The 84,422-nt window shown below is 75.4% G+C and carries 73 protein-coding genes and 2 tRNA genes; 40 read left to right on the forward strand and 35 right to left on the reverse strand.

The genetic code is table 11. The annotated features are described in order from the left end of the window. Positions 1 to 452 precede the first annotated feature (452 nt). Positions 453 to 818: a hypothetical protein gene (locus LY71_RS21540; protein WP_106281787.1), complete on the forward strand. Its 366-nt coding sequence runs from the start codon at positions 453 to 455 to the stop codon at positions 816 to 818. Next, positions 811 to 1,230 (forward strand): hypothetical protein, encoded by a 420-nt coding sequence (locus LY71_RS21545; protein ID WP_106281681.1) that lies wholly within the window; start codon positions 811 to 813, stop codon positions 1,228 to 1,230. Before LY71_RS21540 ends, LY71_RS21545 begins: the two co-directional genes overlap by 8 nt. Before the next feature lie 4 nt (positions 1,231 to 1,234). On the opposite strand, the gene LY71_RS21550 is transcribed toward LY71_RS21545, so the two are convergent. Further along, a complete protein-coding gene (locus tag LY71_RS21550; protein ID WP_106281683.1) occupies positions 1,235 to 2,110 on the reverse strand; it encodes a hypothetical protein in 876 nt (291 codons plus the stop codon). A 154-nt stretch (positions 2,111 to 2,264) separates the two neighbouring features. On the opposite strand from LY71_RS21550, the gene LY71_RS21555 reads away from it, so the two are divergent. Next, positions 2,265 to 4,664: a SpoIIE family protein phosphatase gene (locus LY71_RS21555; protein ID WP_245888194.1), complete on the forward strand. Its 2,400-nt coding sequence runs from the start codon at positions 2,265 to 2,267 to the stop codon at positions 4,662 to 4,664. Between the two features lie 13 nt (positions 4,665 to 4,677). Here LY71_RS21555 and LY71_RS21560 read toward each other — a convergent pair whose 3' ends face one another. Continuing rightward, the gene (locus LY71_RS21560; RefSeq protein WP_245888196.1) at positions 4,678 to 5,181 is read right to left on the reverse strand and encodes a flavin reductase family protein; all 504 of its coding nucleotides are present in this window, start codon (positions 5,179 to 5,181) and stop codon (positions 4,678 to 4,680) included. 168 nt (positions 5,182 to 5,349) lie between these two features. On the opposite strand from LY71_RS21560, the gene LY71_RS21565 reads away from it, so the two are divergent. Then, positions 5,350 to 6,228, forward strand: coding sequence for a sensor domain-containing diguanylate cyclase (locus LY71_RS21565; protein WP_245888197.1), 879 nt, complete (start codon positions 5,350 to 5,352; stop codon positions 6,226 to 6,228). A 15-nt stretch (positions 6,229 to 6,243) separates the two neighbouring features. Here LY71_RS21565 and LY71_RS21570 read toward each other — a convergent pair whose 3' ends face one another. The 5 genes from LY71_RS21570 to LY71_RS21590 form a co-directional block, all read right to left on the reverse strand. After that, entirely contained in the window at positions 6,244 to 7,329 is a 1,086-nt protein-coding gene (locus tag LY71_RS21570) for a M20 family metallopeptidase (protein WP_211297476.1), read from the reverse strand. A gap of 25 nt (positions 7,330 to 7,354) precedes the next feature. Beyond that, positions 7,355 to 8,989 carry a phosphoglucomutase (alpha-D-glucose-1,6-bisphosphate-dependent) gene (pgm, locus tag LY71_RS21575; protein WP_106281685.1) on the reverse strand — a complete coding sequence of 545 codons (1,635 nt, stop codon included), beginning with the start codon at positions 8,987 to 8,989 and terminating at the stop codon, positions 7,355 to 7,357. Positions 8,990 to 9,034: 45 nt separating this feature from the next. After that, entirely contained in the window at positions 9,035 to 10,780 is a 1,746-nt protein-coding gene (gene bluB / locus LY71_RS21580; RefSeq protein WP_106281687.1) for a 5,6-dimethylbenzimidazole synthase, read from the reverse strand. Positions 10,781 to 10,934: 154 nt separating this feature from the next. Continuing rightward, positions 10,935 to 11,294: an MmcQ/YjbR family DNA-binding protein gene (locus tag LY71_RS21585; protein ID WP_211297477.1), complete on the reverse strand. Its 360-nt coding sequence runs from the start codon at positions 11,292 to 11,294 to the stop codon at positions 10,935 to 10,937. A 45-nt stretch (positions 11,295 to 11,339) separates the two neighbouring features. Beyond that, the gene (locus tag LY71_RS21590) at positions 11,340 to 12,188 is read right to left on the reverse strand and encodes an alpha/beta fold hydrolase (protein WP_106281689.1); all 849 of its coding nucleotides are present in this window, start codon (positions 12,186 to 12,188) and stop codon (positions 11,340 to 11,342) included. A gap of 65 nt (positions 12,189 to 12,253) precedes the next feature. Here LY71_RS21590 and LY71_RS21595 point away from each other — a divergent pair, with 65 nt between their 5' ends. Further along, complete coding sequence (locus tag LY71_RS21595; protein WP_245888199.1) at positions 12,254 to 13,975, forward strand: DEAD/DEAH box helicase; 1,722 nt, start codon at positions 12,254 to 12,256, stop codon at positions 13,973 to 13,975. Between the two features lie 6 nt (positions 13,976 to 13,981). On the opposite strand, the gene LY71_RS21600 is transcribed toward LY71_RS21595, so the two are convergent. Then, on the reverse strand, positions 13,982 to 14,809 hold the full coding sequence (locus tag LY71_RS21600) for an alpha/beta fold hydrolase (RefSeq protein ID WP_106281691.1): 828 nt from the start codon (positions 14,807 to 14,809) through the stop codon (positions 13,982 to 13,984). A 56-nt stretch (positions 14,810 to 14,865) separates the two neighbouring features. Here LY71_RS21600 and LY71_RS21605 point away from each other — a divergent pair, with 56 nt between their 5' ends. Both LY71_RS21605 and LY71_RS21610 read left to right on the forward strand, forming a co-directional pair. Beyond that, entirely contained in the window at positions 14,866 to 16,212 is a 1,347-nt protein-coding gene (locus tag LY71_RS21605) for a DNA polymerase IV (RefSeq protein ID WP_106281693.1), read from the forward strand. Beyond that, positions 16,209 to 16,796 (forward strand): class I SAM-dependent methyltransferase, encoded by a 588-nt coding sequence (locus LY71_RS21610; RefSeq protein WP_245888203.1) that lies wholly within the window; start codon positions 16,209 to 16,211, stop codon positions 16,794 to 16,796. The genes LY71_RS21605 and LY71_RS21610 overlap by 4 nt, the downstream gene beginning before the upstream one ends. Here the strand turns inward: LY71_RS21610 and LY71_RS21615 are convergent. Together LY71_RS21615 and LY71_RS21620 are read right to left on the reverse strand one after the other, a co-directional pair. Beyond that, the gene (locus LY71_RS21615) at positions 16,750 to 17,025 is read right to left on the reverse strand and encodes a hypothetical protein (protein ID WP_106281695.1); all 276 of its coding nucleotides are present in this window, start codon (positions 17,023 to 17,025) and stop codon (positions 16,750 to 16,752) included. The genes LY71_RS21610 and LY71_RS21615 overlap by 47 nt on opposite strands. 124 nt (positions 17,026 to 17,149) lie before the next feature. After that, positions 17,150 to 18,331 (reverse strand): PucR family transcriptional regulator, encoded by a 1,182-nt coding sequence (locus LY71_RS21620; protein ID WP_106281697.1) that lies wholly within the window; start codon positions 18,329 to 18,331, stop codon positions 17,150 to 17,152. Between the two features lie 104 nt (positions 18,332 to 18,435). On the opposite strand from LY71_RS21620, the gene LY71_RS21625 reads away from it, so the two are divergent. Beyond that, a complete protein-coding gene (locus tag LY71_RS21625) occupies positions 18,436 to 19,536 on the forward strand; it encodes a ferredoxin reductase (RefSeq protein ID WP_106281699.1) in 1,101 nt (366 codons plus the stop codon). 29 nt (positions 19,537 to 19,565) lie between these two features. Further along, positions 19,566 to 20,774, forward strand: coding sequence for a fatty acid desaturase family protein (locus LY71_RS21630; protein WP_106281701.1), 1,209 nt, complete (start codon positions 19,566 to 19,568; stop codon positions 20,772 to 20,774). Positions 20,775 to 20,930: 156 nt separating this feature from the next. Here the strand turns inward: LY71_RS21630 and LY71_RS21635 are convergent, their stop codons facing one another. The 5 genes from LY71_RS21635 to rpsF all read right to left on the reverse strand — a co-directional run bounded on the left by LY71_RS21635 (position 20,931) and on the right by rpsF (position 26,959). Further along, positions 20,931 to 24,788 (reverse strand): replicative DNA helicase, encoded by a 3,858-nt coding sequence (locus LY71_RS21635; RefSeq protein WP_106281703.1) that lies wholly within the window; start codon positions 24,786 to 24,788, stop codon positions 20,931 to 20,933. A gap of 659 nt (positions 24,789 to 25,447) precedes the next feature. Next, positions 25,448 to 25,903: a 50S ribosomal protein L9 gene (rplI, locus tag LY71_RS21640; RefSeq protein WP_106281705.1), complete on the reverse strand. Its 456-nt coding sequence runs from the start codon at positions 25,901 to 25,903 to the stop codon at positions 25,448 to 25,450. Between the two features lie 2 nt (positions 25,904 to 25,905). Next, the gene (rpsR, locus tag LY71_RS21645; RefSeq protein ID WP_073422051.1) at positions 25,906 to 26,142 is read right to left on the reverse strand and encodes a 30S ribosomal protein S18; all 237 of its coding nucleotides are present in this window, start codon (positions 26,140 to 26,142) and stop codon (positions 25,906 to 25,908) included. Between the two features lie 41 nt (positions 26,143 to 26,183). Beyond that, positions 26,184 to 26,669, reverse strand: a complete 486-nt coding sequence (locus LY71_RS21650; protein WP_106281707.1) for a single-stranded DNA-binding protein — start codon at positions 26,667 to 26,669, stop codon at positions 26,184 to 26,186. A 2-nt stretch (positions 26,670 to 26,671) separates the two neighbouring features. Then, on the reverse strand, positions 26,672 to 26,959 hold the full coding sequence (rpsF, locus tag LY71_RS21655) for a 30S ribosomal protein S6 (protein WP_106281805.1): 288 nt from the start codon (positions 26,957 to 26,959) through the stop codon (positions 26,672 to 26,674). A gap of 169 nt (positions 26,960 to 27,128) precedes the next feature. On the opposite strand from rpsF, the gene LY71_RS21660 reads away from it, so the two are divergent. Then, the gene (locus LY71_RS21660) at positions 27,129 to 27,941 is read left to right on the forward strand and encodes a deoxyribonuclease IV (protein WP_106281709.1); all 813 of its coding nucleotides are present in this window, start codon (positions 27,129 to 27,131) and stop codon (positions 27,939 to 27,941) included. A gap of 25 nt (positions 27,942 to 27,966) precedes the next feature. Here LY71_RS21660 and LY71_RS21665 read toward each other — a convergent pair whose 3' ends face one another. The 3 genes from LY71_RS21665 to LY71_RS21675 all read right to left on the reverse strand — a co-directional run bounded on the left by LY71_RS21665 (position 27,967) and on the right by LY71_RS21675 (position 32,510). Further along, on the reverse strand, positions 27,967 to 29,526 hold the full coding sequence (locus LY71_RS21665; RefSeq protein WP_106281711.1) for a glycosyltransferase family 87 protein: 1,560 nt from the start codon (positions 29,524 to 29,526) through the stop codon (positions 27,967 to 27,969). A gap of 20 nt (positions 29,527 to 29,546) precedes the next feature. Continuing rightward, positions 29,547 to 31,940 carry a transglycosylase domain-containing protein gene (locus LY71_RS21670; RefSeq protein ID WP_106281713.1) on the reverse strand — a complete coding sequence of 798 codons (2,394 nt, stop codon included), beginning with the start codon at positions 31,938 to 31,940 and terminating at the stop codon, positions 29,547 to 29,549. A 156-nt stretch (positions 31,941 to 32,096) separates the two neighbouring features. Next, entirely contained in the window at positions 32,097 to 32,510 is a 414-nt protein-coding gene (locus tag LY71_RS21675) for a DUF5318 family protein (protein WP_245888205.1), read from the reverse strand. 157 nt (positions 32,511 to 32,667) lie between these two features. Between LY71_RS21675 and LY71_RS21680 the strand changes: the two genes are divergently transcribed. The 3 genes from LY71_RS21680 to LY71_RS21690 all read left to right on the forward strand — a co-directional run bounded on the left by LY71_RS21680 (position 32,668) and on the right by LY71_RS21690 (position 35,340). Then, complete coding sequence (locus tag LY71_RS21680) at positions 32,668 to 33,267, forward strand: PadR family transcriptional regulator (protein WP_106281717.1); 600 nt, start codon at positions 32,668 to 32,670, stop codon at positions 33,265 to 33,267. Positions 33,268 to 33,375: 108 nt separating this feature from the next. After that, positions 33,376 to 34,455, forward strand: a complete 1,080-nt coding sequence (locus tag LY71_RS21685) for an inositol-3-phosphate synthase (protein ID WP_106281719.1) — start codon at positions 33,376 to 33,378, stop codon at positions 34,453 to 34,455. 126 nt (positions 34,456 to 34,581) lie between these two features. After that, entirely contained in the window at positions 34,582 to 35,340 is a 759-nt protein-coding gene (locus tag LY71_RS21690) for a hypothetical protein (RefSeq protein WP_106281721.1), read from the forward strand. Between the two features lie 114 nt (positions 35,341 to 35,454). Here the strand turns inward: LY71_RS21690 and LY71_RS21695 are convergent, their stop codons facing one another. Then, positions 35,455 to 36,132 carry a YqgE/AlgH family protein gene (locus LY71_RS21695; RefSeq protein WP_211297478.1) on the reverse strand — a complete coding sequence of 226 codons (678 nt, stop codon included), beginning with the start codon at positions 36,130 to 36,132 and terminating at the stop codon, positions 35,455 to 35,457. Positions 36,133 to 36,196: 64 nt separating this feature from the next. Between LY71_RS21695 and LY71_RS21700 the strand changes: the two genes are divergently transcribed. Next, a complete protein-coding gene (locus LY71_RS21700; RefSeq protein ID WP_106281723.1) occupies positions 36,197 to 37,480 on the forward strand; it encodes an MFS transporter in 1,284 nt (427 codons plus the stop codon). A gap of 37 nt (positions 37,481 to 37,517) precedes the next feature. Here the strand turns inward: LY71_RS21700 and LY71_RS21705 are convergent, their stop codons facing one another. From LY71_RS21705 to LY71_RS21715, 3 genes are all read right to left on the reverse strand, one after another. Further along, a complete protein-coding gene (locus LY71_RS21705; RefSeq protein WP_106281725.1) occupies positions 37,518 to 38,354 on the reverse strand; it encodes a matrixin family metalloprotease in 837 nt (278 codons plus the stop codon). A 95-nt stretch (positions 38,355 to 38,449) separates the two neighbouring features. Beyond that, positions 38,450 to 38,893, reverse strand: a complete 444-nt coding sequence (locus tag LY71_RS21710) for a VOC family protein (RefSeq protein WP_106281727.1) — start codon at positions 38,891 to 38,893, stop codon at positions 38,450 to 38,452. Between the two features lie 31 nt (positions 38,894 to 38,924). Further along, positions 38,925 to 40,418 carry a CCA tRNA nucleotidyltransferase gene (locus LY71_RS21715; RefSeq protein ID WP_245888207.1) on the reverse strand — a complete coding sequence of 498 codons (1,494 nt, stop codon included), beginning with the start codon at positions 40,416 to 40,418 and terminating at the stop codon, positions 38,925 to 38,927. Between the two features lie 42 nt (positions 40,419 to 40,460). Between LY71_RS21715 and LY71_RS21720 the strand changes: the two genes are divergently transcribed. The 9 genes from LY71_RS21720 to LY71_RS21760 all read left to right on the forward strand — a co-directional run bounded on the left by LY71_RS21720 (position 40,461) and on the right by LY71_RS21760 (position 52,679). Continuing rightward, a complete protein-coding gene (locus LY71_RS21720) occupies positions 40,461 to 40,937 on the forward strand; it encodes an NUDIX hydrolase (RefSeq protein ID WP_091112976.1) in 477 nt (158 codons plus the stop codon). A 67-nt stretch (positions 40,938 to 41,004) separates the two neighbouring features. After that, a complete protein-coding gene (locus LY71_RS21725) occupies positions 41,005 to 43,296 on the forward strand; it encodes a DUF6049 family protein (protein ID WP_106281729.1) in 2,292 nt (763 codons plus the stop codon). After that, positions 43,293 to 45,476: a murein biosynthesis integral membrane protein MurJ gene (murJ, locus tag LY71_RS21730; protein WP_245888209.1), complete on the forward strand. Its 2,184-nt coding sequence runs from the start codon at positions 43,293 to 43,295 to the stop codon at positions 45,474 to 45,476. Before LY71_RS21725 ends, murJ begins: the two co-directional genes overlap by 4 nt. Before the next feature lie 74 nt (positions 45,477 to 45,550). Then, positions 45,551 to 47,167: a protein kinase family protein gene (locus tag LY71_RS21735; RefSeq protein ID WP_106281732.1), complete on the forward strand. Its 1,617-nt coding sequence runs from the start codon at positions 45,551 to 45,553 to the stop codon at positions 47,165 to 47,167. Between the two features lie 100 nt (positions 47,168 to 47,267). Continuing rightward, positions 47,268 to 48,278 carry a thioredoxin-disulfide reductase gene (trxB, locus tag LY71_RS21740; RefSeq protein WP_245888211.1) on the forward strand — a complete coding sequence of 337 codons (1,011 nt, stop codon included), beginning with the start codon at positions 47,268 to 47,270 and terminating at the stop codon, positions 48,276 to 48,278. 148 nt (positions 48,279 to 48,426) lie between these two features. Continuing rightward, the gene (trxA, locus tag LY71_RS21745; RefSeq protein ID WP_106281734.1) at positions 48,427 to 48,753 is read left to right on the forward strand and encodes a thioredoxin; all 327 of its coding nucleotides are present in this window, start codon (positions 48,427 to 48,429) and stop codon (positions 48,751 to 48,753) included. Between the two features lie 94 nt (positions 48,754 to 48,847). Further along, entirely contained in the window at positions 48,848 to 50,020 is a 1,173-nt protein-coding gene (locus LY71_RS21750; RefSeq protein ID WP_245888213.1) for an N-acetylmuramoyl-L-alanine amidase, read from the forward strand. A gap of 317 nt (positions 50,021 to 50,337) precedes the next feature. After that, a complete protein-coding gene (locus LY71_RS21755) occupies positions 50,338 to 51,687 on the forward strand; it encodes an aminotransferase-like domain-containing protein (RefSeq protein WP_106281738.1) in 1,350 nt (449 codons plus the stop codon). Continuing rightward, a complete protein-coding gene (locus tag LY71_RS21760) occupies positions 51,684 to 52,679 on the forward strand; it encodes a D-alanine--D-alanine ligase family protein (protein WP_106281740.1) in 996 nt (331 codons plus the stop codon). Before LY71_RS21755 ends, LY71_RS21760 begins: the two co-directional genes overlap by 4 nt. Before the next feature lie 60 nt (positions 52,680 to 52,739). Here LY71_RS21760 and LY71_RS21765 read toward each other — a convergent pair whose 3' ends face one another. The 8 genes from LY71_RS21765 to rpmH all read right to left on the reverse strand — a co-directional run bounded on the left by LY71_RS21765 (position 52,740) and on the right by rpmH (position 58,630). Then, positions 52,740 to 53,816, reverse strand: coding sequence for a ParB/RepB/Spo0J family partition protein (locus LY71_RS21765; protein WP_106281742.1), 1,077 nt, complete (start codon positions 53,814 to 53,816; stop codon positions 52,740 to 52,742). Further along, positions 53,813 to 54,949, reverse strand: a complete 1,137-nt coding sequence (locus LY71_RS21770; protein WP_106281745.1) for a ParA family protein — start codon at positions 54,947 to 54,949, stop codon at positions 53,813 to 53,815. The genes LY71_RS21765 and LY71_RS21770 overlap by 4 nt, the downstream gene beginning before the upstream one ends. Positions 54,950 to 55,033: 84 nt before the next feature. Further along, positions 55,034 to 55,696 carry a 16S rRNA (guanine(527)-N(7))-methyltransferase RsmG gene (gene rsmG, locus LY71_RS21775; RefSeq protein ID WP_106281747.1) on the reverse strand — a complete coding sequence of 221 codons (663 nt, stop codon included), beginning with the start codon at positions 55,694 to 55,696 and terminating at the stop codon, positions 55,034 to 55,036. Next, complete coding sequence (locus LY71_RS21780) at positions 55,693 to 56,376, reverse strand: Jag family protein (protein WP_245888215.1); 684 nt, start codon at positions 56,374 to 56,376, stop codon at positions 55,693 to 55,695. The genes rsmG and LY71_RS21780 overlap by 4 nt, the downstream gene beginning before the upstream one ends. Positions 56,377 to 56,490: 114 nt before the next feature. Then, positions 56,491 to 57,687, reverse strand: a complete 1,197-nt coding sequence (gene yidC / locus LY71_RS21785; RefSeq protein WP_211297479.1) for a membrane protein insertase YidC — start codon at positions 57,685 to 57,687, stop codon at positions 56,491 to 56,493. After that, the gene (gene yidD, locus LY71_RS21790) at positions 57,680 to 58,099 is read right to left on the reverse strand and encodes a membrane protein insertion efficiency factor YidD (protein WP_170121437.1); all 420 of its coding nucleotides are present in this window, start codon (positions 58,097 to 58,099) and stop codon (positions 57,680 to 57,682) included. Before yidD ends, yidC begins: the two co-directional genes overlap by 8 nt. Beyond that, complete coding sequence (gene rnpA, locus LY71_RS21795) at positions 58,096 to 58,554, reverse strand: ribonuclease P protein component (protein WP_342748033.1); 459 nt, start codon at positions 58,552 to 58,554, stop codon at positions 58,096 to 58,098. Before rnpA ends, yidD begins: the two co-directional genes overlap by 4 nt. Then, the gene (gene rpmH, locus LY71_RS21800) at positions 58,493 to 58,630 is read right to left on the reverse strand and encodes a 50S ribosomal protein L34 (protein WP_040338882.1); all 138 of its coding nucleotides are present in this window, start codon (positions 58,628 to 58,630) and stop codon (positions 58,493 to 58,495) included. Before rpmH ends, rnpA begins: the two co-directional genes overlap by 62 nt. Positions 58,631 to 59,230: 600 nt before the next feature. On the opposite strand from rpmH, the gene dnaA reads away from it, so the two are divergent. Further along, a complete protein-coding gene (dnaA, locus tag LY71_RS21805; RefSeq protein WP_106281754.1) occupies positions 59,231 to 61,069 on the forward strand; it encodes a chromosomal replication initiator protein DnaA in 1,839 nt (612 codons plus the stop codon). A 37-nt stretch (positions 61,070 to 61,106) separates the two neighbouring features. On the opposite strand, the gene LY71_RS23630 is transcribed toward dnaA, so the two are convergent. Then, positions 61,107 to 62,045 carry a DMT family transporter gene (locus LY71_RS23630; protein WP_170121438.1) on the reverse strand — a complete coding sequence of 313 codons (939 nt, stop codon included), beginning with the start codon at positions 62,043 to 62,045 and terminating at the stop codon, positions 61,107 to 61,109. A gap of 831 nt (positions 62,046 to 62,876) precedes the next feature. On the opposite strand from LY71_RS23630, the gene dnaN reads away from it, so the two are divergent. From dnaN to LY71_RS21840, 6 genes are all read left to right on the forward strand, one after another. Further along, complete coding sequence (gene dnaN / locus LY71_RS21815) at positions 62,877 to 64,088, forward strand: DNA polymerase III subunit beta (RefSeq protein ID WP_245888217.1); 1,212 nt, start codon at positions 62,877 to 62,879, stop codon at positions 64,086 to 64,088. A 180-nt stretch (positions 64,089 to 64,268) separates the two neighbouring features. Further along, positions 64,269 to 65,201 carry a phosphogluconate dehydrogenase (NAD(+)-dependent, decarboxylating) gene (gene gnd, locus LY71_RS21820; RefSeq protein ID WP_106281759.1) on the forward strand — a complete coding sequence of 311 codons (933 nt, stop codon included), beginning with the start codon at positions 64,269 to 64,271 and terminating at the stop codon, positions 65,199 to 65,201. A 72-nt stretch (positions 65,202 to 65,273) separates the two neighbouring features. Continuing rightward, positions 65,274 to 66,428 (forward strand): DNA replication/repair protein RecF, encoded by a 1,155-nt coding sequence (recF, locus tag LY71_RS21825; RefSeq protein ID WP_245888219.1) that lies wholly within the window; start codon positions 65,274 to 65,276, stop codon positions 66,426 to 66,428. Next, the gene (locus LY71_RS21830; protein WP_106281764.1) at positions 66,421 to 66,921 is read left to right on the forward strand and encodes a DciA family protein; all 501 of its coding nucleotides are present in this window, start codon (positions 66,421 to 66,423) and stop codon (positions 66,919 to 66,921) included. The genes recF and LY71_RS21830 overlap by 8 nt, the downstream gene beginning before the upstream one ends. A 13-nt stretch (positions 66,922 to 66,934) precedes the next feature. Beyond that, positions 66,935 to 67,804 (forward strand): hypothetical protein, encoded by an 870-nt coding sequence (locus LY71_RS21835; RefSeq protein ID WP_106281766.1) that lies wholly within the window; start codon positions 66,935 to 66,937, stop codon positions 67,802 to 67,804. A 14-nt stretch (positions 67,805 to 67,818) separates the two neighbouring features. Beyond that, complete coding sequence (locus tag LY71_RS21840; RefSeq protein ID WP_211297480.1) at positions 67,819 to 69,588, forward strand: ABC transporter ATP-binding protein; 1,770 nt, start codon at positions 67,819 to 67,821, stop codon at positions 69,586 to 69,588. Between the two features lie 128 nt (positions 69,589 to 69,716). Here the strand turns inward: LY71_RS21840 and LY71_RS21845 are convergent, their stop codons facing one another. Continuing rightward, positions 69,717 to 71,234 carry an SDR family oxidoreductase gene (locus LY71_RS21845; RefSeq protein WP_106281768.1) on the reverse strand — a complete coding sequence of 506 codons (1,518 nt, stop codon included), beginning with the start codon at positions 71,232 to 71,234 and terminating at the stop codon, positions 69,717 to 69,719. A gap of 281 nt (positions 71,235 to 71,515) precedes the next feature. Between LY71_RS21845 and gyrB the strand changes: the two genes are divergently transcribed. From gyrB to LY71_RS21875, 6 genes are all read left to right on the forward strand, one after another. After that, entirely contained in the window at positions 71,516 to 73,546 is a 2,031-nt protein-coding gene (gene gyrB / locus LY71_RS21850) for a DNA topoisomerase (ATP-hydrolyzing) subunit B (protein WP_106281770.1), read from the forward strand. A gap of 105 nt (positions 73,547 to 73,651) precedes the next feature. Further along, entirely contained in the window at positions 73,652 to 76,120 is a 2,469-nt protein-coding gene (gene gyrA / locus LY71_RS21855; RefSeq protein WP_106281771.1) for a DNA gyrase subunit A, read from the forward strand. A gap of 300 nt (positions 76,121 to 76,420) precedes the next feature. Next, on the forward strand, positions 76,421 to 77,044 hold the full coding sequence (locus LY71_RS21860; protein WP_245888221.1) for a DUF3566 domain-containing protein: 624 nt from the start codon (positions 76,421 to 76,423) through the stop codon (positions 77,042 to 77,044). Between the two features lie 144 nt (positions 77,045 to 77,188). After that, positions 77,189 to 77,262: transfer RNA gene (locus LY71_RS21865), tRNA-Ile, on the forward strand. Between the two features lie 3 nt (positions 77,263 to 77,265). Further along, positions 77,266 to 77,526 (forward strand): DLW-39 family protein, encoded by a 261-nt coding sequence (locus LY71_RS24345; protein ID WP_106281775.1) that lies wholly within the window; start codon positions 77,266 to 77,268, stop codon positions 77,524 to 77,526. Positions 77,527 to 77,554: 28 nt separating this feature from the next. Beyond that, a tRNA-Ala gene (locus LY71_RS21875) sits at positions 77,555 to 77,627 on the forward strand. A 24-nt stretch (positions 77,628 to 77,651) separates the two neighbouring features. Here LY71_RS21875 and LY71_RS21880 read toward each other — a convergent pair. Further along, positions 77,652 to 79,946, reverse strand: a complete 2,295-nt coding sequence (locus LY71_RS21880) for a putative bifunctional diguanylate cyclase/phosphodiesterase (RefSeq protein WP_106281777.1) — start codon at positions 79,944 to 79,946, stop codon at positions 77,652 to 77,654. A 134-nt stretch (positions 79,947 to 80,080) separates the two neighbouring features. Between LY71_RS21880 and LY71_RS21885 the strand changes: the two genes are divergently transcribed. Beyond that, positions 80,081 to 80,614: a peptidylprolyl isomerase gene (locus tag LY71_RS21885; protein ID WP_106281821.1), complete on the forward strand. Its 534-nt coding sequence runs from the start codon at positions 80,081 to 80,083 to the stop codon at positions 80,612 to 80,614. A 44-nt stretch (positions 80,615 to 80,658) separates the two neighbouring features. Beyond that, positions 80,659 to 81,513 carry a rhomboid family intramembrane serine protease gene (locus tag LY71_RS21890; RefSeq protein ID WP_146146209.1) on the forward strand — a complete coding sequence of 285 codons (855 nt, stop codon included), beginning with the start codon at positions 80,659 to 80,661 and terminating at the stop codon, positions 81,511 to 81,513. 3 nt (positions 81,514 to 81,516) lie between these two features. On the opposite strand, the gene LY71_RS21895 is transcribed toward LY71_RS21890, so the two are convergent. Together LY71_RS21895 and crgA are read right to left on the reverse strand one after the other, a co-directional pair. Further along, on the reverse strand, positions 81,517 to 81,924 hold the full coding sequence (locus LY71_RS21895; RefSeq protein WP_106281779.1) for a PH domain-containing protein: 408 nt from the start codon (positions 81,922 to 81,924) through the stop codon (positions 81,517 to 81,519). Positions 81,925 to 82,473: 549 nt separating this feature from the next. After that, on the reverse strand, positions 82,474 to 82,746 hold the full coding sequence (gene crgA / locus LY71_RS21900; protein WP_106281781.1) for a cell division protein CrgA: 273 nt from the start codon (positions 82,744 to 82,746) through the stop codon (positions 82,474 to 82,476). 133 nt (positions 82,747 to 82,879) lie between these two features. Here crgA and LY71_RS21905 point away from each other — a divergent pair, with 133 nt between their 5' ends. Together LY71_RS21905 and LY71_RS21910 are read left to right on the forward strand one after the other, a co-directional pair. Continuing rightward, the gene (locus LY71_RS21905; RefSeq protein WP_245888223.1) at positions 82,880 to 83,659 is read left to right on the forward strand and encodes a DUF881 domain-containing protein; all 780 of its coding nucleotides are present in this window, start codon (positions 82,880 to 82,882) and stop codon (positions 83,657 to 83,659) included. A 24-nt stretch (positions 83,660 to 83,683) separates the two neighbouring features. Then, on the forward strand, positions 83,684 to 84,331 hold the full coding sequence (locus tag LY71_RS21910) for an aminodeoxychorismate/anthranilate synthase component II (protein WP_106281785.1): 648 nt from the start codon (positions 83,684 to 83,686) through the stop codon (positions 84,329 to 84,331). Positions 84,332 to 84,422: the final 91 nt, after the last annotated feature.

The following is an 84,422-nucleotide window of genomic DNA, read 5'->3' on the forward strand; positions in this document are numbered from 1 at the left end:
CGCCGCGATCTGGCACAACCGGGCCACCGGCCAGCCGATCACCCGATCCCTGATCGCCTACGACCATTGACCGGACTTCGGACTTACTCGTCTAGGCGACGGCCGCACGGGGGCCGGGGAGCGACGGCGCCGAGGACGTCGGCCACGTGGGCCCGGGCGGGCCGGCGGCCAGGCGGGGCAGGTCCCAGCAGCGGGCGGCGAGCTCTGCGTCGGTCGTGCCGGGGTCGGCCACCGACACGGGGAGCAGGTCGAGGCGGGACGTGCGCTCCCCGGCCAGCTCGGCGCGGACCTCCTCGAGCGCCGCGCTACGCGCAGCCGGCCCGCCCGCCGCCGCGCCGTTGCGGCCAGGTGCTCCGCGCAGAGGTCGACCACGAGGTCGCGGACGGTCATGCCCCAGGGACACCCCGTGGGCGCAAACCGGTCCGGCCGCGGGACGCGCGATCATGGGCGCGATGAACACCGCCCTCGTCTGGTCGGCCACGACGGTCGCCGTCCTCGTGGCCCTCGCCGGGCTGGCCTCGACCGTCGCCTCCCGCCGGATCGGGCTGGTGCACCTGGCCGGGGCCGCCGTCCTCGAGGTGCTGCTGGTGGCGCAGGCCGTCGTCGCCGCCGTGGCGCTGGCCGGCGGGCAGCGGCCGCCGGAGACGGCGACCTTCGTCGGCTACCTCGCCGGAGCCGTGCTGCTGCCGGTCGCCGGCGTGCTCTGGTCGCGCACCGAGCCCAGCCGGTGGGCGGGCACGGTGCTCGCGGTGGCCAGCCTGGTCACCGTCGTGATGGTCTGGCGGCTCGTGCAGCTGTGGGAGGCCCCCGGTGGCTGAGGGCGGGCGGGGGACGGCGCCCGGCGGGACGGCGGCCGGGCCCGGCCGGGTGCTGGTGGCCGTCTACGCCGTGTTCGCGCTGGCCGCCGGGGCCCGGGCGGGCGTGCAGCTGGCGACACGGTTCTCCGAGGCGCCGGTGGCCTACCTGCTGTCGGCGCTGGCCGCCGCCGTCTACGTCGTCGCCACCGTGGCGCTGGCCCGGGGCGGGCGCCGGGTCGCGCTCGCGGCGATCACCGTCGAGCTGGTCGGCGTGCTGGCGGTGGGCGTGCTGTCGCTGACCGACCGGGCGGCCTTCCCCGACGAGACGGTGTGGTCGGCGTTCGGCCGCGGCTACGGCTACGTCCCGCTGGTGCTGCCGGTGCTGGGCCTGCTGTGGCTGCGCCACCAGGCGCGCGCGGCCGGCCGGTCCTGAGCGGTCAGAAGTCCCCGCCGCCGAAGTCCCCGCCGAAGTCACCGCCGCCGAAGTCGCCCCCGCCGAGGTCACCGCCGCCGTAGTCGCCGTAGCCGTTGTCGGCGCCGCCGCCGAAGTCGGCGCCCGGGTCGCCGCCGTAGCCGCCGTCCGCGGCGGCGTAGTCACCCCCGCTGTCGCCGCCGTCGCCGTCGCCACCGCCGTCCGCGCCGTCGGCGTAGCCCTCCGCGTAGGCCTCCTCGTCGCCGCCGCCGAACAGGCCGGAGTCGCCGAGGCCGGTGTCGAACAGCGCGTCGGCGACCGCGGTGCCGATCACCAGGCCGCCGACGGTGCCCAGCAGGCTGCCGCCGAGGGAGCTGCCGAAGCCGCCCATCCGCGGCCCGTAGCCGCCGCCGTACCCGCCCCCGCCGTACCCGGGTCCGTACCCGGGGCCGGGGCCGTAGCCGGGGCCGGGGCCGTAGCCGGGGCCGTAGCCGGGCCCCGGGCCGCCGAAGCCGCCGCCGAAGGCGCGCTCCAGCGTCCCGGGCTGGCGCAGCTCGGCGCGGGTGGCCACCCGGGCCAGCGTCTGCGGGTCGTCGGCGCGGGGCCGCTCGCCCGCCGGGACCGCGGCCGCGAGCTGGGTGAGCACCTCCTGCCGCTGCTGCTGGGTGAGCTGCGCGAACGCCTCGGCGTGCGCCTGCTCGATCTGGTCGGGCGGCGCGGTGCGCAGCAGGTAGCGGTAGCGCTCGACGGCCTGCTGGTCGGTGAGCTGCTGGCGCTGCCCACCGCCCCGCGCGGGCTGCGGCGGTGGCGGCGCGTAGCCGCCCGTGTGGGTGTCCGCGTAGGTGTCGTACCGGGGCTCCGCTGCACGGCGCCGGCCGAACAACCGGTCGAGCAGTCCCATGTCGTCTCCCTCCCGAGACCGTCCCCGGGGGAGTGCCCGCGCGCGGCCGCCGCACACCTGACCGGCGCGGACACCCCGTCCGGGTGACCGCCTCGGGGGGAGCCCGGCAGGGAGCGGACGGCGGCGGCCCGGGCTCAACGGCTAGATTCGTTGCGTGCGACCGGAGGGTGAGCGGCCGAGGGGTTCGACCTCGACCACCCCGGCCTCCCGTGCCTTCGGCGCCGGGCCGGCCGAGGACGGTGTGCGGCCGGAGGCCCGGGCCGCCATGGCGGAGGCCACCGCCCCGGTCGGTGGGCGCAGCGACCAGCAGTCCGACGTCGTCACCGCCGCCAGCGCCGCCGTCTCCGAGCACGACGGCTCGGCCGCGGCGCTGCCCGCCGTGCTGGCCGACGTCCCGGTCGCCGTCCTGCTCATCGACCAGAAGTCCGGGTCGGTCACCTACGCCAACGACGCCGCCATCGAGCTGGCCGGTGACGTGCGCCTGCCGGTCGACATCGACAGGTGGGGGGCCGCCGTCGGCCTCACCGACCTCGCCGGCGCACCGCTGGCGCGCACCACCGGCCCGCTGTCGCTGGTGGCGCAGGGGCAGCCGGTCACCGGCGAGGCGGTGCGGCTGACGCCCGGCCGCGGCACCGACGTCGGCCGGGCCCGGGACGACGACGGCGAGGGTGACCGCCTGCTGTGGGTCACCGGGTTCCCGCTGTCGCAGCCGGCGAGCACCCGCCAGCTCTCGCTGGTGGTGTTCCTGGAGGTCGAGGGCGTCGGGGGCACGGGGGACGCCGAGGCCGAGCTGCAGGCGCTGCGCGAGCGGGCCGTCGTCGCCACCGACATCGCCTTCACCATCACCGACCCCCGCCAGCCGGACAACCCGCTGATCTGGGTCAACCCGTCGTTCACCCGGATCACCGGGTACTCCTACGAGGAGTCGGTGGGCCGCAACTGCCGGTTCCTGCAGGGCCCGTCGACCGACCGGGCCGCGGTGGCCGAGATCCGCGACGCGCTCGCCGCCCAGCGGCCGCTGACCATCACGCTGCTCAACCACCGGCGCGACGGCACCGCCTTCTGGAACCAGCTGGCCATGAGCCCGGTCTTCGACGGCGAGGGCGAGCTGGTCAGCTTCGTCGGCATCCAGACCGACGTCACCGAGCGGGTGCGGGTGGAGGACGAGCGCGAGGCCGCGCTGGCCGCCGAGCAGGCCGCCCGGCAGGAGGCCGAGTCCGCGCGCGCGATCGCCGAGCAGGCCCGGGCGGACGCCGAGCGTGCCCAGGCGCACGCCGAGCGGGCCCAGGCCGACGCCGAGGGCGCGCAGGCGCGGCTGGCGCTGATGGCCGAGGCCACCAGCTCGCTGATCGCCACGCTCGACGTCGGCGACCTGCTCGACCGGCTGGCCACCCTGTGCGTGCCCACGCTGGCCGACTGGGTGGTCGTCACCGTCGTCGACGAGTTCGGCGAGGTCCGCGAGGTGGCCTCCCGGGACCGCGAGCTGCGGCTGACCCAGCTGCGCCGCTACGACGCCCGGCAGGCCGTGCGGCTGCCGCGGGACTCGCCCAGCCAGCGGGCCATCACCACCTCGCGGTCGGTGCTGGTCGAGCGGCTGCCCGCGCGGCTGGACGAGACCATCGCCTCGCCGTCGGCCCAGGAGGTCGCCGCCCGGCTGGGCGCGGTGTCGGCGCTGAGCGCGCCGCTGGTCGCCCGCCGCCGCACCCGCGGCTCGATCACCCTGGTGCGCACCGCGGCGGACCGGCCCTTCACCCCCGACGACGTCGGCCTGGTCGAGGACCTCGCCCGGCGGGCGGCGCTGGTCATGGACAACGTGCGGCTCTACCAGCAGGAGCACGCGGTGGCCGACACCCTGCAGCGCTCCCTGCTGCCCGCGCTGCCCGAGATCCCCGGCCTGCGGGCGGCCGCGCACTACGTGAGCGCCTCGACCGCCGCCGACGTCGGCGGCGACTTCTACGACCTGCTGCAGCTGCCCGACGGCTCGGTCGGCGTGGTGGTCGGTGACGTCGTCGGCCACGACGTCGCGGCGGCCGCTGCCATGGGGCACCTGCGCGGGCTCATCCGCGCCTGCCTGTGGGACGCCCCCGATCCGCACCCGAGCACCGTGCTCACCCGCGTCGACCGGCTCGTGCAGGGCCTGCGGGTGGCCCCCCTGGCGACGATGACCTACCTCAACGCCGTCCCCCCGGCCACGCCCGGCGGCCCGTGGCGGGCCCGCGTGGCCAACGCCGGCCACCCGCCGCTGCTGATGCGCGCACCCGACGGTGCGGTGCGGCCCATCGACGGGGTCACCGGACTGCTGGTCGGGGTGGACGTCGACGCGGAGCGGGCGGCCCTCGACGTCGAGCTGCCGGCCGGGTCCACGGTCCTCGGCTACACCGACGGCCTGGTCGAGGCCCCCGGCTCCGACCTCGACCAGGGCATCGCCGCGCTGGTCGAGCGGCTGTCGGCGACCCCGGTGGACGCCTCGCCGGAGGAGCTGTGCGACGCCGCGGTCAGCGGCACCCTCGACGGCCGCGACGACGTCGCGCTGATCGCCGTCCGCTTCGGCTGAGGAACCCGTCCGCTCAGGCGCCGGCGTCCTCCACGAGGCCGTAGCGGCCGCGGTGGAACAGCAGCGGACGGCGCTGCGGGTCGGCGGCGAGGTCGAGCACGCGGGCGGCCACGATCGTGTGGTCCCCGCCGTCGTACTCCGCCCACAGCGTGCAGTCCAGCCACGCGACGACGCCGTCGAGGACGGGGGAGCCCTGCCGGCTGGGCCGCCACGAGACGCCGGCGAACTTGTCCACGCCCGAGCGGGCGAACGCCGACGACAGCCCGGCCTGGTCCTCCGCGAGCACGTTGACGCAGAACCGGCCGAGGTCGCGCAGCCGCGGCCAGGTGCGGGACGTGCGCGCCGGCGCGAGGGCCACCAGCGGCGGGTCCAGCGACAGCGAGCTGAACGACTGGCAGGTGAACCCGATCGGGCCCTCGTCAGCGTCGGCGGTCACCACGGTGACGCCGGAGGCGAAGTGCCCGAGCACGTCGCGCATCACCCGCGGGTCGATCACCTCGACCCTGCTGTCGCCCACCCGGAGAGGGTCGGACTCGGTCACACGGCCCTCCTCGTCACCTGCACGGATGTCACGCGACAGGACCATCCTGCCCGGTGAGCAGGTTCCACGTGGAACGGAGCCGGGAACTGAGGGACCACCGGGGGATGATCTCGGTGTCGCGAGGGGGAGGACTGGAGGTGCACCGTGTTCGACGTCGAGGCCGGGGGGAACCCGCCGCGCGCCGACCTGGACAGCGCCTTCACCCACTCGCCCATGGGCGTGGCCCTGAGCACGTCCGACGGCGAGCTGCTGGCCGCCAACGCCGTCCTCGCCGAGCTGGTCGGCATCCCGGCGGAGCAGCTGCGCGGCGCCACGCTGTTCGCCTACACCCACCCCGAGGACGTGCCCGGCGCGCGGGCGGTGTGCCGGGAGCTGCGCGAGCGCCGCGGCCGGGTGCGCTACGAGTGCCGCGTGCAGCGCCCCGACGGCCGGGTGGTGCCGGTCCAGGCGACGACGTCGTGGGTCGAGGGCGACCCGCCGCACCTGGTGGTGGTGGTGGAGGACGTCACCGAGCGCAAGGAGCTGGAGGCGCGCCTGCTGCACCTGTCGGCGCACGACCCGCTCACCGGCCTGCCCAACCGGCTGCTGTTCCACGACCGGCTGCGGCACGCGCTCGAGCGCGGTCACCGGGAGCACACGCCGACCTGCGTCCTGGTGCTCGACCTCGACGGGTTCAAGGCGGTCAACGACGAGCACGGGCACCACACCGGCGACGCCGTCCTCGTCGCGGTGGCCGGCCGGCTCGCCGGCGTGCTGCGGGCCAGCGACACCGCGGCACGGCTCGGCGGCGACGAGTTCGCCGTCGTCTGCGAGAACACCGAGCGCACCGACGCCGAGCACCTCGCCGCGCGGCTGCGGGAGGCACTGCCGGGGACGCTGACCGTCGGCGGTACGACGGTGCGCGTCGGGCTGAGCATCGGCATCGGCTCGGTGGACGCCGGCACCGAGCCCGAGCAGGCCGAGGACGCGGTGGTCCGCCAGGCCGACGCGGCGATGTACGCCGACAAGGCCAGCCGGCGCTGACGGTCCCGCCGAGGGTCAGCCGTGCCAGGCGGCGACGACGTCGGTGAAGGCGGCCGCGGCCTGCTCCAGCTCGCCGAGCTCCACGTACTCGTCGACGGCGTGCATCACCGCGGGTGTCCCGGGGCCCCACACCACGATCGGCGCACCGCCGACCACCTGGACCAGCACCGACGCGTCGGTGAAGTACGTGGCCGGGGTGGGCCGTACGGGGGCGGGCAGCGTGGCCACCCACGGGTCGTCCTCGGGGGTGCCGACCGGGGGCAGGTCCACCCGCACCTCGACGTCGGCCACCTCCGGCTGCGCCCGCCACCAGGACAGCAGCTCGTCGCCGTCGGCGACGGTGCGCATGTCGACGACCAGCTCGGCCCGGTCGGGAACGACGTTGGGCACCGTGCCGCCGGCCACCACGCCGGGGTTCCACGTCTCGGTGCCGAGGAAGGGGTCGCTGCGGAAGGGCAGCGCGGCACCGGCCCGGGCCAGGAGGGCGGCCAGGTCGAGCACCGCGTTGTGCCCGCGCTCGGGCGTGCTGCCGTGCGCGGCCCGGCCGGCGGTGCGCACGGCCAGCCACAGCGCGCCCTTGTGCCCGAGCACCACCTCGTTGCCCGTGGCCTCGGGGACGACGACCGCACCCACCGGCAGCTCGGCGACGGCGGCGGCCGCGGCGGCCGCGCCCCGCGACCCGATCTCCTCGTCGCTGGTGAGCAGCAGCGAGACCGGCGCCTGCGGGTCCGCCGCCGCCAGGGCCGCCACCGCGGCCACGACGCCGGCCTTCATGTCGCTGCCGCCGCGGCCCCACACCCGCCCGTCCTCGAGCTGGGCGCCGAACGGGTCGCGCTGCCAGGCGGCCGGGTCGGTCACCGGCACGGTGTCGACGTGGCAGGCCAGCAGCAGCTGCCGCCGTCCCGGGTCGGCCGGGGTGCGCAGCAGCCGCCACGGGTGGTCGCGGTCGCCGCCCTCGGTCACCAGCAGGTGGGGTGCGTGCCCGTGCAGCACCTCGGTGACCGCGCCGAGCAGGTCGCGCTGGGCGTCGGCGTCGCCGGACACGGTGGAGCGGCCGACGAGCTCGCGCACCAGCGCGGTGGGGTCCAGGGCCGTGGTCATGGCCCGATCCTGCTCCCGGTGGCGCTCAGGCGCCGAGTGCGGCACCGACCACGGCGCGGGCCTCCTCCTGCACGCGCGCGAGGTGCTCGGGACCGCGGAAGGACTCCGCGTACACCTTGTAGACGTCCTCGGTGCCCGAGGGGCGGGCGGCGAACCAGGCGTTCTCGGTGACCACCTTGAGCCCGCCGAGCGCCGCGCCGTTGCCCGGCGCCTCGGTGAGCTTGGCGGTGATCGGCTCGCCGGCCAGCTCGGTGGCGGTGACGTCGGAGGGCGACAGCTTCCCGAGGGCGGCCTTCTCCGCTCGCGTCGCCGGGGCGTCGACCCGGGCGTAGGCCGACTCGCCGTACCGCGCGACCAGCTCGGCGTGCAGCTGGGACGGTGAGCTGCCGGTGACCGCCTGGACCTCGCTGGCCAGCAGGGCCAGCAGGATGCCGTCCTTGTCCGTCGTCCACACCCCGCCGTCGCGGCGCAGGAAGGAGGCGCCGGCGGACTCCTCGCCGCCGAAGCCGACCGTGCCGTCGCGCAGGCCGGGGACGAACCACTTGAACCCGACCGGCACCTCCACCAGCCGCCGGCCCAGGCCCGCCACCACCCGGTCGATCAGGGACGAGGACACCAGCGTCTTGCCCACCGCGACGTCGGCGCCCCACTCGGGCCGGTGCGCGAACAGGTAGGAGATGGCGACGGCGAGGAAGTGGTTGGGGTTCATCAGCCCGGCGTCGGGGGTGACGATGCCGTGCCGGTCGGCGTCGGCGTCGTTGCCGGTGGCCACCTGGTACGCCGACCGCTTGCCGATGAGCGAGGCCATGGCCGACGGCGACGAGCAGTCCATCCGGATCTTGCCGTCCCAGTCCAGCGTCATGAAGCGCCAGGTGGGGTCGACCAGCGGGTTGACCACGGTGAGGTCGAGGCGGTGCCGCTCGGCGATCGCCGCCCAGTAGTCGACGCTGGCCCCGCCCAGCGGGTCGGCGCCGATCCGCACCCCGGCGTCGCGGACGGCGTCGAGGTCGAGCACCGCCGGCAGGTCGTCGACGTAGGCGGCGACGTAGTCGTGCCGCTGTGCGGCGGCGTGCGCGCGGCTGAACGGGATCCGGCGCACGCCGTCGAGACCCGCGGCGAGCAGCTCGTTGGCGCGGTCGGCGATCACCTTCGTGGCGTCGGTGTCGGCCGGCCCGCCCGACGGCGGGTTGTACTTGAACCCGCCGTCGCGCGGCGGGTTGTGCGACGGGGTGACGACGATGCCGTCGGCGAGCCCGGAGGTCCGGCCCCGGTTGGCGGCGAGGATGGCGTGGCTGACCGCCGGGGTGGGCGTGTACCGGCCGGCGGCGTCGACCAGCACGGTCACGTCGTTGGCCGCGAGCACCTCCAGCGCCGAGGCCCACGCCGGCTCCGAGAGCGCGTGGGTGTCGCGGCCGAGGAACAGCGGGCCGTCGTAGCCCTGGGCCTTCCGGTACTCGCAGATGGCCTGGGTGGTGGCCAGGATGTGCGCCTCGTTGAACGCGCTGTCGAACGAGGACCCGCGGTGCCCGGAGGTGCCGAAGGACACCCGCTGGGCGACCTCGGCCGGATCGGGCACCAGCGTGTAGTAGGCGGTCACCAGCGAGGCGACGTCGACCAGGTCGGCGGGGGCGGCGGGCTGGCCGGCACGGGGATCGGTCACGGCGACGATCCTGGCCTGCCACCTGCTCCGCTGGCGACCCGGACGTCACCCGACCCGGGCGGTCCCCCGGCGCACCCGCAGCCCGTCGAGCAGCAGCCCGGCCGCCAGCGCCGCACCGGCGCCCTCGCCGGCCCGCAGCCGCAGGTCCAGCAGCGGCTCCAGGCCGAGGGCCTGCAGCACCAGGTCGTGCCCGCGCTCGCGGCTGCGCTGCCCGGCGACCAGGGCGGCCTGCGCGCCCGGCTCGAGCAGGACGGCGGCCAGCGCGGCCACCGAGACGGCGAACCCGTCCAGGACGACCGGGGTGCCCGCCCGCGCGGCGCCGAGGACCGCGCCGGTCAGCACGGTGAGCTCCGGACCGCCGAGCTCGGCCAGCGCCCGCGCCGGGTCCCGGTCCAGCCCGTGGCCGGCCCGGGCCAGCGCGGCGGCCACCACGGCGCGCTTGCGCTCCAGCACCGCGCTGTCGGCGCCGGCGCCCAGGCCGGTGACGTCGGCGGGGTCGGCGCCGAGCAGGCCGGCGGCCAGCGCGGCCGCCACGGTGGTGTTGCCGACGCCCACCTCGCCGAGGGCCAGGAGGCCGTCCCGGACACCCGGCTCCCGCCCGGCGACCAGGTCCCGCCCGGCGACCAGCAGCCGCTCGACGTCGGCGGGCGGGAGCGCGGGGGCGCCGGCGAGGTCCCCGCGCGGGCCGGCGGGACGGGCGTCCACGGCGCCGTCCAGCGGGCCGCCGGCGACCCCGGCGTCGACGACGACGGTGGCCAGGCCGGCCGCGGCCGCGGCGGTGGCGCCGACCGAGACGCCGGCCACCGCGGCGCGGGCGACGTCGCGGGTCACGCGCACCTCGTAGGCCGAGACGCCGAGCCCGGCGACCGGGTGGTCGGCGGCGGCCAGCACCAGCGTGCCGCCCGTCGCGTCGCCGCGGCCCAGCGCCACCACCCGGTCCACCGCGCGGTCGAGCACGCCGAGGGAGCCGGGCGGGGTGAGCAGCCGGTCGGCCTCGTCGCGGGCGCCGACGACGGCCTCGCGGCCGGGGGCGCGCAGGTGCGACGGGGGAGCGGCGGGCCCGCCGTCGTCGGCCGGCCAGCGGTCCTCGACGACGACGGCCGACAGCGGCAGCCGCCGCGACCACCCGGCCCGCTCCAGCCCCGGTGCGGGCGGGCGCTCGTCGGGCCAGCCCAGGCACAGCCAGCCGAGCGTGACCACGCCGTCGGGCAGGCCGACCAGCCCGGCGAGCTCCTCGGGGCGGAACAGCGTCACCCAGCCCATGCCCAGGCCCTCGGCGCGAGCGGCCAGCCAGAGGTTCTGGATCGCCGCCGCGCAGCTCCACAGGTCGGCGTCGGGGAAGGTGGCCCGGCCCAGCACCCCGGCGGGCGGGGTGCGCCGGTCGCAGCAGACGACGATCCCCAGCGGCGCCTCGCGCACGCCCTCCAGCTGCAGGTCGAGCAACCGGCGGGCGGCGTCGGGCTCCAGCTGCGCGGCCTGGCGCAGCCGCTCTCGGTCGGTGAGGACGGCGGCCCGGTCGCGGGTGGCGGGGTCGCGGACGACGAGGAAGCGCCACGGCTGGCTGTGCCCGACCGAGGGCGCGGCGTGCCCGGCGGCGAGCACCCGCTCCAGGACCTCGTCGGGCACCGGGTCGGGGCGGTAGCGGCGCACGTCGCGCCGGGCGCCGACGACGGCGTAGAGGCCGCCGGCGTGCTCGGGCATGGCCCAGGCGGCGGGGTCGCCGGCCCGCTCGGCGGCGGAGGTGGCGTCGCCGACCAGCGGGACGGGCCGCGGCCACGGGGACGCCGTCATGCGGCTCTCCTCCCACCCGCCGGTCCCGGTCGGTCGCCGACTCTAGCCACGGGTCCGGCTCCGCCGGCGGGCGCCGCGGACCTCCCCGTGGCGGGTCCGCGACGCCCGTCCCGACGGCGGGGCCACCCGGGGTTTCGGCCGTGCGCGGCCCGGGTCAACCCGAGCGCGGACCCGACCGCCGCAGCCGCGCGGGCGCCCGCCGCGTCCACGCCTCCGCCAGCAGGTCGGCGACCAGGGCCGGGTCGGCGGCGGCGAGGTCGACGCGGACGCCGGAGAGCCGCCGTCCCCACCACAGCAGCGAGCAGGCGCCGCCCTCCGCCGCCCGCGCCTCCGACTCGCCGACCAGCACGTTGAGGGTGCCCTCGTCCCACAGGGTGGCCAGCACCGCGGTGCCGAGCCGGAACGACGGGCGGCCGTGGTGGTCGGCCTCGGTGACCTCCGGGAGGGCCAGGGCCAGCGCGCGGACGTCGTCGGGCGTCACCGCCACGCCCCCCAGGAAGCCCCCGGGGTACATCTCCGCGGACGTGCACCGTGCATCTCCGCGGATGTGCACACGGGGTCAGCCCTCGACCTGCTCGAGGAAGCGGCGCAGCGTCTCGAGGAAGACCTCGGGCTGCTCGGAGTGCACCCAGTGGCCGGCGTTCTTCACCCTCACCAGCCGGGTGTTGGGGAACAGCTCGTCCATGCGGCCACGGTCCTCGGGCAGCACGTAGTGGCTCCTCGCGCCGGCGATCCAGAGCACCGGGCCGTCGAAGGTGGCGCCGGGCGGCGGGTCGGGGAAGCCGCGCAGCTCACCGAGGTCGCGCTCGAGGGTCTCGAGGTTGAGCCGCCACCGCCAGCGGCCCGAGCCGACGCCCTCGCGGACCAGGCTCTGCAGCAGGAACGACCGCACCATCGTGCTGGGCACCGCCTCCCGCAGCGCCCGGTCGGCGTCGTCGCGGGTGCGCAGCGCGCCCAGGTCCACCGCGCGCATCGCGGCGATGAACGCGCCGAACGGCGAGGCCTCCTCGTCGGGGTCGTCGGTGCGCCCGCCGGACACCGGGTACTCCACCGGCGCGATGTCGACGACGACCAGCGCGCGCAGCAGCTCCGGCCGGCGCAGCGCCAGCTGCATCGCCACCTTGCCGCCCATCGAGTGCCCGACCAGCGTCACCGGCTCGCCGAGGCCGGCCAGCTCATCGGCGACCATCTGCGCCATGTCGACGTAGTCGACGCGGTCGGTCCACGGCGAGTGCCCGTGGTTGGGCAGGTCGAGCAGCGTCACCCGGTGCCCGTCGGCGAGCCCCTTGGCCGCCGTCGTCCAGTTCTTGCCCTGGCCGAACAGGCCGTGGACGAAGACGACACGCGGCCCGGAGTCCCCGACCGTGCGCGCCGCCAGCCGCTCGTCGGAGGGCGCGTCGGCTGTCACCCGGCGATTCCACCAGATCCCCGGCCGCCGGCGACCTACCGTGCCCCGGACGAGGGGAGCCCACCGTGGCCGGACGGCGCCGCGCCGCCAGCAGCACCAGCACGAGCACCAGCACGAGGCGCCGGACGACGAGGCGGCGGACGACGGCCCGCCGGCCGGCGGTCCCCGACCTGCCCACCGCGGGCCCGGGGGAGCGGGTGTGGGTGCTCGCCGTCCCGTTCCGGGCACCGGCACCCGGCGCCGTCTGGCACGCGGGACTGCAGGCGCACGTCTGGGTCGGCCGCGAGCTGCCACCGGCGCTGGCGCCCTACGACCCGCCGCCGTACACCCTCGAGCGCTTCCTCGAGGACGAGCTCAACGAGACGCCGCGGCCGCTGCCCGAGGGACGGCCGATGGTGCCGCGCGAGGAGCAGTGCACCGGCGCCGAGGCCGTCGTCGCCTCCGCCGCCGCCGGGCACCGGGTGTTCCTGCTCGGCGACGACCCCGGCGTCGGCAAGACCGGCACCGCGGTGCTGGCCGCCCGCGAGATCTGCGAGCTGCGCGGTGGCGAGCGGGTGCTCGTGGTCGCCGACCGCCCGGCCGCGATCACCATCCCGCACTGGACCCGCTCAATCGCCGGCTTCGGCGACGGCGGCCTGCGCTGGTGCGTGACGACGTGGGACCGGCTGGCGAAGGTCGCGAAGCTCTCCTTCGACGTGGTGGTCGCCGACGAGGCGCACATGGTGCGGCACACGACCACCCAGCGGTGGAAACACTGGAGGGCCGTCTCGGGCGGCGCCCGAGCGAAGGACGTCCCCTTCGTCGTCGCCGCCACTGCCACCCCGGCGCACACGCCGCTGGAGCTGCCCTACCTCGCGCCGCAGTTCGCCCAGCGGCACGGCGAGCCGCTGCGCGCCTGGGCCGACCTGCCGGCGAGACTCGCGGAGCACGGGTTCCACGTGGAACGGGGCCGCTACGGCTGGGCGTGGACCGAGGACGCCGACGAGCGTCGCGCCGACCTCGCCCGCCTGCAGGACTGGCTCACCGACGGCGACCCGCCCGCCACGCTGCACCGCCCGGCGCCCTGGGGTCCGGTGTCGGTCACCGGGACCCCGGTCGCCCTCACCCCGGCGGAGCGGGCCGCCTACGAGTCGGAGTGGCAGGAGTTCCGCGCCGAGATGCAGCTCGCCCGCCGGGCGCGGCAGAGCGCCCGCGGCCGCGCCGCGCTGCTGCGGTTCCGGCAGAAGGCCGGCCTCATCCGGGCGCAGGCCACCGTCGACTGGGTGCGCGCCCAGGTGGAGGCCGAGCGGCAGGTGGCGGTGTCGGTCGAGTTCGTCGAGACGGCGGCCGACCCGATCCGCGAGGCGCTGCTCGACTCCGGCATCGCCGTCGCGTCGGTCTACGGGCGGGACCGGTTCGACGTCGAGGCCGAGCGGCTGCGCTTCCAGACCGGCGCGGCGCCGGTGTGCGTGTTCACCGTGACCGCCTCCATCAGCCTGCACGCCGGCGAGCTGCTGCCCGACGGCGCGACGGCGTCGACCACCCCGCGGGTGGGGCTGTTCCACCAGCCGCGCTTCTCCGGCATCCAGGCCCGCCAGGTCACCGGCCGCACCCACCGCGACGGGCAGGTCTCCCCGTGGCGGGTGGCCTTCGCCGAGGACACCGTCGAGGAGCAGGTGGCCCGGGTGATGGTCGAGCGGCTGGCGGTGAGCGGGTCGACGGCGGGCGCGGACACCTCGGCCCTCCAGGAGATCGCCGAGCTGCTCGACGCCGACTGGCTGCCGCCCGCCGCGCTCACCGAAGGCTGATCGCGGTCACCGCAGGAACTCGGTCAGCACCCGCTCGCACCCCGCGGGGAGGGTGTGGTGGGTGGCGCCGGGCAGCGTCACCACGGTCGCCCGCGGTACGAGCTGCCCGGCACGGCGGGCCAGCTGTCGCGGGCTCTGCGCCCGGCCGTCACCGGCGACGACCACCAGCGTCGGCACCGTCAGCGCCCGCAGCCGCGCCGGGTCGGGACGGCGGGTGCGCACCGGCGGCGCCACCGGCAGCTCGGCGCCGGCAGCGGCGACGTCGAGCCACGCGTCGTCCACCGGCCGGCCGCCGGTCTCCCAGCGCACCAGCGCCCGCATCCGCGCGGCGGTGGGCCGGGTGAGCACCGGCACGGCGTGCAGCAGGTAGCCGGGGGAGAAGCCGGCGAAGGTGGTCGTCGGGTCGACCAGGCCGAGGCGGCGCACGCGGCCCGGCCGGGCGAGGGCGAACGCGAGCGCCTGCCAGCCGCCGTAGCTGTGACCGGCGAGGTCGACGGCGCCGAGGCCCAGGCCGTCGAGGAGCTCGGCCAGCCAGTCGGCGACGTCGTCCGCGCTGCTCAACGGGGTGGTGGCGGGGCTGCGGCCCGCGTCGCCGACCGGGTCGACCACGTGCACGCGGCGCACCGCGGCCAGCAGCCGCACCGCACCCGACCAGGCCAGCGCGGTGGCGCCGCCGCCGGGGAGCAGCACCAGCGGAGGAGCGGCCGCCGCGCCGCTGACCAGCACGTGCGTGCAGCCGAAGCGGGTGTCGACGTCGACCGGGCGCACGGGCACCGGCCAGCGCGCCAGCGCCGCGCCGTAGGCCGTGTCGAACGCCGCGCGGGGGTCCCCCATGGGCGGAGCGTGCCGGGTGCGCACGGCCCCGGCAACGGCCGGGGAGAATCGGGGGCGTGCGGCGGGAGGCGAGTGTGCTGCACCTCGACCTCGACGCGTTCTTCGCCGCCGTCGAGCAGCGCGACAAGCCCTCGCTGCGCGGCCGGCCGGTGGTCGTCGGCGGCACCGGCGGGCGCGGGGTGGTGGCGACGGCGTCCTACGAGGCGCGGGCCTACGGCGCCCGCTCGGCCATGTCGACGGCGGAGGCCCGCCGCCGCTGCCCGCCCGGGACGGCGTTCCTCGGGGGCCGCTTCGGCGCCTACCGGCGGACGTCGGACGTCGTCATGGAGCTGCTCCGGGAGCTGTCGCCGCTGGTGGAGCCGGTGTCGATCGACGAGGCCTACGTCGACCTCGCGGCCGGGCCGGGCCACGACCTCTCCGTCGACGGCGTGACCGCGCTCGCCCGGCGGCTCAAGGAGCGGATCGCCGCGGCGACCGGCGGCGTCACCGGCTCGGTCGGCATCGGCAGCTCCAAGCTGATGGCCAAGATCGCCTCCGACCTCGACAAGCCCGACGGCCTGGTCGTCGTCGCGCCCGGCACCGAGCTCGACGTGCTGCACCCGCTGCCGGTGACCCGGCTGGGCGGCGTCGGCCCGGCGACGGCCGAGCGGCTGCGGCAGGTCGGCGTCGCCACGGTCGCCCACCTGGCGGCCAAGTCGCTGCCCGACCTGGTCGCGCTGGCCGGCCGCGCGCACGGCACCGGGCTGTACCAGCTGGCGCGGGCGGAGGACGAGCGGCCGGTGGTCGCCGAGCGGGAGGCCAAGTCGGTCTCGCAGGAGTCGACCTTCGAGCGCGACCTCACCGACGTGGCCGAGCTGAACCGGCTCATCGACGCGATGGCCGGCCGGGTGGGCAGCCGGCTGCGCGGCTCGGCGCTGTCGGGGCGGACCGTGACGCTCAAGCTGCGCCGCTACGACTTCACCACCATCACCCGCTCGCAGACGCTGCCCCAGCCCACCGACGACCCCCGGCAGGTCGCCTCGATCGCGCGGCGGCTGCTCGCCGAGGCCGGCACCGGCGGGGGGCTGCGGCTGCTCGGCGTCGGCGTCTCCGGGCTGTCCCAGTACGCGCAGGGCGACCTGTTCGCCGGCGAGGACACCGCTCCCGAGGAGGGTGGGGACGACGTCGTCGAGGGCCCGGCCGAGCCGGAGCCGCCGCCCGACCGCCGGTGGTGGCCGGGGCAGGACGTCGTCCACGACGAGCTCGGCCCCGGCTGGGTGTGGGGCCGCGGGCTGGGCCGGGTGACCGTGCGGTTCGAGGGGCCGCGGACCCCGCCCGGCCCGGTGCGCACGCTGGCCGCCGACGACCCGGCGCTGCACCCCGGTGACCCGCCGGACTGGCGCCCGGCGACGATGGAGCCGTGAGCGAGAACCTCTGGCTGCGGATCACCGAGGCCGATCCCGGCCACTCGACGGCCTACGTCCAGCGGTTCAAGGACCTGGCCGCGGGCGGGATGGACATCGTCGGCGAGGCGCGGATGGTCGACGCGATGCTGCCGCGGCGGTCCCGCGTCCTGGACGCCGGCTGCGGGCCGGGACGCGTGGGCGGCCACCTCGCCGCGGCCGGGCACGACGTCGTCGGCGTGGACGTCGACCCGGTGCTCGTCGCGGCCGCGCAGGAGGACCACCCGGGCGCGCGCTGGCTGGTCGGCGACCTGGCCACCCTGGACCTGCCCGACCGGTTCGACGCGGTCGTCTGCGCCGGCAACGTGGTCACCTTCCTCGCACCGGACACCCGCGCCGAGGTGCTGCGCCGCTTCCGCACCCACCTGGCCGACGACGGACGGGCCGTGGTCGGCTTCGGCGCCGACCGCGGCTACACCTTCGACGCCTTCCTGGACGACGCCCGCGGCGCCGGCCTCACGCCGGACCTGCTCCTGTCGAGCTGGCACCTGCACCCGTTCACGCCCGCGTCGGACTTCCTCGTCGCGGTGCTCCGGGCCGGCTGACCCCGCCGGGCTCACCGCAGCCACCGACGGCGAGCCACTCCAGGACCGCGCCCGGGTGCTCGGCGAGCGCCACGGCGGACACCTCGACGGTGCGGTCGGCGCTCCCCTCCAGCAGGAGGCGGCGCGGGACGCGGACCCAGGCGTGCGCGCCGACGTGCTCGGTGGTGGCTCGGTCGGCGGTGGCTCGGTCGGTGGTCGCTCTGTCGGTGGTCGCTCCGTCGGTGGTCATGGTGGACCTCCCCGCTCCGGCGGCCCCGTCGGGGCCGCTGTGGCACCGAGGGTCGACCGGCTGCCTGGGAGGAGGCTGAGCGTGACGTGCCGGTTCCCTGCCACCCGGCCCGACGGGTGCCCGGTCAGCGGGCGCCGAGGGCGAGGGTCAGGGCCAGCACGGTCTGCGGGTCGTCGAGGCGGTCGCCGAAGCGCTCGCGCAGCTGCCCCATCCGGTAGCGGACGGTCTGCGGGTGCACGTACAGCTCGGCGGCCACCTGCTCGCGGCGGCCGTGGTGCAGCAGCCACGAGCGCAGCGTCTCCAGCAGCTTCTCGCGGGGACCGGGTGGGAGGTCGTCCAGCGGCGCCAGCACCTGGGCCCGCAGGTCGGCCAGCGCCTCGCCGTCGGCCCGTAGCACCAGGTCGGCCAGCCGCAGCTCGGTGTCCACCGGGACGTCGCCCTCGGGCGCCAGCCCGAGCTGCAGCGCCCGCAGCGCGCGCGAGTACGACGACCGCGCGTCCACCCACGGCCGCGGCGGCCCGACGACGGCGCCCCGGCCGGTCAGCGCCCGCACCAGCGCGGCCCGCGCGAACCCCTCGGCGTCGGGCACCAGCAGCACGGCGCGCTCGGTGCTCGGCTCGGCGCCGGGCAGGTCCTCGCCGGCCTGCAGCGTCCGGGCGTCGAGCAGCGCCATCGCGTCGCGGGCGCCGGCCTCGGGCAGCAGCACCGCCGTCAGCGTGCGTGGCGGCGTCCAGTCGGCCAGCTCGGCGGCCGCGTGCAGGTCGTAGGGCGGTGCCCCGGTGACCAGCAGCTCGGTCAGCCGCTCCAGGTGCCGACGGCGCACCCGCCCGCTGGCGGCCAGCTGGTCGGCGTGCCCGGACGCGCTGGCCGCCGACAGCTGGTCGATGTAGGCGAAGACCAGCTCGGCGAAGCGGGCCAGCGCGCCCGCCGACAGCCCGGCCGCCACCGCCGTCCCGCTCATGTGCCGCCAGGCCACGCGCGCGCCCACCCGGTAGGCGGCGAGCAGCGCGTCCATCGACCGGCCGGTGCGCGCCTCCCCGCGGCCGAGGGCGTACGCGCCCTCGATGGCCGGGGCGATCGGCCGGCTGGCGTCGGCCCCGTCGATCGCGGTCGCCAGCTCCAGGAAGCCCGCCAGGGCCAGCTCGACGGCGTTCTCGATGCGCCGCCCCATCGGACCGCGGAAGGCCTCGGCGTAGCTGGGCACCTCGACGACGATCGCGGCGACCGTCCGCTCGGCCACCGACGGCAGCTCCGCCCGCACCACCGCCGCCACGTCGAGCCCGAAGGTCTCCTGCTCCGTCGTCACCGTGACCCCTCCGTGACCACTCTTGTTCGCGGGGAACAGTATCCGGCGCGACGTTCACGTCCAGAGCACAGGTAGTTGCCCCCTGCGCAGGGAACAGTGGAGGTATGACCGCGACCGTTCCGCGCCCCTCGTCGGCCCGGCCGGCCCTGAGGACGCTGCGCGACCGCGCGCTCCGCTGGGCCGAGCTCGTCACCACGCCGCTGCTGCCGGCCGACTACCTCGACCTCGTCCACCCGCTGCGCGCCGGGGCCGACCTCCGCGGGCGCATCGAGGCCGTCCTGCCCGAGACGCGGGACGCCGCCACGCTCGTCATCCGCCCCGGCGCCGACTGGCGGCCGCACCGGCCCGGCCAGTACGTGCGCATCGGCATCGACGTCGACGGCGTCCGCATGTGGCGCGCCTACTCGATCACCTCCGACCTCGGGCGCACCGACGGCTGCTTCACCGTGACGGTCAAGGCCATCCCCGACGGCAAGGTCAGCAACCACCTCGTCCGCCGCGCGCAGCCCGGCACGATCGTGCAGCTCGACCAGGCCACCGGGGAGTTCTGCCTGCCCGAGCAGCGGCCGGCCAAGGCCCTGTTCGTCACCGCCGGCTCGGGCATCACCCCGGTGATGGGGATGCTGCGCAACCACCCCGAGCTGACCGACGTCGTCCTGGTGCACTCCGCGCCCACCGCCGAGGACGTCGTCTTCGGCGCGGAGCTGCGGCAGCTGGCCGCCGAGGGCCGCATCCGGCTGGTCGAGCAGCACACCGACACCGCGGGGCTGCTCGACGCCGCCGCGATCGCCGAGCTGGTCCCCGACCTGGCCGAGCGCGCCACCTGGGCCTGCGGGCCGGTGGGCATGCTCGAGGCGCTGGAGGAGCACTGGACGGCCGCCGGCATCGCCGACCGGCTCTACACCGAGCGGTTCCGCCCGACGGTGCTGGTGACCGGTGAGGGCGGCACGGTCTCGTTCACGAAGAACGGGACGACGCTCGAGGCCGACGGCGCCACCCCGATCCTCGACGCCGCCGAGGAGGCCGGCGTCCTCATGCCCAGCGGCTGCCGCATGGGCATCTGCTACGGCTGCGTGCTCCCGCTGCGCGAGGGCGCCGTCCGCGACCTGCGCACCGGCGAGGTGACCACCGCCGCACCGGGCGACGGCGTCCTCGTCCAGACCTGCATCAGCGCCGCCGCCGGCGCCTGCGACATCGACCACTGACCGCTTCCGGACCGGAGGAGCCCCACCACATGACCGTGCTGCAGAAGAAGACCGACAACCCGATCGAGCACCTCACCCCCGAGGACATCGAGCTCATCGGCAAGGAGCTCGACGAGATCCGCCAGGGCGTGGTGGACAGCCGCGGCGAGTCCGACGCGCGCTACATCCGCACGGTCATCGACGTGCACCGCAAGATCGAGCTGGGCAGCCGCGCCGTCCTGCTCGCCTCGGGCTTCGCGCCCGCGTGGGTCGTCGGCACGATCGGCCTGTCGATCGCCAAGATCCTCGAGAACATGGAGATCGGGCACAACATCCTGCACGGCCAGTGGGACTGGATGCGCGACCCGAAGATCCACTCCACGACGTGGGAGTGGGACATGGCCAGCCCGGCCGAGCAGTGGAAGCACTCGCACAACGAGCTGCACCACACCTACACGAACGTGATCGGCAAGGACAACGACCTCGGCTACGGCATCATGCGCGTCGACGAGGACCAGCCGTGGACGCCGATGTACCTCGGCCAGCCGCTGTGGAGCTTCATCAACGCCTGCTTCTTCGAGTACGGGATCGCCGCCTACGACCTCGAGCTCGGCGCGGTCATCGCCAAGAAGCAGACCGGCGACCCGGAGTTCCGCCGCCGCGCCAAGCAGGTGCTGGCGAAGATCGGCCGGCAGGTCCGCAAGGACTACGTCATCCACCCGCTGCTGTCGGGCCCGAACTTCCTCTCCACGCTGACCGCGAACTTCGTGGCCAACGTCGTGCGCAACCTCTGGTCGAACTCCGTCATCCTGTGCGGGCACTTCCCCGAGGGCGTGGAGACGTTCGAGAAGAAGTCGATCGACGGCGAGACCCGCGGCGAGTGGTACCTGCGGCAGATGCTCGGCTCGGCCAACATCTCCGGCTCGAAGGCGATGCACATCCTGACCGGGAACCTGTCGCACCAGATCGAGCACCACCTGTTCCCCGACCTGCCGAGCAACCGGTACGCCGAGATCGCGCCGAAGATCCGCGACCTGTTCCAGCGCTACGGCCTCAACTACCACACCGCGCCGCTGCCGCAGCAGGTCGGCTCGGCCTGGCACAAGATCATCCGGCTGTCGCTGCCCAACGGCTGGCTGCAGAACACCACGGCCCGCAACCTGCCCACCCAGCTCGTCAAGCTGTGGAAGATGACCACCGGCAAGCCGCGCGTCCGCCGCGCGCTCCTGCGCGAGCAGGCCGCCCTGGCCGCCGCCTGAGTCGCACACAGGAGGGCCCGGGACGACGCCGTCGTCCCGGGCCCTCCGTGCGTCCAGGGCCGGTCAGGGCCGCAGCGCCGGCCACCCCGAGCGCACCCCGTTGAACGGCGAGGGGCCCGGGACCGTCGTGGTCCCGGGCCCCTCGGCGTCGTGTGGTCAGTTGGCCATGTCGACGAAGCGGCTGTAGTGGCCCTGGAAGGCGACCGTGACGTTCGCGGTGGGCCCGTTGCGGTGCTTGACCAGCATGATGTCGGCCTCGCCCGCTCTCGGGCTCTCCTTCTCGTACATGTCCTCGCGGTGGATCATCATCACCATGTCGGCGTCCTGCTCGATGCTGTTGTGGACGACGATCCCCCCGGCCACGAAGTTGTGGCCACCGAGCACCGTGGCGTCGTAGACCTCCTCCTCGGCACCCTGCTCGATGGAGGCGACCTCGTCCCACAGCAGGTCGTTGACCGCCTGCATCTCCAGCTCGGCGTCACCGAGGATCTCCGCCACGCGACCGAGTCGCTCGCGGCTGGGGGCGTGCTTCCACAGGGCGCTGCCGCAGAACGCGGTGCCCATGGCCGCGGCGAAGGCGCGGTGGCTCATGCCCTGCTCCGCCAGCACGTCCCGGACGCGCTCCCAGACCTGGACGGGGATGGTGTCGACGTTGGGGTTGCCCGATGTCGCCCGCACGATCTCCAGCAGCTGCCCGGCGGCGTCGCCCCGGGCGCCGTGCACGCCGATCTCCCCCAGGAACCGCCGCTGGTCGTCGCAGCCGCTGATGTCGAGGGTCCACCCGTCGCGGTAGCCGGTCTTGCGCGTCCGGCGGACGCGGCAGGAGATCCCGAAGCGGAGCAGCAGCCGAGAGACGTCGTCGACGAGCCGGCGGCTGGTGGAGGCGTAGTAGACCCGGCCGCTCCGGCCCTCCTTGGTCACCGTGACGGAACCGTCGGTGGCCCACAGGTGGCGGAGGAACAGCGCGATCTGCTTCTTCGGCAGGGAGAAGACCGGCTCGGGCACGAACTTCTCGTGGCTGCGCAGACCGAAGAGGCCCAGGTCGTCGAGCCAGGCGGCGATCGGGTTGCGCCGTCCGTGCGTGAGCGGGAACGGCGCCCGCAGCCGCAGGGAGGTGCACCGGGCCGCCGCGTGCTCGTCCCGCACGGCCACGACGCCGAAGTGCAGCGCGGCCGTGGTCACCGCTCGCAGGTTCGCCTCGTCCACCGAGGCGTACCGGAGCGGTTGCCGCTTCACGAAGCTGCCGTCGCCGATCAGGTGGGCCAGCAGCACCACCTCCTCGTCCTGCCACACCGTCATCCGGTCGGGCGCCGGCACGTGCCGCGGGACGGCGATGCGGTCACCCGGCGCCAGCTCACCGAGCGGCCGGAAGCCGTCGTAGGTGAGGAACGGGTGGTTGGCGGTGGCCCGCACCGTCTTGCCCGACGAGGTGGTCAGCTGGAACACCGGCTTGCGACCGGTCGAGAAGACGTGGGTCAGGTGCCGGCGGACGTAGCGCAGGTTGTCGTCCAGGGCCCAGACGGGGACGTCGGTGGCACCGCTGGTGAACAGCTCGCCCATCGTCGTCTCGGCGCCGGTGTCGGCCCGGAGGATGCGCGTCTCCGCCGGCAGGCACCCGGACTCGCGCAGGTCGGAGAGCATGGGCTTCTTGTCCTGCCGCTGCTCGGACCCACGGTTGAGCTGCGACATCGCGATCACCGGGACCTCGAGCTCCTTGGCCAGCAGCTTCAGCGCACGGGAGAACTCCGAGACCTCCTGCTGGCGGCTCTCGACGCGCTTGCCCGAGGTCATCAGCTGGAGGTAGTCGATGACCACGAGCTTGAGGTCGTTGCGCTGCTTGAGCCGCCGAGCCTTGGCCCGGATCTCCATCATCGTCATGTTGGGCGAGTCGTCGATGTAGAGCGGCGCGTCGGCGACCTCGCCCATCCGGCGGGCCAGCTTCGACCAGTCCTCGTCGGACAGCGTGCCGGCGCGCATGTGGTGCAGCGGCACCTTCGCCTCGGCCGACAGCAGACGCATGGTGATCTCGTGCTTGCTCATCTCGAGCGAGAAGATGACGGCCGGCATGTGGTGCTTGACCGTCGCCGAGCGAGCGATGTCGAGCCCCAGCGTGGAGTTGTGCGTCGGGACGAAGCTCCGGCCGGCGAGGAACAACGAGTCGGCGGCGTCGACCTGGATGCACCGCACGGGCACGCTGGGGACCGGCCGCACGTCGGTGACGAAACGGACCCCACGGGCGGTGAGCGTGCGGGCGCCGCGCTCCTTGTGCACCAGCTTCTTGCGCTCCAGCCGGAAGACCTCGTCGTCGGTGCTGAAGGTCAGCGTGTAGCAGGTGGACGACGCCTCCGACCGGCCGCGCACCCGCGTGGTGCTCAGCGTCACCCGGTGGCCGAGGCCGGCGATCAGCTCACGCACGTCCTCGGCCAGCCGGCGGTGGGTGACGGCGAACTGGACGGCCCCGCTCGGCGTCACGGTGCCGTTGGTGTCCAGCAGACCGGCCAGCAGCGCCCGCCGCTGGGCCACGGACGCCCGCAGGTAGGCCGTGGGGATGTGCTTGTCCCCGAGGACCCCCAGGGTCCGCAGGAGGCCCTGCACGGTGCCGTGGTCGTCCCGGCAGGACTGGCACTGCGCCAGGCCGCTGGAGGGACCACCGCAGTCGGGGCAGGTGGCCTGCAGTCCCACGCCGCCGCCGGCGCGCAGCCGGCCACCGCAGGTCTTGCCGCACGTCTGCACCTGCGAGGTCCGCGGCACGAACGGCTCGCCGCACATCGGGCAGGGTCGCTCGGCCGGCGCGGGACGGGCGGGCAGGCGCAGGGCGTACCACCGGTCGACCTTCGAGAGGGCGACGACCAGGCCCTCGCCCTCGATGTAGGCCGCGATCTCCGGGTCGGCGCTGGTGTAGTGGGCGGCCGCCGACGTCCCGTCGCCCAGCCAGACGCCGAGCGCGTACGGCGGTACGGGCAGGTCGGCGGCGGGCAGGTCGAGCGGGGCGGTGTTGACCACGGCGTGGTTGAGTCGCCGGTCGGCCGTCGCGCAGCGCACCGTGCGGGCCAGCTCCTCGGTGGTCCGCACCCGCGGCACCCCGCGCTCACCGAGCCGGCGGGCGGCACGGTCGGTGGTGACCCACTGGTGCTGGGCGTCGGCGACGATCACCGTGCCGTCGGAGAAGTGCACCTCGTAGCAGGGTCGGTCGGTCATGACGTCGGTGGCGGCGACGACCGTCGTGGGACGTCCGTCGGCGCCCAGGACGCGGTCGCCGACGCGGACCTCACCCATCGTCGTCCACCCGGTGGGCGTGGCGACCGGGGTGTCCAGCGCGAGCGCCTTGCCCACACCGGGCCTGGCGGCGATGACGACCATCTGGCCGGCCTGCAGGCCGTTGGTCAGCTCGTCGAGGTCGCGGATGCCGGTGGGCACGCCACGGGCGGTGCCGCCGCGGGAGGCGATGGCGTCGAGCTCGTCCATCGTCGGCTGCAGGACGTCCTCGAGGCGCGAGTAGTCCTCGCTCATGCGCTTCTCGGTGACGTCGTAGATCTCCTGCTGCGCGCGGTCGACGATGTCGTCGACGTCGCCCCGCCCGCCGGCCGCGCCGTAGCCCAGCTGCACGACGCGGGTGCCGGCCTCGACCAGCCGTCGCAGCACCGCCTGCTCGGCGACGATCGCGGCGTAGTAGCCGGCGTTGGCCGCCGTGGGCGTCGAGGCGATCAGCGTGTGCAGGTAGACCGCGCCGCCCATCTTCGACAGCTGGTCGGTGCGGTTGAGCTCGGCGGCGACGGTGATCGCGTCGGCCGGCTCCCCCCGCCCGTACAGGTCGAGGATGCAGTCGAAGATCACCTGGTGCGCCGGCCGGTAGAAGTCGTTGCCGTGCAGCACCTCGACGACGTCGGCGATCGCGTCCTTGCTCAGCAGCATGCCGCCGAGCACCGACTGCTCCGCCGCGACGTCCTGCGGCGGCTGCCGGTCGTACTCCGGCGCCGTCGCGGACGGTCGGCTGAACTCGTCGGCCACCGCCACGGGAAGCCCTCCTTCTCTCCACCGGCGCACCCGCAGACAGACCCCGGCCACTGGCCGGGGTCCGGTGGGGGAAGCACCAGGACTGCGGGAACGCTCTCGAACGCGTGTTCGAGCCCGAGGCTAGGGCGGGGGACCGACAGAACCGGTCCCGTCCACCCCGCCGTCAGGACGGTAGGGAGCGCGGCGGACGGCGTCCAACACCGCTGTGGGGCGAGTTCTGCACAACTTGTGGACAAGTCGGTGGACACACGCGTGTCGACATGTGGAGACGGCGGGGGACGGGCCGGCCGGACCGCCGCGATCCGTGCGCTGACCTGCGCGGAGGCCACCCACCGGGTGTGGACGGGAGAAAGTCCGGGAGAACTCGTGGTGTCGCGCACCGGCGTGTCGAGGGTCGCAGCCCACCCGTCCCTGGGGTCACACGTCCACAGGGGAGGGCTCGGTACGGCGGGGACCGCCCGTCGTCGGCCTGCGGTGGTCCCAGGGCGCCGGGGACGACGCCGGGTCGACACGGTGGGCGGCGGACGCCGTCCGCCGGGCCACGGACGCCGAGAGGGGCGCCGGACGGGTGTCCGACGCCCCTCTCGGGCGGTGCAGCGGCTCGGCCCCCCTGCAGGTTCCCGCCGCGAGCTCGCGAGCGGTGGGGGGCAGGGAGGTCCTTACCCCGCGACGACCTCGATCGGCAGCTGGGCGGTGACCTCGGGGTGCACCCGCACGGTCACGGTGTGCCGACCGGTGGTCTTGATGCTGCTGGGCAGCTCCACCCGGCGGCGGTCGAGCTCGGGGCCACCGGCGGCGGTCACGGCGTTGACGACGTCGGCGGTGGTGACCCGGCCGAACAGGCGGCCGCCCTCACCGGCGCGGGCCGGCACGCGGACGGTCAGGCCGGTCAGGCGGCCGGCCACGGCCTGCGCCTCCTCGAGCGAGCGCACCTCCCGGGCGGCGCGCGCCCGGCGCAGCGACTCGACCTGCTTCTGGGCACCGCGGGTGGCCACGATGGCCAGGCCGCGGGGCAGGAGGTAGTTGCGGGCGTAGCCGCCCTTGACCTCCACCGTGTCACCGGAGGACCCGAGACCGGTGACCTCCTGCGTCAGGATCAGCTTCTGGGTGCTCATGGTCAGCGCGCCGTCGAGGTGTAGGGCAGCAGGGCCATCTCACGGCTGTTCTTGACGGCCGTGGCGACGTCCCGCTGGTGCTGGCTGCAGTTGCCGCTCACGCGGCGGGCACGGATCTTGCCGCGGTCGGAGATGAACTTCCGCAGCAGCGTCGTGTCCTTGTAGTCGATGTAGGTCGCCTTGTCCTTGCAGAACTGGCAGACCTTCTTCTTGGGCTTGCGCACGGGGGGCTTGGGCACTGGGTTCTCCAGGTACGACTAGTTCGGGGGGAGTTGAGGGCTCAGAACGGGGGCTCGTCGGACGGGCCGGCGGGCGTCGACCACGGGTCGCTCGCACCGCCGCCACCGCCACCGAAGCCGCCACCACCGCCGCCGCCGAAGCCGCCGCCGCCACCCTCACCGCGGGAGGCCTTGGTGACCTTCGCGGTGGCGTAGCGCAGCGAGGGGCCGATCTCGTCGACCTCGAGCTCGACGACGGTGCGCTTCTCGCCCTCCTTGGTCTCGAACGAGCGCTGCTTGAGCCGCCCCGAGACGATGACCCGCGAGCCGCGGGTGAGGGACTCCGCCACGTTCTCGGCCGCCTGCCGCCAGACGTTGCAGCGGAGGAACAGCGCCTCGCCGTCCTTCCACTCCTGCGACTGCCGGTCGAAGGTGCGCGGCGTCGAGGCGACCGTGAAGTTGGCGACCGCGGCCCCCGACGGCGTGAACCGCAGCTCCGGGTCGGAGGTCAGGTTGCCGATGACGGTGATGACGGTCTCGCCGGCCATGCTCAGTGGACCTCAGGCCGCATCAGCTTGGTGCGCAGGACCGACTCGTTGAGGTTGAGCTGCCGGTCGAGCTCGGCGACCGCGGCGGGCTCGGCCTGGATGTCGACGACGGCGTAGATGCCCTCGACGTTCTTCTTGATCTCGTAGGCCAGGCGGCGCCGACCCCAGATGTCGGTCTTGACGGTGCCACCGGAGTTGGTGACGACGGTCAGGAACCGGTCGAGGGAGGGAGCGATCGTGCGCTCCTCCAGGTCGGGGTCGAGGATGATCATCAGTTCGTAGTGACGCACGGAGAACCCCACCTCCTCTGGTCTGTGGCGGCTGCAGGACGTCTGCAGCAGGAGGGTCGTACACGCGTCGCGCGCCCGGTCCCGCCGACGACGGCGGACGGACGCGCTGCTCCAGGCTACCAGTGCTGCCGGGTGGGACCGCGGGCCGTCCCTGGCTACCGTCGCCGGTGTGAGCACGCACCCGATCGGCGTCCACGTCGGACCCGGCCTGACCGCGGACAACGAGCTCGACGCCGGCGGCCCGCTGGCCCGTGCCGCCGAGATGGACGCCGACGGCGTGCAGGTCTTCCTCGGCGACCCGCAGGGCTGGAAGGCGCCGCCGCCCCGCCCCGACGCCGCGGACCTGCTGGCCTCCGACGTCGCCGTCTTCGTGCACGCGCCGTACGTGCTCAACGTGGCCTCGACCAACAACCGGATCCGCATCCCCAGCCGCAAGAACCTCGCCGTCCACGCGCGGGCGTCGGCGGCGGTCGGGGCCCGCGGGATGGTGGTGCACGGCGGGCACGTGCTGGCCAGGGACGACCCGACCGCCGGGTTCGACAACTGGCGCAAGACCTTCGTCCGGCAGGCCGAGGACGGCGGCTTCCCGCTGCCCCTGCTGATCGAGAACACCGCGGGCGGGGAGAACGCGATGGCCCGCGAGCTGGGCGCGGTGGCCCGGCTGTGGGACGCCGTCGGCGAGTTCGGCGCCGGGTTCGTGCTCGACACCTGCCACGCCTGGGCCGCCGGCTGGGACCTCGCGACCGCGGTGGACGACGTCCGCGCCGTCACCGGCCGCGTCGACCTGGTGCACCTGAACAACAGCCGCGACCCGGCCGGCTCGGGCCGCGACCGGCACGCCCCGCTCACCGGCGGGGAGATCCCGCTGGAGCTGCTCCTCGAGGTCGCCCGCGCCGCCGACTGCCCCGTCGTCCTGGAGACGCCGGGCGACGCGGCGTCGCACGCCGAGGAGGTCGCCCTGGTCCGCGAGGCGCTCCGCTAGCCGTCCTCCCTCACCGCACGGCGTCCTACCCGACCGTGGGACGTGCGGGAGGACGCGCCACGATCAGGTCACCTGATCGTCGGCGCCTGCCCAGGGTCAGCACGTCGGGAGCGCCGTCGAGCGGGCCGCCGGCGGGGTCGTCGACGCCGGGCCACGAGGTGCGGACGACGTCGTCGTCGGGGTGCCACACGTCGCGGACGACCAGTGCCATCAGGACCAGGACGGCGACGTCGCGGACGGTCACCGCGAGGAAGAACCACTCGGTGCCCACACCGCGGTCGTCCGCGCCGAGGTACCAGAGCATCCGCACCCCCCACAGCACCGCCTCGGTGGCCTGCCAGGCGAGCAGCGAGCGCCACTCCGGCCGGGCCAGCACCGCCAGGGGCAGCAGCCACAGCGAGTACTGCGGGCTCCACACCTTGGTCACCAGCAGGAACCCGGCCACGAGCAGGAACGCCACCTGGCCCACCCGCGGCCGCACCGGCGCCCGCAGCACCAGCCAGCCGAGCGCGGCGAAGACCGCCAGCACGCAGACGGCGACCAGCGCGTTGAGCACCGTCGGCGCCTCGCCCTCGGCCAGCGGCCCGTCGAACAACGCCCCGCCCGAGGCGGTGACCAGCATGTTCCAGACGGTGTCCGGGTCGGCGGGGCGGGTGCTGTTGAGCCGGAAGAACAGCGACCAGTTCTCCGGCGCGAGCAGCGCCACGGGCAGGTCGACGGCCAGCCAGGCCGCCGCCGCGGCGAGCGCGGCCCGCAGCCACACCCGCAGCCGGCCCGCGCGCAGGCACAGCAGGAACAGCGCGCCGAGCAGGAGCACCGGGAAGAGCTTCGCGGCGGTACCCAGGCCCAGCAGGACGCCGGCCAGGACCGGCCGCTCGCGGGCCCACGCCCACAGGCCGCAGGCGGCCAGCGCGACGGCGAGGAGGTCCCAGTTGGTGAACGCGTGCACCAACAGCAGCGGCGAGAGGCCGACCATCGCGGCGTCCCACGGCCGGTGGCCGGCGGTGCCCAGCACGGCCCGGGTGGTGACCAGCGCGCACAGGCTCAGCAGCAGGCAGGTGGCCGCGTAGTAGGCCTGCACCGGCGGCACCTGGGGGAGCAGCCCGGCCGCCGCGGCGAGGTCGTCGTAGCTGCTGCCGAGCAGGGCCGCCAGCGCCATGAAGGCGCCGGTGAGCACCGGGTACTCGACGGCGGAGTCGAGGTAGGGCACCGCGCCGCCGTCGAGGCCGTGGATGCCGAACAGCGGGACGGTGTCGGAGTAGCAGAAGTGCGTGTACTGCACCGAGCCCGCCCAGTCGCCGTCCGCGCACGGCGACTGCTTGAGCCAGGCCAGCGCCAGCACGCAGGTGCTGAACAGCAGGCAGACCCGCAGCGGCGTCCAGAACAGCGCCCGCCCGGTCACCGCGTGCCGTCCCCAGGGGCCGCCCACCGCCTCGCTCGCCTGCGCCGCCACGGGGTCGGACCAGGTGGGCACCACGCGGTCGGGCCGCCGGCCGGCGGGGACGGCGGGCGGGTCCGCAGACGCCGCGGGCCCGTCCGCCGGCAGGGGTGCCGGGGCGGACGGGCCCGTGGGGGAGGAGCTCACCTGCGCCAGTGTGCCGGGCGTCAGGCGGTCGGTTGCGCCTGCTGGGTCGGCGCGGGTGACCCGTTCTGCTCGCCGGGGCCGGTGCCGGGTTGCCCGCCCTGCGGCGGGACGAGCTCGGTGGGCGGCCCGGCCGGGGGGACCGGCGGTGACGGCGGCGGGGCCTCCGTCGTCACCGGGGCCTCGGTGGTCGGCGGGGGCGGCGGGGCCTCCGTCGTCACCGGGGCCTCGGTGGTCGGCGGTGCCTGCGTCGGGGGCGCCGTGGTGGTCGGGGCCGCCGTCTCCGGCGCCGGCACGCCGTTGCCCGTGTCGCCGCGGATGCGCGGGGAGTCGGGCAGGTCCTCCTCCGGCGTGCCCTCGAGGACGGTGTCCATGAACTGCTGCCAGATCGCGCCGGGCAGGCCGGAGCCGTAGATGATCGCCTCGTCGGAGTTGACGATCGGCTCGCGGGCGTCGGTGCCCATCCACACCGCCGCCGAGATCGACGGGGTGTAGCCGACCATCCAGGCGTCGGAGTTGTCGTCGGCGTTGAGGCCCTGGGTACCGGTCTTGCTGGCCACCTCGCGGCCGCCGTCGAGCGCCCGGCGGGAGTACTGCGCGACGCCCTCGAGCGCGAAGGTGACGTCGTTGGCGACCTCGGTCCGCAGCACCTGCTCACCGCTCTCGCCGCCGTACTCCAGCAGCACCGCGCCCTCGGTGTCGGTGACGCGGCTGACGAAGTACGGGTCGCGGTGCTGGCCGCCGTTGGCGAAGGTGGCGAAGCCGACGGCCTGGTCGATCGGGCGCATCTCGTACTCGCCGATGCCGATGGCCGAGCCGGTGAAGCCGTCCGCGTTGGCCAGCGTGGTGCTGCCCTCGAGCGGGCCGCCCTGCCAGGTCTCGGGCAGGCCGGTGGCCGCCAGCGCCGTCCCGCGCACGTTCTCCGGGCCGACCTCGTAGGCCAGGCCGTAGAAGGTGGTGTTCAGCGAGCGGGTCATCGCCTCGACCAGGGTGCACGCCCCGCAGGAGGCGCCCCCCGAGTTGCGCACCGGGGCCTCGCGGTCGGGGAAGGTCTGCGGCGAGCTGCCGTCGCGGCGGGCGTTGACGCTGATGCCCTGGTCCAGGGCGGTGGCCAGCACGTAGGGCTTCATCGACGAGCCGGGCTGGCGCTGGGCCTGCGCGTAGTCGTTGCCCGTGCCGCTGCTGCCGCCGTAGTACGCGCGGACCGCGCCGGTGCGCGGGTCGACCGCCACCAGCGCCTGCCGGAGGTTGTCCGGCTGCCCGTCCATGACGTCGCCGACCGCGGTCAGCGCGGCGTCCTGCGCCGCCTTGTCCACCGTGGTGACGATGCGCAGGCCACCGGCGAGCAGCTGCTGGTCGGTGTAGCCCTTGGCCCGCAGCTCGTCGATCGCCTGCTGCACGACGAGGCCCTCGGGGCCGGACGGGATGCCCTGCGTGGAACCCTCGGGCCGCGGCTGCACCGGCGGGTAGACCGCCGCCGCGCGCTCCTCCGGGGTCAGCCAGCCCTCCTCGACCATCGCGTCGAGGACCAGGGCCCAGCGGTCCTGCGCGCCCTCGGGGTTGGCCTCGGGGTCGTAGGAGCTGGGGCTGCGGACGAGGACGGCGAGGACGGCGCCCTGCTCCGCGGTGAGCTCCGCGGCCGGGACGCCGAAGAAGGTGTCCGCCGCGGCCTCGATGCCGTAGGCGCCGCGGCCGAAGTAGATCGTGTTGAGGTAGTTCTCGAGGATCTCGTCCTTCGAGTACTCGTTGTCCAGCTTGACCGCGAGGAAGAGCTCCTGGAACTTGCGGCTGAACGTCTGGTCCGAGGTCAGGAACGCGTTCTTGACGTACTGCTGGGTGATCGTCGAGCCACCCTGCGTCGAGCCGCCGGTCAGGTTGTTCCACGCGGCGCGCACGATGCCGGTGAAGGAGATGCCCGGGTCGGAGTAGAAGTTCCGGTTCTCCGCGGCCAGCACCGCCTCGCGCGCGGGCTCGGACACCTGGTCCAGCGCCACGTTCGTGCGGTTGGTGTCGCCGAGGCGGCCCATCTCGGTGGTGCCGTCGGCGTAGTAGACGACGGTGGTCTGCGCGTTGGACACCGAGTCGGGGTCGGGCACCTCGGTGGTGGCGTAGACGACACCGACGAAGACGCCGAGCAGCACGAACAGCCCGGCGAGCGCGGCCAGCGCGATCTTCAGCCCGCGGCGACGGCGCTGCTTGCCCGTCCGGGCCTTCTTGCCGCCGGAGGCGCCGCCGGCGGGGCGGGCGCCCCCGGGCCGGGAGCCGGCGGGGCGAGCGCCGCCCGGCCGGCCTGCCGCCGCGCGGGCACGGTCGGTGGGGGGACGGCGGCCGCCGTTCCCCCCGGAGCCGCGGCCGCTCGTGGGTCGCCGGTCGGGGCCCTGCGGCCCGACCGGCGTGGTCTCGTCGTGGGGAGGCACCAGGCAGCCCCTCCTCGGTAGTCGGTGGGCGGGACGAGGTCCCGTCCAGCGTGGCGTTGTCAGGTGTGTGCACCCGGGAGGACGCGCGTGGGCGCCGTCCTCCCGGGACGGGTGTGACGGACGGATCCGGCGGTTCCCCGCCGGTCCGCCGGTCGGTCAGTCGGTGACCGCGCGGCGGCGTGCCCGTCGCGGCTGGCGACCGGGTGCCGGCTCGGCCCCCAGGACGTAGGAGGAGTCCAGGTGGTTCCAGCCGCAGGCCCGGCACACCTCGACGGTGTAGACGGAGAACTCCTCCTGCGCGGCGTCCATCCGGGCCAGCTCGGCGTCGGTCTTCGCCTGCCCCGACACGTGCCCGAGCGACTCGCCGTAGACGTAGTTCACCAGCGCGAGGCGCTCCCGGCGGCAGACCGGGCAGGGGACGTCGGTGGTCCGGCCGTGGTACCTCGCCGCGCGGGTGAGGTACGGGCTGGCGTCACAGACCTCGAAGAGCCCGGTGCGCCCGGACTGCACGTCCGCGAGGACGGCTCGCCGCTGCAGCGAGTAGTCCACGACGGATCGACGTCCGGGCACGGCCGCCAATGTACGCAGGTGCGCCACCCCCGGGACCCTCGTGACGCCGGGACGGGTGGTCCCCCGGGCGGGTCCGGCCGCCGCCGAGTTGCGGCACCGTTCACCTCCCGATGTATCGTCCCGATACATCGACCGGCAGGAGAGGCTGGGGGGCGAGGTGCTCGAGTTCGCCATCCTGGGACTGCTGCAACAGTCGCCCATGCACGGGTACGAGCTGCGCAAGCAGCTCGCCGAGGTGCTCGGTGGCCTGCGCAGCATCTCCTACGGCTCGCTGTACCCCGCACTCAAGCGGTTGCACGCCGCCGGGCTCGTCTGCACCGACGAGCCCGACCGTCGCGCACCGCTGCCGGCCGACGCACCGCCGCTGACCGGACGGCGCGGGAAGGTGGTCTACACGATCACCGCGGAGGGCAAGGAGCGCTTCGCGGAGCTGGTCAGCCAGGCCGGCCCCGAGGCCTACGACGACGGCAGGCTCTTCGGCGTCCACCTCGCCTTCTTCCGGCACACCGCCGCCGACGTGCGGCTGCGCATCCTGGAGGGGCGCCGCCGCACGGTCGAACGGCAGCGGGACGGCCTGCGGTCCTCACTGGCGCGGACCCGGGAACGGCTCGACCGCTACACGCTGGAACTGCAGCGCCACGGCCTCGACTCGGTCGACCGGGAGGTGCGCTGGCTGTCCGAGCTCATCGACAGCGAGCGGCGCGACCCCGGACGGCAGACCGGCGAGGGCCCGGAGCCGCCGTCCGGCACCGACTGACCCGCACCACCGCAGGGCACCACCGGCTGTCCAGCCCCACCGGCAGCCACCGCCAGGACCGAACGGTCCGCAGTGAGGACCACCCGGTCCAGGGATGAAGGGAAGACCATGGGAGCTGTCAAGGTCGCCATCGTCGGCGTCGGCAACTGCGCCGCGTCGCTGGTGCAGGGCGTGCACTACTACCGGGACGCCGACGAGACCACCTCGGTGCCGGGCCTGATGCACGTGCGCTTCGGCGAGTACCACGTCTCCGACGTGCAGTTCGTGGCCGCGTTCGACGTCGACGCCAAGAAGGTCGGCCGCGACCTCTCCGAGGCCATCGTCGCCAGCGAGAACAACACCATCACGATCACCGACGTCCCGCCGCTCGGCGTCACCGTGCAGCGCGGCACCACCCTCGACGGCCTGGGCAAGTACTACCGGGCCACGATCGAGGAGTCCGACGAGCAGCCGGTCGACGTCGTGGCCGCCCTGCGCGAGTCCGGCGCCGACGTCCTCGTCTGCTACCTGCCGGTCGGCTCGCAGCAGGCCGCCGAGTTCTACGCGCAGGCCGCCCTCGACGCCGGCGTCGCCTTCGTCAACGCGCTGCCGGTGTTCATCGCCGGGACCCCGGAGTGGGCCGACAGGTTCACGGCCGCCGGTGTGCCGATCGTCGGCGACGACATCAAGAGCCAGGTCGGCGCGACCATCACCCACCGCGTGCTGGCCAAGCTGTTCGAGGACCGCGGTGTGCAGCTCGACCGCACGATGCAGCTCAACGTCGGCGGCAACATGGACTTCAAGAACATGCTTGAGCGCGAGCGCCTGGAGTCGAAGAAGATCTCCAAGACCCAGGCCGTCACCAGCCAGGTCGACCGCGACATGGGCACCGACAACGTGCACATCGGCCCGTCGGACCACGTGCCGTGGCTCAGCGACCGCAAGTGGGCCTACGTCCGGCTCGAGGGCCGCGCGTTCGGCGACGTCCCGCTGAACCTGGAGTACAAGCTCGAGGTCTGGGACTCGCCCAACTCGGCCGGCATCATCATCGACGCCGTCCGCGCCGCGAAGATCGCCAAGGACCGTGGGATCGGCGGCCCGATCCTCTCGGCGTCGTCGTACTTCATGAAGTCGCCGCCGGTGCAGTACAGCGACAGCGAGGCGCGCGACGCCGTCGAGGCCTTCATCCGCGGCGACGTCGAGCGGTAAGGACCAGCAACCCACCAGGGCCCGCCCTCCGACCCGGAGGGCGGGCCCTGTCGCGTCGCGAGCGGCGGGCGAGTGGCGGAGGCGAGTGGCGGGGGGCGGGGTGGTCCGCTCACTACGCTGGCCGCCATGCCGCGCCGCCTGCTCGCGATCGCGCTCGTCCTGCTGGCGGTCCTGCTCACCGGCTGCACCGACGGCCCCGCCGACCGGCAGCCCGGCGACCCGGTCACCGCCGAGGAGGCCGAGGTGCTCGCCGGGCTGCTCGCCGGCACCGCGGAGTCCGGCGGCGCCGACCTGGTGGCGACCGCGCCCTTCGGCGAGGACGGGCTGCTGACCCTGACCGGCGAGGTCGACCTCGCCGGCGGGACGGGCCGCGCGCGGGCGGTGACCTCCTACGGCGGCGAGCAGCCCGACGACGTCCGGACGGTGTTCTTCAGCACCGACACCGTCTGGTTCGGCGACCTCGCGGGCCTGCCGGCGGCGCTGTCGGCGGAGGGGCTGGCCGACGTCCCCTTCGTGCGGCGGCCGCTGGCCACCGGCTCGGAGGAGGTGCCGCTGACCGACGTGCTCGTGCGGCTGGTGCTCAACCTCGGCGCCGACGGGACCGACGACGCCGCGGCCTTCACCACCGGCGGGCACACCTGGCAGGGACAGCGCTCGATCGACGGGCAGCTGGCCTCGGTCTACGCGTCGGACGCCGGCTGGTCGGTGGCCGTGGACGACGGCAGCGGGCTGCTGTTGCAGTACGCCACCCGGCTGCCCGGCCTCGAGGACGACGTGACGGTCACCCTGGCCGACCACGGCCCGCGGACGATCGCGCTGCCGGAGGAGGGGCAGACCGTCGACGCGGTGGCCCACCCGGCGGTGGCCGAGGCGGTCGGCGTCTAGCGGAGCCCCCGGACACGGGGGAAGGGGCGGCCTCTTCCCCAGACCGCCCCTTCCGGCGTTCTTCCTACCAGATCCGGGGGCCCCGCGCGCGCCCGGGGCGCACGCGGTGTCGGGTCAGTTCGCCGACGGGTCGGCCGGCGCCGTCGACAGCACCGCGAGGCGGCCCCGCTGCCGGCTCAGCACCGCGCGCCACAGCGCCGAGCCGGCCAGGTCGCTGAGCACGTCCCCGGGGCTCCCGGGCACGCAGGCCCACGCGCCCTCGGCGATCTCGGCGGCCAGCTGGCCGGGTGACCAGCCCGCGTACCCGGCGAAGACCCGCAGCCCGGCCAGGCCGCGCCCCGTGCCGCACTCGAGGTCGGCGGGGTCGGTGTCGAGGTCGACGAGGTAGACGTCGCCGGCCACCTGGCGCAGGCCGGCGTCCGCGGCGGCCGTGGCGCCGGACCAGGCGGCCAGGCACAGCGCGGTGTCGGTCTCGCACGGGCCACCGACGTGGAAGACGCCGGGCTCGACGGCGAGGTCGCACCAGCCGGGCAGCACGTCGCGGATCTCGACCTGGCTGGGCCGGCCGAGGACGACGCCGAGGGTGCCGCTGTCGTTGTGGTCGAGCACGTAGACGACGCCGCCGGCGAAGTTCGGGTCGGTGAGCGCCGGCATCGCGACCAGCAGCGACCCCGGGCCGACGTCGTCGAGCGTCCCGGTGGACAGCGCCGGCACGGCCGCGCGACGACGGCCCGTGCCGCGCCGGGTGGGCCGGCCGGACTCGGGCTCTGGTGACGGGGGCACCGCGGACATCCCCACCAGTGTGCAACAGCCCGGCCGTCGGGGGGCGGCGCAGGCGCGTCCTACCCTCGCCTGCGTGGGTGCCGACACGACCGTGCGGCACCTGCTGCTCCGCGGTGACTTCCGCCGGCTGCTCACCACCCGGCTGCTGTCGCAGTTCGGGGACGGCGTCTTCCAGGCCTCGCTGGCCGGCACGGTGCTGTTCAACCCCCAGCGCGCCGCCGAGCCGATCGACGTCGCCGCGGGGTTCGCCGTCCTGCTGCTCCCGTACTCGGTGGTGGGCCCCTTCGCCGGCGTCTGGCTGGACCGGTGGAGCCGCCGGCAGGTGCTGCTGCGGGCCAACCTGCTGCGGGCCGTCCTGGTGGCCGCCGTGGCCGGGACGGTGCTCGCCGGGGTCGCCGGACTCCCGCTCTACGCACTGGGCCTGGCGGTCTTCTCGGTCACCCGCTTCGTGCTGTCGGCGTTGTCGGCCGGGCTGCCGCACACCGCCGACGAGCCCTCGCTGGTGTCGGCGAACGCGCTGTCGACGACGTTGGGCGCGGTCGCCACGGTGGCCGGCGGGGGCGCGGCGGTGGTCCTGTCCCGGCTCGGCGTCGCCGGGGACGCCGTGTACGCCGCCGTGGCGCTGTCCGCGGCGCTGCCCTACGTGGCGGCGTCGCTCGTCGTGGCGGGGTTCGCCCCGGCGTACCTGGGCCCCGACTCCGCCGCCGGGCCGGACCGGCTGACGGCGCGGGCGGTGGTGCGCGGGATGGTCGAGGGCGCCCGGCACGCCCGCGCGCGCCCGCCGGTGGCCGCGGCGCTGCTGGCGATCAGCGCGCACCGGCTCTGCTTCGGCGTCCTGACGCTGGGGACGCTGCTGCTCTACCGCACCGGCTTCCCCGACGCCGGTGGGCTGCTGCCCGGCGGCCTGGTCGGTCTCGGGCAGGCGGTCGCCGCCGGCGCCGCGGGGACGGTGCTGGCCGCCGCGGTGACGCCGGCGGCGGTGCGGCGGGCGGGCCGGCGCCGGTGGACGACGGGCCTGCTGGCCGTCGGCGGCGCGCTGCAGCTGGTGCTGGGACTGCCGTTCACCCCGCCGTCGACGGTGGCCGCCGCGTTCGTGCTGGGCCTGGTGGCGCAGGGCGTGAAGATCTGCGTGGACACCACGCTGCAGGAGTCCCTGGACGACGAGCTGCGCGGCCGCGTCTTCTCCGTCTACGACACCCTGGTCAACGTCAGCTACGTGACGGCGCTGGTCGCAGCGGCGCTGCTGCTGCCGCCCGACGGCCGCTCGGGAGCCGCGCTGGTCGTCGTCGCGGCGGGGTACCTGCTCACCGCGGCGCTCTACGCCCGCCTGACGCGGACGCCCGCCCGCCTGCCCTGAGCCGGCCCGTCCCGAGCCGGCCCGTCCCGAGCCGGCCTCAGAGGGCCGGCTCGCACGGCCCCCGGCCGAGCCGGGCCAGGCCGTGGCGGTCGCCGGGCCCGAGCTCCCCGGTGGCGCTGCCGTGCGGGGACATCAGCTCGCCGGGGTCGTCGACGTGCCCGAGGCCCACGACGTGCGCCAGCTCGTGCACCAGCACGCCGCGGAGGGCCGCCCGCCCCTCGGGGGAGCCGACCACGGCGGCGGCCCACCCCGCGTCGACGGCGACCGCGCCGGTCACGTACACGTACGGGCCGCCCGCCGACCACGCCTCGCTGCCGCCGACACCGGCCACCGTGCCGGCGAGGGCGGGCACCGTCGCGGGCGTCTCCCAGCTGACGAGGACCGGCGCCCAGCGGTCGCCGTAGCGGCCGGGCTGGGCGGCCGGGCGGTCCTCCGACCACGCCTCGTCGGTGGCGCCGTCGGCGACGAACCGCAGCCCGGTGGCCGCCGACACCTCGGCCACCGCCTCCGCGACCAGGCCCGCACCCCCCGCCGGGACGCCGTCGGGCCGGACGACGTAGTGCACCGGGCGGCACGGGTCGTAGGCGACCGGCGTCTCGCCGTCCCCCTGGTGCTGCAGGAAGCTCCACGTCCCGAGCTCCGGGACGGCGGGCGGCCGGCCGAGCGGGGCGTCGGCGGCCCCCACGCCGGGCGTCGGGCGGTCCGCGGTCGGGCCGGCCGCGGCGGCCGCGGCCGGTGACCAGGGCCAGATCGGACGGCCCGCCAGCCAGGCGGCCCCGAGCGCCAGGGCGAGGACGAGCACCACGGCCAGCAGGCCGCGGGCGTTGCCGGGGTGCGGCGCGGGGAGCCCGCGGGAGTGCGGCCCGCCGTCCACCCGCGCCTCCCGCCGTCCGGTCCGGGACCGGTCCTACCGGCGGACGGCGCGGTGGGGGAGACCCCGACCGGGTGGCACCACCCGGTCGGGGGAGGTCAGGAGAGGTCCTGACCCTCGAAGTCCTCGGGCGTGTAGGCGCGCGGCTCGACCAGGACCATCCAGTTGCCCGAGTTGTCCCGCATGACCGCCTCGACGCCGTAGGGGCGCTGCGTGGGCGGCTGCAGGAACTCCACGCCCCTGGCCGAGAGCTCCTCGTAGGTCCCCTGGCAGTCGTCGACGTTCACGCCGATCCCCGGCAGCCCGCCCTCGGCCTGCGCCCGCTGCATCGCGGCGACGAGGTCGTCCGACAGCGGCCGGCTCGGGGTGGTCAGGTGCACCTGCAGCTCGGGCTGGCTGGGGTGCCCCACGGTCACCCAGCGGAAGTCCGGGCCGAGCCGGACGTCGTCCCTGGCCTGGAAGCCGAGGACGTCGGTGTAGAAGGCGAGGGACTCGTCGATGTCCTTCACCCAGACGCTGACGAGGGAGACGTTGGTGATCACGCGACGAGGCTAGGGAGCCCCGGTGCACCGGTCAGCGGGCGGCCCACCAGGCGCGCAGCTCCGCCTCGGCGTCCTCGCGGCTGAGGGGGCCGCGCTCGAGACGCAGGTCCTTGAGGTGCTTCCACGCCTCGCCCACCTCGCGGCCGGGCGGGATGCCGAGGATCTCCATGATCGCGTTGCCGTCGAGGTCGGGGCGGACGCGGGCGAGGTCCTCGGCCGCCGACAGCTCGGCGATCCGCCGCTCGAGCGAGTCGTAGGTGGCCGCCAGCGCGGCCGCGCGCCGCCGGTTGCGGGTCGTGCAGTCCGAGCGCACCAGCTTGTGCAGGCGGGGGAGCAGGTCACCGGCGTCGGTGACGTAGCGGCGGACGGCGGAGTCGGTCCACTCGCCCGTGCCGTAGCCGTGGAACCGCAGGTGCAGGAACGTCAGGCGGGAGACGTCCTCCACGACCTCCTTGGAGTACCGCAGCGCCTGCAGCCGCTTGCGCACCAGCTTGGCGCCGACCACCTCGTGGTGGTGGAAGGAGACCCGCCCGCGCGGCTCGTGCCGGCGGGTGGCCGGCTTGCCGACGTCGTGCAGCAGCGCGGCCAGTCGCAGCACCAGGTCCGGCGACCCGGCGCCGGGGTCGGCCTCCTCCAGCGCGATGGCCTGGTCCAGCACGGTCAGCGAGTGGCTGTAGACGTCCTTGTGCTGGTGGTGCTCGTCGATCTCCATCCGCAGCGCGGACAGCTCGGGCAGCACGACGTCGGCCAGCCCACTGGACACGAACAGCTCCAGCGCCGCGCGCGGCGCGTCCTGCAGCAGCGTCTTGGACAGCTCCACCTGCACCCGCTCCGGGGTGATCCGGGCCAGCTCGCCGGACATGTCCGTCATCGCCCCGACCACCTCCTCGACCGGGGTCAGGCCGAGCTGGGCGACGAACCGGACGCCGCGCAGCATCCGCAGCGGGTCGTCGGCGAAGGAGTCCGCGGCCGCCCCGGGGGTGCGCAGCCGGCGGGCGAGCAGGTCGCCCAGGCCGCCGAAGGGGTCGGTCACCGTGCGGTCGGGGCCGAGGGACACGGCCATCGCGTTGACCGTGAAGTCGCGGCGGGCGAGGTCGTCGACGAGCGAGTCGCCCCAGGCGACCTCGGGGTTGCGCGACTCGCGGTCGTAGCGGTCGGCGCGGTAGGTGGTGATCTCCAGCCGGGTCGCCTCGCCCGCGTGCCGGACCTCGGCGCCGACGGTGCCGAACGCGATCCCCGTGTTCCACGTGGAACTGGCCCAGCCGCGCAGCAGCTGCAGCACCTGCTCGGGCCGCGCGTCGGTGGTGACGTCGAGGTCGCCGGGTGGCCGCGCGGCACCGGTGCCGGCGGCCAGCAGCGCGTCGCGCACCGACCCGCCGACGAGGTGGGCCTCGAAGCCCGCGGCGGTGAAGCGCTCGCCGAGCTCGACGAGCACGGGGGAGACCTCGACCAGGTCGCGCACGGCCTGCTGGACCGCCGGGGGGACGGGCACGGCGGCCGCGCGACTCTCGGGCTGTCCGGACACGACGATCCAGGGTAGTGGGACCACTCGCGCTACCCTCCTCGCATGGCTGGGACCGGCGGACGTGGACGCCCCGGCCGCCGTCTGCGCCGGGTCGACGAGACCTCCGCGGGCGGCCTGGTCGTCGCCGACGACGGCATCCACGGACCCCGGGCCGCCCTCATCGGCCGCACCGACCGTCGCGGCCGGCTGCTGTGGTCGCTGCCGAAGGGCCACATCGAGGAGGGCGAGACCCCCGAGGACACCGCCGTCCGGGAGGTCGCGGAGGAGACCGGGATCATCGGCGAGGTGCTGGCCCCGCTCGGGATCATCGACTTCTGGTTCGTGGCCGAGGGACGCCGCGTGCACAAGACCGTGCACCACTTCCTCCTGCGCGCCATCGGCGGCGCGCTGTCCGACGCCGACGTCGAGGTCACCGAGGTCGCCTGGGTGCCCCTCGACGAGCTGAGCGGTCGGCTCGCCTACGCCGACGAGCGTGCGCTGGTCGAGCGCGCGCCCGCGCTGCTCGCCGACAGTGCGTGACCCGGCGCCCGAGGTCCCTCCCAGGCATCCCACCCCCCGACCCGGGGACGGCCGGCGCGGGGGAGCCGTGACGCGCCGCCGGAGCGCGCGGGTGCTGGCGACGGCCCTGCTGACCCTGCCGCTGCTCGCCGCCGCACCCGTGGCCGCCGCGCCCGTGGCCGCCGCACCCGCACCCGTCGCACCCGTCCCGGCACCCGCACCCGCACCCGCACCCGCCGCCGACGACCGGCCGGTCGCGGTCGAGGTGACCCGGCTCGACCCGCGGACCGTCGCCCCCGGGGGCACCGTCACCGTCGAGGGCCGGCTGACCAACACCGGCACCGAGTCGCTCACCGACCTCACCGTGCGGCTGCAGCGGGGCCAGGTGGTGACCACGCGGGCCGAGCTGCTCGCCACCGACGCCGACGCCGACCCGGTCACCGCCGGCACCGCCCCCTTCGCGACGGTCACCGGGGAGCTCGCGCCCGGCGACGAGGTGGCCTTCACCTACACCGCCACCACCGCCGACCTGGCCATGGACCGCGACGGCGTCTACCCGCTGCTGCTCAACCTCAACGCCACCGGCCCCGACGGCGAGCAGAGCCGCGTCGGGGAGGTGACCACCTCGGTCGTGCAGCAGACGGCGCCGCCGGCGGCCACCACGTCGGTCGCCTGGCTCTGGCCGCTAGTCGAGCCCACCCACCGCGACGCCGCCGGCGGGTTCGTCGACGACGACCTGGCCGCCGAGGTGTCCGCCGACGGCCGGCTCGACCGGGCGCTCGCGGTGCTCGAGCGGCTGCCCACCACCGTCCCCCCGGGCGCCACCGAGCCCGAACCGGTCGCGCCGGTGACGGTGGCGGTCGACCCCGTGCTGGTCGAGGAGCTCGCGCTCATGGCCCGGGGGCCCTACGCCGTCGCCGGGCAGGAGGCCGCCGGTACCGGCACCGGGGCCGCCGCCGCGTGGCTCGAGCGCCTGCGCGCCGTGGCCGCCGACCACCCCGTCGTCGCGCTGCCCTACGGCGACGTGGACGCCGACGCGCTGCAGGCCGCCGGCCTGCCCGCCGTCGTCACCCGGAGCCTGCCCCGCGCCGCGGAGGACCCGGGCGACGGCGACGGCGGCGCGGTGGCCGGCGCCGACTCCCCGGGCCCGGCCGGCGCCGACCTGCTGGCCGAGCAGCTCGGCGTCGAGCCCCGCACCGACCTCGCCTGGGTCGCCGGCGGCCCGCTGCGCGCCGACACCCTGGCCACGCTGGCCGGCGGCGGCGTCGACACGGTCGTGCTCGACTCCGGCGCGCTGGACGACGCGGACGCCGTCCTGGGCCTCGACGGCGCTGCCGCCGCGCGCGCGACCGTCGCCGGGGAGGACGGGCCGGTCCCCGCGCTGGTCGCCGACGGGCGGCTCTCGGCCCTGGTCGGGTCGGCCGGGGCCACCGACGGCGGCGTGCGGGTGGCCGAGCAGCGCTACCTCGCCGAGCTGGTGCTGCTGTCCCAGCAGCCGGTGGCCGACCCGGCGGGCCAGAGCGTGCTGGTCGCCCCGCCGCGCGACGTCGACCCCGACCCCGACGGCGTCGCCGCGATGATCGCCGACACCGCGCTGCCCGGGCTGCGCCCGGCCTCCCTCACCGACCTCGCCGCGGGACCGCTCGGCCGCGCGGACGGCGCGCTCGCGCCCGCCGACGGTGACCCGGCGCAGACGGCGGCCCTGGACCCGGCCGCGCTGGCCGACGTCGCCGCCGCGGTGGACCTGCGCGACGACCTGGCCGGCGCCGTCGTCGGCGAGCCCGCCGGCGCCCTGGCGCCCTACGACGCCGCCACCGCGCGTGCGGCCTCCACCTCCTGGCGGGACGACCCGGAGGGCTCCCGGGTGGTGGCGGCCGACCTGCGCGCCACCCTCGGCGGGCTGCGCGAGCAGGTGACCCTGCTGGCCCCCGCCGAGGGCAGCTACAGCCTGGCCTCCAACGACGCGCCCCTGGTGCTCACCGTGCAGAACGACCTGCCCTTCGCCGTGCGGGTGCTGGTGGCCGTGCGCACCCGCGACAACGTGGGGCTGACCCTCGGCGACGTCGGCGTCCAGGAGGCCGCGCCCCGGCAGCGCACGACGCTGCAGGTGCCCACGCAGCTGAGCCAGTCCGGGCGCTTCGCCGTGACCGCGACGCTCACCACGCCCGACGGCGGCCCGCTGGGCGACCCGGTCGCGATCCAGGTGCGCAGCACGACGTACGGCACCATCTCGCTGTCGATCACCATCGGCGCCGCCGTCCTGCTCGGCCTGCTCTTCCTGCGCCGCGGGGTGCTGTTCGTGCTGCGCCGCCGCCGCGGCACGGCCGAGGAGGAGCAGCCGGCGGGCACCGTCTGGCCGCCCAGCCGGAGCCCGGTGTGACCGGCGGCCCGCGCAGCGAGGAGGAGCTCGCGGCGCACGATCCGTCCCCCGACCTGGCGGACGCCGCGGTGGACGACGGGGTGCGCGACGGGGTGGAGGAGGACCGGCCCGCCCGCGGCCCGGTCACCCGGCCGCTGCCGCCGGTGCCCCCGTCCGCGCCGCCGTCGTCCCGCTCCGCGGCATCGTCCCGCTCCGCGGCGCCGTCCCGCTCCGCGGCGGCGTCCCCGGCGGGCCGGCCGGCCCGGCCGCTGCCCCCGCCGCCCTACCCGGTGGTGCCGGCCGGCGACGCCGCGACCCCCGCCCGGCCGGTGCTACCCGTGCCGCCGCCGGCTCGCCCGGCAGCGGCGGTCCCCGTGCCGCCCGCGTCCCCGCCCGTGTCCCCCCCGTCCCCGCCCGCCGGTGTCCCGCAGCGCGCGCCCCGGCCGCTGCCGCCGGTGCCCCCGCCGGCCCGCCGCCGGTTCATCCCGGCCGACGAGACCCAGGTCATCCCGATCCTGCAGCTGCCCCCGGTGCCGAACGCGCCGGAGGGGGAGACCGAGGAGGAGGCCCAGCAGCGGGAGGGCCCGCCCGGCGGCAGCCGGGGCATCCTGCGCGCCGCCGGCACCATGGCGGTGGCCACGCTGGTGTCCCGGGTGACCGGCCTGCTGCGCACGATGGTGCTGGCCGCGGCGCTGGGCGTCGGGCTGGTCAACGACGCCTACAACACGGCCAACACGCTGCCCAACATCGTCTACGAGCTGCTGCTCGGCGGCGTCCTGACCTCGGTGATCGTGCCGCTGCTGGTGCACGCCCAGGAGCGCGACCGCGACGGCGGGGTGGCCTACGCGCAGCGGCTGTCCACGCTCGCCGTCGCGGGGCTGGTCGTGGTCACCGCGCTCGCCGTCGCCGTCGCGCCGCTGCTGACCGCCCTCTACGGCATCCAGGGCGACCCGGAGCAGGTGCGCCTGGCCAACTGGCTGGCGCGCATCCTGCTGCTGGAGATCGTGTTCTACGGCGTGGGGGCGCTGGCCCAGGCGGTCCTCAACAGCCGCGGCGTCTTCGGCCCGCCCGCCTGGGCGCCGGTGCTCAACAACGTCGTCGTCATCGCCACCGGCCTGCTGTTCATCGCGGCCGGCGGCCCCGGCGACCTCGAGCCGCGGACGATCTCCAGCGGGCAGGTGTGGCTGCTCGGCGGCGGCACGCTGCTGGGCATCGTGGTGCAGGCGCTGGTCCTGGTGCCGCTGCTGCGCCGGGCCGGCGTCCCGCTGCGGCCGCGCTGGAACGTGCGCCGGACCGGCCTGCGCGAGGTCGGTGGCCTGGGCGTGTGGGTGGTCCTCTACGTCGCGGTCAGCCAGATCGGCGTCATCGTCGCCACCCGGGTGGCCAACGCCGCGGCGCGCGAGGGGGGCCTGGGCTCCAGCGCCTTCGCCTACGCCAGCCTGCTGTTCCAGATGCCCTACGGGATCATCGGCGTCGCCCTGCTCACCGCCCTCGTGCCGCGGATGAGCCGCGCCGCCGCCCGGCACGACGTCCCCGGCGTGGTCCAGGACCTCGCGCTGGGCACCCGCCTCTCCGCGCTCGGCCTGCTGCCGGTGACCGCCGCGCTCACCGTGCTCGGCCCGGCGCTGGGGGTCGTCGCCTTCGCCCGCGGCAACACCTCCGTGGCCGAGGCCCAGGGCATCGGCGCGGCGCTGGCCCTCGGTGCGTTCGGCCTGCTGCCCATGGCGGTGACCCTGCTGCAGCTGCGGGTCTTCTACGCCATGAAGGACGCCAAGACGCCGACGCTCATCCAGGTCGGCATGGTCGTCGTCCGGGTGCCGTTGCTGCTGCTCGTGCCGGTGCTGGTCGGGCCCGAGCACGTCGTCGCCGGGCTCATGCTGGCCACCAGCGTCACCTACCTCGCCGGCTGGGCGCTGGGCCACCTCGCGCTGCGCCGCCACCTGCGGACGGCGGGCAGCGGACGCACCCTGGGACCGGTGCTGCGCATGGCGGTCGCCGCGGTCGTCGGCGCGCTCGCCGGCCGGCTGCTCGTGAGCGTGACGGACGACGCGTTCGGGACGTCGGTCACGGGCTCGCTCGCGACCGTGCTGGTCGGTACCGTGGTCGTCGGTGTCACGACCCTGGCCGGGTTCGTGCTCGCCCGCGTCCCGGAGCTCCGGGGACCCCTCGCCGCCCTCCGCGCGCGGCTGGGCCGCGGGTGAGCACCGTCCCGCCCGGACCGGCGCCCGCACCGGGGCAGCCAGCCGCCGGACCCGGAAGGAGGACGGCCGCGTCGATGACGTCCACGATCACCGGCCTCCCCGACCGCTACCGCCCGCTCGACGAGCTCGGCCCGGTCGAGCGCACCGAGACCGGCGTCATCCACAGCTGGCGGGCCAAGGACCGGGTGCTCAACCGCGACGTCGCCGTCCGCGTGCACGTGCCCGGCGGCCCGCCGGCCCGCGCCTGGATCGCCCGCGCGCTGACCGCGGGCGGGCTGGCCACGCCCGCGCTGGCCATGGTCTACGACGCCTCCGAGGGCACCGGCGGGGAGGCGGGCAGCCCCGCCTACGTCGTCAACGAGTGGATCGACGGGCAGACCCTCGCCGAGCGGCTGACCGCCGGCCCCATGGGCGAGCGCGAGGCCCGCACCGTCCTGCGCCGGCTGGCCGAGGGCGTCGCCGAGGCGCACCGGGTCGGCCTGGCCGTCGGCGGGCTGGGTCCCGAGACCGTCGTGCTGCGGCCCAACGGCCTGGTCGGCCTGCGCGCCGTCCCCGCCGCGACCGGCAGCGTGCAGGAGGACATCTCCGCCCTCGGCGCGCTGCTGGAGTTCTGCCTCACCGGCCGGCCGGCCGGGGCCCCGGGCGCCCCGGCGGTCATCGGTGCCCCCGACCTCGCCGCCCTGGTGCGCCGGGCGCGCTCCACCGAGCCGGGCTCCCGGCTGGCCAGTGCCGCCGCGATGGCCGCGCTGCTGGCCGAGCGCCCGCGCGCCGGCGCCCGTCCGGTCCGCGGCGGCGACGAGAGCGACAGCGGGTGGCTGGGGCGGCTGCGCGAGCACCGGGAGACCGAGCGCGTCGCGGCGGCCGACCGCGCGCCGCAGCCCGGGCACGAGGAGGACGACGAGCGGCCGCAGCGCGTCTCCCCGGGCACGCTGCCGCCCGTCCCGAGCGGCCGGTGGGCGGACGACGACCTCCTGCACGACATCGACCCGGAGCACGACGCCGAGGCGGACGACGCCGAGGCAGACGACGACCACGACGACCGGGCGGGCTCCGCCACCCGCCGCCGGCTGCTGGTCGTCGGGCTCCCGCTGCTGGCGCTGCTGATCGTCATCGCGCTGGCGTACTGGGTGGGCACGAGCGTGCTGTCGGTCGCCGGCGAGGAGGTCGACCGGGCGCCCGGTGCGGCACCCGCCCCGTCCACGAGCCCCGCCGCCGAGACCGCCGCCGCGCCGGCGACCGACGCCGCACCCGCGGCCATCACCGGTGCCACGGTGCTCGACCCGTTCGGGGACGGCGAGCCGGAGAACGTCGACGACGTCCCGGCCTCGTTCGACGGCGACCCGGCCACGGCGTGGTCGACGCTGACCTACCGGGGTTCGGCCGACTTCGGCAACCTCAAGCCCGGCGTCGGCGTCGTCTACGACCTCGGCTCCGAGCAGCCGGTCGGCGGGGTCACGGTGACCACCACCACGCCGGGCATCACCGTCGAGGTGCGCACCGGCGACTCGCCCGACGGCGACCTCGACTCCTACGCCGTCGCCGCCGACGGCACCGTCGACGGGACCGGCGAACTGGCCTTCGAGGAGCCGGTGACGACGCAGTACGTCCTGGTGTGGGTGACCGGCCTGGTGCCCGCCGACGACGGCTTCCAGGGCTCCCTGGCCGAGGTCGCGGTCACCCCCGCCACCTGACCCGGGACCCCCGGGGAGGACCCCCCACGGAGGGGCCCGACGAGGGTCCACCGGCCCCTGACCACGGAATGCGGCCCTACGATCTGGCGTTGTGCCGCCCGTGACCGACTCGCAGCCCACCCCCGGCCCCGCCACGACGACCGCGATCACCTCGCCGGCCATCCCGCCGGCCGAGCACGACGGCGTCCGCGACCTGATCATCGTCGGGTCGGGCCCCGCCGGGTACACCGCGGCGATCTACGCCGCGCGGGCCAACCTGCACCCGCTGGTCTTCGAGGGCTCCCAGTTCGGCGGCGCCCTGATGACGACCACCGAGGTGGAGAACTTCCCCGGCTTCGCCGAGGGCATCCAGGGCCCCGAGCTGATGATGGACATGCGCACCCAGGCCGAGCGCTTCGGCGCCGAGCTGGTGGCCCGCGACGTCTCCGAGGTCGACCTGACCGCCAGCCCCAAGGTGGTCAAGGTCGGCGACGAGGTGCACCTCGCGCACGCGGTCATCGTCGCCACCGGCTCGAAGTACCGGTACCTCGGCCTGGACAACGAGCAGCGCCTGCTCGGCCACGGCGTCTCGGCCTGCGCCACCTGCGACGGCTTCTTCTTCCGCGACCAGGACATCGTCGTCGTCGGCGGCGGTGACTCGGCGATGGAGGAGGCCACCTTCCTCACCCGCTTCGCCAAGACCGTCACCGTCGTCCACCGGCGGGAGGAGCTGCGCGCCTCGAAGATCATGCAGAAGCGCGCGCAGGACAACGAGAAGATCCGCTGGGCGCTCGGCAAGCAGGTCACCGACGTCCTCGGCGACTCCACCGTCTCCGCGGTCCAGCTGACCGACGTCGCCACCGGCGCCACCGAGGAGCTCCCGGTCTCGGGCCTGTTCGTCGCCATCGGCCACGACCCGCGCAGCGAGCTGTTCGTCGGGCAGCTCAAGCTCGACGACGAGGGCTACGTCCAGGTCGAGCACCCGACCACGCGCACCAACCTCGACGGCGTGTTCGCCTGCGGCGACGTGGTCGACCACGTCTACCGGCAGGCCATCACCTCGGCCGGCACCGGCGCGGCCGCGGCGATCGACGCCGAGCGCTGGCTGGCCGAGACCTTCGACGAGCGCTGACGAAGGACCCCCCTGCCCCCCACCACTCGCTCCGCTCGCGGCGGGCCCCTGCAGGGGGGCCGTACCGGGCATAGCGCGACCCCTCCGCGGGTTACCCCCCGCAGAGGCCCCACCCCGCAGACCTCGATCGACCCTGAGGAGAACGACCATGGCAGGCAACACCGTGACGGTCACCGACGCCAGCTTCGCCAACGAGGTGCTGGGCAGCGAGAAGCCCGTCCTCGTCGACTTCTGGGCGGAGTGGTGCGGACCGTGCAAGATGGTCGCCCCCGTCCTGGAGGAGATCGCCCGCGAGCACGGCGACAAGCTGACGATCGCCAAGCTCAACATCGACGAGAACCCGCAGATCGCGCGTGACTACCAGGTCATGTCGATCCCGACGATGACGGTCTTCCAGGGCGGCAAGCCGGTGAAGAGCATCATCGGCGCCAAGCCCAAGGGCGCCATCCTCTCCGACCTCGCCGACTACATCTGAGTCGTCCCCGGTCCCCTCGCCAGGGCCCGCCCGTCCGCTCGGACGGGCGGGCCCTGGCGCGTGTCGGGGGACCCCCGGCGGGCCGGTCGGGGTCGTGAGCGGGACAATCGAGGGCACGATGGGTAGCGAGAACAGCATGCAGACGCTGGGTCCCGGCAGCCGGGGACCCGCCGTGGCCGACGTCCGGGCCGCCCTGCGCAGTCTGGGCCTGCTTCCACCGGCTGACGGCGTCCCGGACGACGTCGGCGCCGAGGTCTACGACCGGGCCACCGAGCTCGCCGTCCGGCACTTCCAGCAGGTGCGCGGGCTGTCGGTCGACGGCCGCGTCGGCGAGGAGACCTACCGGGCGCTGTCGGAGGCCCGGTGGTCGCTGGGCGACCGGCTGCTGCACCACGACCCCGAGCGGCCCGTGCGCGGCGACGACGTCACCAACCTGCAGGAGCGGCTGCTCGAGCTCGGCTACGACGCCGGCCGCGCCGACGGCATCTTCGGCCCGGAGACCGAGACCGGGTTGCGCACCTTCCAGCGCGACTACGGGCTGACCGCCGACGGCACCTGCGGGCCGGCCACCCTGCGCGCGCTGCGCCAGCTCGGCCGCAAGGTCACCGGCGGCCGCCCGCAGCTGCTGCGGCAGAGCGCCTCGTTCGTCGACAGCGGTCCGCACCTGATCGGCCGCCGCATCGTCGTCGACCCCGGGCACGGCGGCGACGACCCCGGCTGCACCCACGGCGAGACCACCGAGGCCGACCTCGTGCTCGACCTCGCCAGCCGCATCGAGGGCCAGCTGGCCGCCGCCGGCGCCACGGTCTACCTGACGCGCGGCCGCCACCAGGACCCCACCCCGGCCGAGCGCACCGGGTTCGCCAACGACGCGCGCGCCGACCTGTTCGTCTCCCTGCACCTGGAGGCCCACGGCTCCGAGCACGCCCGCGGGGTGGCCAGCTACTACTACGGCACCGGGTCCGGGACGTCGTCGACGGTGGGGGAGAAGTTCGCCGACCTGGTCCGCCGCGAGGTCACCGCCCGCACCGGGATGCTCGACCTGGGCGGGCACCCCAAGACGTGGGACCTGCTGCGGATGACCCGCATGCCCGCCGTCCGGCTCGACTGCGGCTACCTCACCCACCCCGTCGACCGGCTGCTGCTGCTCGACGCGCGGGTGCGCAGCAGCGTCGCCTCCGCCGTCCTGGCCGCCGTCCAGCGGCTGTTCCTGCCGGCCGACGCCGACCCGCCCACCGGCACCTTCGTCCTCCCCGGCCGCGTCTGAGCGACGGCGGCGACGATCAGGTGACCTGATCGTCGCGCGTCCCACCCGACGGTGGGCGGTGGGGTGGGACGCGCTGTGGTCCGGTGGGACGCGCTGCGGTGCGGGAGGACGCGCTGCGGTGCGGGAGGACGCGCTGCGGTGCGGGAGGACGGCGCAGGCCCCGCACGCCTGGGGCTGCTGGGGTCCGGGGTGTGACCGGTCCGTCTCGACCCGCCGTGTCGGTCGGCCGCCCCCGCCACCCTCCCTACACTCGACGGGTGGCCTCTCTCCCACCGGGTCCGGCGTCGCCCGGCTCCCCGCCCCCGCACTCCCACGTCGTGCCCCGTCACCCGCGGCTGGACCCCCTGGCCGACCGCTACGCAGCCCGCACGCACGGGATGAAGACCTCGGAGATCCGCGCGCTGTTCTCCGTGGTGAGCCGCCCCGAGGTCGTCTCGCTGGCCGGCGGGATGCCCGCGGTCACCGCCCTCCCGCTCGACGCCGTCGGCTCGATGATCGGCGAGCTGGTCAGCGGCATGGGCGCGCAGACCCTCCAGTACGGCTCCGGCCAGGGCGACCCCCGCCTGCGCGAGCGCATCTGCGACGTCATGGCACTCGAGGGCATCACCGACGCCTCACCCAGCGAGGTCGTGGTGACCGTCGGCTCCCAGCAGGGCCTCGACCTCGTCACCCGCGTCTTCTGCGACCCGGGCGACGTCATCCTCGCCGAGGGGCCCTCCTACGTCGGCGCGCTCGGGGTCTTCCAGGCCGCCGAGGCGCGCGTCCGGCACGTGCCCATGGACGACGACGGCCTCATCCCCGAGGCGCTGGAGCAGGCGCTGCTGGAGTGCCGGGCCAACGGCGACCGGGTGAAGTTCCTCTACACGGTGCCGAACTACCACAACCCCGGCGGCGTGACGCTGTCCGAGCCGCGCCGCCAGGCGATCGTCGACATCGCCGACCGCTACGACCTGCTCGTCATCGAGGACAACCCCTACGGCCTGCTCGGCTTCGACCGCGAGCCGATGCGCGCGCTGCGGGCCCGCGACTCCCAGCGGGTCATCTACCTGGGGTCGTTCTCCAAGACCTTCTCGCCCGGCCTGCGGGTGGGCTGGGTGCTCGCGCCGCTCGCCGTCCGCGAGAAGCTCGTGCTGGCCACCGAGGCGCAGGTGCTCTGCCCGCCGTCGCTGACCCAGTACGCGGTCGCCCGTTACCTCGACACCCAGCCCTGGCGCGAGCAGATCAAGCTGTTCACCGAGCTCTACCGCGAGCGGCGCGACGCGACGCTCGAGTCGCTCGACGCGCTCATGCCCCCGGGCACCACCTGGACCCGCCCCGACGGCGGCTTCTACGTGTGGCTCAAGCTGCCGCACGGCCTCGACGCCAAGCTCATGCAGCCCCGCGCGGTGAACGCGCACGTCGCCTACGTGCCCGGCATCGGCTTCTACGCCGACGGGTCGGGCCGCGAGTACATGCGGCTGTCCTACTGCTACCCCGAGCCCGACCAGATCCGCGAGGGCGTGCGCCGGCTGGCCCGCGTCGTCGAGGCCGAGCTGGACCTGCACAGCACCTTCGACACCATCGACACCGGGACCTTCCGCGCCGTGGCCCGGCCGGGCCCCACGCACACCGCCGAGAACATCGTCGGCCCGGCGAACAGCGACCGGTCGGAGGACCCCCGCGCATGACCGAGCCCGCCGCACCCGCGGCAGCGACCGCCACGTCCGAGGAGGCCCCCCTGCACGCCGTCGTCCTGGCCGGTGGCCTGACCTTCGAGCGGGAGGTCAGCCTCTCCTCCGGCACCCAGGTGGTGGAGGAGCTCGCCCGCGTCGGCGTGGACGCCGAGCTGCGCGACGCCGACGCCGAGCTGCTGCCCGGCCTGGCCGCCGTGCCGGCCGACGCGGTGTTCATCGCCCTGCACGGCGCCACGGGGGAGGACGGCGCGCTGCGGGCGGTCCTCGACCTGGCCGGCGTCCCCTACGTCGGCTCACCTGCCGCGGCCTGCCGCCTGGCGTGGGACAAGCCGGCGGCGAAGTCGGTGGTGCGCAGCGCCGGGCTGACGACGCCGGACTGGGTGGCGCTCCCGCACAGCACGTTCCGCGAGCTGGGCGCCGGCGCCGTCCTCGACCTCATCGTCGCCCGCCTCGGGCTGCCGCTGATGGTCAAGCCGGCGTCCGGCGGCTCGGCGCTGGGCGCGCAGAAGGTCGGCCGCGTCGAGGACCTGCCCGCCGCGATGGTCAGCTGCTTCGCCTACGGCGACACGGTGCTGGTCGAGCGGTTCGTCGACGGGGTCGAGCTCGCCGTCTCGGTGGTCGACCTGGGCGAGGGCCCGGAGGCGCTGCCGGCCGTGGAGATCGCCCCGGAGTCCGGCGTCTTCGACTACACCGCCCGCTACACCCCCGGGCTGACCGAGTACCACGCGCCGGCCCGGGTCCCCGGCGACGTCGCGGCCCGCGCGGCCGACCTCGCCGTGCGGGTGCACCGGGCGCTGGGGCTGGCCGACCTCTCCCGCACCGACGCCATCGTCGACGCCGGCGGCGAGGTGCACTTCCTCGAGGTGAACGTCTCCCCGGGGCTGACCGAGACGTCGATGTTCCCCATGGCCGTCGAGGCGGCCGGCCACGACCTCGGCGACGTCCTGTCCCGGCTGCTCACCCGGCGGGCCCGCGGCTCGGCCTGACCGCGTACCGACGCACAGAGCCCGGGTTCCGTCCGTGACGGAACCCGGGCTCTGTCGTCCTCAGGTGCCGTCGGACTCCTCGCGGCGGCCGGTGACGTCCGGCGCCATCTGGCCGATGATGCGCTGCAGGTCGTCGACCGAGCCGAACTCGACAACGATGCGCCCCTTCGCCCGCCCGATCTGGATCTTCACCTTCGTCTCGAAGACGTCCGAGAGCCGGCCGGCGAGGTCCTCCACACCCGGCGCACTGAACCGGCGCGCCCGGCGACGCGACGCCGGCTGCTCGGCCGCGGCCAGCGCCACCGCCTCCTCGGTCGCCCGCACCGACAGCCCCTCGGCCACGATGCGGGTGGCGAGCGCGTCCTGCGCCTCGGCGTCGTCGAGGCCGAGCAGCGCCCGGGCGTGCCCCGCGGTGATCACGCCGGCGGCCACCCGGGTCTGGACCTTCACCGGCAGCTTGAGCAGCCGGATGGTGTTGGTGACCTGCGAGCGGCTGCGGCCGATCCGCTGCGCCAGCTCCTCGTGGGTGGCACCGAACTCCTCGAGCAGCTGCTGGTAGGCCGCGGCCTCCTCCAGCGGGTTGAGCTGGACGCGGTGGATGTTCTCCAGCAGGGCGTCGCGCAGCAGGGCGTCGTCCTCGGTGTCCCGGACGATCGCCGGCACCACCTCGAGCCCGGCGGCGCGGGCGGCCCGCAGTCGCCGCTCGCCCATGATGAGCTCGTAGCCGCCACCGTCCCCGTCGTCGCCGCTGCGCTCGCGGACGACGATCGGCTGCAGCAGACCGAACTCGCGCACCGAGTGGGTGAGCTCCTCGAGCGCCTCGTCGTCGAAGACCTGCCGCGGCTGCCGCGGGTTGGGGACGACCTCGCCGACCGACACCTCGCGCAGCTGCGCGCCGGGGACGCCGACGGCCTCCTCCCGCTGCCGGGCCACCTCCGCGGCGGCCTGCGCGGCCGGCGGGAGGACGGTGACCGGCGCCGGCGGAACCGCCTCCGGCGTCCCACCCGTCCCGCCCGTCTCGGCCGCGGGTGCGACGACCGGGCGGTCGGCGTCGGGCAGGGTCGGCTGCTCCACCGGCGGGGCGCTGGTGGGGATGAGCGCCGCCAGGCCCCGGCCGAGACCGCCACGCTTGCTCATCGGTTCTCCTCGTCGACGGACGTGCGCACGGGCAGGACGGCCGCGTCGGTGCCGGCGAAGGCCGCGCCCGCCAGGGAGCTGTCGGCCCGCGAGCCGGTGGCCGACGCCTGGGGACGGACGGCGGGCATCGGCGCGGTCACCGGCGGCGGGGGAGGCGGCGGGCTCATCGGCCGCGGGTCGACCTCGGGCGTGAGGTGCACGCCCCGCTCGGCGAACTCGCGGGCCGCCTCGACGTAGCTCGTCGACCCGCGCGAGCCCGGGTCGTAGGTGAGCACCGACTGGCCGTAGCCCGGCGCCTCCGACACCCGCACGTTGCGCGGGATGACGGTGGGCAGCACCAGCTCCCCGAAGTGGCTGCGCACCTCCTCGGCGACCTGGTCGGCGAGCTTCGTCCGCGCGTCGTACATCGTCAGCAGGATGGTGCGGACGGCGATCCCCGGGTTGAGGTGCGCGCGCACCAGCTCGATGTTGTTGAGCAGCTGGCCGAGGCCCTCCAGCGCGTAGTACTCGCACTGGATCGGGATGAGCACCTCGTCACCGGCCACCAGCGCGTTGAGCGTGAGCAGGCCGAGCGACGGCGGGCAGTCGATGAGGACGTAGTGCGGCCGCCGGTCCTCCGGCAGCGACTGCACGTAGCCCTCGATGGCGCGGCGCAGCCGGTACTCGCGGGCGACCACGGACACCAGCTCGATCTCCGCGCCGGCCAGGTCGATCGTCGCCGGGACGCAGCGCAGGTTCGGGCTGGCCGTCGTCGGGTGGACGACGTCGGCGAGCGAGCTGTCCCCGACCAGGGCGTCGTAGATCGACGGCGTCCCCACCGTGTGGTCGACACCGAGGGCCGTGGAGGTGTTGCCCTGCGGGTCCAGGTCGATGACCAGCACCCGCAGGCCGTAGAGGGCCAGCGCCACGCCGAGGTTGACCGTGGAGGTGGTCTTGCCGACGCCGCCCTTCTGGTTGGCGACGGTGACCACCCGCAGCCGGCCGGGCGCCGGGAAGGGCTCCTGGTCGGCGGCGTGCAGCACCCGCGTCGCGCGCAGCGCCTCCATGGCGATGGGGCTGTCGAAGTCCGTGCCGGAGGTGGCCGCCGTGTCGGCCGCGAGGCTGCTGCGCAGCCGCTGGCCCGGGTCGCTCATCGCGGGTCCTCCTCGCCGACCCGTTTCACGTGGAACGGGTCGGGTAGCTGTGCGGGGTTCCACGTGGAACGGCGCGCCGCCGGCTCACCGCGACCCACGGGTCATGACCACCACGGTAGTGGCAGCCTCCCCCAGCCCCGCGCCGACAGCCCGGGGGTGCACGTTCCGCATCCCCGCGCGTTCCAGCTCGGGGAGCAGCGCCGGCAGCTCCTCCAGGGCGCGGGCGCCGACGAGCGCCACGAGCTGCGCGCCGGGCCGCAGCAGGCCGCGGCACCAGCCGACCAGGCGGGGCAGCGCGGCGACCGCCCGGGCGGTCACCACGTCCACCGGGCCGACCGTCCGGACCACCGCCCGCTCCTCGGCGCGGCCGCGGACCACCCGCCACGGCACGCCGAGCTCGGCGACGACCTCCTCGAGGAACTCCACCCGGCGGGCCATCGGCTCGACCAGGGTGAGCTCCACGTCGGGCCGGGCCAGCGCCAGGGGGACGCCGGGCAGGCCGGCGCCGCTGCCGACGTCGACCACCCGGGCACCCTCGGGCACCGCCTCGGCCACCGCCGCGCTGTTGAGGACGTGGCGTTCCCACAGCCGTGGGACCTCACGCGGCCCGATGAGCCCACGCGTCACACCGTCACCCGCCAGCCGGGCGACGTAGCGCTCGGCGGCGGGCAGCGCGTCGCCGAACACCGAGCGGGCGACGTCGGGCACCGGCGGCGCCCCGGCCTGGGGAGCAGCGGGCTCGGTCACCGATCCGGCAGGACCACGACGCGCCGGTTCGGCTCCTCGCCCTCCGACTCGCTGTGCACCCCGGAGACCCCGGCGATGACGTCGTGGACGACCTTGCGCTCGAACGGGTTCATCGGCACCAGGCGCTCGGCCTGCCGGCTGCTCGCCACCCGCTGCGCGGCCTCCGCGGCCAGCGAGGTGAGGTCGGCGCGGCGCTTGGCCCGGTAGCCGCCGATGTCGAGCATCAGCCGGCTGCGCACGCCGGTGGACTGCGCCACGGCCAGGCGGGTCAGCTCCTGCAGGGCCTCCAGCACCGAGCCGTCGGACCCGACCAGGTCCCGCAGATCGCCGCCGACGATGGCCACGGAGGCGCGGTCGCCCTCGACGTCGAGGTCGATGTCGCCGTCCACGTCGAGGATGTCGAGCAGCCGCTCGAGGTAGTCACCGGCGACGTCGCCCTCGCGGACGAGCAGGTCGGTGCCGGTCGTCCGGGCACCGGTCCCGGTGTCCGCGGTGTCGGTGTCGGAGTCGAGGTCGACCTCGTCGGCCGGCTCGACGAGCGCGTCGGCGCCGGCGTCGTCGCGGTCGGGCAGGTCGGTGGGCCCGTCCGGCGGAGTGGCCGGCGCGGGGCTCAGGACGGCGCCGGCGGTCGCCTCGGCGGTCGCGGCGGTGTCGGCGGGCGGCTGGTGCGGAGCGCTCACGGAGGGACCTCCAGTCGGTGGGGGCAGCCGGGTGGACCCGGTGGTCTGGGGTGCCGGGCGCGGTGGGAGGCGCACGGCCCGGCGGGGGGGCGGCCACGTCGGGCCGCCGCGGGGTCAGCGGCGCTTGCGCTTCCCGCCGGTGCCCGCGGGGCGCCCGTGCGGCGCGCGGTTGGCCGGCCGGGAGCCGCTCTTGCCGCCCCCGCCGGCGCGGCCGGGGGAGGCGCCGGACGCGGTGCTGCCGGTCCCGTTGCCGCCGGTCCCGTTGCCGCCGGTGCCGGTGGCACCCGCGGTGCCGTCGGTCCCGGCGGAGGCCGGCGGCGCGTCGTCGGGACCGGCCGGGGCGGCGTCCTGGGACAGCGTCACGCCGGGGGCGGGCGTCTCGGCGTCGCGGTCGCCGTCCTTGCCCAGGTCCACCCCGGTCGTCGCGGGGCGGCCGCCCCTGGTGCGCACCGGCTTGGCGCCGGGCTTGGGGGCGAGGGTCCGGGGGTCGACGGGGGGCTTGTCGGCCGCGGCCTTGGCCAGCGCGGCGGGGGAGCCGGGCGGGGGCAGCTTGCGCAGGATGAAGAACTGCTGGCCCAGCGTCCACAGGTTGTTGGTCATCCAGTACAGGAGGACGCCGATCGGGAAGAAGAAGCCGGTGACGAACAGGCTGACCGGCATGCCGTAGAGCAGCAGCTTCTGCACCATCGCGGCCTGGCCCTCGACCGGGCCGGAGCGCCGCATGATCTGCTTCTGCGTGATGAAGGTGGTCACGCACATGATCACCATGAGGATCAGCGCGACGGTGCGGATGCCGGCCGAGCTGACACCGGGCAGCGCCAGGATGTCGACGGCCTTCTGGCCGGTCATGTTGAACGACGAGGAGATGGGCGCGCCGAACAGCTCGGCCTTGGCCGCCTGGTCGGTGAGGGTGTCGTCCCAGCTGTAGAGGCCGGGGGCGCCCGGCCGCAGCCGGCGCAGGACGTGGAACAGCGACAGGAAGACCGGGATCTGCGGGACGATCGGCAGGCAGCCGGCCAGCGGGTTGACCCCGCGCTCCTTCTGCAGCGCCATCATCGCCTGGCTGAAGCCCTGCCGGTCGGCGCCGTACTGCTTGCGCAGCTTCTGGATCTCCGGCTGGATCTCCTGCATCGCCCGCTGGCTCTTCACCTGCTTGACGAACAGGGGGAAGAGGATCAGCCGGACGGTGACCACCAGGAAGACGATCGACAGCGCCCAGGTGATGCCGCCCTCGGGGGGCAGGAACGTCGAGAACACCCCGTGCCACGTCTTCATGACGAAGGCGATCGCGGTGTACAGCCAGTCAAGCAACGCCAGCCTCCTGCTGCGGGGACCGGCGCTGAGCCGGTGGGGTGTCGGGGGCGGGACGACGGGCGCCGTCGGCGGCGGGCACCCCGGGAGGTGCCGCTGTCCTCGACGGACGACCGGCCCCGCCGGTTCCGGCCGTCGCCCGCCCGGCGCGCGCCGCCGGCACCGGGTCGAAGCCGCCGGGGTGCCAGGGCGCGCACTTCAGCAGCCGCCGCAGTGCCAGCCACGAGCCGCGGGCGGCACCGTGCACCGCCACCGCCTCGGCGGCGTAGGCGCTGCAGGTCGGCGCGAAGCGGCAGCGCGGCGGCAGCGCCGGGCTGACGGCGCGGGAGTAGAAGCCGATGGCGCCCAGCAGGGCACGGGCGACCGCCCCGCGGCGGCGGGCCGGGCCGGGCGGCGCGGGCTCGGCGGTCACGAGGAGCGCGTCCGCTCGGCCAGCACCCGGTCCAGGCCGGCGGCGAGGTCGCGGCGCAGCTCGGCGGAGGTCGCCGTCCCGGCCTCGGGGCGCGCGCGGACCACCAGGTCGGCGGTCGCGGGCAGCCGGGGCAGCTCCTCGCGGACGGCGGCACGCAGCCGCCGGGTCACGCGGTGGCGCACCACGGAGTTGCCGACGGTCCTGCCGACGACGAAACCCGCCCGCGGACCGTCCGGGGCCTCCCCGGGCACGCCAGGACCCCCGGCCGGAGAGGCCGGGGGTCGGACGGGGAGGTAGTGGAGGACCATGGTCGGCCGACCGGCACGCCGGCCCGACCGGACGACCGCGGTGAACTCCGGACGCCGGCGCAGGCGGGCCTGCGCGGGCAGCACCTCAGGCGGAGAGCTTCTCGCGACCCTTGCGGCGGCGACCGGCGAGGATCGCGCGGCCCGCACGGGTGCGCATCCGCAGCCGGAAGCCGTGGGTCTTGGACCGGCGGCGGTTGTTCGGCTGGAAGGTGCGCTTGCTCACGGGGTACTCCTACGGCGGGACGTCGGCGGTGCGGCCGGCCGGTGGGCAGGCACGCGCGCGGACCGGCGGCAGGGCTGTGCCCGGGCCGGTCCACGGACTCCGCCAAGCATAACCCGAGGACCGCGCCCCCCGGGACGGCCTCCCGGGCCGGCCTGGGGTCCTCCCGCCGCGGCGTCGACCGGACAGGCTCTCGCCGCCCGGCGGACACGCGGTGTCGGCGCGCCGACGGGAGGGCGACGACACGCCGACCGACACGCGCACCGGGCGTCCCACGGGCACCCGGGCGTCGTTGCCGGGCTGTGGACGGGGCTGTTAGCGTCGCCGTCGCTCCGGTCCGGGCAACTCCGCCCGCACCCGGGAGCCGACCACCCGGTCGACCGACCGCCGTCCGCCTCGAGCCGTCTCCGACCTCCCTCCCGACCAGCGACGACGCCGTCACGGCCTGACATCCCCAGGTCGACAAGGCGCCGTGTCGCCGGTCGTGCACAGCCTGTGGACACTCGTGTGGAACACCTGTGTCCGGATGTCCACAAGGGGACAGCTGCGGCGCGGGACGCCGGGCCGGACACGGGGACGACACAGCTTGGGGAGGACACGGTCATGGCCGATGCCACGGTCGACCTGGCGGAGGTCTGGGACTCGGTCCGCGAACGGCTGGCGACCAGCCTGACCCGTCAGCAGAACGCGATGCTCAACCTCACCCGGCCGGTGGGCCTGGTGGGCGGCACCGCGGTGCTGGCCGCCCCGAACGAGTTCACCCAGACCGTGCTCGAGTCGCGCATGCGCCGGGTGCTGGCCGAGGCGCTGTCCGAGCAGCTCGGCCGCGACATCGGTGTCGCCATCCAGCTCGAGGACGTCCCCGCCGGCACCGCGGCGACGGCACCGGCGCAGCCCACCCGCCGGCCGTGGACGCCGGCCGCCGACCTGCCCTCCGACGAGGAGCGCGAGCGGGCCGACGACGGCCGCAGCGCGTTCGGCGTCCGCAGCGACGCGCGCCCGCTGGACCGGCCCGCCGGCGCCGGCAGCGGCTACGAGCCCGGCCCCGGGTACGACACCCCGGCCTACGACGCCCCGGCCTACGACCCCCCCGCCTACGACGCGCCGTCCTTCGACGGCCCGTCCTACGACACCCCCTACGACCAGCCCGCCGCCGGCGCCCCCGCGGCCGAGCGCGGCGGGGCCGAGGAGTGGGGCGCCACCGACTGGAGCCCGGCCGGCCGCGGGCGCGGCACCGGCCGCCGCCGCGGCGTGCGCCCGGGCGAGGGCGCCGAGGTGCTGCCCTTCGACCTCGGCGACGACCTCCCGCCCGCGCCCGAGGAGGAGCCCGCCCCGCGCCGGGGCGGCGGCCGGACCGGTGGCGGCGCCGTCCCGCTGTTCGGCGACCGGCGCGCGCCCGCCGGCCAGGACCCCGGGCTCAACCCCAAGTACGTCTTCGACAGCTTCGTCATCGGCAACAGCAACCGCTTCGCCCACGCCGCCGCGGTCGCCGTCGCCGAGGCTCCGGCGCGTGCCTACAACCCGCTGTTCGTCTACGGCGACTCCGGGCTCGGCAAGACGCACCTGCTGCACGCGATCGGGCACTACGCGGCGCGGATGTTCCCCAACGTGCGGGTGCGCTACGTGAGCACCGAGGAGTTCACCAACGAGTTCATCAACCTGGTGCACTCCGGCCGGGCCGAGGACTTCCGCCGCCGCTATCGCGACATCGACTTCCTGCTCATCGACGACATCCAGTTCCTGGAGCGCGCCGAGCGGACGCAGGAGGAGTTCTTCCACACCTTCAACACGCTGCACAACGCCAGCAAGCAGATCGTCATCACCTCCGACCGGGCGCCGAAGAAGCTGACGACGCTGGAGGACCGGCTGCGCACGCGGTTCGAGTGGGGCCTGATCACCGACGTCCAGGCGCCGGACCTGGAGACCCGCATCGCCATCCTGCGGAAGAAGGCCTACGGCGAGCGGCTGCAGGCGCCCGACCCGGTGCTGGAGTTCATCGCCAGCAAGGTGCAGACCAACATTCGCGAGCTCGAGGGCGCGCTGATCCGGGTCACCGCGTTCGCGTCGCTGAACAAGCAGCAGGTGGACCTGCCGCTGGCCGAGCTGGTGCTCAAGGACCTCATCAGCGACGAGCAGGGCCCGCAGATCACCGCGGCGATCATCATGGCGGCCACCGCGGAGTACTTCTCCGTGACGATGGAGGAGCTGCAGGGCGCCAACCGCAGCCGCACGCTGGTCAACGCCCGCCAGATCGCCATGTACCTGTGCCGGGAGCTCACCGAGCTGTCCCTGCCGCGGATCGGCGCCTCCTTCGGCGGCAAGGACCACACCACGGTCATGCACGCCGTCAAGAAGATCACCAACCTGATGAGCGAGCGGCGGGCGACCTACACGCAGGTCACCGAGCTGACCGCCCGCATCAAGAGCCGCGCGCGGCAGTGACGCCGTCGTCCTCCCGGACGACACCCCGGCCCGCGGCTCAGGTCGCGGTGGCCGGTGCCGGAGGCTGCGGGGGTCTGCCCTCGGTGCGGGCGAGCAGCACGATGCCGAGGACGGCGACCAGCGCGGCGGTCCCCCAGACCGCGGCGTACCCGGGTTCGAGGCGCTCGCCGAGCAGCAGCCGGGCCGCCGGCACCGCGGACAGCGGGTCGAGGACCGCGAGCGCGGGCAGCGACCAGCTCAGCGACCCGCGGCCGTAGGCCTGCTGGGCGCCGACCTGGGAGACGACCGCGGCGACGGCGGCTCCCCACAGCTCGGGTCGACCGAGTGCGGCGGCCGGCCCGGCGGTGTCCAGCACGCTGAAGCCGGCCGAGATCAGCACCGCCGCCACGCCGGCGGCCAGGCCGCCGGTGACACCGCAGGCGAGCGCGGCGCCCCTGCCGGCGCCGAGCCGGGCGGTGAGCGCGACGGCGAGGACGATCGTCCCGAGGGCGGCGACGGTCGCCCAGCCGGGCGGTGGCCCGTCCGGTGCCGCCGGACCCGGGTGGGCGGCCACCACGAACACCGCGAGCCCGCCGACGGTGAGCAGCGCGGGGAACGACTCCGCGCGGGTCGGCGGGTGGCCGGTGCGGAGGGTGCGCACGGCCAGGGCTGCCACGAGTGCCCCGGCGAGCAGCGGCTGCACGATCGCCACCGGAGCGAGGGCGAGCGCGGCGACCTGCGCTCCGGCGCCGGCGACCGTGACCACCTGCCCGACCTGCCAGACGCGCTCGCGGACCATGAGTCGCATCTGCAACCGGCCGTCGGGCGCGGCCCGCACCGCCCCCTCGTGCTGCAGCACCGAGCCGAGGCCGAGCAGCAGTGCCGCGAGCAGCGCCAGCAGCGTGCCCGGCAGGTGGTCACCCACCCCGCGCGGCAGGTGCGGTCGAGCCGCCCAGACGGTCGCCAGCAGGTCACTGGAGGTCCAGGCACCGGTCACCCGACCCACTGTCCCTGCCCGCCGGCGGTACCAGCGGACCGGTCGGGTCCGGATCGACGCCCACCCCGGCCCCCGGCAGGTCCCGCCGTCCACTCCCCGGACCGGGCCGTCTCGCGGGCTGTCCACAACCGGGCGCGGGTGGGGACGCCCCCGAGGACCGCGTCCTCGCAGGCATCCGGGCCGGTCGGGCGCCCCGCCGCTGTCGACAGGTCGCCGAGTTGTCCCCAGGGATGTGCACACCCTGGGGAGATCGTGACCCGGGTGAGACCGCGGGACCCGCGGCGGCCGTCGCCCGCGGTTCCGTCCCCAGGCCACTCCCCAGGTGTGCACGGAGCGTCACGCGACGGCGCCGACCTGCACGTTCACCCCGCCACGGGGTCGCCGTCCACCGTCGCGGCGGCCTCGTCCACGGGAACCGGACGGCGGCCGGACGGCGACCTGGGCACGGACTGGGGATCGGAGGTGGGGGAGCGGGGGACAGCACGTGGACTGCGGGCGGTCGGTGTGCACACCCGTCGAGATGTCCACGTGTCGACAACAGGAGGAGGTCGGTTCCCCACAGCGAGCCAACATGTCGACTTCCGCGCTGACCTGCACGAAGGGGTCCGATCCCCAGCTTCCACACCGGTGATGACGGAGATGAGGGAGAGAGATCGGAGTTTTCTCGAACCCCAGTAGGGGTGGGGAAGCGCTGGCTGGAGGGCCTGGAGCGGACAGCGGGACACCTGATCGGGTCCCGGGTTCCCCCGTGCCCGCCCCGACGGGCACGATGAACCGCACAGGACGCACAGCGCACCGTCCCCGGGCTGCACGGACACCCGGGGAGCGCAGGTGCGCAGACGACAGCAGTGGACCGTGCAGAGCTGGGGTGGGTCGGTCATGGAGTTCCGGGTGACACGCGAGGTGCTCGCCGATGCCGTCGCGTGGACGGCGCGCAGCCTGCCGCCGCGCCCGTCGGTGCCGGTGCTCGCCGGCATCCTGCTCGAGGTCGACGGCAGCCAGCTGTCGGTCTCCGGCTTCGACTACGAGGTCTCCGCGCGCGCGGAGGTCGACGTGCAGGCCAGCGAGAGCGGCCGCACGCTCGTCCCCGGCCGGCTGCTCGCCGAGATCACCCGGGCGCTGCCCCCGCAGCCGGTGGACGTCCGCGCCGAGGGCCCCCGTCTGTCGATCACCTGTGGCAACGCGCGGTTCAGCCTGCCGACCCTGCCGGTCGAGGACTACCCCTCGCTGCCGTCGATGCCCTCGTCGGCCGGGGTGGTCGACAGCGACGTCTTCGCCGAAGCGGTCGGCCAGGTCGCCGTCGCCGCGGGCCGGGACGACACCCTCCCGATGCTCACCGGCGTCCGGCTGGAGATCGACGACGACCGGGTGACCCTGGCGGCCACCGACCGCTACCGCCTGGCGGTGCGCGAGTTCGCCTGGCGCCCGGAGACGCCGGGGCTGTCGGCCGCCGTCCTGGTGCCCGCCCGGACGCTCGCCGACGCCGCCCGCACGCTGACCAGCGGCCCGGAGATCGTCGTCTCGCTGTCCGCGGGCGGCTCGGGCGAGGGCATCCTGGGCCTGTCGGGCAAGGACCGGCAGACCACCACCCGGCTGCTCGACGCCGAGTTCGTCAAGTACCGGGCGATCATGCCCAGCGACTCCAGCGCGAACGCGACGCTGCCGGTCGTGCAGTTCACCGACGCCGCCAAGCGCGTCGCCCTGGTCGCCGAGCGCGGCACCCCGCTGCGCTGCGAGTTCACCCCCGGCCAGGTCACGCTGCGCGCCGGCGGCAGCGACGACGAGGGGCAGGCCGAGGAGCGCTGCGACGTCGAGTTCGACGGCGACCCGCTGACCATCGGCTTCAACCCGACCTTCCTGCTCGACGGGCTGGCCGCGGTGCACACGAGCCGGGCGCGGATGGACTTCACCAGCCCGCTCAAGCCCGCCGTCCTCTCGGGGGTGGAGGAGCCGGCGGCCGACGACGCGGACGGCGCGCAGGCCCCCGCCGACCGGCCGGGCAGCTACCGCTACCTGATCATGCCGGTGCGGCTGCCCGGCTGAGGAAGGACCACCTCTCCCCCCACGCCTCGCAGGCTCGGCGCGGGCCCCTGAGAGGTGGCCACCGAGGAGGGCCGCGTGAGAGGTGTCCCGGGCAGCCGGGGCGGGCACGGCACACCCCGGGCACCCGCAGCGGTGCGTGCGCCCGCCTGCGACGACGACGCGTGACGAGAGGACGAGACCGTGCAGCTGGGGCTGATCGGGCTGGGCAAGATGGGCGGCAACATGGCCGAGCGGCTGCGCCGCGCCGGTCACGAGGTGGTCGGCTACGACCGCTCGCCCGGCAAGCGGGACGTCGAGAGCCTCGAGGCGCTGGTGGGCGCGCTGTCGGCACCGCGCGTGGTGTGGGTGATGGTCCCGGCCGGTGAGCCGACGCGGCAGACCGTCCGCGACCTCGGCGAGCTGCTCGAGCCCGGCGACGTCGTCGTCGACGGCGGCAACTCGAAGTTCACCGACGACCAGGTGCACGCGCAGGTGCTGGGGGAGAAGGGCGTCGGCTACGTCGACGCCGGGGTCTCCGGCGGCGTGTGGGGCCTGGAGAACGGCTACGCGCTGATGGTCGGCGGCTCGGCCGACGACGTCGCCAAGGTGCAGCCGGTGTTCGACGCGCTGCGGCCGCCGTCGCCGGAGGACGCCTCGGGCGAGGCCATGCCGGGCGCGGGCTTCGTGCACGCCGGGCCGGTCGGCGCCGGCCACTACGCGAAGATGGTCCACAACGGCATCGAGTACGCGCTCATGCAGGCCTACGGCGAGGGCTACGAGCTGCTGGCCGCCAAGGACCTCATCGAGGACGTGCCCGGCGTGATCGCCTCCTGGACCCAGGGCACGGTCATCCGCTCCTGGCTGCTGGACCTGCTGGTCCGCGCGTTGCAGGAGGACCCGGAGCTGGAGAAGATCTCCGGCTACGCCGAGGACTCCGGGGAGGGCCGGTGGACGGTCATGGAGGCCATCGACCACGCCGTCCCGATGCCGGCCATCGCCGCGTCGCTGTTCGCCCGCTTCTCCTCGCGCCAGGAGGACTCGCCGACCATGAAGGCGGTCGCGGCGCTGCGCAACCAGTTCGGCGGGCACGCGGTGCACGCCGTGAAGGCCCAGGAGGTCGAGCGCCCGGCGTGAGGGAGGACCCCCCTGGGCCCCCGGAGGGCAGCCGTTCCACCGGCTCGCCGGCGGGCCGGGCCTGAGGTGTACGTGCGACACCTGCAGCTCGTCGACTTCCGCAACTGGGCGAAGGTCGACCTGGCGCTGCGCCCCGGCCCGACGGTGGTCGTCGGCCGCAACGGCGAGGGCAAGACCAACCTCGTCGAGGCGGTCGGCTACCTCGCGACGATGGGCAGCCACCGGGTGTCCGGGGACGCCCCGCTGGTGCGGCACGGGGCCGCGCAGGCCGTCGTCCGCGCGGCGCTGCGCCGGGAGGACCGCGAGCTGCTCGTCGAGGTGGAGGTCAACCCGGGGCGGGCGAACCGGGTGCGGGTCAACCGGGCCGCGCTGCCGCGTCCCCGGGAGCTGCTCGGCCTGGTCACCAGCGTGCTGTTCGCGCCCGAGGACCTCGCGCTGGTGCGCGGCGACCCCGCCGAGCGGCGCCGGTTCCTCGACGACCTGCTGATCAGCCGCACCCCGCGGCTCGCGGGGGTGCGCAGCGACTACGAGCGGGTGCTCAAGCAGCGCAACGCGCTGCTCAAGACCGCCCGGATGGCGCGCGGCGACGCGCTGGCCACCCTCGACGTGTGGGACACCCACCTGGTCGAGCTCGGCGGCCAGCTGCTCGCCGCCCGGCTGGCGCTGGTCGCCGACCTCGCCCCACACGTGGCGCGCGCCTACGCCGCCGTCGCCGGACCGGGCGGGGCACCCGCCGGCCTGGGCTACGTCAGCAGCGTGCCCCTGGCCGGGAACGGGACGCCGCTGACCGGGGGGACGGCGACGCCGCCGGCCACCGAGCTGTCGGCGGCGCTGCGCGAGCGGGTGGCCGAGCGCCGCCGCGACGAGGTCGACCGCGGCGTGACGCTGGTCGGCCCGCACCGCGACGACCTGGTGCTGCACCTGGGTCCGGCACCGGCCAAGGGCTTCGCCAGCCACGGCGAGTCCTGGTCGCTGGCGCTGGCGCTCAAGCTCGGCTGCTTCGCCCTGCGGCGCGCCGACGGCGAGGAGCCGATCCTCGTCCTGGACGACGTGTTCGCCACCCTCGACGCCGGGCGGCGGGCCGCGCTCACCGAGGTCGCCCGGTCGGCCGAGCAGACGCTCATCACCGCCGCCGTCCTCGACGACGTGCCCGAGGAGCTGAGGGGAGCCCGCGTGGAGGTCTCCGGGGGGACGGCGACGCTGGTGGAGACGGTGCCCGGTGGCTGAGGACCGGCCGGCCCGGCCCAGCGACATCGCCCGCGCCGCGCTCGAGGCGGCCCGCGCGGCCTCGGCGGCCCGCCCCGCACCCACGCGCCGGCGGGTTGCCGGGCCCCGCCGGACGTGGACCGGGCCGCGACCCGGCGACGACGACCCGCAGCCCCTGGCCCGCCTGGTCGACTCGCTGGTCAGCACGCAGGACTGGACCGAGCAGACCCGGGTCGGCGCGGTGTTCGGCCGCTGGTCGGCGCTCGTCGGCCCGGACATCGCCGCGCACTGCCGCCCCGAGACGCTCACCGAGGGCGAGCTGCTCGTCGTCGCCGAGTCCACCGCGTGGGCCACCCAGCTGCGCCTGCTGGCCCCGACCATCCTGGCCCGGCTGCGCGCGCAGGTGGGCGGGGACGTCGTGACCCGGCTGCGCGTTGTCGGACCGACGGCCCCCAGCTGGAAGAAGGGCCCGCGGTCGGTCCGCGGGCGGGGGCCCCGCGACACGTACGGATGAGGACGGTGCCCCGATGAGCAGCCCGCACGACCGCGACGACGCCCCGCACGACGACCCGCACGCTGACCGACGCGACGACCGCCCCGGCGACGGCGGGTCCGAGCCGGTGCACCTGGGCAAGGGCGACCGCGCCCCCGCGCCGGGGGACGGCGGCAGCGGGGCGGGCGCCTGGCAGCCGCCGGGCTGGGACCTGCCGCCGGCCGAGCCCCAGCGCCGTCCCGAGGAGCAGCCGCCCGCGGCGACCGGACCGGTCGTGGCCTGGGGTGGCCGGCCGCGGACGCCGTCGCTCGCCGAGCAGGTGTTCCAGTACCGGGGCGACACGGTGGGTGCGCAGGGCTGGGCGCTGCAGCACGGCTGGACCGTCACCGACGGCACCGCGCCGGAGGACGCCGTCCTCGCCGAGCTGGTGGCCGGCGCACCGGTGCGCACCGCCAAGGAGCACCGCGCCGCCGGGGTGATGCGGGGCCGCGCCGGGGCGCTGGACCTGGTCGCCTTCGACGTCGTGTTCGTCGACAAGCGGCGCACCGTGCCGCAGTGGGCGGTCACCGCGGCGCCGGTGCTGCTGCCGCTGCCGGGCCTGCGGCTCTCGCCCGCCCGGTTCTGGCGGCACCGCACCGGCGGGCTGGTGCCGGTGCCCAGCGGCGACGAGACCTTCGACGCCCGCTGGGTGCTGCTCGCTGCCGAGGACGGCGAGGCGGTGCGCCGGCTGGTCGCGGACCCCGGGGTGCGCGGCCTGCTCCTGGGCACCGACGACGGCGACGAGTTCTGGACCGCCGCCGGCCACCTCGCCGCCGTGCGGCCCGACGGGCACCGGCCCGAGCTGCTCGAGCACCACGCCCGGCTGCTCACCGCGATGGTCGCCGCCCTCGCCGGCGCGGCCTGAGCAGGGAGGCGGGCGTGACCGTCCCCGCCGAGGCCCCCGCGCCCGCGCCGGCCGCGGGGCTGCGCGAGCTGCTGCCGCTGGTCCGCCCGCACCGGCGGCCGCTGCTGCTGGCCGCCGGGCTGTCGCTGGTGGGTGCGGCCGCGGCCCTGGCCCAGCCGGTGCTGACCGGCCGGGTCATCTCGGCGGTGGGCGCGGGCCGGCCGCTGCTGCCCGCCGTCGCCGCGCTCGTGCTGGTCCTCGTCGCAGGGGCCGTGCTCACCGCGGTGCAGTCCTACCTGCTGCAGCGCACCGGGGAGGGCGTCGTCCTCACCACCCGCCGGACGCTGGCCGACCGGCTGCTGCGGCTGCCGGTGGCCGAGTACGACCGCCGGCGCACCGGCGACCTGATGTCCCGGGTCGGCGCCGACACCACGCTGCTGCGCGCCACGGTCACCTCCGGGGTGGTCGAGGTGGCCGGCTCGGTGGTGGTCGCGGTGGGCGCGCTGGTGGCCATGGCGCTGGTCGACGTCTGGCTGCTGCTGGTCACGGTGACCTCGGTCGCGGTCGGCCTGGCCGTGGTGGTGGCCTCCAGCCGGCGGGTGCGGCGGCTGTCGCAGCGGGCCCAGGAGGAGGTCGGGGCGATGACGGCGGCCGTCGAGCGGGCGCTGTCGGCGGTGCGCACCATCCGGGCCAGCGGCGCGACGGCGCGGGAGGTGGCCGGCGTGGGCGACAGCGCCGTACGGGCCTACCGGGCCGGCGTCTCGGTCGCCCGGGTGGAGGCGCTGGTGCAGCCGGCCGGCATGGTCGCCGTCCAGGGGGCGTTCCTCGCCGTCCTCGGGCTGGGCGGCTACCGGGTGGCCACCGGCTCGATCGCCGTCGCCGACCTGGTGGCGTTCATCCTCTACCTGTTCCTGCTGGTCATGCCGCTGGGCCAGGCCATCGGGGCGTGGACCCAGCTGCAGACCGGGCTCGGCGCGCTGGCCCGCATCCAGGAGGTCCTCGGCCTCGAGCCCGAGCGCGCGGAGGTGGCCGAGGTGGGCGGGGCGACGGCGGCGCCCCGGACGGCGGCGCCCGGCGTGCCGCTGCTCGAGCTCGACGACGTCTCCTTCGGTTACCCCGACGGCACGGAGGTGCTGCGCGGCGTCTCCTTCACCGTGCCGGCCGGGAGCCGGGTGGCGCTGGTGGGTCCGTCGGGGGCGGGCAAGTCGACGGTGCTGGCGCTGGTCGAGGGCTTCTACCCGCTCAGCGGTGGCGCGATCCGGTGGGCCGGCACCGACGTCCGGGAGCTGCCGCGGGCGGCGCTGCGCGCGCAGCTGGGTTACGTCGAGCAGGAGGCGCCGGTGCTGGCCGGCACGGTGCGGGAGAACCTGCTGCTGGCCGCGCCGCACGCCGCCGACGACGAGCTGTGGGCGGTGCTGGCCGACGTGGGGCTGACCGGGGTGGTGCAGCGCTCGCCGCGGGGGCTGGACGTGCCGGTCGGCGACGAGGGCGTGCTGCTGTCGGGCGGTGAGCGGCAGCGGCTGGCCATCGCCCGCTCGCTGCTGGCCCGCCCGGCGCTGCTGCTGCTCGACGAGCCCACCGCCAGCCTCGACGCCCGCAACGAGGGCCTGCTGCGCGAGACGCTGGCCGCCGCGGCCGCCGACCGGGCGCTGCTCGTCGTCGCCCACCGGCTGTCCACCGTGCTCGACAGCGACCAGATCGTCGTCCTCGACGCCGGCCGGGTGGTCGCCCGCGGCACCCACGACGAGCTGGTCGAGACCAGCCCCCTCTACCGCGAGCTCGCCACCGCCCAGCTGCTGGTGTGAGGCGGGCGACGATCAGGTGACCTGATCGTCGAGCGTCCGACCCGACGGTGGGCGGTCAGGTGGGACGCGCTGCGGTGGAGTGGACGCGCCGCGGTCCGGTCGGACGGCGCCGGTGGGCCGACCGGGTGCTACGCAGCGCGGCCGGTCGCGGCCCGTTCGTCACCGGCGTCGAGCGCCTCGGCCGCGCGGCAGATGTTGCGGACCATGCTGCCGAAGACGATCCCGTGGAACGGCGAGACGCTCCACCAGTACGCCTGCCCCGCCAGGCCCAGCGGGTGGAAGGTGGCCTTCTGCCGCAGCCGGGTGCGTCCGGCGTCGGAGCGTTCCACGTGGAACTCGAGCCAGGCGAGGCCCGGCACCCGCATCTCCGCGCGCAGCCGCAGCAGCCGGCCCTCCTCGAGCTCCTCGACCCGCCACCAGTCCAGGGCGTCGCCGACGTAGAGGTCCCGGGGGTCGCGCCGGCCCCGGCGCAGCCCGACGCCGCCCACCGCGCGGTCCAGCCAGCCGCGCACCTCCCACGCCAGCGGGAAGCTGTACCAGCCGGTCTCCCCGCCGATGCCCTCGACGACCCGCCACAGCGAGTCCGGCGAGGCGTCGGTCTCGCGGGTCCGCTCGTCGAGGTAGAGGCTGCCGCCGGCCCAGTCGGGGTCGCTGGGCAGCGGGTCCGACGGCGCACCGGGCACCGAGGCGCCGCTCCACCGGGTGTCGACGGCGTTGTTGCGGACCTTCAGCACCGCCAGCCGCACCGCCTCGTCGAAGCCGAGCAGCCCCTCCGGCGGGTCGGGCACGTACTGCGCGACGTCGTGCTCCCGGCAGACGACGGTGTTGCGCAGCGACTCCACCAGCGGCCGGGCGATCGAGGCCGGGACCGGCGTGATGACGCCGACCCAGTGGCTCGACAGCGACGCGGAGAAGACCGGCACGGGCAGGATCCGCCGACGCGAGAGGCCGGTGACCTCCGCGTAGCGCTGCATCATCGTGGCGTAGTCCATGACGTCGGGGCCGCCGATGTCGAAGCAGCGGTGCACGTCCGGCGGCAGCGTCGCGCACCCGACCAGGTAGCGCAGCACGTCGCGGATGGCGATCGGCTGGATCCGGCTGTGCACCCAGCGCGGCGTGACCATGACCGGCAGCCGCTCGGTCAGGTAGCGCAGCATCTCGAAGGACACCGAGCCCGAGCCGAGGACGATCGCCGCGCGGAGCACGGCGGTCGGGACGCCGGAGCCGAGCAGCACGCGGGCCACCTCGGCGCGGCTGCGCAGGTGCGGCGAGAGCTCCTCGTCGGTCGGCTCGAGGCCGCCGAGGTGGACCAGCCGGCCCACGCCGGCCTCCTCCGCGGCCCGGGCCATCACCTCGGCGGTCTCCCGGTCCTTGGCCTCGAAGTCCGGCCCGGTGCCCAACGAGTGGATGAGGTAGTAGGAGACGTCGACGCCCTCGCAGGCGCGGCGGACGGCGTCGAGGTCGGAGGCGTCGCCCTCGGCGATCTCCACCCGGCCGCTCCACGGCACGTCGCGCAGCTTGCGCGGTGAGCGGGTGAGCACCCGGACGCGGTGGCCGGCAGCCAGGAGCTCGGGGACGAGCCGGCCGCCGACGTAGCCGGTGGCACCGGTGACCAGACAGGTGAGCGCACGCTCCGCGGGCTGCATGTCGACCAGTCTGGGAGCCGAGTGCGGACGGTGCCGTCCGGTGGACCGGGTCAGCGTCCCTGGACGGGCGTGTCGACCCGCTACCCACCACGGGTGGTGCAGCCGTTGCCTCCAGCGGCGCAGGGGCGACGTCAGGGCGTGGACGGCGCCGTTTGTGTCGGTGCACCCGGTAACATGGAGGCCAGGAATCCCCAGCATCCGGCTCAGTGGCGCTGTGCGCCCTCGGGACCCTCCCCGCCGGGAGGCCCCCGCGTGCCGGCAGCGTGACAGAAGGGCCCCACGTGGTCGCTCGACCGAAGACCGAGAACTCCTACTCCGGCAGCTCCATCACCGTCCTCGAGGGGCTCGAGGCGGTCCGCAAGCGCCCCGGCATGTACATCGGGTCGACCGGTGAGCGCGGCCTGCACCACATGGTGTGGGAGGTCGTCGACAACGCCGTCGACGAGGCGCTGGCCGGCTACTGCGACACGGTCCGGGTGACCCTGCTGGCCGACGGCGGGGTCCGCGTCGAGGACAACGGCCGTGGCATCCCGGTCGACGTGCACCCGGTCGAGAAGCGGCCCACCGTCGAGGTAATCATGACGGTGCTGCACGCGGGCGGGAAGTTCGACGGCAAGAGCTACGGCGTCTCCGGCGGTCTGCACGGCGTCGGCGTCACCGTCGTCAACGCGCTGTCCACGCGGCTGGACGTCACAGTCTGGCGCGACGGCACCCAGTGGCAGCAGTCCTACGCCGAGGCCAAGCCCGGCCCGCTGGAGAAGGTCGGCCCGACCACCCGGCGCGGCACCGCGATCACCTTCTGGGCCGACGGCGGCATCTTCGAGACGACGACCTACTCGTTCGACACGATCGACCGCCGGCTGCAGGAGATGGCCTTCCTCAACGCCGGCCTGACCATCGTCCTGCGCGACGAGCGCCCCGGTCACGGCAAGGCCGAGACCGGCCTGGGTGAGGAGTCGCTGGCCACCCTGGCGGCGCCGGTGGCGGCCGACGAGCAGGCCTTCGAGCCGACCGAGGTCACCTACCGGTACGACGGCGGCCTGGTCGACTTCGTCGCCCACCTCAACCGGCGCAAGACCGCGATCCACAAGTCGGTCATCGGCTTCTCCGCGGAGGGCACCGGCAAGAACGACATGGCCATGTCGGTCGACGTCGCGATGCAGTGGTCCGACGCCTACTCCGAGTCGGTGCACACCTTCGCCAACGTGATCAACACCCACGAGGGCGGCACCCACGAGGAGGGCTTCCGCGCGGCGCTCACCTCGATCGTCAACCGGTACGCGGTGGACAAGAAGCTGCTCAAGGAGAAGGACGACAAGCTCACCGGCGACGACATCCGCGAGGGTCTCGCCGCGATCGTCTCGGTGAAGCTGGGCGACCCGCAGTTCGAGGGGCAGACCAAGACCAAGCTCGGCAACACCGAGGTCAAGGGCTTCGTGCAGCGGATCTGCAACGAGCAGATCGGTCACTGGTTCGAGTCCAACCCGACCGAGGCCAAGACGATCATCACCAAGGCCGCCTCGGCCGCCCGGGCCCGCCGCGCCGCCCAGGACGCCCGCAAGCTGGCCCGCAAGAGCCTGCTGTCGGTCAGCGGCCTGCCCGGCAAGCTGGCCGACTGCCGGTCCACCGACCCGCGCAACTCCGAGGTCTACATCGTCGAGGGCGACTCCGCCGGCGGCTCGGCGAAGTCCGGCCGCGACTCGATGTACCAGGCGATCCTGCCCATCCGCGGGAAGATCATCAACGTCGAGAAGGCGCGCATCGACCGGGTGCTGAAGAACACCGAGGTCCAGTCGATGATCACCGCCTTCGGCACCGGCATCCACGACGAGTTCGACATCTCGAAGCTGCGCTACCACAAGATCGTGCTGATGGCCGACGCCGACGTCGACGGCCAGCACATCAGCACGCTGCTGCTGACGCTGCTCTTCCGCTTCATGCGGCCGCTGGTCGAGGGCCAGTACGTCTACCTGGCCAAGCCCCCGCTCTACAAGATCAAGTGGGGCGGCAAGGTCGGGGACGAGTACGCCTACAGCGACAAGGAGCGCGACGCGGTCGTGCGGGCCGGCGTCGAGGGTGGCCGCAAGATCAAGGACGAGATGATCCAGCGGTTCAAGGGGCTCGGCGAGATGAACGCCAGCGAGCTGTGGGAGACCACGATGAACCCCGAGACGCGCATCCTCCGCCAGGTCACCCTGGAGGACGCCGCCGCCGCCGACGAGATCTTCAGCGTGCTGATGGGCGAGGACGTCGAGGCCCGCCGCAGCTTCATCACCCGCAACGCCAAGGACGTCCGCTTCCTCGACGTCTGAGGAAGGACCCCCTCGCCCCCCACGCCTCGCTCCGCTCGGCGTGGGCCCCTGCGAGGGGCCACCCGGCGTCGACTCACCAGGCACCCCACCAGAGAGATCTGACCAGTGACCGAGACACCAGCCCGCGACCGCGTCGAGGCGGTCGACCTCCAGCAGGAGATGCAGCGCAGCTACATCGACTACGCGATGAGCGTGATCGTGGGGCGTGCGCTGCCCGAGGTCCGCGACGGGCTCAAGCCGGTGCACCGGCGGGTCCTGTTCGCCATGTACGACCAGGGCTTCCGCCCCGACCGCGGGTACGTCAAGTGCGCCCGCCCGGTCGCCGAGGTGATGGGCAACTACCACCCGCACGGTGACTCGGCGATCTACGACGCCCTCGTGCGGCTGGCCCAGCCGTGGTCGATGCGCTACCCGCTGATCGACGGCCAGGGGAACTTCGGCTCCCCGGGCAACGACCCGGCGGCGGCCATGCGGTACACCGAGTGCCGGCTGACGCCGCTGGCCATGGAGATGCTGGCCGGCATCGACGAGGAGACCGTCGACTTCCAGGGCAACTACGACGGCCGCACCGAGGAGCCGGTCGTCCTGCCCTCGCGCATCCCGAACCTGCTGATCAACGGCTCCGCCGGCATCGCGGTCGGCATGGCCACCAACATGCCGCCGCACAACCTGCGGGAGGTGGCCGAGGCCGTCTTCTGGATGCTCGACCACCCCGACGCGGAGCCGGAGGAGGCCCTCACCGCGTGCATGGAGCGGATCAAGGGCCCCGACTTCCCGACGCACGGCCTCATCGTCGGCCGGGAGGGCATCGAGGACGCCTACCGCACCGGCCGCGGCTCGGTGCGCATGCGCGCCGTCGTCACGGTGGAGGAGGACTCCCGGGGCCGGGTGCAGCTCGTCGTCACCGAGCTGCCCTACCAGGTCAACCCGGACAACCTCGCCGAGGCGATCGCCGAGGGCGTCCGGGAGGGGCGCCTGCAGGGCATCAGCGAGATCGCCGACGAGTCCAGCGACCGCGTCGGGCGCCGGCTGGTCATCACGCTGCGCCGCGACGCCGTCGCCAAGGTCGTGCTGAACAACCTCTACAAGCACACCCAGCTGCAGACGTCCTTCGGCTGCAACATGCTCTCCATCGTCGACGGCGTGCCGCGCACGCTGCGGCTCGACGAGCTGGTCCGCAACTGGGTGCACCACCAGATCGAGGTCATCCAGCGGCGCACCCGCTACCGGCTGCGCAAGGCCGAGGAGCGTGCGCACATCCTGCGCGGCTACGCCAAGGCCCTCGACCAGCTCGACGCGGTCATCGCGCTCATCCGCAACAGCGAGTCGGCCGACGCGGCGCGGACCGGCCTGATGGAGCTGCTGGACGTCGACGAGATCCAGGCGGTCTCGATCCTCGACCTGCAGCTGCGCCGGCTGGCGGCCCTCGAGCGGCAGCGGATCCTCGACGAGCTGGCCGAGATCGAGGCCCGCATCGCCGACCTGCAGGCCATCCTCGACTCCCCGGAGCGGCAGCGGCAGATCGTCCGCGACGAGCTCGGCGAGATCGTCGCGAAGTACGGCGACGACCGGCGCACGCAGTTCGTCGCCAACGACGGCGACGTGTCGATGGAGGACCTCATCGCGGAGGAGGAGGTCGTCGTCACCATCACCCGCACCGGCTACGCGAAGCGGACCAAGAGCGACCTCTACCGGTCCCAGCGCCGCGGCGGCAAGGGCGTGATGGGAGCCCAGCTCAAGCAGGACGACATCGTCGACCACTTCTTCGTGGGCTCCACCCACGACTGGATCCTGTTCTTCACCAACAAGGGCCGGGTGTACCGGGCCAAGGCCTACGAGCTGCCCGAGGCCAACCGCACCGCCCGCGGCGCGCACGTGGCCAACATCCTGGCGTTCCAGCCCGACGAGAAGATCGCCCAGGTCATGCAGATCAAGGACTACGGGGTCGCCCCGTACCTGGTCCTGGCCACGGCGAACGGGCAGGTGAAGAAGACCCGGCTGACCGACTTCGACTCCCCGCGCAGCGGCGGCGTGATCGCCATCAACCTGCGCGAGAGCGACGAGCTGGTCGGCGCGGCGCTCATCGACCCCGAGCAGGACCTGCTGCTGGTCACCCGCAAGGCGATGTCGATCCGGTTCAAGGCCGACGACGCCACCCTGCGGCCGATGGGCCGGGCCACCGAGGGCGTGCGCGGCATCTCGCTGAGCTCCGACGACCAGCTGCTGTCGATGATGGTCGTCGAGGAGGGCGTCGACGTCCTGGTGGCCACCGAGCGCGGCTTCGCCAAGCGCACCGGCATCGAGAACTACCCGCCGCAGGGCCGCGGCGGCAAGGGTGTGCTCACCGCCGACCCCAAGGCGCGCAAGGGCAACCTCGTCGGCGCCCTGGCGGTGCGGCTGGGTGACGAGCTGTACGCCATCACCTCCGGTGGCGGCGTCATCCGGACCCCGGTCAACGGCGTGCGCCACAACAAGGACCGGGCCACCATGGGTGTCAAGCTCATGAACTTGCCCGAGGACGTGACGATCGTGGCGATCGCCCGGACGACGGACAACGACGAGCCCGCCGCCTAGGGTGAGAGCGGGAGCACGGTGGGTCGTGGCCGCGTGCCACGGCTCCCGCGGGCGCCCTGACGGGAACGACCGGCGCCCGGGCGCCCCCGGCTCCGCGCCGGGACGCCCGGGCGCGAGGACGCGGCGAGGGCCGCAGGCGAACGGGAGACGAGCATGAGCGACCGGACGCAGGCGGTGCGCACCGGCACTCGCCCGGACGGCGCACCCGGAGCGGACAGGGCGCCGGGCGCGGACCCGGCGGCCCCGGGCGGGCCCGCCGCGGGCGGCCCGGCTGCCGGCGCCTCGGCCGTGGGGGCGACCGTGGGTGCACCGCCCGCCGGTGCCGCGGCGCCGCCCACCGGCGGCGTGCCGCTCGCCAAGCCCGCCACCGGGCAGGCGCCCGCCCAGGCACCGGCTCAGGCACCGGCTCAGGCCCCCGCCCCGCCGGCGGGTGCGCCGCAGGGCGGCTCGTCGGGCACCACCCAGGCGATCACCCCGGCGGCCGCCACCGCGGCCCCGCCGCCGACGGACGCCCGCGGTCAGCAGGCCGGCGGCAAGGCGCCCAAGCGCGGCCCCCGCGGGCCCCGTCGCGCGCGCCTGCAGCTGCGGCACATCGACACCTGGTCGGCGCTGAAGATCTCGCTGGTCCTGTCGATCGCGATGTTCTTCATCTGGATGGTCGCCGTCGGCATCCTCTACGGCGTCCTCTCCGGTGCCGGCGTCTTCGACACCCTCAACGACCTGTTCGGCCAGCTGGGCACCGCCTCGGGCGGCGAGGGCGGCGGGGAGGTCATCACGCCGGGTGTCGTCTTCGGCGGCGCGGCGGTCATCGGGGCGATCAACATCGTGCTGATGACGGCGCTGTGCACGGTCGCGGCGTTCATCTACAACCTCTGCGCCGACCTCGCCGGCGGCCTGGAGGTCACCCTCGCCGAGCGCGAGTGAACCCCGCCGGCCCGCGGGGCCGGTCAGCACGCGTCAGGCGCCACCTCCCGGCCGCGGAGGGGGCGCCTGACGCGTGTCGGGGCCCGGTGCCGCGACCCCCCTGCGGCCGGCGGGACGGAGCCGGGTACGCTTCTCGAGGTCCACGGGCCTGTAGCTCAGGCGGTTAGAGCGCATCCCTGATAAGGATGAGGCCGGAGGTTCAAGTCCTCCCAGGCCCACCCGTGACCCGGTGCCCCGGCCTCGGCCGGCACCGGAGCGAGCACCACCGCACCACGGACCACGGCGCGAGGGTCGTCGTCCGCGGCGCCGTCCACCCCGGGAGGTACCGCGTGTTCAAGAAGCTGGCCCTGGCTGCTGCCGCGGCAGGTGCCCTGGCGGCCCTGCGCCGGCGCTCGGGGAGCGCCGCCGGCAAGGGCGAGGCCGACCTCTGGCACGAGGCCACCAGCGGCCCGCAGGCCGTCAGCCGGCCCACCACCCGCTGACCCCGGCGCCCCGTCCCGGGGCGCCGCAGGGGACGTAGCTCAATTGGCAGAGCACCGCCTTTGCAAGGCGGGGGTTAGGGGTTCGATTCCCCTCGTCTCCACCCTCCGGCTCCGGACCGGCCCGGTCAGGCCGGCAGTGGCGTCGCCTGACCCGCACGGGCCCGCAGCCAGCCGATGAGCTCGGCGGGCGGCAGCGGCCGGCTCAGGTGGTACCCCTGGACCTGGTCGCAGCCGAGGTCGGCCAGCGCGTCCACGGTGGCCTGGTCCTCCGCGCCCTCGGCGACCAGCCGCAGCCCCAGCGCGTGGGACAGCTGCAGCGTCGAGGTCACGATCGCCTGGTTGCGGGGGCTCTCGACCATGGTGCCGACGAACGCCCGGTCCAGCTTGAGCTCGGTGACCGGGAGCTCGGCGAGGTAGGCCAGGCTGGAGTAGCCGGTGCCATAGTCGTCGATGGCGATGCCCACCCCGGCGTCCCGGAGCCGCCGCAGCACGGCCACCGCGCGCTCCCGGTCCTCCATGAGCAGGCTCTCGGTGACCTCCAGGACCAGCGACGACGCCGGCAGCCGGTGCACCCGCAGCCGGGCGACGACCTCGTCGGGGAAACGCTCGTCGACCAGGTCCGACGGACTGACGTTGACCGCCACCTCCAGCGGGTGGCCGCCGTCGGCCCACGCCCGGGTCTGCGCCAGCGCCAGGTCCAGCACGGCGACGGTCAGCTCGCCCATCAGCCCGGAGGACTGCGCGACGTCGATGAAGGCGTCGGGGTAGAGCAGCCCGCGCTGCGGGTGCTGCCAGCGCACCAGCGCCTCCACGCCCGCCACCGCGTCGCCGCCCAGGGTCAGCTTGGGCTGGTAGTGCAGCACCAGCTCGTCCCGGCCGAACGCGGCGCGCAGCTGCTCGGCCAGCTCGAGGCGGTGCCGGCCCTGGCCGTCGCGCGCCTCGTCGTAGACCGCGACGCCGGTCCGGTGCCGCTTGGCGGTGTACATCGCGAGGTCGGCCAGCTGCAGCAGCTCCTCGGCGGAGCCGGCCTGGGCGGGGCCGACCGCGATGCCGAGGCTGGCGTCCACGGTGAGGTCCATCGCGCCGGCGGGGAACGGCTCCCGCAGCCGGCTGCGCAGCCGCTCGGCGAGGGCGAGCGCGCCGTCGGCACCGGTGTCCCGGGCGACGACGACGAACTCGTCGCCGCCCAGCCGCGCCAGCACGTCGGTCTCGCGCAGGTCGGCGGCCAGCCGCGGCCCCACCTGGCGCAGCAGCGCGTCCCCGGCGGCGTGCCCGAGCGCGTCGTTGATCTCCTTGAACCGGTCGAGGTCCACCAGCAGCACGGCCACCTCGGTGCCGGCGGCCAGCTCGTCGTCCAGGTGCGCCAGCGCCTCGTAGACGCCGCGCCGGTTGACCAGCCCGGTGAGCTCGTCGGTGCGGGCCTGGCGGCGGCTGTCGGCCAGTGCACTGACGTCGCGGACGGTGAGGGCGGTGCGGGCCAGCGCGGCCAGGACGGCGCCGAGGGCCAGCCAGCCGGCCAGCGGCTCGCCGCTGTCGAGGTAGCCGTGCAGCAGCAGCGCCAGGGCGCCGAGCGCGCACGCCCCGGGCAGCAGCAGCGCCACCGCGCCGTGGGGGCGCCGGGTGGGCTCCTCGGCGGGGGGCCGGGTGGCCGCGGCGCCGAAGCAGGCGAAGGCCAGCGCCCAGCCGAGGTCCACCGGGCCGCCGTCGACGTAGGTGTCCGCGGCGAGCTGGAAGGCGTAGACGGTGTCGACGACGGCGAACAGGCCGACGCCGCCGGACAGCCACCACCAGGCCGCGCCCGCCCCGCGGCCGGTGACCGCGATGCCGCCGGCGACCAGGGTGAGCAGCGCGAGGTCGGCCACCGGGTAGGCGAGGCTCACCAGCACCACGGCGACGTCGCCGTCGGCGTGACGGACCGCGGCACCCAGCGCGAACGCGGCCCCCACGGCGGCCACGGTGAGCCCGACGACGAGCCCGTCGAGCCAGGTGCTGGCGGTCAGCCGGGACAGCCGGCTGCGCAGCATCCACACCAGCGCGGTGTAGGCGAACGGGTAGAACAGCACCCAGCCGAGGTCCTGCCAGGCCGGGTAGGGGACGACCGCCAGCTGCTGGTAGTGCAGGAGGTAGGCGAGGTTGCCGCCCTCGAAGGCGCACATGCCGAGCGCGAAGGCCGTCCAGGCCCGGCGGTCGGTCGGGGACCCGAGGGCCCGGCAGGACACGACGCCGATGACGGCGACCAGGAACACGTGCTGGCACCAGCCGTCGAGCAGGGTCGAGATGCCCGTCGACGAGCGCACGCCCGGCAGCAGGGACACCAGGTAGGGGACGCCGGCGAGGACGGCGACCACCTGCAGCGCACGGCACAGCGCCGTGAGGGGGACCCGGGCCGGGGTCGGGGAGGTGGTCTCGGAGTGGTGCACGGGACGTCCATCGGCGTCCCCACCGGCCCCCTCGAGCCGGCCGGGCGCGGCTCCACCCCTCCGGGGGGCAACGGCCGGTGGCGGCCGCCCCGTCCCGCGGGACCGTCCGGCGGGAGGGTGGGAGAGTGGGCGCCGTGACTGAAGCGACCCCCGCACGCCGTGCCGTGCTGCACACCAACCACGGCGACATCACCGTCGACCTGTTCCCCGACCACGCGCCCAAGACGGTCGCCAACTTCGCGGACCTGGCCGAGGGACGCCGTGAGTGGACCCACCCGCGCACGCGCGAGAAGACCACCGACCGCCTCTACGACGGCACCGTCTTCCACCGGATCATCGACGGCTTCATGATCCAGGGCGGCGACCCGCTCGGGCAGGGCATCGGTGGGCCCGGCTACCAGTTCGGCGACGAGATCCACCCTGAGCTGGCCTTCACCCGGCCCTACCTGCTCGCGATGGCCAACGCCGGCCCGGGCACCAACGGCTCGCAGTTCTTCATCACGGTCGCCCCCACGCCGTGGCTGACCGGCAAGCACACGATCTTCGGCGAGGTCGCCGACCAGGCCAGCCGTGAGGTCGTCGACCGGCTCGGCAAGGTGCGCACCGCCCGGGGCGACCGGCCGGTGGAGGACGTCGTCCTGCAGTCGGTCGAGGTGCAGCGCAGCTGACCACCTCGCCGTCCGACGGGGGCACCGGCGACGTCCCGGCGCCGGTGCCCCCGCCGGCCACCTGCTACCGCCACCCGGACCGGCCGACCGGCATCCGCTGCACCCGCTGCGACCGGCCGATCTGCCCCGAGTGCATGATCCCGGCCTCGGTCGGCTTCCAGTGCCCCGACGACGTCCGTGCGGGCACCGCCGGCGTCCGCACGGCCCGCCCGGTGCCGCGCTGGACCGCCGCCCGCCGCCGGTTCGGCCCCGTCACCGCCACCCTGGTCGCGGTCAACGTCGCCGTCTTCGTCGTCACGGCCGTCTCGGCGGTCTCGGTGGGCAACCCGCCGCTGGACAACTGGCGCTCCCCGGTGTTCGCCGAGTTCTCCCAGATCCCGGTCCAGGTCCTCCTCGGCGAGGACTGGCGGCTGCTCACCGGGGCGTTCCTGCACATCGGGATCACCCACCTGCTGCTGAACATGCTCAGCCTGCTGGTGTTCGGTCCCGAGCTGGAGCGCCGTCTGGGATGGGCGCGCTACCTCGCGGTCTACCTGATCTCCGCCCTCGGCGGCGCGGTGGCCATCCAGCTGTTCGGCGAGCCCGGGCGGGCCGTCGCGGGCGCCTCCGCGGCCCTGTACGGCCTGCTGGGCGCCCTGGGCGTGCTCATGGTGGCCGCCCGGCAGGACCTGCGCGGGCTGCTCACCCTGCTGGCGATCAACGTGGTCATCAGCTTCCTGCCCGGCGTCTCGCTGCTCGGCCACCTCGGCGGGCTGGTCGCCGGCGTCCTGGCCACGAGCGTGCTGGTGCTCACCCGGCGCCGCGACTGGGGGCAGGTGGCGGGCCTGGTGGCGCTGGCCGCCGTCCTGCTCGTCCTGGCCCTCGCCGTCCCGACCCCGGTGGCGGTCCTGGGGCTGTAGCGGTCAGCCCGGGCGCAGCTCCTCCAGCGCCCGGGCGACGGCGGCCGGGTCGGTGCCGAGGTCGCGGCGGCCCAGCAGGACCAGCGTGCCGTCGTCGTCCGGGCCGCCGGCCGTGTCGAGCTCGAGCAGCCGCGAGCGCACGCCGAGCCGCCGCGTCGCGCGCAGCCGCACCCGCAGGACCGGCCACGGCAGCCGGGTGCGGCCGCCGAGCGTGCGCACCTCCACCCCGGCCGTGTCGGCCGACAGCCGCGGCCGGAGGAGCACGTCCCGCGCGGCCAGCGCGAGCAGCAGCACCGCGGCCCCGCCGACCAGCACCCGGCCGACCGCGTCCAGGCCCAGGGCGGCCAGCGCGAGCAGGACCCCGCCGAGCGCCAGGGTGACCGTCTCCGCCGTCCGCGCCCGCCACTGCACGTCCCCAGCCTGCCAAACGGGCGGTGCCGCTGCGGATGGCTCCGTCCACAGGCCGCCGGGCCTGGGGACAGCGGGTCATCGACCGGGAAGTGCCCAGCTCGGCCCGCGTGTCGACCGCTCTGGCGCATTGCTCCGGTAGCGCTCAGTGACCGGATGCGGCAGGCTGTCTTGTCGACACATCCACAGCTGGGTACACAGCTGGGGACAAAGCACAGACCTGTAGTTACGCGGCCGTCGTCGTCGTCACACGCGCCCCACGGCCGACATCGACGCAGGTCAGCGCGGTGGAGTCGAACACCCGTTCTCCACACGCGGTGGACAACCCTGGGGGCGGAGCGCCATGTCGACCTGTGGACGCCTCGACCCCCTGTGCACAGTGATCCCCACCCCCGGGGACGGTGCGGTGCGCGGCCTGGTGTAGACCCCCCCGGAACGCGCCGAGGCCCCCGTCCCCAGGGGGACGAGGGCCAGGTGACGTGCTGGAACGGCCCCTCTGCAGGGGCCCGCCCCGAGCGGAGCGAGGGGTGGGGAGCAGAGGGGTCCTTCCACTTACCGCCAGCGCATCGACATGACCAGCCCGAGCACCATGGCGCCGAAGCCGATGGCGAAGTTCCAGGCGCCGAGCGAGACCATGAACGGGATCTGGTCGCCGGCCACGTAGTAGACGACGATCCACAGCAGGCCGAGCACCATGAGCGTGACCATCAGCGGCGCGTACCAGCGCGGGCTGGGCTGCACGGCGCGGGCACGCGCGGCCTGCGGCTGCAGCACGCCCGCCGGCGGCGTGTAGACCGACTTCTTGCGCACCTTGGACTTGGGCACGGCTCTCGACTCCTGCTCGCCGGGGCACCGGTCCGTCGCGACCGGCACGTGTCCCCGCCAGCCTAAGCTGCGGGGGGACGGCGACGGCTCAGCCGACGGCCCGACTCCTCCCTCCCGTGTCCCAGGAGACCCCGTGACGCCTCTCGTGCCCCGCCCGGTCGCGGCGCGGGCCGGCCGCGCGGCGGACCGTGCGGCCTGGGGTGCGCTGGTGCCCGTGGTGGCGCTCGCGGCCGGGCTGCTGTTCGCCACCTCGGGCCAGACCGCCCAGGGCAGCGACCTGCGCGCCGGGGACGTCACCGAGCTGTCGACCCTCATCGACCAGCGCAGCGAGCTCATCGCCGCCCAGCAGGAGCAGCTGGAGCAGCTGCAGGCGCAGACCGAGGCGCTCACCGACCAGGCGGCCTCGCGGGACGGTGCGGTCGCCGCCGCACGGGCCGAGGGGGACGGCGGGGAGCTCTCGGCCGGGCTGGTGGCGCTCACCGGCCCGGGGGTGGAGATCACCCTGGACGACGCCCCGCGCCGCCCCGACGGCAGCCTGCCCGCCGGCGCCCGCCCCGACGACGTGGTCATCCACCAGTCCGACGTGCAGGCCGTGGTCAACGCGGTGTGGGCGGCCGGTGCCGACGGCGTGGCCGTCATGGGGGAGCGCCTGGTGGCCACCAGCGCCGTCCGCTGCGTGGGCAACGTGCTGCTGCTGCACGGGCGCACGTGGTCCCCGCCGTTCGTGGTCACCGCGATCGGCGACCCCGCGGCCATCCGCACCCAGCTGTCCTCCTCACCGCAGGTGCAGCTGTTCCTCCAGGCCGTCGACGACTACGGCCTGGGCTTCGCCGTCCGCGAGCAGGCCGCCGTGGCCCTGCCCGCGTACGGCGAGCAGCCGACCATGGCGCACGCCACCCCCGCCGGGGGCTGACCGGGCGCGGTGTACACAGGGGGTGTGCGCCGTCCGGTCCTCGTCGTCGACAACTTCGACAGCTTCGTCTACAACCTGGTCCAGTACCTCGGCCAGCTGGGCGTGGAGTGCGTCGTCCGGCGCAACGACGCCGTGGGCGTCGACGAGCTCGCCGACCTCGACGTGGCCGGGGTGCTGCTCTCCCCCGGCCCCGGCACGCCCGCCGGCGCCGGTGTGACCGTGCCCATGGTGCGCGCGGCCGCCGAGGCCGGGACGCCGGTGCTGGGCGTGTGCCTGGGCCACCAGGCCATCGCCGCGGCCTTCGGCGCGGAGGTGGTGCGGGCGCCGGAGCTGTTGCACGGCAAGACCAGCCAGGTGGTGCACGACGGCACCGGCGTGCTGGCCGGCCTGCCCTCCCCGTTCACCGCCACCCGCTACCACTCGCTGGCCGTCGACCGCGGCACCGTGCCCGCCGAGCTCGAGGTCACCGGCACGACGCCGTCGGGGATCGTCATGGCCCTGCGACACCGGGAGCTGCCGATCGAGGGCGTGCAGTTCCATCCCGAGTCGGTGCTCACCGAGGGGGGCCACCGGATGCTGGCCACCTGGCTGGCCTCCTGCGGCCTGGCGCCCGACCCGGACGTCGTCGAGGCCGCCGCCGCGGGCGCGCGCCGGCTGTCGGCCGCCGTCTAGACGAGTAAGTCCTATCGACCCGAAGGGTCGAAGGGCGCTGTAGACGCGGACGGAGGGTGTTCAGGCTCGGGTTGTGACGACCGACCTCAAC

The organism is Geodermatophilus tzadiensis, assembly GCF_003002915.1.
In the GTDB taxonomy this organism is placed as follows: Bacteria; Actinomycetota; Actinomycetes; order Mycobacteriales; family Geodermatophilaceae; genus Geodermatophilus; species Geodermatophilus tzadiensis.

Bases quoted from the DNA above. Each gene is read 5' to 3' on its own strand.
- LY71_RS21685 (WP_106281719.1), top strand. From the start codon at position 33,376: ATGGGAGCTGTCAAGGTCGCCATCGTCGGCGTCGGCAACTGCGCCGCG.
- LY71_RS21540 (WP_106281787.1), top strand. From the start codon at position 453: ATGAACACCGCCCTCGTCTGGTCGGCCACGACGGTCGCCGTCCTCGTG.
- LY71_RS21690 (WP_106281721.1), top strand. From the start codon at position 34,582: ATGCCGCGCCGCCTGCTCGCGATCGCGCTCGTCCTGCTGGCGGTCCTG.
- LY71_RS21625 (WP_106281699.1), top strand. From the start codon at position 18,436: ATGACCGCGACCGTTCCGCGCCCCTCGTCGGCCCGGCCGGCCCTGAGG.
- trxA (WP_106281734.1), top strand. From the start codon at position 48,427: ATGGCAGGCAACACCGTGACGGTCACCGACGCCAGCTTCGCCAACGAG.
- LY71_RS21550 (WP_106281683.1), bottom strand. From the start codon at position 2,110: ATGGGACTGCTCGACCGGTTGTTCGGCCGGCGCCGTGCAGCGGAGCCC.
- LY71_RS21720 (WP_091112976.1), top strand. From the start codon at position 40,461: ATGGCTGGGACCGGCGGACGTGGACGCCCCGGCCGCCGTCTGCGCCGG.
- LY71_RS21695 (WP_211297478.1), bottom strand. From the start codon at position 36,132: ATGTCCGCGGTGCCCCCGTCACCAGAGCCCGAGTCCGGCCGGCCCACC.
- LY71_RS21770 (WP_106281745.1), bottom strand. From the start codon at position 54,949: ATGAGCGACCCGGGCCAGCGGCTGCGCAGCAGCCTCGCGGCCGACACG.
- LY71_RS21760 (WP_106281740.1), top strand. From the start codon at position 51,684: ATGACCGAGCCCGCCGCACCCGCGGCAGCGACCGCCACGTCCGAGGAG.
- LY71_RS21845 (WP_106281768.1), bottom strand. From the start codon at position 71,234: ATGCAGCCCGCGGAGCGTGCGCTCACCTGTCTGGTCACCGGTGCCACC.
- LY71_RS21835 (WP_106281766.1), top strand. From the start codon at position 66,935: ATGAGCAGCCCGCACGACCGCGACGACGCCCCGCACGACGACCCGCAC.
- LY71_RS21735 (WP_106281732.1), top strand. From the start codon at position 45,551: ATGACGTCCACGATCACCGGCCTCCCCGACCGCTACCGCCCGCTCGAC.
- LY71_RS21630 (WP_106281701.1), top strand. From the start codon at position 19,566: ATGACCGTGCTGCAGAAGAAGACCGACAACCCGATCGAGCACCTCACC.
- rplI (WP_106281705.1), bottom strand. From the start codon at position 25,903: ATGAGCACCCAGAAGCTGATCCTGACGCAGGAGGTCACCGGTCTCGGG.
- LY71_RS21570 (WP_211297476.1), bottom strand. From the start codon at position 7,329: ATGACCACGGCCCTGGACCCCACCGCGCTGGTGCGCGAGCTCGTCGGC.
- LY71_RS21585 (WP_211297477.1), bottom strand. From the start codon at position 11,294: ATGTACCCCGGGGGCTTCCTGGGGGGCGTGGCGGTGACGCCCGACGAC.
- bluB (WP_106281687.1), bottom strand. From the start codon at position 10,780: ATGACGGCGTCCCCGTGGCCGCGGCCCGTCCCGCTGGTCGGCGACGCC.
- dnaA (WP_106281754.1), top strand. From the start codon at position 59,231: ATGGCCGATGCCACGGTCGACCTGGCGGAGGTCTGGGACTCGGTCCGC.
- LY71_RS21615 (WP_106281695.1), bottom strand. From the start codon at position 17,025: ATGACCACCGACGGAGCGACCACCGACAGAGCGACCACCGACCGAGCC.
- LY71_RS21765 (WP_106281742.1), bottom strand. From the start codon at position 53,816: ATGAGCAAGCGTGGCGGTCTCGGCCGGGGCCTGGCGGCGCTCATCCCC.
- LY71_RS21600 (WP_106281691.1), bottom strand. From the start codon at position 14,809: ATGGGGGACCCCCGCGCGGCGTTCGACACGGCCTACGGCGCGGCGCTG.
- LY71_RS21650 (WP_106281707.1), bottom strand. From the start codon at position 26,669: ATGGCCGGCGAGACCGTCATCACCGTCATCGGCAACCTGACCTCCGAC.